The sequence below is a fragment of the Arthrobacter sp. K5 genome, assembly GCF_040448525.1.
Lineage (GTDB): Bacteria > Actinomycetota > Actinomycetes > Actinomycetales > Micrococcaceae > Arthrobacter > Arthrobacter globiformis.
This window is the reverse complement of record NZ_CP159279.1, coordinates 345470-460812: the sequence shown is the minus strand read 5'-3', so window position 1 is coordinate 460812 and position 115343 is coordinate 345470. Positions and strand designations below refer to the sequence as shown.

Here is a 115343-nt window from a genome sequence, read left to right as displayed (position 1 = left end):
CGTTAAGGGCCGACGGCTTGCCGCCGTTCTCTTTCCGGATGAGCGTCACACCCGGAAGTTGGAGGGCCTCCACAATGTCCGCGGTACCGTCCGTTGACCCGTCGTCCACGACGATAATCTCGACGGGATGGGTCGAGGCGGCGATGGACCGCACTGCGGCCTCGATCCCTGCCGACTCGTTGTACGCAGGGACGATGACTGTCACGGGATCCGTAATTGCCCGTCCATCGAGAGCACTGCTGGCCAGCTGCATGCGGCGTGCCCCACGGCGGTGCCTCACTGCGGCGCCCACGACCAGGACGGCCCGGACGAAGGTCACGATCCCGCTTGCCACGAGCGCCCACGAAATGGCCATCACGAGCCAGTCACTGAGCCTGATGCCCCAGATGAAGGCCGTCCCGGTCGCCTTTTCATTCGGCGTGGCCTGCCGCGTGCTGGACACACCAACCGCATCGCCGACCGTGGTCACCCGGTAGCCCTGCCCGTCCAGGCGGGAGAGGAGCCCGTCCAAAGCCGTGACGGTCTGGCCGCGGTCGCCGCCGCCGTCGTGCATGAGTAGCACCTGGCCCTGGTTCCCGGATGGCGTGAGGTTCCGCGCAATCGTCTCAGCCTCTGGCTTTTCCCAGTCCTTGCTGTCCTTCGTGGTCAGCACGGTGAGATATCCCTCGTCCGCTGCGGCGCGGATGGACGCCCACGCCGAGTCGGTGACAGCGTTGTTCGCGGAGCTGAACGGCGGCCGCAGCAAGGATGCCGCCTGCCCGGTGAGGCCCATGATGACCTGCTGGGCGCCCTGCACCTCGAGTTTCTGGCGCCAGTCCGGCGACCGCCCGAGATCTGCGTGCGTGAGGGTGTGGACCCCGATCTCGTGGCCCTCAGCGACCATGCGCCGGACGAGGTCGGGATGGTCGATCGCCGCCGTGCCGACCACGAAGAATGTCGCGTGGACGTGATGCTTTTTCAGGACATCGAGGATCTGTGGCGTCCAGACCGGGTCCGGGCCGTCGTCGAACGTCAGCGCGAGGGTGCGGTCCGCCGGGCGTACGGTGCGGACGATTCCGCCGCGGGCGTCGATGACCGGACCGCCGTTGGATACGGAGCTGGGGACACCGGCGGCAGAACCGGCGGTGGAGACGGAATCATCCCCGGTCCCGGCCAGATGGTGCAGGTATCCCTGCACCGACAAGGCAAAGGCGACGGCCAAGAGAACCGCGGAGAGCACCAGCCAGTGCGGGCGGACCGTGACGGAGTTTCTTGCCTGACGGTGCCGGCTCACGGATGCGGGGGCGGAGTCGGAGCCGGTCGGGAGGCCTGACCCGGAGCCGTTTCGGACTTCCCCGGCTCAGTCGACGAATCGGTCGACGACGGCGCCGGCACCTGCGGGGCCGAGCCTTGAGCCGCCGGTGCAGGCGTCCAGGCGGCATTGGCGCGTGCCGCGCGGGCCGGCTGGGATACCTGGGCCTTGGAGCCGGGCGGGGCGGGAGCCGATGGCGCGGCAGGGGCTGCCGCCGCGGCCGGAGCGCCGGTCGCCGCTAGCCCAACCGGAACTGCCCTGGCGTCCGGGACGCTCCCGACGTCCTGACCAGGGTTTGCCGCAGGCGGCGTGGACGTGGACGGCGCCGGAACCGTCTTTTCCGCGCGGGGACCGCCCGGCACCGGCTGCGGAAGGTACGGTGCCGCGATGTTGGGTCCGCCGAAAAAGGCGAGCAGGAAAAGAACCCCGTATCCCGCCACGAGAGCGAGCGTGACGACTCCGGCCGCGCGTGCACGGCGCAGCCGCCTTCCGGAATTGTCAACGAAAACAGGGCCGGGTGCAGGCACTCCCGACCGCTCGGGGGTACCTCTAAAAGCCGCCATAACGGTACACATCGTAGGCGTGGGGCCTTGCGGATCTCAAACCACCCGCGTCCGCTCCCGCAAAGTACAGTATTTTTTGTTGCACTTTCGACGGACGTTGCACAGGCCGTCCTGCAGGCGCACGCAGGCCTGTACCCACCCTCGTCCAAGCAGCCTTTGCCGGGCTAAGCGCGCAAATGCGCCGGGGCTTTGGTGACTTTCTCTATGTCGGCCGCGGTGACCTCAATCAGCTGATGCGCCAGGTCCGCCAGAGCGCGGGCCGTCGCCAGTTCATCCCCGATCTCGGGGTAATCGGAATCTGCCGGGTTCAGCCTGGCCATCCCGACACCTTCCAGTCCAGGCCTGTTCCCGGCCCGCAACCGCGCCGTGGCCCTCGTCTGGCCTTCGTGTTCGTCGATTGCGATGTTCACCGACCAGCTCTTCTCTTGCATGGTGGTCGCCTCCTCCATCCAAATTCCACCATGCCAAGCCCAGGGCAAGCCGTCAAGGGTCGGAAAACTCCCTGCGGCCCACGGCACAAAAGGCCGTGAACAGGCCTCGTGACGAGGCCTGTTCTGGGGAATGGTGGCTTGAAACGTATTGACTCAGATCTGACTGCCTGGCGGCCCGTTGAGCACGGTAGGGACGTACTCAAGCAGCTGAAGCCGGCCGTCGAAGGTCCTGCTGTCAACCATCTCGAGGGCGACGTCCGGGTAGCCGTCGTAGATCCGTTCCCTGCCCGTGCGGCCCGTGATCACCGGGAAGACGACCAACCGGAAGCGGTCCACCAGGCCAGCGGCCAGCAGCGACCGGCAGAGGCTGAGGCTGCCAAGCGTGCTCAAGGGCCTGGTCCCGGTCCGTTTCAGCTCCCTCACGGCCTCGACGGCGTCGCCAGTGACCAGCTCCGAGTTGGGCCACGTCAGGGGTGCCTGCAGGGTGGAGGAGAAGACCACCTTGGGCACGGCCTCGAGGCCGGTCAGGGCGGCCCCCTCATCCTTGGAGAATCCCGAGCCTTCGGCCGCGGCCTCCCCGGACATGCTGGACATCACGCGATACGTGTTTGCCCCCAGGAGGAACGTGTAGCCCTTCTCCCCCTCCTGCTCGAGCCAGCCCAGGTATTCCGGACCTTCCAAACCCCACCAGCCCGGCCACCCCTCGGCCGAGGCGTACCCGTCCAGGGAAATGATGAGGTCCACCATCAGGTCCGCTGATGACGTCTCTGCCGTTGCCTCGCCCATGTCCGTCTCCTCGATCTGATCGACGTTGGCCGGCGGGACGCTGCGCCGTCGACGCCCGTGCCGGCAATGCTAGCCATGGAGCGACCGGCCGTTCAAGGGGCGGCGCATTCCCCTTCCCGGCGTGCTGGAGCGCAGGGCCGTGCACCGCATCTGCCCGAGGGATAAGTGCTCTGGAAACTGCCGCACGAAGGTGCCATGGTGAAGACGTGGAGTGATCCGCCCGGCACTCAAGCAACGGAGCATGTCATGAATCTCGACGATCTGGTCTTCCACCCTTGGACCGTGCAGGGGCCGCGCGAGGTGCCGACGCTGATCGGCGGGTCAGGGAGCCACGTCTTCGACGCCGATGGACGGCGCTACCTGGACTTCAGCTCGCAGCTGGTGTTCACCAACCTCGGCCACCAGCATCCCCGCATCGTCGCTGCGATCAAGGAGCAAGCTGACCGCTTGTGCACTCTCGCACCCGGCCTCGCATCCGATGTCCGGGGTGAGGCAGCGCGGCTGATAGTTGAGGTCGCACCGGAGCACCTCGGCCACGTGCTGTTCACCACCGGCGGTACAGAGGCCATCGAGCATGCGGTGCGGATGGCGCGCCTTTACACGGGACGGCCCAAGGTGCTCGCCGCCTACCGCTCCTACCATGGCTCGACCAGCACATCGATCCACCTCACCGGCGACCCGCGCCGCTGGGCCTCGGACACGGGCGCGGCGGGCGCTGTCCACTTCTTCGGCCCTTTCCTGTACCGGTCGGCCTTCGGATCCCGGACCCCGGAGGAGGAATGCGAGCGGGCGCTGGCCCATCTCGGGCAGGTAATCCTCCTGGAAGGCCCGTCGACGATCGCCGGCCTGGTCCTGGAATCGGTCATCGGCAGTTCGGGGGTCATCGTGCCGCCACCCGGCTACCTGCGGGGGGTTCGCGAGTTGTGCGACCGCCACGGCATCGTCTATATCGCCGACGAGGTGATGGTTGGCTTCTGCCGCACGGGAGCCTGGTTCGGCGTGGACCACGATGGTGTGGCACCCGACCTGCTGGCGTTCGCGAAGGGTGTTAACTCCGGGTACGTTCCGCTGGGCGGCGTGCTGGTCAGCGACGCCATCTATGAGATGTTCACCAAGCGCCCATACCCGGCGGGCATGACGTACAGCGGCCACCCTCTGGCCTGCGCAGCAGCCGTCGGCGCCATCACCGCCATGCACGAGGAAGACACCGCGGCGGCAGCTGCCCGCCTCGGCGCCGATGTCCTCGGACCAGCGCTCAGGAAGCTTGCCGAGAATCACAAGTCCGTCGGGGATGCACGGGGCATCGGAGGCCTCTGGAGCCTGGAGCTGGTCCGCGACCGGCAGACGAAAGAGCCGCTCGTGCCCGCAGGAGCCTCACCCGCTGACAACGCCCCGATGGTCGCCGTCGCCAGGGCTTGCCTGAAGAGGGGGCTTTTGCCGCTGGTCCAGGGCAACCGCGTCAATGTCGCTCCACCCCTCAATGTGACCGACAGTGATGCCGCCGCGGGCCTGGCTATCCTGGACGAGGCACTGTCTGTGGCCGACGCCTACCTGAGCTAAACCTGCACGCGCCACCTGCACGCGCCGGTTCGCCGCTGCCACCGGTTCATCGCTGCCCGGGTCAGATCAGCAGACGGTAGGTCACGTGCGTGACCAGTGTCGCTGCGCGCGAATGCACCTGCTCGAGCTTCAGCGGCGGGACGCCCTCGAACAGCCGGGTGCCGGCGCCGATCGTGAGCGGCACAATGTGCAGGCGCAGCTCGTCGATCAGGCCGGCAGCGAGGTACTGGTTGACCGTGGTCGCGCCGCCCCCGATCGCCACATCGCCGTCGCCGGCCACCGCGCGCGCCCGGGCCAGCGCCGACTCAATGCCGTCTGTAACGAAGTGGTACGTGGTGCCGCCGTCCATCGGTTGCGGTTCGCGCGCGTGGTGCGTGAGCACGAATACCGGGGCATGGAACGGCGGATCGTCGCCCCACCAGCCGTTCCACTGCCGGTCCCACTCACCCCGCACCGGGCCGAACATGTTGCGGCCCATGATGAATGCCTTGGCGGCAATGATCTGGTCGATCTCCGCCCGATTTTCGTCGGGAGTCTTGAACATCCAGCCGTGCAGTCCGTCACCGGAACCGTCGCCGCCGTCATCGCCGAACGGGCGCTGTTCAGTCTGGTTGAGCCCGGCCGAATATCCGTCGGCCGTGACGGTGATGTCGCAGACCACCCTGCCCATACCTTCAGTCATTGCCCTACCCTCCTCATGGCGATATCCATCGCCTCACGGTGAGCTTGCTTGCAAGCATCAGCATAGACAGCCGCGGCACCGTGTCCAGCGTTAAGTTGGAGCGCGTGTGAGAAGACCCTCACAGGCTTCTCATGCGCGTCTCACATGCGCGGGTCACCATGGAGAGAGCCTAAGGCGAGAAGTCATCCGGGTCATACTCGGGCCCGGGCATCGGGACAGTCGGGACAGAAAATGCTGAAAGTTCTGGAGAAAACCCATCACCAAGCCGAGCCGGGCGCGTCATCCTTCCTTGTCGATCAGGTTGCCGCGCTGCTCTGCTATGACCCCAGCGTGCGGTCCGGAGCACAGGACGCCTCATATGCCATGAGTGCCGCGGCGGGCCGGGTGTGGTCCGCGCTCGGGGACCGCAGGCTGTTCAACAGGGCTGCGGTGGATGGGCTCCGGGCAGAGCTGGCATGGCTCACCGAGTCCCTGGCTCCCCTCAGCCGCTCCGCACCGGCGCACGATCGGACCGTGCCCAACCTCCAGCACCCGCACACCACCCAGGGAACCGCGTATGAAGCGGCTTACGACACAGCACTCGCGGCCTTGGAATCCGACCGGTACTTCCGGCTGGTCGCCGACCTCCAGCAGTTCTGTTCCGCTCCCCCGGTCAGGCAGCCACGGCGCAGGCACCTGTACGGGGGATGACCCCAAGTCCGGCAAAGCACCGGATCCCGCCGACCAGGACGTATGATTTCTCCCCGGTGGGCTTCTCCTTCCCGGAACGGCCCGGAGCAGGGCCGACCCGAGGGAAGGAAAAAGTGATGGCTACATGACCGCCAAGCATCCATCGATTCGTGCGACGGGTCGCGGCGATATTCTGCTCCGCATCGGACGGCTGCTCGGTGATGAGTCCGGGGACCGCACGCGGCCTGTCATCCTGGCGGTTGTGCTGGTACTGGCTGCTCTCGGCCTCATCGAGGTGGCCTCCGCGTCGTCGGTGGAGTCCGTGGCGGCCGGCCGGGACCCCTACGACCTTCCGCTGAAGCAGGGCATGTGGACGGCAGCCGGCATAGCCATCATGTTCGGCCTGGCCCGTCTCCGGACCCGGCACGTCCGCTGGCTCGCCTGGCCGCTGCTGGGGGCTGCCGTCGTTGCCCTCGGCCTGGTGTTCACGCCCCTGGGCATGACCGTGAACGGCAACCGGAACTGGTTGGGGTTCGGCGGGTTCACGGTCCAGCCTTCCGAGTTCGCGAAGCTCGCACTCATCCTCTGGGCAGCGGCCGTTCTGTCCCGCAAGCAGGCCCTGCTGCATGAGTGGAAGCACGCCGTCGTCCCGCTGCTCCTGCCGGCCGGCGCCCTCATTATCGGGCTTGTCGCCCTGGGCCATGACCTGGGCACGGCCATGATCATCATGATGATCCTGGCCGCCACGATGTTTTACGGCGGCGTACGGATGAAGGTCTTCGGTGTAGCCGGAATTGTGTGTACTGTGGGCTCCCTTATCCTGGCCGCCACGAGCGGTAACCGCGTGTCCCGCATTTCGTCGTGGCTTGGTGCAGGTTCCGCTGACGATTCCCAGGGGGTCGGCTACCAGGCGCTGCACGGCCAGTACGCCCTGGCCTCCGGCGGCTGGCTGGGAGTGGGACTGGGTCAGAGCCGGCAAAAATGGAATTGGATCCCCGAAGCCCATAACGACTTCATCTTCACCATACTTGGCGAAGAATTAGGCCTGGCTGGAACTCTCCTGGTGCTCGTGCTGTTTACGGTCCTCGGCATCGCTGTTTTCAAGGTCATAGCCCGGACCCAGGACACGTTCGCCCGCATTGTCTCCTCCAGCGTGATCACCTGGATCATCGGTCAGGCCGTCGTAAACATCGCTATGGTCACCGGCCTGCTCCCGGTTATTGGCGTGCCCCTGCCGTTTATCTCCTACGGCGGCTCCGCCATGGTCTCCTCGATGGCCGGGGTCGGCATGATCCTGGCCGTCACCCGCCCACAGCCTGTTCGAACTGTCCGCGCGAAGAGGCAGCGAGCGGCGGTGCACAGCGGCCGAGCGTAGCCCTAGTCCTGTGCGGATGCCGCATTGGCCTTGGCGGCCGCCTCCGGGGCGGTGCTCTTGCTGTCCGCGGCAGGCATCGCGATAACGGCGGCAACGGTTAGGACTGCACAGACCAGGACGGCCAGGAATACGGCGGTCGACGCCGACACGATTGTCTGCGGATCGGAAACGCCGCCGGGGGCACCGGCGTAGATCGCGTTGGCCACGGCCCCGAAAACGGCGACGCCGATGGAACTGCCGATCGAACGCGCAAAAAGGTTGGTTCCGGTGACTACACCGCGCTCATTCCATTCGACGCTTGATTGGGCGGCAATGAGGCTCGGTGTCGCCACCAGCCCCAGTCCAAGTCCGACGACGAAGCAACCTGCCGCTGCCACCAATATGTTGGGTGCGGAGGCAGTGAGGGCCAGAACGGCTGTCCCGGTGACCGTGACCGTGACGCCGATCAGGGCGGTCCTCCGGAACCCGATCCGAAGATAGAACCGGCCCGCCTGGGACGCACTGATCGGCCAGCCGACGGTCAGTGCCGCCAGGGCGAGACCGGCGAAAATCGGGGAGGTCCGGAGGGCTCCTTCGAGGAACGTCGGAACGTAGGAGGTGAGGCCAAGCATGACCGCACCGACGCCGAACGAGATCATCCCCGTCGTCGCCAGCAGCCGGCGGGACACGACCCACGGCGGCAGGACCGGCTCCGCTGCCCGCCTCTCGACGAGCAAGAATACGGCGAACAGGAGAGCTCCGCCGGCAAAGACGGCGATGCTGATGGAGGAGTTCCACGCCCACGCCTGGCCGCCCTCGAGGGCGCCAAGGACGAGCAGGCTCAGGGAAAATGTCAGCAGTGCCGCCCCCAGATAGTCGACCCGGTGCTTCGCGCGCTCCACATTCTCGTGGAACGTCCGGATCAGCATCCACCCGGCGAGCAGGCAAAGCGGGATGTTCACCAGGAAGATGCCACGCCAGATGCCCAGCGAGGAGAACACGCCCCCAAGCGTCGGTCCAACGACTGACGAGACCGCCCACACGCTGGCAAGGTAGCCCTGCACCTTTGCCCGCTCGGTCAGCGTGTAGATATCGCCGGCGATGGTGATCGCCACCGGCTGGACTGCTCCCGCGCCCAGGCCCTGGAGCACGCGGAACGCAATAAGGGCCGGCATGCTCCAGGCCACTCCGCAGAGAATAGAACCGAGCAGGAAAAGGCCGATGCCGCTGAGGATGATCGGTTTACGGCCGACGACGTCCGAGAGCTTCGCATAGACCGGCACCGAGACAGCCTGCGCCAGCAGATAGGCCGAAAAAAGCCACGGAAAGGAAGTGAATCCGCCAACGTCATCCACGATCGAAGGCACCGCCGTCGCAACGATCGTCGAATCGATCGCCACCAAACCTGTCGAGAGCATCAGGGCAATAAGGATGGGTCCCCGCCGGGAACGGAAGCCGACTCCTTCGGCAGTCGTCGTCGTCATTAATCTCATTCCCGTGGTCAGCGAAGCGGGGTGCGTGCGCGCAGCCCTGTTGGGTCCCAAGGGCATAACTGCGTCAACGGCCGAATTAGTCCCACAACCAAGGGAGATTGGATCCAGTTCCAGCCCCGACAGGACGTCGTCCTCCACCGAGCAGGGTCTTTAGGGAAACTTGGCCAAAACCTGCTCAAATCTGGTTCATTGCCTGACCGATTCTTGAGCCCGGCCCGGCAAAGTCGCTTATGGCAAAGCCAATGCACAAGGCGAAGGAAGGGCCGTGCAATGAACACCAGGACTGTACTCACCAGTCAGCACACCGACAGCCACTGGACCGCCGATGACGTCAGGGAAAAGCTTGGTCAGGAGCTGGAAACCGACCCGGGCCTGGCCGAATTCCTCGCCGCAGCCCCCAACATGGCACGCGCCCTCAAGGCCGTCCTGAACCTGGACCTTGGCGAACTGGCCGAACGGCTGGTCCGCGCGGAGATCAGCGCCATCTTGCACTAGCCGGAGGACCGGGATGCGAGTCCGCACCCCGGCTCCTCACGACCGAAATACCGAAGCCGTGTCCTTTGCTGGCGCCGAACCTGCGCCGGTTAGGCGTTGAAGATCACGAAGAACTTCCGGATGCGTTCCTGGATTTCCCAGGTTCCTTTCCACCCAATGGGGAAGAAGCCTGCGGTTCCCGCCTCCAGGGTGACCGGTTCGCCGCCATCCTCGGTGGCCACCATGCGCCCTTCGAGGACGTGAATGACCTCGCCGCGCTCCAAGAACTCCCACCGCGAAAGGCCCGGTTCGGCTTCCCAGACCCCGGAGAGGATGCGGGAGTCGTCGCTGGTGAAGGGGACGCCAATCCTCGTTGGAATCTCGTCGCCTATCACCTCGGCCAAGGGAGGGCCGAGCGGAGCTTCGTCTAGTTTCCCCTTGAAGAGTTCAGTGGGCTGGAAGGTTTTGCTCATTGGATCTGCCTTTCTGCTGTGCTCGCCGGTGAAGCCTCCGCCGAGCGGGTGACGATGCCGCGGCCCCAGTCGGGAAGCGGTTGAATCTTCAGCCGTCACGGGAGGGGTCAGCAAATGGCGGTCAAATGCACTCCCCCTCCCCAAGGGTGGGCCTGAGATCCATCTTTCTGCCGTTTGCAGGCAGATAAAACACCTATTCGGGATGGTTTAAACTACCCTTTTGGGTTGGCCCTTCGTGGACAGCCGTGGCTGGCGTTCCGCCGGCACTGTCAAAGTGTCAGGCTTTGGCTTCAGTAGCCAAGCTCAGCAGATCCACACCGTGCATGGCATCAGCTGCCCGAACGAGGGCCAGGTGCGAGAAGGCCTGCGGGAAGTTGCCGGCCATCCGACCCTCCTTCGTGGCGTACTCCTCGCTCAACAGGCCGAGTTCATTGGAGAAGCCCACGAGTTTGTCCATAAGGTTCCTCGCCTCAAACCTGCGGCCCGTGCGCGCGTACTGCTCAACCAGCCAAAAGGAACACGCCAGGAAGGGATGTTCCCCCGGGTCCAGCCCGTCGACGCCGGTCTCGGTGCGGTACCGCAACAACAGGCCGTCGTCGGTGAGGAGTTCCTCCTCCAGCCGCGCAACGGTGCCCAGCATGCGGTCGTCATCGTAGGGCAGAAACCCAACCTGGGGCATGACGAGCAGGGCTGCGTCGGTCTGCCCTCCGCCGTACGTCTGCGTGAAGGAGTTGAGGTCCGCGTCGAATCCTTCGCGCAGTATTTCCGTCCGCAGCTGCCCGCGCAGGCGTTCCCAGTGGTCAGCTGGTCCGTCCAGGCCGTGGTTCCGGACTGCACGTATGCCGCAGTCAAAGGCGGCCCACATCATGACCCGTGAGTGCGTAAAGAATTGCGGTTCTCCCCGCATTTCCCAAAGACCAAAGTCTTTGTCCTCGATGTGTTTTTCAACGAAGCCGAGCAGGATTTGCTGCAGCGCCCAGGAGAAGTGGTCTTCCTTGCCGCCAGCCAAGCGGAGCCTTTCAAGCGCCACCATCACCTCCCCCACGACGTCGGCCTGGAACTGGGCGACTGCAGCATTTCCAATGCGCACCGGCCGTGAGTCCTGATAACCGGGCAGATGGTCCAGGACGCTCTCCGGCAGGTCCCGTTCCCCGCCGATGCCATACATGATCTGCAGGTCTTCGGGCTCGCCGGCGAGGGCCCGGAGCAACCAGTTGCGCCACTGGAGGGCCTCAGTTTCATAGCCGTGGGTAAGCATGGACTCCAGCGTTAAGGCAGCGTCACGCAGCCAGCAGAACCGGTAGTCCCAGTTCCGCGGCCCGCCGAACTCCTCCGGCAGGGAGGTTGTCGGCGCGGCAACTATGCCGCCGGTCTCATAATTTGTCAGCGCCCGGAGCACCAACAGGGAACGCTTCACCGCGCCCCCGTATGGACCGTCCGACCGGCAGTGGCTGCCCCATCGCGTCCAGTAATCGATGGACTGTTCGAGTGCGGCGTCGACGTCGACCGCCGGTGGGACAGGCCGGTGTGAAGGAAACCACGTCAGTTCAAAGTCGACAATCTCTCCTGCCGCTACCCGGAAATCACCCGAGTGGCCATGTGCGTGGGCCTCCGGCAAGTGCGGTCCCCGCAGCGCGACGGCGTCCGGGCCTGCCATGGCCAGAAGCACCATTCCACCGGGAGCCGCGCCATCCTGGATTCGCCTGGACCAGGGCACCACCGTGCCGTAGCGGGGACGGATGATGAGTTCCTGGCACATCTCGACCCGCCCCTCCAGCCCGGTGACCCGGCGCAGAATTGACGAACCCGTATGCCCCACCGGCATGAAATCCGTGACACGGGCCAGTCCCGTGGAGCTCTTCCACACTGTTTCCAGCACAAATGTCGAATCGACATAATGCCGCCTCACCACTGCTGCTTCGGACTGGCGAGGAGCCAGGAGCCAGCGGCCATGACTCTCGACTCCGACCAGGGAACTAAACAACGACGGGGAGTCGAACCGCGGGAAGCAGAGCCAGTCGATGCTCCCGTTCCGGGAGATCAGAGGCCCGGTTTGGAGATCCGACAGCAGCGCGTAGTCCTCAATGGGAGCAGCCATGGCTTTACTAAAGCACAACTGACTTGTCCACGTTAGGCCACAGGCCGAAAAGTGCCCTGGCGAGGATTGGACGCCCAGGATCATACCGCGCGAGGGGTCGAAGGGTTCGATCTCGCCCATATTGTGCAAAGCTGGTCTGCATGGATCTGGAGGTGTCGGCCGCGCTCACGATTCCCTCGTCGGAGCTCGCCTGGCGGTTCTCGCGTTCATCCGGGCCAGGCGGGCAACACGTCAACACCTCGGACAGCCGCGTTGAGCTCTCCTGGAACGTTCAAGAGTCCACCGCCCTTAACGACGGCCAACGGCTGATGCTGCTCACGCGTCTCGGCCGACGAATCACCGCCGGGGTGATCACCGTGACCGCCTCCGAGCGGCGCTCCCAACTGCGCAACCGCGAGATTGCACTCGCCAAGCTCGCAGACCTCCTGGCAGAGGGTCTTACGCCGGAAGCTGCCCGCCGCCGAGCAACCAAACCTACCCGCGGCTCCAACCGCCGGCGCCTCGCCGCCAAGGAACAACGGGCGGCCACGAAACGGCAACGACAACGACCGTCCGCCGAGTAGCACCGTCCGCTCGACCCCGCGGATCGTACCCCCGGCGATGGTCACCCGCCCGAGCGAGTCATTGCTAAGGTTGCGGGTCCGCCTCGCACGGAAATATTCCGTCAGACAACAAAGAACGACCAAGGCGGCACGCTGCGCCTTTCAAATCGTCGAACAGCCCGATTGGTTTCAAGATATGCGTCACGAAGGCAAGCGTCCCGCACAGAACGGCCACGCCAAAGACAAAGTAGCTCATCCCCGACTCGCGCTTTGAGGACCGCCTATTTTTCGCGTTCGTTGTTCCTGATCGCACCTCGGCCTGCCATACGGATAGTCCATCCATTCGCCCGGAACGCCATCACCGGCCAAAGCCTGCGTTCCGCGCTTGACCGAATGACAATCAGCCGGGAAACGGGAGCCGTTCAGGACTGTACGGCGTCAGCCGGATCAACTGGGTTACCGGCACTGCGGCAAGAAAGACCGGCAAGACAGCAAGCTCTCCAAGCAGGTAACCACAGCTCATTTGCTAAGAGGCCGTTAAGCGCGTTGCCTCAGCCTCAGGACCAGTCATCCATTCCGGCCCGTACGAGGAGGAGCGCGGACTTTCAAAGAAATCAGCCAACGCCGCCTCAACGGGGGCTGGGTCGTGAACCAACCGCAAAGGCATAAGACCCTTTGTTTTCCCCATTTGAATCTCTACAGACTCGTCGGAGACCTGGCCCGGCCGCACCATTACCGCCCATGACCCTTCATCCGCAGCATTGGCGCTCCGATGACACACAAGCCCCAGCCCAACACCACCGGCAACTTCAAAACGTGCGGCGCCATGCTCGACGAACAGACGCCCCCGTTTCTTCCCGTCCAAAGCATGCAACGCCTCACCGGCCGCGCGCCGGGCTTCCGCCAGTGTGCCGAATCCCTGCCCATCCACTGTCCAGGGCGCCGCCGGCTTTACGGTGCGGTTTTTAGAAGCACGCCCCCAAGCGACTCCCACATACGTTCCCGCGAGGAAGCCGCCAAACCACGCATACCCAGCCGCGCCCAAGGCGAACCAGACCACCACGAACAATATGAGAACGATGGAGCCCATCCACGGCCGGGGCACACCGAACCGCAAAAACAAGGCACCCACGGCCAGTCCCGCCAGTAAGACGCTGATCTCCAGCACCAGCTGCTCATTTGGCACAAAGACCATCACCGAGATCGTGGCCAGCAATACCACCCCGCTGAAGATCAGCGAGCCTTTCCAAGGACGCCGACGACTTTCTGCCACAATTACCAACTTTCTTGAGCCTCCTTCGTTACCAGCCGAGACGGCCTTGAAAGAGGTCCCCACCAAATCCGACGGCGGCACCCGCGGTGCCACCATTCCACAATCCTGCAGTATTCGTCTGCTGCGGGTTGAAAATGCCGCTCATAGTTCGTGGAGCAAAGTACGGCATCTGCTTCAGCGTGTCCACACCGTGCTGGCTGAGGACGGGAATCCGCCCCGGGGGCAGAGCGGAAGCGCCCGCAGCAATCCCGCTCGATATACCGGAGGCACCGGCGCCAAACAGCCCCGTTATACCAGCCTTCGCGGGATCAACCGGGTCCCCTGAAACCATGTTTTCCAGCATGGAACCCACCCCTGCACCGACGCCGCTAATGGCGGCAGTTCCGACCTTGGCACCCAGCCCGCTCGCCGAAAACGACATACCCCTCGCGAGCGTTCCACCGGCTGGCCCGGCCAAGCCGCCGACGGCCCCGGCAAAGCCACCACCGGCAACCTTGCCAGCGAAGTCCCAACCGTTATTGATTTGCCCGCCATTCTGAACCATGTAGCTCGCCCCACTTGCACCGGCTCCGAGGACACCGTTGGCACCGCCGCTTACACCCAACGCGGCAGCGGCCTGGCCTGCCGGGGCGCCGGCAAGGATGGTCCTGGTCCACATGGCTGCGCCGCCGCCCGCCGCACCAGTGGCCGCGCCTACTGCCGTGTTACCGAGGACTGACCACCAGTCGACAGAACCGTTCTGCGCTTTTTGGGAGTAGGCCGTGAGGCCGCCCGAAGTCAAAGCCCCGGCGATAGCTCCTGCCGCAATAAGGTTGAGCCCGGGGACGAACAGCGCCGCAACGCCGCCCGCCACGGCAAGTCCCGCGACAACATATTCCCAGTGGCTCCCGGCGGACTGGTCGTAGGCCTTGAGTTCGTCGTCGGTGAGTGGGCGTAGGCCGGTGGGGTCTGAGGCGTTAAGTGGGTTATTGCCGGCATAGGAGTACGGGTTCCCGTCCCAACCCGCGCCAAGGACAGGAGCCAAAGGATCGGTCGAGAGGAAACCACGGCTGGCCGGGTCGTACGCCCGGGCGCCGAGCCACTCAAGCCCCGCGATATCCACACCGCCGTTACCGGTAAGCGTGACCCCGGCGGGCAGCACAGCTCCGCGCCCGGCACCAGCACTCGCCGTGATGCCAGGGCTGGGGTCTGGGACTGTCGTGGTACCGATGACGGCCCAGGGGTCGGTGTCGTCGGTGGGGCGGGCGGCGCGCCAGCCCGGTACCGTCCACGCATCCCCGATCCCGGTGACACCGCCGGGCAACGAAAGGACCTGTCCGCCGCTGATGCCGGCCAGGGCGGGGATGGGGTTGGCGGTGTCCCACCACAGCTCCGCGCCGTCGACGGCGGCGAGTTCGCCGAGGGCGTCGACCCACAGTCCGTGCCGGGAGACAGCAGCGCCGTCGGGGGTGCGGTCGGAGGTGCCGCTGAGGTGCCCGGTGGGGCCCCAGGCGTACTCGGTCCAGGACCCGTCGGGGCGGATGAGCCGGGTGCGGCGGCCCAGCCCGTCGTGGACGTACTCTGTCCGGGACCCGTCCGTATCGGTGACGGCGTGAAGCTGCCCCCCGGCGTCGTACTCAAAGGCCCGTGACCCGCCCGGCGTGCTTTCGCGCACGAGCCGCCCGCCGGTGTCGTACACCCACCCGGAAACGGAAGCCGGCGCCGAACTATCCAGGCCCCGGGTCCGGGTGGTGGCGGCCGAAACCATTTGCCCTGCTCCGTCGTACCCGTAGCGGGTCACGGCACCGGACCGGGTCAGGCCCGTGATCCTGCCATCCTGGTCCCGGCCGATCAGGGTGACATCGGCTGCTGCCGGGTTCGTGGTGTCCGTGCGGGTGTGTTCGGCGAGGGCGCCGTTGCGGTAGGTCCATTCCTGGACCAGGTCCCCCGCCGTGGCGGCGGTGACCCGCCCCAAAGCGTCGTAAGCGAAGACTGCCTCCCCCAATTGGGGGTTGCTGGCGGCGGTGACCCGGCCCGCGGCGTCGCGCCGATAGGTGGTGGTGGTTCCGTTGGCGTCGGTGAAGGCGGTGCGGTGCCCGTCGGCGTCGTAGGCCCAGGACAGGCCCTTGTTCCCGCGGGTGCGGGAGGTCAGCAGCCCGCGCCGGTCAAACCCGAGTTCGTGTTCGACCGCCAGCCCGTCACCGGCGGTGTGGTCGGTGATGACCACGGACCGGCGGGCCGGGTCACGCTCGATCCCGGCGAGCAGCTTCCCGTCGAACGACGTGGAGGATTCGCGGCCGGCCTGGTCGTAGGTCCAGGTGGTGGTGTGCCCGTCCGGGTCGGTCTGGGACAGCTGCCGCCCGGCGGGGTCGTAGGTGGCGGTGGTGACCCGTCCGAGCGGGTCGGTCACCGACTTCACCTGGTCCGTGGCGGTGTAGGTGCGTGTGGTCACCCCGCCCATGGGGTCGGTGATGCGGATCAGGCGGCCGCGGACGTCGTACTCGAACCGGGTCCGCCCGCCCACGCCGTTGACCGTCTCGGTCAGTTCCCCGGCGAGGTTGTATTTGAACCGGCGGGTGCCGTACCAGGTGTCCTGGGAGAAGGTCAGCCGCCCTGCCTTGTCGTAGCCGTACCGGGACACGCCCTGCCCCGGGGCACGGTGCAGCACGAGCCGCCCGCAGGGGTCGTATTCGAACGTCTCGACCTCGCCGGTGGGCAGCGTCCGGGCAATGACACGCTGGTCTGCGTCGTACGCCAGCTCGGTGACCGCCCCGGCCGGGTCCGTGGTCCGCCAGGGCCGCCCGCACCCGTCATACTCATACCGGGTGACCGCGCCCGACGGGGAGGTGACCGAGGTGATCTTCCCGGCCACGTCCCGGCCCAGGACCGTCAGCCCGCCCTCACCGTCGACAAGCTCCACCGGGTTCCCCGCCGCATCGTAGGAGACCAGCTCCGCGGACCCGTCCACCCCCTGTACCCGCGTGGGCCGCCCGTACTCATCGAAACTGTAGGTCGCGGACGCGAACGCGCCCGTCAGGGTCGCCGTCCCGGCCCTGCGGTCCGACGCGGCCTCCGTGCGGACCCCGGTCGGATCAACGAGAGCGGTCAACGCACCGACCGTGTCGTACTCCCGCACCCAGTCACGCCCGGCAGGGTCCGTGATGCCGACCAGCCGGGAGAGCGTGTCGTGGTCGAAACCCCACCGGGCACCGTCCGGCAGCACCGCGGCGGTGACATTGCCGAGCTCGTCGAAGACCCGCTCAATACCGCGGCCCAGCGGGTCGACGGTCCGGACCAGTTCACCATTGGCGGCATACTCCAGTTCGGTCCGTCCGCCGTCCGGGGCAACGACGGCAGTGGTCCGCCCCGCGTGGTCGTGCTCGAAGGCCCAGACGGCGCCGTCCGGGTCCTCACGCCGCACCAGCAGCCCGGCCGCGTCATAGCCGAACCGGGTCTCGGCCCCGGACGGGCTGACCGCCGCAACCGGACGGCCCGCATCATCCCGGACAATCCGCGCGGTATCGCCTGCCGCGTTCCGGGTCGCGACCAGGTCCCCGAACCCGTCATATTCGAAGTCGACAGCCAAACCGGCCGGGTCCGTGACCCGGGCCAGCAGCCCGTTCCGCCACTGAAGCCCGGTGAGCCCGCCCAGCGGGTCCCGGATCACCGAAGGGTCCCGGGACACGTCGTCGGGATACTCGTAGGAGACGACCGCCCCGGCCGCCGTCACCACGGTGGTGATGCGGTCCTGCCCGTCCCAGCCATAGCTCAGATCCGCGCCCTCCGGGGTGACGGTCCGGACCCTCCGGCCCCGCCCGTCATAAGCGTGCACCGTGACCGCCCCGTCACGCTCGGTGAAGGACACCAAATTGCCGTGCGCGTCATACGCCATCGACTGGCGCAGATCATGACTGTCCAGCACGCCGACCAGGCGCCCCTTCGCATCGGCGATCCACGAGTTGGACCGGGTGCCGTCCTCATCGGACACCACCGTCACCCGGCCCGGCAGGTACGCGAACCTGGTCCGCCGCCCATGCTGGGTCACCTGCAGGACCACCCTGCCGTGTTCGTCGTAGCTGTTCTCCGCCTCAACAACACCCGCAGCCGAGACCACAGCGTCAACCAGGCCCTGCCCGTTCCACCGGTACGTCCGCTCACCCAGGTCCGTCGCCACCCGCGTGAGCCTGCCGGCCTCGTCATAGCCGTACTCCACCCGGCGCCCGTCCGAGGCCCTGACCACCGCCACCCGGCCGTCCACGTACCCGACCTCGAGGAAGCGGCCCCGCACATGCTCCAGCCTCGTCACCGGGCCCGCGCTGCCGCCGCCGGCCGCCCCGTCCCGGACCACGGACACCTGTTTTTCCCGGACCACGGACACCGCCCGGCCCGGCCCCGACCCGGCACCCAGCCACACCCCCGCAACGGTGTAGGCCCACCACGCGCCCTGGTTGTCCCGGACCACCAGCACCTCGGATGCGCCCACCGGCAGGGAGCCCAGCTCCGCAAGACCTGCCGAGGTCACCGGTTCCCGGGCCAGCCAATAGTTTTCACCCACGCCGCGGCCCCAGCCGTCCCCCTCACGGGGGAAGTCCACCGCCCGGCCGTCGGCCATCACCCACCGCACGCCCTCATCCGAGACCGAAAGGTACTGGTCCAGGACCGAGGCCCACCCCGGACCAAACACACCCGGCGCTTCCAAACCCGACGCCAGGGAGTTATACATCCGCGACAGCACCAGGTTCGAGGCGGCCCCGGCGAACCCCAGATCCGTTTCCGGCTCGATGAAGTTGCCCGTGGCAGTGTTGACCGGGTCATTGGCGTACCCGCTGGTCGGCAGTGCCCCCGCCGCCGTCGGCGGATCAATCACCAGCCCGGACCTGCCGGCGCTGACCCCGGCCGCGGCCAGAGCCTCGCTAACAGCCGCGTCCGAGAGGGTGGAAACATTTCCCTCGCCCCCGGCCGCGGCGAACGCGTCAGCGACAGTCACCGCCCACCGTGCATCATTCTCGTTGGCCCGCAGGTACTCCCGGTAAGCGGCGATCACTCCCGACGCTTCAATCCGTCCCCAATAGCAGCCGGACTCAAACGAGGACAGCTGCCCCTCCAGGGTCCCCGGGGCCGAAGACAATCCCTCATCGAGGCCGCGGGAATTCGCCGCGAAAGACCGCAGGTTCGCAGGACGCGCCGAGGACGTCCCGCCCCCGTACCCGCCGCCAGGCGGCGGGGTGTCCCGGGACCCGGTGCTGGCATGGGCCGGGGCGAACGTCGGAGCATTTCCCGGCTGGGCGTTCGGCCGCTCTTCCTCACCGAAGAGCCAATCACCGGCCTGCTCGAACCAGTTACGGTCGTTATGCTCCCGGACCCACTCGTTGTTCCGCTGCCGGCGGGCGTCCTCTTCATGCCCGGCTTCAATCATCTTCCCGACATACCCGGCCACCGTCCGCAACGCCGCCACCAGCGCGTCCGCATCATATTTGGCCGTGGTGGCGTTAGCCGCGAAAAGCTCCGAGAAGTGCCCCCGAAAGTCCTCCTTCGCCGCGGAGACAAACGACACCCGTGAACCCGCATGCTCCTCAAGCCTCGACGCGGCCGACTCAAACGCCGACCTCACCGCCCCGGCCACGGCATAGTCAAACCGCCCGCCATCAGAAGCATCCGAATCCGGCAACAACGGCACCTCAACGAACCCGGTCACAACCAAAGCCCCCCAAAAGAACAAAACTGAAACAACAAGACCACACCCGGCAACGGCCGGGTAACCGCCCACTCCCCCAAGTGGCGCGCCTACCCGGCCCTCACACAAGAAAAATAAAACTCAGGCGCCGCCGCCGGCGGAGAAGATGTCCTGCGAAATCTTCTGCAGCTGCCCCCGCAACTGCTCCAACTCCTCCTTGGCCTTATCCAAGGCAGCCTTCGTTTCCGGCCACGTCGAACCACGGAACTGCGCAGCCAGGGGACCATCCCAAACATTCGGATCCGACAAAACCCTGCCCTGCGCATCCAGCGCCGAGATCTGATCCGTGAAACCACCGTTAATGATCGACTGCACCTGCCCAATCGCAGCCTTCGCTTGCTCAGTAGACAACACACGCGACATAAAAATTCCTCCCCAGAAACTGACACCAAAACACCGCCGAACACAGAACCGCCGACGACCGGACGAAGCCGAGGCTACCAACTCCGGATGAATAAATCCAACAAAAAGACAAACCATCATGGCTGGGCGTGACAGCCGGGCCGTGCAGGCGACCGCCATCCATCTTAATTAGTCCAATCGTGAGCGCAAACCACGTATCATGCTGAAGGCACAGTGGACAGAAGAGGGACGAGCATGCCCAAACGCAGTAAAACCTACCAGCACACCCCGGGAAGACAGGTCGCGACGGGCCGTGCGCTGGGCGCCGTCCTTGTCAGCCTGGGGATGGTCGCGACGGCGTCGTGCACCCCGCCTCCCGCGCCGGAGCCGGTCTCCAACCCCGTCAAGCTACTGCAGAGCGTGCGCGTGGGCCTGTCCCCGGCCGCCGGGATCCAGTCAATAGACGGCACCACTATCTCGGTGTCAGCGGCCGGCGACTCCTCCGCACAGGACACAAAGTACGACACCGCCCAGGTGGTGGGTGAACTGCCGGTACGGGTAAGCCTGCAGTACCGCGCCGGCGAGAAGTCCGGTTCCGACCTCACGGAACTGCAGGGCCACACCGGGCCAGTCGAGATTGACCTCACACTGGAAAACCTCACGGTCAGGCCCCGGGTCATTGAATATGACGCAGCCGGGCAGGCCCGCTCAGACACCGCCCTGGTGGGCGCCCCGTTGACGATTGCGGCATCCACACAACTCGACGGCGTACGGGCCGACGACGTCACCCCGGGTTCCGCTGACGGCGGCACGGGAACCAACGGCGTCCTCAGCAGCACCGGGGACGGTGCCACGGTGATCCAGTGGGCCACCGTGCTGGCTCCCCCGCGTTCCGGTGCCAGTACCACGCTGCGCCTGGCGGCCGACGTCAAGGACTTCCAGGTTCCCGAATTCGACGTGGCGGTCCAGCCAGGCCTCAACACCGACCTCAGCGCGGATGGCGTCCTGGCCAGCGCGTTCTCCTCTGGCACAGGATCCGAAATGGAGCTCCAACGCCGCACCATCTCGCTGGTGTCGGACGTCAACACCGTACTGACCAAGGCCGGGTCCACGATCACCGATGTCCGGCGGAACCTGCAGGCAACCTCCCAGACCCTGGGAGTCAAAACCGCCAGCGAACTGCGGGACAACTCCCAGACCCTGGCATCGACCATGTCGGACCTGAAGGAACAGCTGAAGGCCCTGGGCACCGACCTGGAAGCCGCTACAAAGGCTACGCAGTCCACCACCATGTCCCAGCTGGAGCTCACCGTCTCCGCCGTGGACGCCATGCTGGGCGATACGTCGGCCACTCCCCCGGCCGTCCCCATCGATGGCGAGGGCTGCGCAGCCGAGGTGCCAAAGTCCGCGAAAGCAGCCACGGTCTTTTCCAGCGTCCAGACCATGGCCGCGCAACTGGACGCCTACGCGAAGGTGAGCGCCGGCTGCCGGGACGCCGTGGCAGGCGCCATTAAGGCCACCATGGGACCCGAGGAACCCACTGCGGAGGAGTGCGCCGAGCAGGGGTCGATGACGTGCTCCCTTTACGGCTCCGCTGTGACGGTCACCGGAGCACTGCTCGGCCTGGTCAAGAAGGGCGACGAGCTCGTGGCGGGCCTGCAGCCGGAAATGGTCGAAAGCGCTATCAAGGACCATGAGGCCTCCGCCGGCACGCTGGAGAAGGTGCGCGCCGATTTGGCTGCGGCCCTTGCCGGCGCCGAGACCACCGAGGACTACAAGACTGCCCTCGCACACGTGGACGAAGCGATCAAATCCGCGCGGACCTCCGTTGCCGCAACACGGGACGCGGCCGCAGCGGTCCGCAGCGGAATCGATGGCCTGCGGCAAAAGCTGATCGACATCAGGAAAACTGCACAGGGGGCCCGGGGCGAGGTGGGTGACGGCTCGCTGCTGAACGGCTCCATGACGCAGCAAACCCAGCGGCTCGCCGACGAGCTGTGCAGGATGGCCGACGGTGTCGACCCTCGCGAAGGCCGACTCTCCATCGGGCAAGCTGAGCGGCTGCGCTCCTACTTGACGTCCGCTCCGTGCGAGCCCACCGACGAAACCGGAAACCCGGCGCAGGCGCTGAACCCACCGCTGGGGTTCAAGGACCCGCTGGACACCCGGCTGGAGTCCCAGGCGGCCGCCTGGGACTCGGTCCTGGCGGCCACCGACACCGCCGCCCCGGACGAGGCGATCGGCCAGGCGTTCACCGCCCTAGGGACGACGATCGACGACATCGATGCCAGGCTCGACGCGATCAGCAAAGCTGTGAAGTCCCTCGACGGAGCCGCAACGGGCGACGTCAACAGCACCAAGAGCGGACTTGAGGCCCTGGCCAAAACCCTCGGCGAGGCGCTCGACTCCTCCGGCCGGGTCGGCTCGTCGCTGGCGAAGCTGAAGGTGCAGCAGGACGGACTGGGCGACAAGATCAAGCAGTCCCTCAGCGAAGTTTCGGCCGAGACAGCCGAAGAGGTCTACAAGACCGTGGACGAGCAGGTGCGCCAGGTCGCCGAGATCGGCGACGCAGGCTCCGACGCCGTGATCACGGCCTTCAACCGCTCCATCTCCGGGTTGAAATCCACCTCGGACGAGGTGGTGAAGGACGCCGAGGGCACGGTGAACAAGCAGCGGGACGAGCTGCTCGAGCAGCGCGATGCGCTGGCTGCATCGCTGGCCAAGAGCACGCAGTCCTCGCTGGCGAACATCGCCTCCAGCACATCCGGCTCGACCCGTGACGTCGAGGGCGCCAGCGCCCTCCTGTCCTCAAGCCTCAACAAAGTGATGCTCGACCTGGGCGACCGCACGGTCAACGGTTCCGGCCTGCTCGGGTCCATGGCCACCAGCGCGGCAAAGGCCGACACCGCTGACTATCAGCTGGCGCTGGCCGCGCAAAACGCTGAGGGCTATGCCAACATCCGCTCCCGGGACGTGGCGGGGCTGCTGCTGCGCCAGGCGCAGTTCAAGGCCTCACTCACCGCGGTCGACGAACTGCCACCGTTCCACCTCGAGGTGCCGGCCGGCGCCACGTCGCAGACCCTGTACGCACTGAAGATCGGCAGCGGCGCATGAGCACACGCACCAGGCTCGTTACCCTGATAGCCGCGGGTGTTGCGGTCGTCCTCGCGGCCGCCATCGCCCTGACCGTGACGCTGGGCCGCCCCAAGGTGGCTCCGCAGCCCGACCCGGTCGCCGCGACGGTTCCAGTTGCGCTGAAGGCCGAGGGCCTGCCAAAGGACTTCTCCATCGGCGTCGTGCTGACGCTGGGCCAGTCCGGCGAGCCCGGCTCCGAGTACAGCCGCGCGGCTCAGGGCACTATTGTCGCCGCACGGCGCTTCGTCCAGGGAGGCACCGCCGTCGCCCTGCGGGCCCAGAACGACCGCGGCACGGAGGAAGGCGCGCGCGCCGCCGTCCGTGCACTGTCCGAGCAGGGAGTGTCCGGCGTCGTCGTGGCCAGCACGGGCCCCCAGGCCCGGGCAGCCGCGAAGACCGCCGAGGAGCTCAGCCTCCCGGCAATCCTTCCCTACGCCGACCCGTCGGACCCCGCCCAGTCCACATGGACCACACGCCCTTCGGCTGCGTCCGTCGAAGCTGCCCTCCGGACCGCGCTGAACGGGAAGAACCGGGTGCTCCTCGTTAGTGACGGCGGACAGGTCCCTGCGTCGGTCCAGATCCCGCAGGCCCTCAACCTGGGGGACTTCGAGGACGTGATGGGCCTGGCCCAGGAGGCCGCCATCCGAACCGGTGACCAGCTCCGCCCGCCCGCCGAGGACGCGCCCGAAGGCACCGAGCCCACAAAGGTCGCAGAGCCCGCGGATGCCGTGGTGGTCTCGGCCGGCACCCCCCAGCGTCTGGCCCGGCTGGTCCAGGCCCTGCAGTCGCGCGACGTATCCGTTCCCCTGGTCTCTTCGGACGGGGCCACATCCCCGGCCTTCGCCTCCGCACTGGCAGGGCTCGACGGTACCGCCTCCGGCCAGCTGGTCAGCGTTGCGGCGGCAGGCGGAGACGCCGCGGCACTCCAGCAGGACGCCCAAGGCCGCGGAATGTCCGCGTTCCTCTCCGCCGTACGCCTTGCAGCGGGCGACGCGGAGGTCAAAAACCTGACGGGCGATGCCCCGTTCTCGGCTGACGCGTGGGCGGCGGACGCACCCAGCCATGACGCCGTCGTCGCCCTCGTCAGGGCTGCCGCCTTGGCGGGGAGCAACGATCCCTCGAAAGTCAGCGCGGCGTTGCGCACCATGTCAGTTGGCCCTGGCGAGGGCTTGGCCGGTCCGTCGCTGGACTTCTCCCGCACCGGGGCGTTGACCGCGGAGGCCATCCCGCTCTTCGCTTCCTCCCAGGATCTTGGCCTGCGCCCGGCGGACGAAAACGCTCCGCGGCTCGTTTGGGTACCGGCTCCCGCGAGCTCCTGACCTCCCCACCCAGGCCCGTCCCCGAGGGGCGGGCCATTTCCCCCACGAAGGAGCGCCCCGGTGCGTGTGCTGATCGACCTGGACGAGCGTCGCTTTGAGTGCGAAGTGGCCAATGCTGCGCCGGCAACGAACCTGACGGACCTGGTGGAGGCGGCCGGCGGGCCACGCCTTGCGCCCGATGAAGCTGTGTTCGTGAACGAAGCCGAGGTGCGGGGGTCCACCCCCGTCTCGGAACTTGTACTACTCGAGGGCAGCCGCATTTCCCGGGCACCCTGGCCGGCGCCTCAACGCGTTCGCGGCTGGACGGTGACCCTCGCCGGCGGCCAGCGCACCGGCGGTGTAATTGACGTTCCGCACGGGCGCGAGATGCTGATCGGCCGGTCCCCCCATGCCGATCTGAGCCTTCCCACCGAGAGCGCGTCATGGGACCACTGCCGGCTGCGCCGGGAGGAGGACGGGCTGCGGGTGGTGGATGCCGGGTCCACGAACGGCACGCTGGTCAACGGCGGACCGGTCGGGGAAGACGGCGTCCTGGTTACCGAAACCGCAACGGTCACGGCGGGCGGCACGGTGCTCCTCCTGCGCCGGTCCCTGGAGGAGGCGCCCGCCCCGGCCCCCGGCAGCCTGCATAACCTCACACCGGCGGCGACCGCACCGTTCAACCGCCCGCCCCGCCCCGGGAGGGCCCCGGCGGGCGACCCGCTGGTCCCGCCGGGCAGGAAGGAAGTGCCGCCCGCCGGAAAATTCAGCATCATCACGGTGCTGGCGCCCCTCGTGATGGCGGCGGCGATGGTGGTGATCCTGCGGGATTTGCGCTTCGCCATGTTCGCAATGCTCAGCCCGGTGATGGCCGTCGGCATGTGGTTTGAACAAAAGCGCCGCCATGCCCGGGGCCTCAAGGAAGAGGACGAACGCTTCGCCGGGGCGCTCGAAGAGTTCGAGCAGCAGATCCGTGCGGCGGCGGCCGCCGAGACCGCCCGGCGGCATCGGATGATCCCCGATCCCGCGACCGTGGTGCGGCGCCCGGCCCTCCCCGCCACGTCCCTGTGGCAGCGCCGCGCAGACTCCGACGACTTCCTGGCCCTGCACGCCGGCACGGGAGACGTCCCGTGGAGGCCGGAGGTGGAGGGCACCGCCAGTTCGCGTCTGGACAGCAAGGTGAAGGACTCCCTGGAGGCCGCGCGTCTGCAGGCAGCGCCCGTGCTCGTGGACCTGACCGACGCCGGCGTCGTAGGCATGGTCGGGCCGCGGGAGGGGACCCTGGCGCTGGCCCGATCCCTCCTGGCCCAGGCCGCGGTACACGTGGGCCCGGCGGACCTGACAGTCGGAGTCTTCTGCGACGCCGGACGGGCCGACGAGTGGGAATGGGCCTCGTGGCTGCCGCACACGCGCCAGGCCGGCAGCAGCACAGGCGAGCGGTGGATGTCCGCGCACCGCGAGACGAGCGTCGCCATGCTGCGCACGCTCAAGGACTCCGTCCAGGACCTGCCCACCCCGGCGCTGCTGGTGGTCCTGGACTCCGAGGTGCTCACGGAGGGCCGGGACGCCCCGGCGCGCGCGCTGCTCGGCATGGGCCGTGCCGTCCCTGGGGTCCATGTGACCCCACAGCAGCGCCCGCCCCGCGTGGCAGGCATCGTCATCGCTACCTCTGAAGAGCAGCTGCCGGCTTCCTGCACCACGATCATCAGGGTCGGGGCAGACGCCGCGGCCACAGTTGACCAGCCGGAGGACCTGACCCGCGTGGAGGACGTCATCCTGGCAGGCCTCGATCAGGAGGAAGCCCTGCGCTGCGCCATGCGCGTGGCGCATTTCGACGACCCTGAACTGAGCGTCCCCGGAGCCTCGCTGCCCTCGCTCGTGCGGCTGCCCGGGCTCCTAGGCTATGAGCGCCCTGACCCGACCACGATCCGCCGCCTGTGGCAGGCTCCCACGGGAATCTCGACGCCGATAGGCACCGGGGAGAACGGGCCCCTGACCCTGGACCTGGTCAAGGACGGCCCCCACGGCCTGGTCGGCGGCACGACCGGATCCGGCAAGTCCGAATTCCTCCGCTCGCTCGTGGCCGGCCTGGCGGCGCGCAACGATCCCACCCGCCTGAACTTCATCCTCGTCGATTTCAAGGGAGGGGCCGCCTTCAAGGCATGCGAACGCCTTCCGCACACCATCGGCACCATCTCCAATCTGGACGAACAGCTCGCCGACCGGGCCATCCGCGCCCTGGAAGCAGAGATGGAGCGCCGCCAAAGGGTCTTTGCTGCGGCCGGCGAGGGCATCGACAACCTGAACGCCTATCTGGCCACGAACCCGGCCGAGCCCATGCCTCGGCTGCTGCTCGTGATCGACGAGTTCGCCATGCTGGCCAAGGACTTCCCTGACGTGCTCAAGGCGCTCGTCAGCGTGGGGGCAGTGGGCCGCACCCTGGGTGTGCACATGATCCTGGCGACGCAGCGCCCCGCCGGCGTCGTCAGCGACGACATCCTCGCGAACACGAACCTCCGCGTGGCCCTGCGCGTGCAGAGCCGCGACGACTCGAGCAACGTCATCGGCGTGCCGGCCGCCTCGGCGATCGGCCGGGCCCAGATGGGCCGCGCCTTTGTGAAACTGGGTCAGGACGACATCACTCCCGTACAGACGGCCCTCGTGACCGGACGGGCACAGCGCATAGGAGGCCCGGCCGTGGACGTGCGCGAACTTCGCCAGTTCGGCGTCCCCGTGCCCCCGGCGGCGCCGTCACAGTCTGCGGATTCCGACGAGAACGATCTGGACCTCCTCATCGACGCTGTCCTGGAGGCCAACGCCGGGGCAGGGTACCCCCCGCCGCGGCAGGTGTGGCCGGAAGCTTTGGGCGAGCGTGTGGAGCTGGACGGTTTTCTCCCTGCACCCGACGGCGGCCGCCACGCCGCACCGTCCGATTCGTCCGCCGGTCCGGCTCCCCTGCTCCTGCCGACGGTGGGCGCCGTCCGGGGCTCATCTGTCAAGGTGACCATCGTGGACGAGCCGGACCTGCAGCGTCAGTCCGCGGCGGGCTGGGACATGTCGGTGGGAAACCTGATGCTCATGGGCGTGGCCGGCTCCGGCACAAGCACCACCTTGGCCTCAATCGCCCTGACTTTGGCGAAGGACACCGATCCGGCGGAGCTGGACCTGATGATCCTCGACATGGGCTCCCGTGAGCTCGAGCCGCTCGAAGGCCTGCCGCACACCGTGGCTTACGTGGGCACCGGTGCCGGTGCGAAGGAGCAGCAGGCGCGCTTCCTGCGGCACCTGAACACCGAGTTGGAGAGCCGCCGTGCGAATCCGGGCGGGCGCCGCCGCACCGTGGTGCTGCTGGACGGCCTGGCCTCGCTCCGTGACGAGTTCCAGGATTTCGAAGGGCAGCAGCTGCTGGCCCTGCTATACCGGGCATACGCGGACGGCCCCGCGCTGGGGTTGTCGTTCGCGGTGTCCACCACACGTGCCAAGGCGGTGCCCTCGGCCATGAATGAGGTGACGCTGCAGAAGTGGCTCTTCCGGCTGGCGGACACCTACGACTATTCCTCGCTCGGCATCCGCGGCAAGGACATCCCTGCTGCTCTTCCCGGCCGCTGCGTGGATCCCCGCACGTCGCTGCAGATGCATGTGGCCACACCCGGGATCGGCGTAGAGGCTGCGGTGGATCGTGTGCGGCGGCACTGGGTGCATGCATCCGCGAAGGCCCCCGCAATCAGGCGCCTGCCCTCCAACGTCACGCTGCCGGAGCTGGGCGTGGAACCCCGGCTGGAGGCCGAACCGTGGCTCATCCCGGTGGGCGTGCAGGAGGCTGACCTCTCCCCTGCGTTCCTGGAGATTTACGAGGGTGAGCACGCGCTTATTGCCGGTCCCGCCCGTTCGGGCAAGTCCACGCTGCTGCTGGCCCTGGCCGCAGCCCTGCGCGGCACGGCCACCTCCCGCGGACCGGCACAGGTGTGGGGCATCTGCGATCGCCGCTCGCCCCTGGCCCTCGCCGATCTGGATCGGGTGGCCGTCGGTACTGACGAGGTACCGGCCCTGCTGGCGTCCCTGCGGCTTGAGCGGGGCCCGGTGTTCTTGCTGATCGACGACGCCGAGCGCTTTGAGGACGGCGATCAATCCATCGCCGGGGTGGTGGCATCCGGGCAGCCGGGGCGGTGCGTCATCGCGGCGGGGCGGGCCGCCGACCTCCGCGGGCTGTACACCCACTGGACCAAGACCGTCCGCAAATCCCGTCTGGGCGTGCTGCTGCAACCGGACATAAATTACGACGGCGAACTGCTGGGCACCACACTCCCGCGCAAGTCACCCGTGGCACTGACAGCTGGACGAGGATATATCGGCGTGGGCGGGCAACTGGCGCTCATTCAGTCGATGAGCACCGGGGACTGAGCCCGACGGCGGACGCCCCCAAGCAATGAAGGCCGACGCGGGGCGGCCTTGAAGAACCAGATCGACAGCGTTGGAGAGTACGGTATGCAGTTCGCACAGACAGGTGAGGCGCTGGGAGCGACCTACCGATTCGGGGAACGGGTGGGCTCCGGTGCCGTCGGCGAGGTCTGGACGGTCATCTCGACCGACGGACGGACGCTTGCCGCCAAGGTCCTGCGCCCGGAGCACGCCGACGATCCCTCACTCGTGGAGCGGTTCGTCCGTGAGCGGTCCGTGCTGCTTGGGCTGCAGGACTCCCACATCGTCACGGTGCGCGACATGGTGGTGGAGGGCCCGCGCCTGGCCATCGTCATGGACTACGTCGCGGGCGGCTCGCTGCGGGACGCGCTGAAGGGGGCCGGGCCGCTGCCTCCCAAGGACGCGCTCAGCGTCGCCGCGGAAGTGTTCGACGCACTGGCCGTCGCCCACGCACGCGGCGTGACGCATCGCGACATCAAGCCGGACAATGTGCTCCTCGCGCGCCCCTGGCCCGACTGCGGCCCGGGAGACGTGCGGGTCTCTGACTTCGGAATCTCCGACGTTGTGGGTGAGAGGATCCGCCAGACGACCGGCCTCATCGGCACCCCGCAGTATATGCCTCCCGAACTTATCAGCCAGGGCCGCTCCGGCCCTCCGGGCGATGTGTACTCCACGGGCGTCCTGCTTTACGAGCTCCTCGCCGGGCGCACTCCGTTCGCCGGGCCGGGTACGGACTTTAGCGTCGCGTACCGCCATGTTTCCTCACGCCCGCCGCGGATTCCCGTGGATGACGCGGTTTGGGACGTTCTCGACGGGCTGCTGTCCAAGGACCCCGCCCAGCGCCCGACGGCGCGCGTCGCGGCCTCGAGGCTCCGGCGCCTCGTGCCAGGGCTTGCCGCCAGCGCCCCGATAGAGCGCGCCGACACCCCGGCGGACTTCGACCCCGTCGAACGCCCGGCCACCGTGGTCCGGGGCGCCTTCACGGACGAGGAGCTCACGGTCTTCGCGTCCGCGCCGCCGGCCGACGACGCCTGGGAGGCCCCGGATCTCGGGGAGGCGGGCAGCGCAACCATCGCCCGTCCGATGCTGCGCCGTGAAGTGCGGCCCCGGGCAGAGGCCCGGCTCGAGGAGAGGGACGCCACGCCGTTCTGGCGCACTCGTAAAGCACTGCTCCTCGCCTCCGCCGCGGCCCTTCTTCTCGTGGCGATGGTCATCGGGTTCGTTGTCCTCGCCCCCACGGGCCAGCAGGCAGCGCCGGGTGCGGCCAGCGAGAAACTGTCCACGCAGCTGCAGGACACGGCTCTCCCGACCGGCCTGACGATCTCACGGGGCGCTACCTACGAGCCGTCCACGGGCCAGATCCGCCTGACGGTGGCCTACACGGCGCAGAAGGCGCCGTTGTCCGGTGAATTCCTCGAGGTAATCCCGGGGCTGGCCGATGGTGACGCGTGCCCGGCAGTGACATGGGAGGGGGCCACAGCGAGCCGGAACCAGGCCTCGGTCACCGGCCTTGACGTCGAATGTGGCTGGAAGCTCGCCGGGCTCAAGGTTCCGGCGGGAGGGTCGGTCCAGGCGACCGCCACGGTACCGGTGACGCCCGCTGACCAGCAGGCACTCGACGCGTGGCTGCGTGCCGGGTCCGAGGCGGCGACCGCAGCGACACAGGACCCGGCCGTGAAGGGTACTGCCTATCCCGTCCAGCGGCTAAAGGGCGTGGAGGTCCGCACTCCGGCGCGCGTCGTGACGCCGAGCCCGCTGAAGATCACCCTGGTGCCGGTGTGGGCCGGCGGCGCCGACGAGCTGAACCCGCTCTACGTAAGTCCTGCCTCGGGCAAACCTTCGCAGATGCTCGAAGCGGTGACCGGCGGCGAGAAGGGGCTGCGATTCGCCGACGGCTGCGGCGGGGCGCTGGCCGTGGATAGCTCGGGGCTCACCGTAACGGCCCTGCAGATCACCCCCCAGTGCACCGTGCGCGCCAGCGTCGGTAACTTCACCGAGCTGCAGTCCCCGGCCTTCGGCATCACATCGCGCGAGAACTCGCAGGACTGAGGACCACCAGCTCGCTGCTTCGGGCGTCCCAGCTCATACAGGGCATCCTCCGGCCAGCCCAGCTGGCCAGCATTTTCAGGTTCCCAGCCCTGTTGCACCGTTGCCTGGCAGGGTATGTTGCACGAATGGACGATACATATCAGGTGATCGTGGTCGGCGGCGGGTTTGCAGGCATGACAGCAGCTGAGCAGCTCGGGCGCAAGGGCGTTCGGGTACTCCTGATCGACGCCAACAACTACCACCAGTTCCAGCCACTCCTCTACCAGGTGGCTGCTTCGCAGATCGGTGTGTCCGCCGTGGCCCGGCCGCTGCGGTCTGTGTTCCGCAGCACCAAAAGCGTCCGGGTCCTCACAGCGGAGGTGACGGCGATCGATTCCGCCACCCGAACCGTCACCACTATCGACGGTTCCCAGTACCAGTCGAAGATCCTGGTCGTTGCCGCGGGCGCTGTACCAAACTTCTTCAATACCCCTGGCGCGGAGGAACATGCCTACCCGCTGTACTCAGTGGCTGACGCCACCCGCCTGAGCACGGCCCTCACAACAGCCCTGGACCGCGCGGACCGGGTTAAGGCCGGCCGCGCCGACGTGGTCGTGGTGGGCGGCGGCCCCACCGGAGTCGAGACAGCCGGCGCCCTCGCTGAGAACATCAAGTACCTGGTGCCCAAGTACTTTTCGTCCGGACTGGCGGCCCGCTGCCGAGTCCATCTTGTGGATATGTTGCCGAACGTGCTCATGCCGTTCTCCGCCAAGTCGCAGGCATACACCCGTGACCGGCTGATAAAACTTGGAGTTCAGCTGCACATGGGCCAGGGCGTCACCGAAGTCCGGGCCGACGGCGTGACGCTGGCGGACGGGACCATCATTCCAGCGCAGATCGTCGTGTGGGCCGGCGGCCTGAAAGCTGGAAAAATCATTGCTGAATCCGGCCTGCCGCAGGGGAAAGGTGGACGTATCGACGTGCTGCCGGACTTGACCGTGCCCGGCGCCGAAGGCGTCTATGTCCTGGGCGACGCCGCCAACATCACCGACGCCACCGGGGCCAAACTTCCCCAGCTCGGGTCCGTTGCCGAGCAGTCAGGGAAATGGGCCGCCCGCAACATCCATGCGGACCTTACCGGCGGCACACGGCAGCCCTTCTTCTATTGGGACAAGGGTTACATGGCCATGGTCGGCCGTGGCGCGGCAGTCGCCGAACTGGGCCGTAAGCGCATCCAACTCCAGGGACCACTGGCGTTCCTCTCCTGGCTCGGGGTTCACCTCGCCTTGCTCCCGGGCACCCAACAGAAGGTCCGCGCCCTCTCCTCCTGGCTCACTGGTTACGTCATCCACAGCCCGTCACACGTCGTCGTCGGAAGACCCGACTAGGCGTTTTCACGGCCAAACGTCGCCAGGGCCGACGTCGAAAATCACCTCCGCATTCCCCGTCCCTGAAGGTCCGGAACCGCCGTCGACATCAGCACTGGCCCCGGCGTAGGCTGGCAACATCGGCGCATGTGCCCGGTGACCCTGCGTCGATGCCCCAATCGATGAAGGAGGACCAATGAGTGCTGTACGTGAATTCATGACGACGGATGCACAGTGTGTTAAGGAGAACCAGTCCCTCGCAGATGCTGCACGGATGATGCTGGACCTGGACTGCGGATCGTTGCCCATCTGCGGCGACGACGGCAAGTTGACCGGCATGATCACTGACCGGGACATCGTGCTCAAGTGCGTGGCCGCCGGCCGAGATCCACGCGAGATGGTGGCCCGCGACCTCGCCACGGGCAGGCCCCACTGGATTGACGCAGATGCCAACGTTGATGCCGCCATCGAAATGATGGAGAGGTACCAGGTCCGGCGGCTGCCGGTCATCGCTGACCACAAGTTGGTTGGCATCATCAGCCAAGGTGACATCGCGCGCAACTACTCGGAAGAGCGTGTGGGAGAACTGGTGGAGCACATTTCGGAACGCAGCCGGATGCAGCCGAGCAGTTAATAAAGCCAAAGCCGTGTGAGCAAACAAGCGCCACGGAATACTTCCGTGGCGCTAACTCATGCCGGTGCCCTTCTGTGCGTTTGGCCTGGACGAAACCGCCGCTTCCCTGTGCGCTTAGGGACCTGGACGGAACTGTTATGGGCGGGACCTCTACAGCGTCCGGTCGGACGAACCGCTGGTCCCGGGAACCCAGGAACTGACCCTGGAACGGCGGCGGCATCGGCAAGGGCGCGGAAATCCGGCTCGCCGCTGATGGCAGGATCACCGGCAAAGGCAGGGTCGAGCAGACCACCGCCTACTACTTCTCCTTCGACGAGACGCTCAACGTCGGCGTCGACCGTGGAACCCCGGTCACCGATGACTACCTCCCGGTGGACAATGCATTCACCGGCACGATCCACACCGTCCGCATCGACCTTTACGACGACGATCCCACCCAGCACCTCACGGCCACTGACCGTCAGCGCATGGCACTGGCCCATCAGTAACCGCAGACGGCGGAGCGGAGGCGCCCTCCTTCGGGCGGGTGCCCCCGCCGTGGAACCGACGTTTATGTACACCGGCCGAAGAGGAGCCATGAACCTGCCAGGATGTTGTGCACCCTCCCGTGAGCCGCTTCTCCCGGAGGCCGCGGACCACAGGACCACCGGCAGCATCGGCCTGTCAGGTCAGGAACTGCATGATGACGTCCGGATCCCCGGGGGAACATTCAGCATGGGGGATTCGTTGGGAGAGGGCTACCCGGCCGACGGGGAAACTCCGGTACATGACGTGCGGCTGGACGGGTTCCGGATCGACGCCACGGCGGTGACCAACAGTGTGTTCAGCGCGTTCGTCCAGGCCACGGGGTACCGGACCGAGGCCGAGCAGTACGGCACGTCTGCGGTGTTCCACCTGCTGGTCCGGTCCCCGAAGAGCGAGATCCTGGGCGCCGCTACGGGGGCGCCGTGGTGGTTGAATGTCCGCGGCGCGGACTGGGCCCACCCCGCCGGGCCGGATTCCACCTGGCAGGAAATCCCGGACCATCCCGTGGTCCACGTTTCGCACAACGACGCCGTGGAGTACTGCGCCTGGGCCGGTCGGCGGCTGCCGACCGAGGCCCAGTGGGAGTACGCCGCCCGCGGCGGCCTGGACAGGATGCGCTATGCTTGGGGCAACGAGCTCACCCCCGGCGGGGAGCACCTCTGCAACATCTGGCAGGGCACCTTCCCCACGGCCAACACCCGCGACGACGGCCACCTTGGCACCGCATCCGTCCAAAGCTTCCCGCCCAACGGGTACGGGCTGCACGAGATGGCCGGCAACGTATGGGAATGGTGTGCTGACTGGTTCCTGCCCAAGTACTACCGGACCTCCCCCACCAACAGTCCGCAAGGACCCACGATCGGGCAGGGCCGGGTCATGCGCGGCGGCTCCTATCTCTGCCACGACTCCTACTGCAACCGCTACCGCGTCGCCGCACGCACCTTCAACACCCCCGAATCCTCCTCCGGCAACCTGGGCTTTCGCACCATCGCCCTCACCTAGAACCCGGCCCACACAGAAAGCAGCAGGCATGGCTGATGCAGGAATCCGCAACGGCAGACGGGAGGGCCTCTCCGCCCGGATCCTCGGCGGCGGAAACGAGCCGGACCCGCGGTTCACCCTGGCCCGTGCGGGCGGTCGGCTCAGGACATTCGTCCTCGCCGCTGGTCCAGACGGGCGGCGTCCTGATGGACATGTCCGCTCTGTCCGCAATCACCGGAACCGACCGTGACCGGCGTCGAGCCAGGGCCCTGGCCGGCACCACCATCAACGCGTTCGGTGATCCGCTATGGGAGCAGGGCCTGGCCCTCGGCAACCAGGGCGACATCGACGAGCAGCAGATTGCCGGAGCGCTCTCAACCAGCACCCACGGTTCCGGGAAGAACCTGGGCAGCTTCTCGTCGAACCTTCGGTGGGTAAAGCTGATCAACGGCCATGGGGAAATCGTCGAAATCGGCGAGGGCCAGCTCCGCGAGCTCCGGGCCGCACAGGTGGCTTTAGGAACACTCGGGATTTTCCTGGAGGTGGAACTGGCGGTTGAGGACCGCTACTACCTGCAGGAACAAATCACCTACCCCACGTGGGAGGAGACGGCCTCGACGTGGGATGCGGATATCGACACCAACAGGCATTACTCCTTCCTCTGGTGCCCGGAAGATGGTTCCTGCGAGCTCCTGGACCTTCCGGGCTCACCGGACCAGAACATGAGAAACCGCAGCTACACCAAGCGGTACAACGTCGCGCACATCCGGGACGAACAGGAAATCTCCGGTGTGGAAGGAGCCCGCTTGGATCGCTCCTACCGTATCTATCCGGACGGATTCAATACGCAGTTCCATGAACTCGAGTACTTCGTTCGCAGCGAGGACGGGCTGGCGGCGGTCGAAGCTGTCCAGGAGCTGATCCGCACCAGGCACTCCGATCAGAAGTACCCTGTGGAGGTCCGCTGGGTGAAGGCTGACGAAGGCTACATGTCCCAATTCCAGGGACGCGACACCACTGTCATCACCTTGACCACCGAGCCTGGGACCGCTACTGGCAGTTCTTCCGGGACGCCGACGCTGTACTCCAGGAATTCGAGCCGCGTGCCCACTGGGGAAAGATCCATTTCATGACCAGGAGCCGTCTGGAACGCCTCTACCCCGAGCTCGACACGTTCATCCAGGTGCGCCGCGAGTTCGATCCCCGCGGAATATTCCTCAACGACCACACCCGCGCCCTGGTGGGCTGAACGCGCGAAGTCGCTGGGCGCCCTGCGGCAGCGCGACGTGCAGATTGGTGTCAGCTAACGAAGCGGTCCGGGTTGCTCGCCCGGGCGTTGGCCGTCGAGGGGCTGGGGGGTCTGGTCTTCGTCGGTGGTTCCGGTGCAGAGCCACCATGGCACGCCCGGGAGGGGTCGTCGTACGATGTGGCCGGCTGCCGGGATGGTTCCGCCAACGAAGCGGCCTGTGTTGGTGGCGATGACCGTGCCATGCTGGTCCACGATGCAGGTGTTCGGCGGCAAAGGCCGCAGCAGGGGGTCGAACGCGGTCTGGAGCTGGCTGACGCGCACGTCGGCACCGAGGGCTCCGACATAATCACCGGCAATGATGACGCGCTTGCTGAAGGTGATGATGTTCTCGTTCGTTCCGCTCGCATCCACGTACGCGTGACTGGTGTGGATCGGGTTGTCGTCGCCGGAATCCTCGGGGCGCCATGGTGCGGTGGCGAAATCGTAAAGGTCCATGTCGATGTAGAGCCGCTGTGGCGACTCGGGCCCCGCGGGCGTGTAGCACCAGGTGATCCAGCTCTCGCCGAAGTAGGACTGGTCGGCGACGAAGCCGGTTCCATACAGGAATGGAACGCCGATGACCACGGCCCTTCGGGCCGCACCATAGATGTCCGAGTCGGCCCGGTCCCGGCTGACTCCGGACCCGATGCTGGCGCGCACCGCTTGCTCGACCTCGCGCATGGATGCCGCAGCGGTTTCGTAAAACATGGCGGCGAGTGATTCGATGGCGGCCAGGGCGTCATCGCCGGAAGCGGACCCGTGCGGCGAATCAGTCGCTGTGCCATCCAGCTCCATTCGCTCGTCGATGACCAGGTTCATGTCCCGCCTGACGTGTTCCTCCGCCAGCGCTCGGGCCAGCTCTGCGTCACCTGCCCTGATCGCCTCCACGATCCTCGCGTGGTCTTCTGCGGCGGCGTCATTATGGCCCGCCGGGTCCACCCAGATCAGCGGGCCCACCTCGGCCTGCAGCGCCACCTCTTGTCGGGTCAGCCTGACCGACCCCGAGCTGGCCGCGAGCTCGATGTGGAACTTGCTGTCCGCCCGGATCGCGTCCGCCGCCTGCACGCAGTCCCGGATCTCGACCGATGCGTGGTCGAGGCGTCCCATCGAAAGCCGATGGGACTGGTTAGCCGACGCGGCTGCGGCGCAGCCGGCCAGGAAAGCGCGGTATTCCCTCAGATCCCGCAGGTCTTCCAGAGAATAGGACCCAAGGGACTGGCGCTGCATGCGGGCGATGTCCCCGGTGTTGGCCTTCACGAAGCTCCCGCCGCCTTTGCCGCGCCGGGTCTCCACCAAACCCATCCCGCGCAGTTCGGCCAGCGCGGCCCGCAGCGTCAGAGTGGAAACGCCCATCGCGGACGCAAGGTAACTTTCGCTGGGCAGCTGGGAACCGTCTTCGAGGACACCCAGTTCGATGGCATGGCGCAGCCGGCGTCCGACCTCCTCCCCCCGGTCGGCTGCCTCCAACGGCGCGAAGGCGAGTTGCTCTTTCCATGTGGTCATTGCGCGCCTCCCGAAGACGTGACATTTAACCTTGAATGTCTATTGACCTTTATCCATGAAGGTCTATAGTTAACTGTATCACCAAGGAGTTTCGGGGCCGCTGGAGAAAGGAAAGCCAATGACACGGGAAGAAGCCTTCGCACGATGCACTCCGGACTCGTACGTCGAGTTCTACGGCGGTCGCTGGCTCGTCGTGCCATTCGCCCAGGTGGAGCAGCCCCGGTTCTTCGTGTGCACGCCCCGGACCTCCCACAGCCAGTAGCCCAACCGGAAGACAGCTCAACCTGCTGACCCGATGCCAGGTAGCGGCCATTATCAGCCCCTCGGCAAAAATCATGAGGGCGCCTCCCGCCCGGTCCGCAAAATCAGGACACTAGAGACCGGCAGGTCTGCCTGTGACTGGGGCCTTCGCACCCTGAACGACCTCCCTTGACCGGCCCAGCCCCTGACCCGAAAAGCCCAGCGGGCGGCCAGTGGAATTCCTGAATTCGTCCGCACCAGGCCAGTGTCGGTGCCCGTCTAATGGCAAATCTCACACGTCCCCAAGGCCGAGTCCAGGGCGGAGAACTGGCAAAATTGGGGACAGGAGTTCAACCCGACGGCGGCCGCACTGATTGGCCGCGAACCATCAGTCGCCCGGTATATCAAGGTCCAAGTGCGGATCCGTAAGTGACGTCGTGCCGGCGCCCGGATGCGTCGACGCATTCCTTGCCCAGCTTCTGCCGCCGGCCCCAAGCCCGAACGTCAGGGAAGCAGGCCATGAATGCCTGCGGAACCGCGGTCCTTGGCCCGGGCCGGTGGTCACCCTGGGCTCCTATGCCGTGCACATGATGAAACGGTGAGATCCGGCATCAACCGACACTCAGGAACCGAAATGCTTAAAGACACAATCTACTGCGAGGTCTGCTGGACGAATCCGGGGCACGCCCACATCCGCGACATGCCCATCTGCTCGTCATGCATCGAGGGATTCAACATGACCGGCCTCCACCGTCTCGTGTACTTGGATCGGGAGCCGTACGAGACGCTGGACGGGCAGCGAATGACCGATGCCGAGGCCAAAGGCGGTCGTGAGCCAGCCCTTTTTAACCCGCGCGACAGCGAACAGCTCTTTTTGGCTCGGTTTGCCAGCCTCGTAGCGGCGTTCTGACGCACCCGCAGCAGGAGCCCGACAACGCCCCCGGTCCGTGCATGGGTTAGCAACCGTTCTGGGAGCAATCCACACGCCTAGGGCTCGCCGATGTGCTGGACGTCGACCTCGAAGCGGCACTCCGGACCAAAATCGAGCTCAATGCGCACAGATACCACATAGAACTCGCCCGCGGCAACGCCTTGAAATACACCGCCCTGGCCGCAAAACGTGCAGCGGAAAGCTAGACAACCTCCGCGAACCTCTGGCCTCATACTGCCCGTCGGCGTACTGCATCGCCGACGCCGATTGGCTGGCAGAGGCTGATTGGCTGGTCGACGGGGCCAGCCCAGTTGAGCTAGCTGCCCCTCCGGGCCCAGAGGCGCAGCCGGTAATGGCCGCGGCAGCGGCCTCCTGCTGATGGAAGTATCAGGGTGAAGTCGATCATCCACTGCGATGCGGATCACCTTTTGGTCTGATATATTAGTTTTGTTCTTTGATATATATTAGCTCTCGTGAGATCTGGTTTCTTCGGAGGATCGATCGTCAACTCGATGAGGAGTGAAATAGCATGCAGCAACTTGCGCACCGGCTCGAACGCCTAGGCACCGAAACCGCCTTCAGCGTTGCCCAAGCCGCGGCCGCCTGGAAGGCGAAGGGGAACTTGGTGTACCCCTTCCACCTCGGCGATATCAACATCCCGACCGCGCCGAACATCGTGGAAGCGATGAACCGCGCGATCGCGGACGGCTACACGGGCTACTGCCCCGGCCCCGGCATCCCGCAGCTGCGTGAAGCCCTCGCCGACGACATCGGCTCGCGCCGCGGTATCGAGTTCTCCCCCGAGAACGTGGTCGTGATGACCGGCGGGAAGCCCGTCATCACGAAGTTCCTGCAGGCGGTCATGAACCCCGGCCAGGAAGTGCTCTACCCCAACCCCGGCTTCCCGATCTATGAATCGCAGATCGAGTACCTCGGCGGCACGGCTGTCCCGTACCGCTACGTGCCCACGAGCACGGGCTTCGCCATCGACCTAGAGCAGATCCGCGCCTCGATCACACCCAACACGGTCGCAATTATCTACAACGACCTGCAGAACCCCATCTCAGCCGAGTCGACTGCAGCCGAGCGCGAGGCCATCGCACAGCTCGCCATAGAACACGACCTCTGGGTCCTCTCCGACGAGGCGTATTTCGAGACCCGCTACGAGGGCGTCTCAAGCTCGATCACATCGATTCCCGGCATGGCAGAGCGTACCGTCATCCTCTACACGTTCAGCAAGAAGTTCGCCATGACCGGCTCCCGCCTCGGCTGCGCCGTCGCCCCGCGTGAGATCGCCCAGGTGCTCAGCACGCTCAACACCAACGACGAGTCCTGCACCACCCACTACGTGCAGTGGGCCGGCGTCGAAGCCCTCCGCGGCCCGCAGGATTCCGTGCAGCAGATGCTTGACATCCTGCAGACGCGCCGGGACACCGCCTGCGAACTCGTGAACTCCATCCCCGGCATGCACGTCGCCGTGCCGCAGTCGACGTTCTACCTGTTCCCCGACGTCACCGAGGTCATGGAGCGCATGGGCTACACGGCAGTCGGCGACTTCGCCTCTGACGCCCTGTACAAGACCGGCGTCTCCTTCTGCACACGCGAGCACTTCGGCCGACGCCTGCCCGGTGAGGAGCGGCAGTACATCCGGCTCGCCTACTCGGGCATCGAGGTGCCGGACATCCGGGACGGCCTTGGACGCCTGCGCGAATGGATCGAGACGGCATGAGCCGGGTAGTAGTTACGGGCAAGGTGCCCGACGCCGCGCTCGAAAAGCTCCGTGCCGAGCACGAGGTCGATGCCTGGACCGGTCCGGAGTCGATCAGCCGCGAAGAGCTCCTGCGCCGCGTCGCCGGGGCAGACGCGATCGTCAGCCTGCTCACCGAACGCATCGACGGCGAGCTGCTCGACGCCGCGGGCCCGCAGCTCAGGGTCGTCTCCAACGTCGCCGTCGGCTATGACAACATCGACGTGCCGGCCTGCACCGGACGGGGTATCGTCGCCACCAACACACCCGGCGTACTCACCGAGGCGACCGCCGATATCGCCTTCGGGCTCATCCTCATGGCAACCCGCCGGCTCGGTGAGGGCGAACGGCTCATCCGCGCCGGCCAGCCCTGGAAGTGGGGCATGTTCTTCCTGCTCGGGTCCAGCCTGCAGGGCAAGACCCTCGGCGTCGTCGGCATGGGCGGCATCGGACAGGCGACGGCACGCCGGGCCAAGGCCTTCGGCATGGACATCGTCTACCAGTCCCGCAGCGAGATCGACCCCGCGATCGCCGCGGAACTGGGCGCACGGCGCGTCGACCTCGACGAGCTGCTGACCGTTTCCGACGTCGTTTCGCTGCACTGCCCCTACGGCCCCAACACGCACCACCTGATTGGCGCCGAGCAGCTCGCGGCGATGAAGAGCTCGACATACCTCGTCAACACCGCACGCGGACCCATCGTCGACGAAGCGGCCCTCGCCGCCGCGCTGCGCGAAGGCGTCATCGCCGGCGCCGGGCTCGACGTCTTCGAGCACGAGCCCCAGGTCCATCCCGAGTTGCTGGACCTGGAAAATGTGACACTCGTGCCGCACCTCGGCTCGGCCACCGTTGAGACGCGCACCGCCATGGCCGTGCTCGCCGCCGACAACACGCTCGCCGTGCTCCGCGGTGAGCAGCCGCCCACTCCGATCGGCTAGTGGGCGGACGCCGAGAATAACGACACGGCCAAAGCAGAACGAGTACGAGCCCCGTCCCGAAGGATGGGGCTCGTACTCGTTCTGCTGTCTCGCTGGCCAACGGCCGGCGGGCCACTCACGAGTTCCATGAGAATCCGCGGTGACCCGCCGCCGTCGTTCGCTCTCATGGGTCAGTCGTTGATCAGCTCAGCGGTCGCGCTCACGGGTGCCACAGCGTCGCGGACCTTCTTGCCGCGGGCATAACCAACAAGGCCCAAGGCAAGGATGCATCCGAGTGTGCCGAGCGCGAAGGCCTCGAAGGTGAACTGCGAGACGCCCCAGGTTGCCTCGAAGTCATACTCCAGGCCGAAGAGGACCTCCAGTGTTCCGGGGAAGATCGCCACCCACGAGCCGATCAGGATCCAGACGAAGCAAATGGCACCCAAGATGCGGAAACCGGTGTCCGAGACCGGAACCTTGAACGGCCGGTCGGCGAGGGGGTACTTGCTCCGCAGCCGGACAGCGGCAGGGATAGCAAGAAGGTAGCTGAGCAGGAACGTTGAGATGGCGATGGCCAGGACCACGCCGAACAGTGCGCTGCTGGTCCCGCTGAGCTGCATTGCCGCGAGCATGAACAGCGTGGCAACCGCCCCGGAGAGCGTGTTGACGCGGATCGGCGTGCCCAGCTTGGGATGGAAGCGGCCGAAGAAGCCCCCGAAGAAAGAGCCGTCGGCGGCTGCCATGGCTTGCATGCGATCGCTGATAATCATCCATGCTGCGCCCTGCGACACAAGGACGAAGCAGAAGACCACCGCTGAAATGGCCAGCATGACCTCAGCGGCCGGGCCGAACACCGTGTAGACGGTAGCCACTGCACCGAACAGCCCGCCGATGCCCGTGATCTGGTCGAGCGGCACCACCAGCAGGATGGCCAGGATCGGCAGGAGATAACTCGCGGCGGCGATCATGGAGGAGCGGGCAACCGAGATGGGAACATCCTTGGCCGGGTTCTTCATCTCCCCCGCGGCGCTGTTGCCGGATTCGAAGCCAAGGAAGGAGAAAAGCAGCAGCGGGGTGACGCCAAGGAAGCCGGCCAAGGTGGGTGAGAAGAAGCCGAGTTCGAGTCCGTTGAAACCGTGCTGCAGCCCGTAGACCATGGTGACGATTAGGAAGAAGGTCAGAAACGCGACCTTGAGGATGGCTCCGAGTGAGGGCAGCCATTTACCGTGTTTCAAACTGACGATGGCTGAGGTCACCGTGATCCAGATGAATACCAGCTTGAAGAGGTAGTCGCTTAGGCTGCCGGCCTCCACATGGCCCACATATTCGGACCACGTTTCCACTGCCACGAACGCCATGGCGCCGCCCACCCAAACAGGCTGCGTGACCCAGGTGAAAAGCGACGTGATGGCGGCGACGACGCGGCCGAAGGCCATCTTGGTCCACACGTACACGCCACCTTCTTCGGTGAACGCGCCGCCGGTTTCGGCGAAGATCAGGCCATAAGGGACCATGAACGTGACGGCCAGGATGAGGGTCTAGGTGAAGGTTTCCCCGCCAAACCCGGAGACCTGGCCCAGGACCTCCACCGAGATGACGGCCGCGACCACCAGCAACAGGATGTCGAAGCGGCCCAGGGATTTCTGCAGATGCTGGCTTTGCTCGTGGGCAAGGCGCGTTGAGGCTATTGGCTGATCCATGATCGGTCCTTTGCTACTGCTTAAGTTTGCTACTGCGCAAGAAGGGTGGGAAGGGCGCCGTCGTGGACGCGGCTGTACACGGCGCGGCCTTCGGCGAGTGTGAGTTCGACGCCGATTCCGCCGAGGGCTGTGGCCTCAACGGCATGCGGATCGGCATCGAGCACCACCAAGTCGGCGGCCAGGCCGACTCGTATGGCGCCCCGCCCGGCGTCGAGACGGTTGGCGCGCGCGGCTCCGGTGGTGTGGGCGGCCAGCGCCGTCGCGAGGGTGATGGCCTCTGCAGGAAGCAACGGTTCGTTTTGCGAACGGGCGTCGCGGGCATGCGGGTCGGCGGGAGGGGCGGTGCGGTTCACTGCAGTGTGGATGCCCCACAGCGGGTCCGGACTGGACACCGGCCAGTCGCTGCCTATGGCCAGTTCGACGCCGGCGCGGCGCAGCGTCTCGAAGGCAAAATGCACCCGCTGGTGTGCTTCATCCAGGTAGGGCAGTTTGGTTTCCACCAGCACCGGGTCCTGCCGCGCCCAAAGCGGTTGGATGTTGGCGATGGCGCCGCTCGCCGCGAATCGGGCGACGTCGGCGGGGTCCACGAGGTCCAGGTGCGCTATCTGGTGGCGTGGGTCCCAGCCCTTCCGACGGGGCAGGTCCAGCGCATTGAGGCAGTCGCGGACCGCTTGGTCGCCCACGGCGTGCAAGTGCAGGTCGAAGCCCTCCGCGTCCGCTGCCCGGGTGATCCGGGCCAGCTCCTCCGGTTCGATCAGGCTCATCCCGACTTCATGGGGATGGCCTTTGTAGGGCCTGGTCATGGCTGCGGTGAGGTTTTCGCAGACGCCGTCCACCATGATCTTCACGGCCGTGGCCCGGAAGCGTCCGCCCGCCCGCCCTCTGCGTTCCCTGAACAGCTCCAGCTGCTCAAGCCCGAGGTCCCGGCGCCACCACAGCGCCCCGGTCACGGTGGCGGTCAGCAGGCCATCCGATTCCAAGGCCAGGTAATGCTCGAATGAGTCGGGCATGCCTAAGGCCTGCCCGACGGCCGCATCCTGCCAGGCGGTGACTCCCAGCGAGTGCAGATAGGCCTGGGCGGAGAGGAGCGCACGGCGGATGTGCTGTTTGTCCGGTTCCGGAATCAGTGCGGAGACGAGGTCGGCGGCGTGCTCGATGAGCATGCCCGTCGCGGTGCCCGCTCCGTCACGGGCGATGATGCCCCCGTCCGGATTGGACGTGGTGTCCGTGATTCCGGCAACCTCGAGCGCACGTGAATTCACCCAGGCACCGTGTCCGTCATGGCTGATCAGGAACACGGGCCGGTCTGGTACGAGCTCGTCCAGCAGCGCGCGGTGCGGGAAGCCGCCGTCGAACACGTCTCCGTACCAGCCCGCCCCCTGCACCCACTCTGCGGTTGGGTTGGCACGGGCGTAGTCCGCTATCAGCGTGCGGTACTCTTCCAAGGAATGGACGCCGGAGAGGTCGCAGCCGAGCAGCTGCAGGCCGCCCGCAAGGGGGTGCACGTGCGCGTCCTGGAAGCCGGGGAGCAGGGCTTTCCCGGCCAGGTCAATGAACTCGGCAGCGGGCCCGCGCCACGATGCGGCGTCGGCACCAAGGGCAACGATTTTGCCGTCAGCAACAGCAACGGCGTCAGTGCGGGGATGGTCAGGGTCCATGGTGTGGACCGGACCGTTGGAGAAGATCCAATCTGCGTGGGTCATGTTGCTACTTTCCAAGGACTTGAGGTTCAGCGGAACCGGAATGCAGGCGCACCAAAGCCGGCGCGGTGCGGGCGATCACCATGTAGGCAAGAGAACTGACACCGAGTCCCACGAGCCAGGCAACATCGATGCCGCCCATGGCTTCCGCCGCGGCACCCGTGTAGAAGGGAGTGGCCATGAACGGGATCTGGGCAAGAACCCCGATGCCAAAGACAATCAGGGAGCCGGCATTCCAGCGCCCGTACCGGCCGCCATCGGCGGCGTAGAACTCGTCCACCGCGTAGGAGCCGTGGCGGATGACGTAGTAGTCCACCAGGTTGACGGCGGACCACGGGATCAGCACGTACAGCAGCACGCTGAGGAAACTGAAGTAGGACGACGCAAAGCTCGTGGCCGCAGCCAAGGCCAGGGTCACGCCGAGAACGTGCAGCACCAGCGAGGTCACCAGGCGGGCTTTGGCCCCGGGGCGCCAGCCGCTGGCAAAGGTCTCAACGAGGGTCAAGGCGCACAGGGCGCTGCAGTAGGCGTTCACGGAGTTTCCGGCGGCAGCCACCAAGGCGAAACCCACCAGGACTGCGGCGCCAAGCACTGGACCGAGGATGCCGTTGAGCCCGGTCATCGTATCCACGCCACCTACTGCTATGCCGACGCCGGCCCCGAGAATCATTAACAGGGCACTGGAGACTACACAGCCGAGGTAGGTGCCCCAGAAAGCGCCCCGCGTGCCAGACCTGGCCGGCATGTAGCGCGAGTAATCCGAAACATACGGCGCGTACGTCAGTTGCCATACGATGCCGATGGCCAGCATGGCCAGGAAGCCCGTCCAGGTGAATTCACCATGGTTCATCCGGGCCCAAAAGTCGCCCCCTGCCAACAGGGCAGCAAAGGACACGAGCACCAGGGCGCCCACGATATAGGCGCCGAATGCCGTCACCTTCCGGACCAGGTTGTAGCCGAAGGCCGCGATGACGAAGCTGAGAACGGCGCAACCGGTGATCATGGCGGTTCCGCCGGCTTCGGGCAGCAGAGCGGTGATCGAATCCGCAGAGACGATCAGGTTCGAGGAGAAGTACCCCACGAACATCAGGATCGCCACGAGCACGATCAGGCTGGCGCCCCGTGAACCGAACTGGCCGCGGGCCTGCAACATCTGCGGAACACCGAGTTGCGGCCCCTGCGCGGCGTGCAATGCCATGCCGATTCCGCCGAGTGCGTGCCCCAGCAGGATTGCGATGATGGAGCTGACCATGGGAAGGCCAAGGAGCGTGGTGGCCGTCGCGCCGGTGACAACCGTCAGCGGGGTCATGTTCATGCCGAACCAGATGGTGAAGAGCTCCTGGGAGCGGCCGTGCCGCGCTTCGGCTGGGATGGGAGCGATGGACTCTTGTTCGATTTCGAAAAGCCCGGAACGGAGCATCGATTTCATGGAGGGTGTCCTTATGGCTGTGGAGGGATGCTTGCAGCGTAGGCTCGTGAATTGCATCACGTAAACTAAAGAATGACGATGAACATCAGCGTTTTTTCAGATGCACTTGGTCAGCCGAACTGGATCCACGTGGTTTTTGGCGCCGTGTAGTTGTCGAAGGCGTGCAGGGACAGATCGCGGCCGAATCCGGACTGCTTGAAGCCCCCGAAAGGCGTGGTGTTGCCCAGCGCGTCCACAGTGTTCACGGAGACCGTTCCGGCGAGCAGCTCCCCCGCCACCCGGTGGGCCCGGGACAGGTCCGAGGTCCACAAGGACGCCGCCAATCCATAGTCTGTGGCATTCGCCAGCCGCACCGCCTCGTCCTCGGTGTCGAAGGCGTGCAACACAGCAACGGGTCCGAAGATCTCCTCGCGGTGGACATCGTGACCGGCCCCAAGGCCACCCAGCAGCGTAGGCTCGAGGTAGGCGTCAGAGCCCCGGATCTCGCGCCGTTCACCTCCGAAAAGCACCTCACCTTCGGCGCGGCCGCGCACGATCCAGCGCTCGACGCTGTCAGTATGTGCGCTGCTGATCAGCGCACCGTTTCCTGCCAGGCCTGCGAGAGGATCCTCCGGCCGAAAGGCGGCCGCAGCGTCGGCCAGCAACGCAGCGAATTCGTCGTGGACACCGCGCTGGACGAGGATCCGCGAGTTGGCAGAACAGACTTGCCCCTGGTTGTAGAAGGCACCGAAGGCTGCCTTTGCTGCGGCCGTGGCGAGGTCGGCCGTGTCCGCAAAGACGATGTTGGAACTCTTGCCCCCGGCTTCGAGGCTGAGCCGTTTGAGATTGCTCTGGCCGGAGGCCGCCAGCAGGGTCCGGGAGACGGCGGTCGAGCCGGTGAACGCCACAGCGTCGACGTCCATGTGGTGCGCCAGCGCCGCGCCAACTTCCCGGCCCGTGCCGGTGACGATGTTCAGGACTCCGTCCGGCAGCCCGGCTTCAGTGGCCAATTCGGCGAGGCGCAACACGCTCAGGGACGTCTGCTCGGCCGGCTTGAGCACGAGTGTGTTTCCGGCGGCAAGCGCCGGAGCCAGCTTCCAGACTGCAATTTCGAGCGGGAAGTTCCACGGCACAATGGCGGCCACCACGCCCAACGGCTCGCGCGTCACCAAGGCGGTAGCCCCGGGCGGGACGGCAGGCAGTTCCCCGCCCTGCTTGTCGGCCGCCTCCGCGTACCAGCGCAGCGTGGAAATGGCACCGGGCACATCCACGGTGGTGGTCTGCAGGATCGGCTTCCCGCTGTCCAGTGTCTCCAGGAGTGCCAGCTCGTCGGCATGCCGCTCCATCAGCGCGGCCAGCGCCAGCAGCACCCCCTTTCGCCTTTCGGCCCCCGTGCGGGACCACGACGGGAACGCGCGCCGCGCGGCGGCGACCGCACGATCGACGTCGGGGGGACCGCCCGCAGCCAACTCGGCGAGGACGCGGCCATCAATGGGACTGGTGGTGGGCCGCGAATGTTGTCCGCTGGCGGTTGTGCGGCGGCCGTCGATAAAGGCCCTGCCGTCGATGGCAAGGGCGTTCGCCCGGCCGTGCCAGTCAAGGGAAAGCGTTGCTGAAGTGCTGGTCATAGTGGCTCCTGGGGGTTTTCGAGGGCGGCTCAGTACGTGGGCTATTAATGTTCGACGGCGGCACGGACGGCGGTGCCGCCAGTTCCGGGCGGCTTGCCCCGGGTCAGGCGGAGGGCCGCTGAAGCGCTCATGAGGCAAAGCAGTTCAACGGCGATGAGGGTGAGCATGGCCTGCTCATGGCTCGGCAATGATGCGGGGCCACCATTGCCGTGATGGCCCGCGGCGCCCGGCGCCACCAGCAGGACCAGATGGATGAGGATCATGGCGGCACTCATCGCCAACAGGTGCCCGGCAGCACGTCCGGCGCAGAGCCGCCCGCCCACCATCGGTGCTGCACAGGCCAGGCAGGCGGCACCCATGGCGGCCATCCACCAGGCCATCACACCAGCCGGACCGCTGGCGGCCGCCGCCACGTGGGCACCGGCACTGGCCGCAGCGGCGGTGCCGACGAGGCCCGCCGGAACGATGCCCGCTGGAAGGGGGGCACTCGGGAAGTGCCCAAGGCGAGGGCCGGTGCGCTGGTCCATGATTTCTCCTGGCTGCCGGCGCGATGTGGATCAGGACTTTACGCCGGGCTTGTGAGGTGGGTAACATCAAAGCGTTGGTTGAACAGTTGTACCATCAAAATTCGACTTCAGGAAGTGCCATGACCCTTCAGACCACCCCCTCGACTCCGCTGGTGCAGGCCCCGCCGGTGCTGGCCACGCTGGTGCAGGCCGCAGCGCAGCACCCGCTTGAGCAGCTCTCGGCCGAGGAAATCCATGAGGCCCGCCGGATTTTGGCAGAGGCCGGCCTCGTGGGCGAGTCCACCCGCTTCGCCTACCTCGGTCTGATCGAGCCCCCGAAGACCGCCCGCCAAGGTGACGTCACCGGTGCCGCCCGCCTGGTCCGGGCCATGCTCTGGGACGCCGCCCGGTCACGGTCCCTCGACGTCCGCCTCTCCCTGGCCACCGGCCTCGTCGTCGACAGGCGTGAACTCAACCCGGAAGCCGACGGCCAACTGCCGGTTCTCCTGGAGGAATTCGGGATCATCGAGGACATCCTGGCCGAAGACCCGCAGTGGAACGCAGCCCTTACAGCCCGCGGCCTGACCCCGGCACAGGTGCGCGTCGCTCCCCTCTCGGCGGGCGTCTTCGAGTACGGGAATGAGGAAGGCAAGCGGCTTCTGCGTGGCCTCGGATTCCGCCAGGACCACCCCGCAGACCACCCGTGGGCGCATCCGATCGACGGTCTGGTGGCCTTCGTTGATGTGGAGAACCGGCGGGTCAACCACCTGATCGACGACGGCCCGGTCCCGGTCCCGGAGGTCAACGGCAATTACACGGACCCCGCGGTCCGCGGCGAGCTCCGCACGGACCTGTTGCCTATCGAGATCACGCAGCCCGAGGGTCCCAGTTTCACCCTGGAAGGCAACCACCTTTCCTGGGCCGGCTGGGACCTGCGCGTCGGGTTCGATGCCCGCGAAGGGCTGGTGCTCCACCAACTCCACCATTCCCACAAGGGCCGGAGGCGCCCGGTGGTCCACCGCGCGTCGATCTCCGAAATGGTGGTCCCGTACGGCGACCCCTCTCCCTACAGGAGCTGGCAGAACTACTTCGACTCCGGAGAATACCTGGTGGGCCGCGACGCGAACTCACTCAGGCTCGGCTGCGACTGCCTGGGCGACATCACCTACATGTCCCCCGTGGTGGCCGATGACTTCGGCAACCCACGTACCATCGAAAACGGCATCTGCATCCATGAGGAAGACGTAGGAATCCTGTGGAAACACACGGATGAGTGGGCCGGCTCCGACGAGGTCCGCCGCAACCGCCGCCTGGTGGTCTCCTTCTTCACCACCGTGGGCAACTACGACTACGGCTTCTACTGGTACCTCTACCTGGATGGCACCATCGAGTTCGAAGCGAAGGCAACGGGCATCGTGTTCACGGCAGCGCTCCCGGACAAGGACTACGCCTACGCGTCGGAGATCGCCCCGGGCCTTGGCGCTCCGTACCACCAGCACCTCTTCAGCGCCCGGCTGGACATGATGATCGACGGCGACGCGAACCGTGTTGAGGAACTGGACCTCGTGCGCCTGCCGAAGGGCCCGGGTAATCCCCACGGGAATGCCTTCACGCAGAAGCGCACCCTGCTGGCCCGCGAATCAGAGGCCGTGCGCGACGCCGATGGCGCCAAGGGCCGTGTTTGGCACATCAGCAACCCGGACTCGCTGAACCACCTGGGCCACCCGGTGGGCTACACGCTCTACCCGGAAGGCAACCCAACCCTGGCCATGGCGGATGATTCCTCGATCGCGTCCCGGGCTGCATTCGCCCGGCACCACCTCTGGGTCACACGGCACGCGGAGGAGGAGCGTTACGCGGCAGGCGACTTCGTCAACCAACACCCGGGCGGCGCCGGGCTTCCCGCCTACGTGGCACAGGACCGCGACATCGACGGCCAGGACTTGGTGGTGTGGCACTCCTTCGGATTGACCCACTTCCCCCGCCCGGAGGACTGGCCCATCATGCCCGTGGACACCACCGGCTTCACCCTGAAGCCGCACGGCTTCTTCGACGAGAACCCAACACTGAACGTGCCCTCCTCGGCTGCCGGTCACTGCGGTACCGGAAGCGAACGTGAACATGCCGCCCCAGGAGGTACCGCCGTCGGGCATTCCGGTCCTGACACCGGCGGGCAGGGCCACTGCGGGCACTGAATCTGCGGGCAGTGGGACCGGCCCGGGCCGCGGGGGCGCGCAGGCGCGTCCCCGCGGTGGTAGGGTGCTCACGGTCCAGCCATGAACCGCGAACGAAGGAGCCGCATGCCCCGCTTGGTCGATCACCAGGAACGGCGACGTTCCATCATCGAGACCACGTGGCGGTTGATCGCGGGGCAGGGCATCGAGAACGCCAGCATGCGGGACATTGCGCGGGAATGCGGGTACGCGGCACCGGGCGTGCTGGCCCATTATTTCCCCAATAAGGACGCCCTGCTGCTGGCTTCGTACGAACTGATCTGCCAGCGCACCAACGAACGGATCGCCACGGGCATTGCCGGCCGCCGGGGCCTTTCGGCGCTGCGCAGCCTCTGCCTGGAGATTATTCCGGCGGATCCCCTCACCGTGGTCGAGGCTCGCGTGGCGGTCTCCTTCTGGCAGCGCGCGCAGACGGAGGACGCTCTGCGGGCCGTCGGGCGGGACGCACTGCTGCACTGGCGCGGCCTGGTGATGGGCTTCCTCGCCCAGGCAGAGCACGACGGCGAATGCGAACCTTTGGCTGATGCGGATGCGGTCGCCGATGAGCTGCTGAACATCATGATGGGCCTGCACGTGACCGCCATGCTGGATCCGGATGCCGTCACAGGCTCGCGCCAGCGTCATCTGGTGGAGCGGGCGCTGGCGCGGCTCGCGTCCGGCCAGCCTGGCTCTTGAGGCACCGGACACGACCGTAGCCCGGGCTTCAGATTCTGAGCCGCGGGCTACGGAGTTGCTTGCTGGTTATGTCAGTGACGAATGCGCGTGTCTGCCGGCGCGGTTTGGCGGGGTGCCGTCTGGATGTCCTCTTCTCCCAGAAGGTCCTTGCCTGTGCTTTCCTTCATGCTCAGTACGGCAGCCAGCCCAACCAGGCCAACGAGAATGAGGTAGAAGGCAGGCATCATTTCGTTGCCGGTCTGGGCAATGAGCCAGGTCAGGACGTACGGCACGGTGCCGGCAAAGATGGCCGCGGTGACGCTGTAGGCGACCGAGAGGCCGGTCTGCCGTGTCCGGGTGGGGAAGAGTTCCGCTGCCGCTGCCGCATGGACTCCGAGAATAAGGGCCAAAATGATGCCCAGGCCGATGGTGCTGACGATGCCCGCCCAGGACGTGCCGGAGTGCATGATCAGGAACAGCGGATATGCCAGCACCACCAGGGAAATGGCCGCGGCAATGAGCACTGGCTTCCGGCCGATCCGGTCAGACAGCGCGCCCACCAACGGTACAAGGATGAGCCCGGCCACGGATGCGGCGGTGGAGAGCAGGGCGGCCGTGCCGGCGTCGAAGCCCAGGACCTTCTCCTGGTAGGTCAGGAGGTAAACGAGCACCACGTAGAAGGTCACGTGCATCATGATTTCCAGGCCGCTCATCTGCAGGAGCTGCTTCCAGTGCCGGGTGAAGACCTCCCTGACCGGGCTCTGGGGGACGTTGTCCAGCTGCTCGAGTGAGCGGAACTCGGGGGTGTCTTCAATCTTGGAACGGATGTAGAAGCCGATGATGCCCATCGGAACTGCGATCAGGAAAGGAATCCGCCAGCCGCCGTCGGCAATGGTTTGGGCGTCCATGACGCTGGTCAGGACGAAGACCACCAGCGACGCCGCCAGGAAGCCCAGGAGGCTGCCGAACTCGAGCCAGCTGACTCCGAATCCGCGGTGTTTTCTGGGCGAGTATTCTGCGAGGAAGGCCGCCGCGCTGCCGAACTCGCCGCCCGCGGCGAGCCCCTGCACCACGCGGGCCGCGACGAGCAGGACGGGCGCCCACAGGCCGATCGCGTCGTAGGTAGGCAGGAGCCCTACCACCAGCGTCGCCGCGCTCATGGAGAGGATGACGATGGACAGAGTCTTCTTACGCCCGATCCTGTCGCCCAGTGTTCCGAAGACGAGGGCGCCCAACGGACGGACGCCGAAGCTGATGGCGAAGACCGCGAAGACGGAAAGCAGCGCTGCCGTGCTGTCCTGCTGGGGGAAGAAGACGACCGCGATGGTGGAGGCGAGATAGGCGTAGATGGCCCACTCAAACCAGTGGACGAAGACGCCGATGGAACCGGCAGCAACGCTGGTGCGCAAGCCCTTCCGGCTGATCTGCCCCTCGATTTTATTGGTGTTCACAGTTCCTCCTGGAGGAAAAGATCCGATGCTGGGATGGGGAGAGCGAGCCCACGGCGGTCGACGTTGACGGCCTGCAGAGCTGCGCCACCAGAATGCGTGAGTTGGGTCACGCCCGAATGCTGGCATAACCATTGTCGAAGGGCGTCGCACAATCTGTCGAATAGATTTTAGATGCGAACTGTATCTGCTGAGCAGATGCAGTTGACCGCCGCCGCCTTAGGAGCGTGCGGACCTGGCCGCCACTATTTGGTGTCTTACGGCCTGGGCTACCGCCCGGACCCTTGCTGTTGGGCGGTGGGACTTCAGGTGGGCCAGGACAGTCTTCAATTCAGGCACTTCGTCGCGGATTTCGACGGCGGCCAGCTGGCCGCCGTCGTACGTCATCTGATGCTGGGGCCGCTGGTGAAGGATTGAATAGCCCAGTCCCCGGGCCACGAATGTGCGTACGGTTTCATAGCTGGCCGAGCGGAACCGGATGTCCGGCTCCTGGCCGCCCAGACGGGCGATGGAAAGCATGAGGTCGCGGGTGTGGGGCAGGTCCAGCAACACGAATGACTCGCCGCTCAGCGCCGACAATGCAACGCTCTCCGCCCCGGCGAGTTTGTGGTCCGGAGGCAGCGCCACATAGGGCCTGACCGTATCCACCACGGATGTGGCGATGACGTCCGGCAGGTCAAGGTCGTAGCACAGCGCCAGATCTGCCTGGCCGCTGAGCAAGGCATTGATGCAGCCCAGGGTATCGGTCTCGATGACTTCCGTTTCAAGGGCCGGATGGTCTTCCCGCAGCCTGGTCAGGACGCCAGGGAGCAGGAACGGCGCAAGGGTGCTGAAACATGCAATGCGGATCCGGCCAGCAACGCTCTGGTGCTCTCCGCGGGCGTGATCGATGCTTTCTTCAACCTGCGCGAGGATCGCCTGGGCATCACGAACAAAGAGCTCGCCGGCGGGCGTCAGCACCAGACCTTTGGAGCGCTGCCTGATGAAGAACTGCGTTCCGACATGGCGCTCCAGCTGGGCGATCGCAGCGGATACGGCGGACTGCGCCACGTTGAGCCGTGCAGCCGCGCCCGTCATGGACAGCTGTGCCGCCGCTTCCACGAAGTAGCGCAATTGGGTGAGTGTCACATCCATGGGACGAGGATACCCCCTGCATCGCAATTACCGATGCAATCCTTCTGAAAGAACTGTTGGACAGATCCAAACCGTCACAGGAAGCTGAAGGATACGAGCATCCGCCCGAAACAGGACTGAAAGGCAGCAGCCACGTGAAGCACCAGCGTATCCGCACGTTTAATACGAAAGACACCTACCCCGAGCAGAACCTGGACAACGATCTCTGCCAGGCAGTGGTCGCCAACGGCGTGGTCTATCTTCGGGGCCAGATCGGACAGGATCTGGAGACGCGCGAATCTGTAGGTATCGGCGACGTCGAAGCCCAGACGGAAAAAGCCATGGCCAACATCGACATGCTGCTTAAGGAGGCCGGCAGCAGCCTCGAAGACATCGTCAAGGTGACCGTCTACCTCGTCGATCCGCGCTACCGGGAAACGGTCTACCGGACCATGGGCCGATGGCTCAAGGGCGTGTTCCCCGTATCTACCGGAATCGTTGTCCAGGCACTGGCGCGCCCGGAATGGCTCGTGGAAATTGACGCCACAGCAGTGCTCTCGGCGGAGGGACAGGCATGACCTTCAGCATCGCTGCCACAGACGGGCAAGGCAGGTTTGGCATTGCCGTCTCCTCGTCCTCGCCCGCCGTCGCCGCACGCTGCGCGCACCTGCGTGACGGCGTCGGCGCAGTCAGCTCCCAGAACGTCACCGATCCCCGGCTGGGCCATGCGCTACTTGACCGGCTGCAAGCGGGCTATTCAGCGCAAGAGGCGATTGGCGCCGTCGTACGTGAATCACCTGCGGTGGACTACCGGCAGCTGGTGGTCCTGGACGCCAAAGGCGCGTCCGCAGTGTTCAGCGGAGCACACACCCTGGGCGTGTTCGGCGGGGCCAGCAGCCGAAACAGTGTCGCCGCCGGCAACATGCTCGCGCATCCGGGCGTTGCCCAGGCCCTCTGCGACGCATTTGAAGCCACCTCAGGGGAACTGGAAGTGCGGCTCATGGCCGCCCTTCGTGCCGCCGAGGCAGCCGGCGGTGAGGCTGGGCCGGTGCGCTCGGCCGGCCTCTCGGTGGTCTCCGGCCACGGGTGGCGCGACACCGACCTGCGGGTGGACTGGCATGAGGACCCGATCGCAGGGCTCGAGCAACTCCTGCAGGTCTGGCTCCCGCAGCGGCAGGACTATGTGATTCGCGGGCTGGACCCGGCGTCTTCCGTTGGTTATGGAGTGGCGGGCGATGAACGCTGAATCTGCTACCGCGATGAGTCCGGCATGCCTGCCCGGTCAGCGCGGTCGGGTCCTCGATGCCGTCGGCGCACAGCACGCGGCCCTGACCCGGCTCTCGGAGACACTTCACGCCAACCCGGAACTCGGCTGGCAGGAACACCGCGCAGCAGAGTGGACCGCTGACTACCTGGCGTCGCACGGATTCGAGGTGGAGAAGGAGTACATGGGCTTCCCCACCGCGATACGGGCCGTCTTCGGAAACGGCGCACGGCGCATCGGGCTCATGGCCGAGTACGACGCACTACCCGGCCTCGGGCACGCGTGCGGCCACAACATCATTACCGCCATCTCATGCGGTGCCGCTGTTGCGTTGGCAGAGTTTGCCGCCGAGCGGGACCTCACCGTGGAACTCTACGGAACGCCGGCCGAGGAAGGCGGCGGCGGGAAGATCGAGTTGCTCAAGAAGGGTGCCTTCCTTGGGTTGGATCTGGCCATGATGGCGCATCCAAGCCCCGTCGACTCGGCCGAGGCCCGTCCCTACGCCGTGGCCCACACCCATGTGGAATACCGGGGTAAGTCTGCCCATGCCGCCGCGTATCCTGACCGGGGCGTCAATGCCAACGACGCGTTCATCGTCGCCCAGGTTGCCCTGGGGCTCCTCCGCCAGCAACTGCCCGCCGGCACCCGCGTCCACGGCATCCAGACCCGCGGCGGCGAAGCGCCCAACGCCATACCTGAAAAGACCGAGGGCCGCTGGTACGTCCGTGCTGAGTCGCTTGCCCAGTTGGGCAATCTGGAAGAGCGGGTCCACCGCTGCTTCGAGGCCGGGGCGCTCGCGTCCGGCTGCGAGTTATCGGTCACGCCGGAGTCGGACCCCTACTCGGAGTTCCGCACGGACCTGCGGGCGCTGGCGCTGTATGTCACGCATGCGGAATCACTTGGCAGGGACTTCAACGCCCCGCCGGAGCAGGCGACCATGAACCGGGCCTCAACCGACATGGGAAACGTGTCCCAAGTGGTTCCGGCCATCCACCCCTATATCGGGCTCGGCTGCTTCCCTGCGGCCAACCACCAACCCGAGTTCGCCGCCCACTGCGTTGGAGAGGCGGCCAACCGTGCCATCCATGACGGCGCTGCGGCTCTGGCGCTTACTGCGCTGGACTACGTGTCCGCGCGGTAGCCAGGTTTTTGCACTTGTGGACTTCTATGGAACAGGACCATGACAGATCAACTTCCCTCCCCCGTCGCGGGACCGCGGCGGGAGCACGACAGCCTCGGGGACGCTGATGTCCCCGCCGACGCCTATTGGGGCATCAGCACCCTGCGGGCCGTAGACAACTTCCCGGTCAGCGGACGAACCATCGGCACCCTGCGCTCCATGATGTGGGGCCTCGGTGCCGTGAAGTATGCAGCAGCCCGTGCCAATGAAAGCCTCGGGCTTCTTGAACCGGACAAATCTGCCGCCATCCAACGGGCCTCCCGTGATGTCATGGACGGGCTCCTCGACGACCAGTTCGTCGTCGACACCATCCAGGGTGGCGCGGGGACAAGCACAAACATGAACGCCAACGAGGTGATAGCGAACCGCGCCCTGGAACTGATGGGTCACCGCAGGGGCGACTACGCTGCAGTGCACCCCATTGATGACGTGAACCGCAGCCAGTCCACCAACGACGTGTATCCGACGGCGATCAAAATTGCACTGCAGCGGGAAATCTCGGAGTTCTGCGCCGAACACAGCAGGCTCATAGGGGCTTTTGATGCCAAAGCCGCGGAGTTCGCCGGCATCATCAAAGTAGGCCGCACCCAGCTCCAGGACGCAGTACCCATGTCCATGGGACAGGAGTTCGGGGCATTCGCCGAAACCCTGCGCGAGGATGGAAACCGGCTCCTCGAGCTCCTTCCGCATCTGCGGGAATCCAACCTGGGAGCCACCGCCATAGGTACCGGCATCACCGCTCCCCCGGGATACCGGGAAGCCGTCATTCGTGAGCTGAATTCGGTCACGGGCCTGCAGCAGACCTCCGCGGCCAACCTCGTTGAGGCCACCGGCGATACCGGAGTCTTCATGCTCGTCTCCGGTGTGCTGAAGAGAGCGGCGGTGAAGCTCTCCAAGATCTGCAACGACCTTCGACTGCTTTCCTCCGGTCCGCAGACGGGGTTCGCGGAAATCTTCCTGCCCGCCGTGCAGGCAGGATCGTCCATCATGCCCGGCAAGGTCAACCCGGTCATCCCCGAGATGGTCAACCAGGTCGCCTTCCGTGTCATCGGTGCCGACGCAACGGTGACCATGGCCGCGGAGGCCGGCCAGCTTCAGCTCAACGCGTTCGAACCAGTCATCGCGGACTCCCTTCTTGAGTCGCTTGCCTGGCTCACAGTCGCTTGCCGTCAGCTCCGGACCCACTGCGTCGATGGCATCACAGTGAACACGCAGGTGCTGCAGCAGCGGATGCTCGACTCGATAAGCGTCGTCACAGGTCTTGCCCCCTTGATCGGCTACGCCGCCGCGGCCGAGCTGGCCAAGGAGGCACTTGCTTCCCGTCGAGGCATTGCGGACCTGGTGATGGAGCGTGGACTGCTCGACCAGCAGAAGGTGGAGGATGCTCTTTCGGCGAGGGCCTTGGCCGGGTTGGGCTGACGCCGGGCGGCAGCTTGCGATGGGCCCGGTGCGTGGATCATGTTCCACGCACCGGGCCCTTTCTCTGTGCTTCCTCCTGCTCGGTTCCCCCTACGATGGGATCCTTTTCCGCCGGCACCCCGCAGGAAGCAGCTGCAAGAGCAACAGCGAAGGGGACCATGCCTCCGTGGCACGGTCCCCTTCGCTGTTCGCTGTGTTCGCTCCCCTATGCCCGTGGCGTCAGATGGCTCCGCTCGCCACCAGGGCGTGCTGGTCGTTGTGGGCAAGGTAGCTCCGCTGGATGGCGATCTGGTCAGCGACGTACCTGGCGTCGTGCCATACGCCCCAGATGAAGCTGGAGCCGCGGCGTGACTGCCACGGCAGCCCGAGGAAGTAGACGCCAGGCTCAGTAGAGACTCCGCGTTGGTGACGTGGCCTGCCCTTCTCATCGAAAGCGTCCACCTGCAACCAGCTGTAGTCGACGGCGAAGCCGGTGGCCCAGACAATGGAGGCAACACCTGAGCCAGCGAGGTCGAGCTCGAGGATCGGGTGCGTGACGCTGTCCGGATCGGGCCCCAGGGTGCGGGCTTCAGGCTCCTCAGGGAGATCAAGGCCGTTGCGCTCGACGTAGGCGTCAGCTTCATCGAGAAGGCCCAGATAGTGAGCGTCGCCGTTCGCGATGTTGGTACGGAGGTCCTCGGCAAAGCGCATGGTTCCGTCCCGGAACGCTTCCGTCCGGCCGACGAGCTTGATGCCGCTCCCGGCGAGGGCCCGGAAGTCGACGGTGTGGCCGCCGTCGGCACCGCTCACCGCGATCGTGACGTGTTCCGCGCCGGCCGCGGGGGTGGAAGCGTCCCACATGCCGAGCACTCCGAGCCACCAGCAGAAGTCGCGTCCGCGGTAGCTCCGCGGGGGCCGGTCGTGCGGCCCGACCGAGAGGAAGACCTGCCGGCCCGACCGCTGGATTTCGGCGGCAATCTGCACGCCCGAAGACCCTGCACCGACCACGAGAACGGCGCCTTCCGGAAGCTGCGCCGGGTTCCGGTACGAGCTGGAGTGGACCTGCACAAGGTCGGCAGTGTCGGGAACGACGGCGGGGATCACCGGCCGCTGGAACGGCCCCGTTGCTGCCACGACGTAGCGTGCGTCGAAGTTCCCGTCCGATGTCTGAACATGGAATCCGGGTGCGCCGACTTTCCTGCGCACGGATGTCACCTCCACGCCGCAGCGGATCGGTGCACCGATCTTCTCCGCATAGGCAACGAAGTAATCCGCTACCTGCTCCTTTGACGGGAACGAGCCCGGCTCAACGTCGGTGAATTCCAGGCCCGGAAAGCGGTCATGCCAGGCCGGTCCGTTCGCAACCAGGGAGTCCCACCGCATGGTGCGCCAGCGTTCGGCGATACGGTCCCGCTCCAGGACCAGATGCGATATCCCGCGTTCGCTCAGATGCTCGCTCATCGCAACCCCGGCTTGACCCGCGCCCACGACGAGGACCTCAACCTCTTGGCTAATCATGTCGATCTCCTAATTTCAGCAGAGTTGCCACAGCGCTCCTCCGCGCACCTGAACGTCGCGCGCAGCCGATCCCGTCTTTGGGAATTCCGGCTGGAATCGCGGCCGCTGCGGCCCTCATAAGTGACGGTTGATCCATCTTCACTTGCGGCAAGTGCATCTGCATAGCTCATAAATCAGGGCAATCACATCTGAAATTGTGATGTCCGTTTACTCCCAGCTATGCGGGCATCGGCCCGGCCGGACTATCCGTATCGCGGATAGTTCCTACGAACGCCGGCATTTTCACCTCGGACACCCGCCGTTGGGCCGAGGCCATGCTTGTCCAACGCGAACGAATCCTTTATGTGGGTGACGCCGACACAGCACAGCGCCTTCGTCCGGATGCCGAGAGAATCGACTTGGAGGGCCGACTGGTTGTGCCCGGTTTCGTGGACGGCCACGCCCACGTGCTCGGCACCGGCGAAGCCCTGGGCCAGGTCAGCCTATGGGGCGCCAAGTCCGTCGAAGAGATCCAGCAGCGAATCACTGCATGGGACACCGAGCGCCCTGCCGCTGCCCGGGTCCTGGCCACAGGTTGGCTGCACGGAGCAATCCCGGGCGGTGTCCCCGACGCCGGAATGCTCGATGCCGCAGTTCCCGGAAAGCCCGTCTACGCCTTCGCATACGACTTTCACTCTGTGTGGGTGAACACGGCCGCTCTTGCAGAACTGGGAATCACGGCTGACACTCAGAACCCGCTCGGCGGCACCATCAAACGCAATGCTGCCGGGCACGCCACAGGCTATATCGACGAGAACGCCTTCTACGACATCGTGCTTCCCTTCCTGGATTCCCAAGTTAGCGAGAACGAACACGGGGCCAGCATCGCCGCCGTCCAACGCGCCTACCGCGAGACCGGCGTGACCACCGCATGCGACATGGGATTCAACGAGACCGACCTTGAATCATTCAAGCGGGCAGACAAGGACGGAAGCCTCACCAGCCGGCTCATTGCCTACTGGCGCGTGAATAACACCGGCTCCGCCGAAGACAACATCGCCCAGGTTCAGCGGGCGGCCGAACTTGCCGCCGAGCACCCTTCGCCCTTCCTGCGCGTGGTCGGCATCAAGGTGATCATCGACGGCACGATCGACGGCTGCACCGCGACCCTCGGGAGTCCCTACGCCGACGGGTCCAACGCAGCCCCGATCTGGAGCCTCGAGGAGCTCGCACCAGTAGTCGCAGCTGCCGATGCCGCCGGGTTGAAAGTCGCGATGCACGCCATCGGAGACGAATCAGTGCGGATCGCGATCGGCGCCGTCGAACACGCGGTGGCTCAGAATGGCCCACGCGAACGCCGTCACCGGATCGAGCACCTCGAGCTCGTGGACAGGGCCGACGTCGATCGCCTCGCTTCACTCGGTATCACCGCGAGCATGCGGCCGGTCCACGCCGACCCTGCCATCAGTGCGAATTGGCGGGCAAAGCTCGACGACGACCGCGTCGAGCGCGGGTTCCCGTGGCCATGGATGACGGACGCTGGCGCGCGCCTCGCTTTCGGCACCGACTCCCCCACGTCGCCCCATGCGCCGCTGCCCAATATGTACGTCGCCGCCACCCGCGCCTCCGCCCTCGACCCAACCGCAGCGGCCAATGTCCCGGACTTTGCGCTACCACTTGCCAACGCCGTCGAACACGCCACCCGTGACTCGGCCTGGACGTGTGGCGCGGAGCACGAGATCGGCCGCCTCGCCGCCGGCCTCTACGCCGACTTCGTGGTCCTCGACACAGATGTTCTCGCGGCCGCAAGCCCAACCGCGCTCCTCGGCACGGAAGTCCTGCGCACAGTCGTCGGCGGCCGGACTGTTTACGACGGACAGCACGCCGAGCGGGAAACCTCACCGCACTGATTCACCGCAACCCTTGCAGCATCAAGCGTGAGGAGCGTCAGGTCTCCCCGAAGGCGGACAGGATGATCGGAAGGCCGGCCTGGGCCAATGAATCCGCAACAGCCCTGCCAACACCGGTGGCGGAGAGCACCGCACCGAAGAACGCGCCGGCACCGACCACCAGCAGGATCAAGCTCAGGGGGCCGACGCCTTGATGCTGGGCCCGAAACCGGCCGGTGGATGATGTGGAACGACAGGCCGGATCCCGAGCTGAGGGATCTTTGCGTTGGAGGAGGCAGGGCCAGGTTGAGCCGGGCTTGCCTGGTTTTCCCTCTGGACAGGTGTCCCCCGGTGCCAAGCCCTCGGGCGCGCCGGGCGACGCCGTGTCTGAGGTTCACCGCGTGGCTGGACCTGTCGGCGCTGCGCCGTAGAGGTCCCCGATGATGGCCTTGGCGATGGTCGACGCCGGATCCCGTCCGTCCGGTGACGGTGCAAGGTTCGTCCACACTACCAAGGTCACATTGTTCTGCGGATCTCTGCCCATGAAAGTGTTGTAGCCGGGGAGTTCGCCGGTGTGTCCGTAGAGCGGGCCGAACTGGGCCAGCGCCATGCCATACCGCGCGGCGCCCGGGTTGTCCGGGTCGATCGGCGCAAGGCTGTCCATGCGCTTCTTTTGTAGGTCCGGGTTGAGCAGCTTGCCATCGGTGAGGCCCTCGGCCAAGGTCATGAGGTCGCCCGCCGTGGAGACTCCCTGCCCGGCGGCCCACGTCCAGGAAGGGTTGGCGTTTGTGTAGTCATGCGGTTTCAATGAGCCGTCCTGCGCCTTGGCGATCAAGTCCGCAGGAAGCTTGGCCGTGGACAGGGTGAAAAGGTTGTCCATGTACATGTAGCCGCGGGAGAAAGGCTTGGGAAGGCCGGAAGACTCCGCCGCCGGAAACGACGTTTGTTTCAGGCCCAGTGGTTCCAGGATCCGGTCACGCACGATCTGGCCGAAGCCCTTGCCATCCAGTTTCTCGGCTATGAGCCCCAGCAGAACCGTGTTGGTGTTCGAATAGTGAAAGCCCTCGCCGGGGCCGAAGTATGCGGGCAACGGCAGGGCGATCGCCACGAGTTGCTCAGGCGTCCATGCCCGTTGCGGCGTGGTGTCGAGGGCCTTGTTCAGCTCGTAAGTCTCCGAGTAGTTGTAGATTCCGCTACGCATGGTCAGGAGTTGTTCGATGGTGATGTTGTCGCCGTTCGGTACGTCAGAGCGGTACTTCGAAACGGGATCCTCAAGCTTGAGTTTGCCTTCCTGCACGAGCTGCAGGATGACGGTCCCAGTCCACGTCTTGGTGACGGAGCCGATGCGGATGTGGTCATCGAGTGAGACAGATGTTGACCCGCCTGCGCTCGTCACGCCGTAGGTGAGGCTGACGTCGCCTTGCGTGGTGCGGAGCATCATGGCCGCTCCCGGTACGAGCAGCTCCTTGGCGAGAGTCCGGAAAGTGTCCTGGATCTTGGCTTTGTCCAGTCCGCCGAGAGTCGCCGATCCTGTCTTTCCTCCCGCCGTCGTGCCGGTAGTTGAAGGGGCCACCGATGGCGGTGCAGTGGACGACGCGGGAGCCTGCGTTGGCGTGGACGTGCACCCGGAGATCGCCAACGCAGTTGCGGTTGCGATGCCGAGTGCGAGGAGGCGGGAGGGAAAATGCCAATTGTGGTTGTGCCTGCTACTGGTCACGGTGGACTCCCCGGCGACGCTGATAATTGCGCTCAACGTACCCCAGCGGCGTCGCGAGATCCACCCCTTTCCCGTACCTGATGACATGAGGTATCGGACGCCATCACGGGCGACCACGTACGGCCCGCTGCCTCTGCATTTGGCAGCACCTTGATGCCCGCCCACGCCGGAGCAACCAGTGAATTGGAAACGACAAACTTAGGCACCCGGTTGAGCGTGCCGCCGATCTCGTCGGACTGGTGCGGCCAGTAGGCCGCGAAAATGTCGTAGGTCTTCCGCCCGAGGAGCAGGGCGTCGATGCGGCCAATCTCCTCGCCGATGGCAGCGCCAGCCTCGTCATCGGACACGGGCGCCTGCCAGCTAATCGCTGTCCATAGCCTGCGGCCGTGACAGACTGATGCCATGCTGCTCGACGTGCTCGTGAGGACCTTGGAAGCCGTAGCGGCCACCCGCTCCCGGCTCGCCAAGGTCAACGAACTTGCAGACCTGCTGCTCCGGCTCGACCCCGCGGACATCCCGACGGCGGTCGGCCTGCTCACCGCTAAGCCTCGCCAGGGCCGAGTCGGGATCGGCTGGAGCGGCATGAGAGCGGCCAAGGGCGGACCCGCTCCTGAGCCGAATCTCACTATTGCCCACCTCGACGCTGCGTTGGACAGGCTGCAGGCAACCGCAGGCACTGGCTCGACCGTGGAACGCGCCGCCACCCTTCGGACCCTGATGGCGGAAGCCACCGAACGCGAGCAGGCCTTCATCGCCGGCGTGCTGCTCGGAGAACTTCGTACCGGTGCACTCGAAGGCGTACTGACGGATGCAATCGCCCGCGCCGCCGGCCGGCCGGTCGAGGCTGTACGCCGCGCAGCCATGCTCTCCGGCGATCTCGGCTGGGCCGCCCTGCTGGCGATCACGGGCACGGCGGCCCAGCTTGACGCTGTCGGCCTCGTCGTCGGACGTCCCGTGCAGCCCATGCTCGCCGCAACCGCGGCCAGTGCCAGCGAGGCGCTGGAGGCGACGGGGGAAGCGTCGGTGGAATACAAGCTCGACGGCGCACGTATCCAGGTTCACCGTGCCGGCGACGACGTGCGCATCTACACCCGCACCTTGGCCGAAGTGACCCATCGGCTGCCTGAGGTTGTGGAGGTGGTGCGCGGACTGCCCGTGCGCGATGTGATCCTCGACGGCGAGACACTAGCCCTGGACGAGGACGGCGGCCCCCGGCCGTTCCAGGAGACCATGTCAAGGTTCGGGACGAACGCGGCGCGCACGACGCTGCTGCATCCGTGGTTTTTCGACGTGCTGCACATCGACGGGCGCGACCTGCTGGACGAGCCGCTGTCCACACGCATCGGCGTGCTTGAGCGCATTGCGCCGGGTCACCGCATCCCGGGGAAAATCACTGCGGATGCGGCTGTTGCCGAGAGCGTGTCGCGCGATGCGCTGGCCGCCGGTCATGAGGGTGTGGTCGTGAAGGCGGTGGGCTCGGCCTACGCCGCCGGGCGGCGGGGTTCGAACTGGATCAAGGTGAAGCCGGTGCTCACCTACGACCTGGTGGTGCTCGCCTGCGAATGGGGGTCAGGACGGCGCACCGGACTGCTGTCGAACCTGCACCTCGGAGCCCTGGACCCTGTTGGCGAGTTCGGCGAGGCCGGCGGCTACGTCATGGTGGGCAAGACTTTCAAGGGCCTCACCGATGCGCTGCTGCAATGGCAGACTGAAAGGTTCCAGGAGCTGGAGGTGCGGCGAACTGCGGGTACGGTGTGGACCGAGCCGGTCACCGTGGTCGAGATCGCCATCGACGGCGTCCAACACTCTCCCCGCTATCCGGGTGGAATCGCCCTTCGGTTCGCACGCGTGAAGCGTTACCGTGACGACAAGACGGCCGCAGAGGCCGACACCATCCAGACGTTGCGCGCTCTGCTCCATACCCCAGGGGGCAGAAACGTATCGCCCGCGCCGACGGAACCAGATTTGGGAAGAGACATCCCACTCCCGAAAAATTGATGGTTTAGCGTTGTCCGTGCAGGCGCGTGCACGAGCTTCAGATCCGAGCAGCGGCGACGGTCCAGATGAGCCGACGATCCTCACGTGCCGAGCACTCCGGGCAACCTCCTCAACGAGAAACCGCCAATGACAGCCCCCGGCCCGAAACGGAAAGGGTATGGAACCGCGCGCGTGTGGCAGGATGGGTTGCCGCGTTCAATACCTGGGAATCGAGTACTACAGTGGATGCATGGCTGCCAGCCGCCATCCGCTCGACGACCTGCGCGAAACCATCGTCCATCTGGCCGATCAGCTCAAGCTGCCCGTTTCGGAGCGCGTCGACGACCTGGTCGGCGATCTCATCGGTGCGAGGCCCGGGCCGGCCCGGCCGCTGTCCGAGGTGCAGGCCGAGCTCGATGCTCTGGTCGGACTGGAGACCGTGAAGGAACAGGTGAGGGCGCTCGTCGCACTGCTCCAGGTCCAGGCCCGCCGTAAGGCGCACGGCCTGCCGGAGGTGGCCACATCACAGCATCTGGTGTTCCTCGGAAACCCGGGCACGGGCAAGACCACCGTGGCGCGGCTCCTGGCCGAAATGTACCGCGCGGTCGGTCTGCTGCAAAAAGGCCACCTGGTCGAGGTCGACCGTTCGGGCCTGGTGGGGCAGTACGTCGGCGCGACCGCCATCAAGACGGACCGGGTGATCCGGCGTGCGCTGGACGGCGTCCTTTTCATCGACGAGGCCTACGCGCTCGCCCCGGAGGACGGCCGGATGGACTTCGGCCCCGAGGCGATCGAGGTCCTGCTCAAGCGGATGGAGGACCACCGCCACCGCCTGGTCGTGATCGTGGCCGGGTACCCGCGGCTGATGGAATCCTTCTTGCTCTCCAACCCCGGACTGCGCTCCCGGTTCGCCCGCGAGATCACGTTCCCCGACTACTCCGTCGACGCACTCCAGATGATCTTCCACCAGATGCTGGCCCAGCACGAGTACACGCTGGAGCCGGGCGCGGACCAGATGCTGCGCCGCATCCTCACCGGGCTTCACGCGGGCGAGGACTCCGGCAACGCACGGTTCGCCCGCACGCTGTTCGAGCAGACGCTCAACCGTCAGGCGCTGCGGCTGTCGCTCGACGAGGAACAAAGTCTCGACGCGCTCGATCGTGAGGCCGTCATGACGCTCACCGCGGACGACATCGTCGAGGCCGCGCTGGCATTGGGTGAGGAGCCGGAGCCTGAGCCGGAATCGGAACCGACGCCGGAACCGGAGCGGTCACGCTGGTGGCGCTGGCTGGTCTGACCGGATCTGCGGCGGCTGCCAGGCGAACGCCCGTCCCGCCCCGAGCGGGAAAAGCACAACTGTTCCGATGCCGTGCAACCGGAGGACGGCTTACCTACCCACCGAAGCCTGCCCGCTAAGGCCCCCGGGGCGCACAGCCCCGGCATCCAGGGCAAGTCGCGAGCGGGGCAACCGACCAGTGTCATGGCGTTGCACTTTTTTCAGACATGGGCACAGAAATGGAAACGTGCATGATTCAGGGCCCGCCGCGGATCAGCATGACCCGAAGCGCAGCGGCACGGTTTTCAAAGCCGCATTCATCGGGCTTTGACTCCCGTCGCAGCTCGCCCCCTGGTCCTACTGCGTCTTCTGGAAGGCCCCATGCACCCATGTGACGCAGTTCATGGAAAACAGTTGACAAGCTTGTACAAGCTTTTCCATACTTGGGGGGAAGGGTTTCAACGAAGCAACTGGAGGACTGATGGCGGCAAAACTCACGGACGTCGCAAAGCTCGCGGGCGTCTCGCTCGCCACCGCGTCACGGGCGTTCGGCGACCCCGGCCGGCTCGCCGCCGAGACGCGGCAGAAGGTCATGGATGCCGCCGCCCAGCTCGGGTACGACGTCCCCGGCCTCACTGGCAGCCGGACCTTCGGCGTTGTGGTCCCGGACATCTCCAACGCGGTGTTCGCTGCGCTCATCAAGGCCATCCAGGACCAGGCCTGGCACGGCCGGCACCGGATGGTGCTCGCTGACACCGGCGAGTCCTCCGCCCGGGAGCGCGACCACGTCGCGGCCTTCGCCACCGGTGTGGACGGTATCATCCTCTGCTCCCCGCGGCTCCCTTCGGAGCAGATCCACAACCTGGCCGGCAACGCGCCGCTCGTCGTGATCAACGGTGAGGCCGACCATGCGGCCCGCGTACTGATGGAGGCCGGCGAGGGGATCCGGCAGGCCGTTGAGCACCTGCACGCCCTCGGCCACCGCAAGCTCGCCTACATCCCCGGCCCGGCCTCCTCCTGGGCCAACGGCCAGCGTCTTGCCGCCATCACCCGCCTCTGCGACGAGTGGGGCATTGAACTGGTCACCGTGGGCAACCAGAACGCCACGGTCGACGGCGGCCTAGCCGCCGCCGCGTCGGTGGTCGCCAGCGGCGCCACCGCCGTCATCGCCTACAACGACCTCGTGGCTATCGGCATGCTCGCCGGAGCCCGGACACTCGGCTACCACTGCCCCGAGGACATCAGCGTGGTGGGCATCGACGACCTCGACATCGCCGCCGCTGCCGAACCAGGACTCACGTCCGTCCGGGTTCCCATCGGCCGCAGCGGCTCCCTCGCCCTCGAACTCCTCCTCGAACAAATTTCCGGCAAGCCGACGGCCACCGAAGCCGTCCACCTCAACTCGCAGCTCATCGTGCGCGGCTCCACGTTCGCGGCCCGCACCGCCGACCAGACCCTCCAGGGAAAGTAACCATGAGAGTCGTCATCGCAGACTCCAACCTGATGCCCCAGCGCGCCACCTTCGAGGCGGCACTGCCGGAAGGCACCGTGACGTCCTGGCACGACAGCTGGAACGAACACTCGGTCCTGACCGACCTCAAGGACGCCGACGTCTACGTGGGCCCGAAGTTCACCGCCGCCATGGGCGCCGAGGCACGGAACCTGAGGCTGGTTCACGTGGCGGGCGCAGGCTACGACGGCATCGACGCCGCCGCCCTGCCCGCCGGGACGGTCTGCGCCAACACCTTCCACCATGAGGGCTCCATCGCCGAGCACATCGCCACCGTGCTCGTGGCGCTGCGCCGCAACCTGCTGGGCCAGGACGCAGCCCTCAGAACCGGTGTCTGGTCCTCCTCGGTCTACTCCCCCGACATCCGCCAGCCCGAGACGCTGCGCGGCGCGGTGGTAACGTTCCTCGGCTTCGGCCACATCGGCAGCGCCGCCTGGAAGCTGCTGCAGGCCTTCGGCGCGGAGGGCATCGCCATCACCCGCAGCGGCTCCGTCAACGCGCAGGAGAACTCGCTGCGCTGGACCGGCGCCACTGACCGCCTGGGGGAGGCCCTCAGCGAATCCGACGTATTGGTGGTCAGCATCCCGCTCGACGCCGGAACCACCTCCCTGATCGGTGCGGCCGAACTGGACGACCTCGGCCCCGAAGGGCAGATCGTCAACGTTGCCCGCGGACCCGTCGTCGACGAAGCCGCACTTTACGAGGCCCTGAAGGAGCGCCGGATCGCCGGCGCCGCCGTCGACGTCTGGTACCAGTACCCGGGCACGGACGGGCGTGGCGAACCCTCTGCCCTGCCGTTCGGCCGGCTCGACAACGTCATCATGACCCCGCATTCCTCCGGCGTCACCACCGAGACCTTCCGCGGCCGTGCCCGCGAAATTGCCGAAAACATCACCCGACTGTCAGCGAACCAGCCCCTGAAGAATGTAGTGATTTCCCGATGACCCGAAAAATCGTTGACGTCGACGTCCTCGTCACCAGCCCTAGCCGCAACTTCGTCACCCTGAAGATCACCACCGACGACGGCATCGTCGGCTGGGGCGACGCCACCCTCAACGGCCGCGAACTGTCCGTTGCCAGCTACCTCCGCGACCACCTCGCGCCCGCCCTGCTCGGCCGGGACGCGGACCGGATCGAAGACACCTGGCAGTACTTCTACCGCGGCGCCTACTGGCGGCGAGGGCCGGTAACCATGGCCGCGATCGGTGCCGTCGACCTGGCGCTGTGGGACATCAAGGGCAAGGCCCTGGACGTTCCCGTCTACCAGCTCCTCGGCGGCGCGGCCCGCGACAAGATCCTGACCTACACCCACGCCACCGGCTGGGACGTTCCCGAGCTCCTCGATTCCGTGGACCGCCGGCGCGAACAGGGCTTCCGCGCTGTCCGCGCCCAGTCCGGGGTTCCCGGCCTGGACAAGGTCTATGGCGTCACGAAGGGTGCCGCCAGCTACGAGCCGGCCGGCCGCGGCGCCGGTCCCGTCGAAGAGGACTGGGACACCTCCGCCTACCTGCGCCACGCCCCGAAAGTCCTCGCCGCGGTCCGCGAGCACGTTGGCCCGGAGCTCAAGCTGCTGCACGACGTCCACCACCGGCTCAACCCGACCGAAGCCGCCCGGCTGGCCCGTTCATTGGAGGACGTGGACCTGTTCTGGCTCGAGGACGTCACCCCGGCGGAGAACCAGCGGCTGCTGCGCACCCTGCGCCAGCAGACCACCGTACCCCTGGCCATCGGCGAGGTCTTCAACACCGTCTGGGACTGCGAGCACCTGATCACCGAACGCCTCATCGACTTCATCCGCACCGCCGTCGTGCATGCCGGAGGCATCTCCCACGTCCGCAAGATCCTCGCCTTGGCGGAGGTCTACCAGATCAAGGGCGCCCCGCACGGCCCCTCCGACGTCTCGCCGATCAACCTCTCTGCCTCCCTCCACCTGGGCCTGGCCACGTCCAACTTCGCCATCCAGGAATACATGGGCTACGACCCCCTGGTGTCCGAGGTGTTCCAGGCCACCTTCCGCTTCGAAGACGGCTACCTCCACCCCGGCGACGAACCTGGCCTCGGCGTGCACGTGGACGAGCAGGCCGCCGCCCGGTTCCCGTACAAGCAGGCCTACCTGCCCATCGCCCGCGAGCTCGACGGCTCCATGAAGGACTGGTGACCATGACGTCTTCATCAACCCCCGGACTGTCCTCCGCCATCCCCGGGATCCTGCGGCGGCCGGCAGTACCGGCGGCCCCCGGGATCGTGCACCTGGGCCTCGGCAACTTCCACCGCGCCCACCAGGCCGTCTACACCGACGCCGCCGTCACTGCCCACGGCGGCGACTGGGGCATCATCGGCGTCGCCAGCCGCTCCACCGCCATCCCGGACGCCATGCACGCCCAGGACATGCTCTACACCGTGGTGGAAATATCCCCCGGGGGCTCAAAGTTCTCACTTCCCCGGGTCCACACCGACGCCTTCACCGCCGCCGCCAACCCGGACCGGGTGATCACGGCCATCGGCGACGCCGGCACCCGGATCGTGTCCCTGACCGTCACCGAAAACGGCTACAACTACACCCCCGCCACCGGCTCGCTGAACCTCCAGGACCCCGCCATCCAGCATGACCTCGCCAACCCCGGCACGCCGCGGACACCGATCGGACAGATCGTCCGCGGCCTGCAGCACCGATCCCGGACCCACGCGGAACCCGTCACCATCCTCAGCTGCGACAACCTCGCCGACAACGGCCACCACACGCAGCGGCTGGTCCGCGAATTCGCCTCCCGGCTCCCGCCCGCCGAAGCCGGCGAGGCCCTAGCCTTCATCGACACCCGCACCAGCTTCCCCTCGTCCATGGTGGACCGGATCGTGCCGGCCACCACAGACCACTACCGCAGCCTGGTCGCATCCGAGCGCGGCTACAGCGACCGGATCCCCGTACCCGCAGAACCGTTCACCATGTGGATCGTGGAGGATAACTTCATCGCCGGACGCCCCACCTGGGAGGACGGCGGCGCGGTGTTCTCCGACGAAGTTGCCGGCTACGAGCAGCTGAAGGTCCGCCTGCTCAACGGCACCCATTCCCTCATCGCCTACCTCGGAGCCCTCACCGGAGCCGTCACCATCCCCGACTCCGTCTCACACCCGGCCATCGAACTGGCCGCCCGATCCGTGCTGCAGAACGAGTATCTGCCCAGTGTCACGGTGCCGTCGGGCGTGGACGTGGACGCCTACGAGGAACAGCTCTTCTCCCGCTGGCGCAACACGGCCCTGGGCCACCGCACCAGCCAGGTGGGCTCGGACGGGTCCGTCAAACTCCGTCAGCGGATCCCGCTACCGGCTTTGCAGATGCTCGACGACGGCCGGACGCCACAGCTGCTGGCGCTCACCACCGCCGCGTATCTGGCATGCATCGCTCCGCTGCCCGGGTTCGACCCCGGCCCCCAGGCCCACGCCATGGAGGACCCGGCACGCGGCCTGCTGGCCGGGCTGGCGGCAGGCTCCCGCTCGGGCCAGGACTTCGCCCGCAAGGTCCTCGGAGACCACCACCTCCTTGGCCAGGAACTGGCCGAACGCGACGAGTTCATCCTGCGCACCGGCGAATTCATTGACATCATCCACTCAGCAGGAACCCTGGCTGCCGTCGCCGAAGCCAGCACCGCCGCGTCCCTCACTTCAGCCCCGTCCCTCCAAACCACACGGAGCACGCCATGACCACCCAAACCATTCCCGCAACAAACACCGCCGGGCTTCCCACCGGAACCCAGGCCGCCGTGCTGCACGGCGCCCGGGACCTGCGCATCGAGCACAAGCCGCTGCGCGCCCTCGGCCAGAATGACCTGCTGGTCGAAATGCGCTCCGGCGGGATCTGCGGCTCGGACATGCACTACTTCGCCGACGGCCGGAACGGCACCAACGTGCTGCGCCAGCCCACCGTCCTCGGACACGAGGGTGCCGGCGTCGTCATCGCCGCCGGACCGCAGGCCACCACCGCCGCGGGCACCGCCGTCGTCATTGAACCCGCCCTGCCCTGCCGGGAATGCCCGACGTGCCTGTCCGGGCGCTACAACCTCTGCCCTGCCGGAACCTGCTTCGGTTCCCCGCCCACCGACGGGCTGTTCGCCCGCCACGTGGTGGTGCCCGAGGCTGCCGTCCACCGACTGCCGGACACCATCCCGGCGGAAATCGGAGCAGCGATCGAACCCCTCGCCGTCGCCGTCTGGGCCGTGGAACGGGCGCAGGTCCGCAAGGGCCACCGCGTGCTGATCACCGGCGCCGGACCCATCGGCCTGCTCGTCGCCCAGGTCGCAGCAGCCCAGGGCACCGCCGAGATCGTGGTGACGGACGTGAACGCCGACCGCCTCGCCGTCGCCGCGAAGTTCGGCGCCACCCGCACCATCAACACCGCAACCACGCCGCTGGACCTGACGGGCATGGACCGGCTCATCGAATGCTCCGGCAACACGAGGGCCCTGGCGGACGGCCTCCAGACCTTGGCGCCGGCAGCCCGCGCCACCGTCGTCGGCCAGGCCAAAGCCACGGTGGACGGTATCCCGCTCGGGTTCCTCCAGCGCTACGAGATCGACCTCGTCACTGCCTTCCGCTACGCAAACGCATTCCCGGCTGCGATCGACCTCGCCTCCTCCGGCGTCGTGGACCTGCCGTCCATCATCACCAGCACGTTCCCGCTCGAAGACGCCGCCGCCGCACTCACCGCACCGGTGACCGACCCCACCAACCTCAAAGTACTCATTACCTACCCCCCAACCGCCCCCTAGCCTCGCAAGCTCGGCCAGGGAACCCGGCGGTCGTGGCCCCAGGCCCAGCAACCGCGTTACATCCATTCAAAGGAGTTTGGAAATGACCACAGCAGCGCACCTCCCCCCGGGGGAAGTCGACCAGAGCAAAGTCCGGAAGGCCGCCGTCGCAGGCCTCATCGGCACCACCCTCGAACTGTATGACTTCGTCATCTACGGCACCGCCTCGGCCCTCGTCTTCAGCAAACTGTTCTTCCCCAACGTCTCCCCCGCAGCCGCGCTGATCGCCAGCTTCACCACCTTCGCCGTCGGCTTCCTCTTCCGTCCGCTCGGCGGCGTCTTCTTCTCCCACTTCGGCGACCGCCTCGGCCGGAAATGGATCCTCGTGGTCACGCTGCTCCTGATGGGCGGCGCCACACTGGCCATCGGCCTGCTTCCCACCTTCGACCAGATCGGCCTGCTAGCCCCGATCCTGCTGTGCGTATGCCGTGCCGCCCAGGGCTTCGGCGCCGGCGCCGAACAGTCCGGCGGCGCAACACTGCTCACCGAATCCGCAGCCCCCGGCACGCGGGGCAAGCTCGCCTCGCTGATCATGGTCGGCGCCGCCGCCGGCACCGCCCTGGGCGCGCTGGTGTGGATCGCCGCCCAATCCCTGGCACCGAACGACATGCTGACCTGGGGCTGGCGGCTCGTCTTCCTCTCCAGTATCTTCGTCACCATCGCCGCCCTGGTCATCCGGCGCAAGCTCGACGAATCCCCCGTGTTCGAAGAGATCAAGCAGGCCCGCACCGAGCCGCCCGCCCCGCTCAAGGAAGTCGCCAAGCACGGCAAGGCCAACGTCCTGCGCGTCATCCTGATGAACTTCGGCGTCAGCACCCAGTCCTACACCATCCAGGTCTTCATGGCCTCGTACCTGATCACGGTTGTCGGCACGGACCCCAAGTTCATCCCGCCGGTACTCCTCATCGGTGCACTCTGCGGCGGCGTCGCCGCCGTGTCCTTCGGAATCCTGTCCGACAAGATCGGCCGCCGGCGCGTGGTCTCCGTCATCACCGGGGCACTGATCCTCTTCCCGGCACCGGCCTTCATGCTCCTGACCACCGGCTCCCCCGTGGCCATCGTGCTGGTGATCATCGTGGGCTTCATGCTGGCCTGCCAAGGCGTGGTGGGTGTGCACATGAGCTACTTCCCGGAGATCTTCGGCAGCCGCTACCGCTACGCCGGCGTCACCCTGGGCCGTGAGTTCTCCTCCATCATCGGCGGCGGCATCGCCCCGATGGTCTGCGCCGGACTGCTGGGCCTGTTCAGCAACTCCTGGATCCCGGTGGCCATCTACATGTCGCTCACCATGCTCGTCAGCTTCATCGCCACGCGGCTCTCACCGGAGACCGTCAACCGCGACCTGACCGACCCCGAGGACGCCGGCCGTGCCGACGTGGTCGCCACCCCTACGGTGGCGGCTGAGCTGGCCGCCGCCCGCACAGTCAAGTAACACCCAGTGCACGACGGCGGCACGCGCCGCCGTCGTGCACTGTCAGTTCCGCTGTACAGCACTTCCACCGCAAAGGAATCCAATGCTCCGCCTCGAAAACCCCGGCACGGCGTCCCGGCCGTCACCCTCCGCAGTCCTCCGCGACACCAGGGCCGTGGCTGTCCTCCGGGCCAGGCACGCCTCGGACTACGCGCCGGTCATCGAGGCGCTGCAGCGCGGCGGCGTACTCAGCATCGAACTCACCCTCAGCACACCCGGCGTCTGGGAGGAACTCCCCCTCCTCCTGGAGCGGTTCGGGGACTCCGTCGAGATCGGCGTCGGAACGGTCACCGAGGCGGCGGAAGCTGAGACCGCCCTCGACCTGGGTGCCGCCTACATTGTCACGCCCGTGACCGACCCGGGAGTCATCAATGCCTGCGTTAGCCGCGGCGTTCCGGTATACCCGGGCGGCCTGACCCCCACCGAACTGCACACCGGCTGGAAACTGGGCGCCACCGCAGTCAAGGTCTTCCCCGCATCCACGGTCGGCGCCGGCTACGTTTCACAGCTTCGCGGCCCGTTCCCGGACATCGAGGTCATTCCGTCCGGCGGAGTCAACATCGAGGACGTGCCGGCCTGGATCAGGGCCGGCGCACTTGCCGTCAGCCTCGGCGGGCCGCTCCTGGGCGACGCCTGCAAGGGCGGCGACCTGCAGGACCTCACAGCCAGGGCACGGCGCCTGCGCAAGCTGATCGACCAGACCGTCGAGCAGCTAGGGGCGATCAAGTGAACCCGGCACCGTACGTGCTCACGTTCGGCGAGACCATGGCGCTGATGCGTGCCGACCAGGTCGGCCCGCTCGCGCACGCCTCCACCATGAGCCTGGGCATCGGCGGCTCCGAGTCCAACGTCGCCATCGGCCTCCAGCGGCTCGGCGTGCAGGCCGTCTGGTGCGGACGCACAGGATCGGATGCGCTTGGCGAGTTGGTGGGGCGCGAAATCCGTGCCGAAGGGGTGGACGTCCGCATCGCCGTCGACCCCTCCGCCCCCACCGGCCTGATGATCAAGGAACGCAGGACACCTGCCACCCAGCGCGTCAGCTACTACCGGGCAGGCAGTGCCGGCTCGCAGATCGCGAGCACAGACATTGACGAACAACTCATCGCCGGGGCCGGCCTGCTGCACGTCAGCGGCATCACCCCCGCCCTCTCCCCGCAGGCGGAGGCAACCCTTAGGTATGCCGTCGACGCCGCAAGAATCCATGGAGTGCCGGTGTCCTTCGACCTCAACTTCCGCAGCAACCTCTGGTCGGCCGAAGAAGCAGGAGGCATCTACCGGAACATCATCCCGCTCGCCGACATCGTATTCGCCGGCGACGACGAGGCCGCGATCGCGGTAGGTGCCGGTGAACCCGAGGAACTTGCCCGGAGAATAGCGGCACTGGGACCAAGCGAGGCGGTCATCAAGCTCGGCGCCGACGGGGCCCTTGCCCTGATCAACGGCGCACTGTTCCGGCAGGAAGCAATCACCGTCGACGCCATCGACACCGTCGGAGCCGGGGATGCATTCGTTGCCGGCTACCTCGCCGAATACATCAGCGGCCGCGGACCCCAGGACCGCCTCAGCACCGCCGCCGCCACCGGCGCCTTCGCCTGCCTTGTCCCCGGCGACTGGGAGGGCTTCCCCCGCCGGCACGAACTCCCGATCCTCCAGACGCGGGAGCCAGTCAGCCGGTAACAGCCCCTGACCATGGGGACACGCCTCAAACCTGGCCTGGCAGCGGCCCACCAAGCTTCCCCCGGCCAGACGAGTCCTGCCGCAGCGTCGGCCGGGGAACTTTCCTAAAGGGCGCGAGCCTCGGAGCTAACGTCGTCGTCGTCCACGCCGTATGGGTTCCCCACGGGCCGAATAGCTCCGCAGGGGGTCCTGCAGGGGGCCTCAGTCTGACCGTCACCGGACGAGCCGAAGGACAAAGCCCCGCTATCGGCACGCAGGCGTCATCGCGGGTTCCCCCGTCAGTGAGGTTGGACTGGAATATCCCGGCGGCGGACCGGAGCGAGAAGTCCTCGTAGACGATTGGTTCAGGGATTGCGACTCCATTTTCGATCAACGTGGCCTGCGACGTGGATTTTGTCTGGGACAGGACGTTCGTCCACGGCCACAGCAGCGGTGCAGGCGGCAGTATCGGCAAAGGTGGTGAACTCCATTTTGCGTCGCCGTCACCCCAGAGATAGGCCTCTCCCTTGCCGAGATCGAACGCTCCGAGGACTCAGCCACGATTTCGGCGTCGAGCTTGGAGCGGCACTCAGGGCGGACCAGTAGCCGGAGTTCGGCGCCCTGCTCCAGGAGCTCTCGCGCCATCATGCCTCCGAGGGATCCCGTGGCGCCGATCAGCAGCACTGTCTTGGACGCCTCTTGATCCTGGGGTGGAGTGATCACGAGGCGGTTCTCCTTTTGGGTTCGTTCCGGTGCTGAGCACTTAGGGATGAGGTCCAGCCGTCGCCTGTTGGGCCTTGCCGTGCTCGGGGCGGTGCGCAATGTTGAGGCCGTCACGGTCGGGTCGCTTCATGGTGCGGCTCCTTTAGGGCGCGAGTGATTCGAGCGGGGCCAGGAGGTAGGCCAGGGACCATTCCAGCCTGGAACGGCCCATCCCGGCGCGCACAGTGAGCTGGAAGCCGGAGAACGCGGTGACCAGAGCGCTAGCCGCGGCCCGGGCGTCGACTGAGGCGGGCACGGTTCCGGCGTCCTGGCCGGCTATGCTGATCTTGGTTGAACACGGATCGAATCCTATCTGGACGTGCCGGGCCGGTCGGGACGTTCCTGTCCCAGCTCCAAAAGGTTGATGTCGACGCGGCCCCTGGTGCCTGGCTTCGGGGAGCCGCGCCGCTTGCGGAGTTGGGTGGCCCGGTACTCGTCACGGGCGAGGTTGAATGTATAGAGCGTCGCGAATCCGGCAAAGCCTATTAGCCACAGGGCTCCCCAATCCGGCAGCCCGCCCTCCCATAGAGGACGCTGGAAAAGCCACAGGCCGGCGATCAGGACTAGCCCCGAAAAGACCGTGATGATCCCCATACCCCACCAGGTACTTACCTGAGCCTGTCCGCTCCCGGGCGTGAACCCGATCTCGTCGGCCGGGTAGCTGTGCAGCTCGCCGGTGTTGGTCGTGCGGAGCACCCGCTTCTCACCGGCGGCGACAGCCTTTTTGTGTTCGGCGTACACGGCATCCTCGCGCCGCACACGCTCACGGTCGTAGACCATACTCAGTCTTCCTGTCTATAAAGCGGATCAGGGTCGGGGACCCGGTTTCTTCATCCCATTTCTACGGTGCCAGGCCGTCTTAGAGCCGGAGCGTGACGCCCTCGGCCGTGCAGGTGCCGGCATTAGCGAAGACGGCGTCCCGAACGGCGTCCTTGGATGCCTGCCTAGGCTGGCGACCGTTTTCGGCCGCCGCCGAGTGGTCCATTGAGAGGGCGCTCAGGGACGCAAAAAGGCCTGTCAGGTCCCCTGAAACCGTGTCTTTTGCGTCCTGCGCCTTCAGGTAAATGTCCTCGTAGGCGTTCGGGTCAGTGCCGGAAAGGGCCTCGTACTCGGCGTAGAGCGCGTTGAATGTCTCGCAGGCCTCCTTCACGCTGCCTGTCGTGGATGTCGGGGATGATTCTGAAGGCGATGGCTGTGTGGCGACGGCTGTCTCCACAGGTATGGAGCTGGGCCCGATGGGTTCTTTGGGGGTTGAGGCGCATGCCGTCAGGCCGGCGACTGCTGCGATGACTGCGGCGGTGAAGATTCGCTTCACGATCGTTCTCCTGGGTTTTCTCTTAGGGGTGGGGTTTTTGGCTCAGCGGACCGGGAAGAGCCAGATGAACCAGAACGAGGCAGGGGTATGTCTTCAAGGTCCGCAGTATCCAGGTGCAAATCAGCCCTCAACGCTGAGTAGCTTGTTCCTCATCTTCCTTACGGAGCTTCACGGAATACGGGAAGTAATCCAGGGTCATCTGGATGCGGGGATCCGGGTGCTCCCGGAACCATCCGTAGGCGCGGTCATCGTCCGCCGTCCACCAGGGCTTCGGCAGCCCGTTGCGCTTCCGGGCGTTGCGCCCCTGCCACTCTTCTGTGACGTTGAAGTATCCCTGGAGGACTGCGAGGCCGAAGAGGAGCCCGAAGAACACCATGACCAGTCCCATGATCGACAGATTGAAGAGCAGAATGACCCCAAAGGCCAGGGCGAACAGCGACGCCGGCAGGGCAACCAGTACCGTGAGCAAAATGCTGAAGTAGAAGGAACGGATCAGGTTGTGGTCGCCGCCGCCCGAGCTGGCACCGATGCCCCACTCTTCCTTCGTGTACGCGTAGATGGTCGTGCCTGTCTTTGCGTATCCGTAGTAGTACGGGCGATTGATGACCCGCTGATAATGCTCGTCGATATTCTTATCCCCCATGGCACCAACTTTATCGGGTGTCATGGCGGGTTCAGTTCCTTGGATCGGCAGCCAGTCACGGAATAAATGAGGCCATCGCGGTTGGGTTCAGACCAGCTGCCTGCCCCATATACCGGTAGTGCCGTCGCGGGACACCGGCGGACACCTTGGCTGGTGCGGGATTTGAGGCCTCTATTGCAGCAACGCCGATGGGGACCAAGGACCGTTCAATCCTCGCTTCAGTACTTACAAAAACCATTCCGGAAATGATTCCTCGGGAAGCCTCGCTGGCTGGCGGGTCTGAAGCGAGGATGAACAGGGCAGTCCTCGACGCACGTTCTACGATGTATTCGACCTGCTCCAGGCTCAGCCCCTGCACCTTCAACACAGCACGCTGAACGTAGGGAAGGCCGGTCGCTTCCACCAGGTCAGCGAGCTGCCGTTGGTTGGTCTTCGCGGGCGATTGCAGAGCACCGGTGGCACTGTCCCAGGACCAGCCCGGAAGATGGTTTGCGAGCCACTGCTTCTGTTTGCGGCTCAGCTGGTGGAAAAACTTATGCGACGTCCGGAGCTCCCGTGTTTCCAGAACCTCGCTTGCGAGCCTTGCTGGCTACATTTGCGTTTGTCCCACAGCACATCCCCGGAAGCGACGGTCCTGGCTGCTGCGTGGTTCGTCTTGTGGGGCATGGTGAGCCGTCCCAGATCCGGGACAGCAGGTACGGCTGCGGGTGCCTTGCGCTTTTCGCACCGGCTGAAATGCCGGTTGCTGCTCATGGGCGATGCATCCCCTCTGAAGCTCCAGGTGACTGTCGATGGATGGGTCGCGGGGCGTGCAACGACTCTGCAGCAGCCGACCGGCGTCCCACGGCCGCTTCCAAAGCACACATCACCAGGGGCCGCGGGGCGCCTGCACTGCTCTTCTCAGAGACGACTGGGACACCGTCACGGGAGTCTCTGTCCGACAACCAGCAGGCCGGCGGGTAGCTGGTGCCACTCACGAAGCGATGCCTCCAGGGGCACCCCAGCGACGCGAAGCGTTGGTGGGGCAAGAGACCGCCAAAGTCCCGAAGGAATCCGACCACGGATTGTTCTCCGATCGGCAGCGGAAAGGCATCGCCCTTGCCAGGCAGCGCAGCGCTTACAAGGGGCGGCAGAAGACGCTCACACCTGATATGGCGGCTGAGCTGGTCCAGCGGGCAGCCAACGGAAGTCCGAAATCCGTCCTCGCCAGCCAGTACGGCATAAGCCGGGAGACTGTGTACCCGTACCTTCGCCAGGCTAAGCTCTCCTGCCCCCTACCCTCCTCGCTGCTGTCAGGTCCCCATACCGAGGTGCGCGCCCCCTGCCACATCCAGGGTTACGCCCGTGATGTAGCGGTTGTCCGGGTCGGCCAGGAATAGGATGGCGCGGGCGACTTCGTCTGGTTCGGCGAACCGGCGCATGGGAAGCTGTGCTGCCCGTTTCGCCCTGTTCGCGGCTGCGTCCGGGCCGGAGTCTTTTGCGAATTGGGCCCACATGGGGGTGTTGACCGGGCCAGGTGCGATGGCGTTGACCGAGATACCGTTGGGACCGAGTATCTGGGCGAATGACCACATGATATGAAGCACGGCAAGCTTGCTTGCGTTATAGGACAGATAATTGCTGCGGGCTTCCTTGGCTGCCACCGAGGAGAGGATCAGAATCGCGCCGGCGGTACCGGAGCTGATCATTGACTGTGCCGTTTCCCGGACCATTGAAAACGTGCCGGAGGCGTTGATCCGCATGATGGAGTCGAATTCCTCCGTCGTTGTCTCCATGATCTCGGGCGTGGCGCCCAGGACTCCGGCTGCGTGAACGAGGGCGTCGATGCGGCCGTACTTGGCTGTGGTCTCGCGGACGACGGCGGCGCATTGCCTTTCCGAGGTGACGTCGAGCGGGAAGAAGTGTGCCAGCGCTTGGCCCTCCTTGGGGGCCCGGTCGGCGCCGACGACCACGGCGCCGGCGGCTGTGAGTGCATCGACGAGCGCATTGCCGATGCCGCCGCTCGATCCGGTCACCAGAACGACCTGGTCTTTGAGGCTCATTTGAAGATTCCGTTCCTGTGCTGGCTGATGTGCTGCTCTCCGGGTGGTGGTTTGCGAGTGGCTCGTTTCATCTTCGGAGGTCCTTACATGGGGTGTTTGTTGGGAGGTGTGGCGTGCCTGCGGTCGCCGCTACTGTCATGAGGGTGCCTCGCACCTGCATGCTTTCAAGCCCGGGCTGAATGCCGTCTGCAGTCCAAGGCGCAAACACTGTTTATTTGTTGCTGCTGGTAGCGTGGCTTGCCCATTGCCGGCCTTCTTGTTCTTCTGTGGGCAGTCCGGAGGCAGCGAGGATCCGGTCCAGCAGCTGCTGGGTATGGACGGCTTCGCGACCGGAGGTCAGTGGCTGCGCCCGGTCAGCGACCCGGTCCAGGAAATGGTGGACGGCAGTGGAGAACCCTAGTGTGTCGGTCGCTGTTGCCCAGCCGTAGGCCTCGGCGCTGAGCTCGCGTGAGGTGGTGACCCCCCTGACGGTGGTCGACACTGTTTCGGGAGCGCGGACCTCCACGGTCTTGCCGTCGCCGTAGGCGTCCAGTTTCTCGTTCCAGGCACCTGCCGTTCGGGCAGCCATGAGGACTCCTGTGTTGCCGGTGTCAAAGCGAATCATGGCTGCGACGCCGTCTTCCTCCCAGGAATCATCACCGGCTGCGTGCGCGGCCACGTCCACGGGTTCACCGCCGCAGTACCAGCGGAGCAGATCGACCATGTGAATGGCGTTCTCGAACGTTGCACGGTATTCCGATCCGGGGCGGTTCTTTTGGGCGACGCAGAATGTAGCGCCTTTCGCCCCGAACACTTCCCGGCCGGCGGTGTAGACGGGTGCGTAGCGGCGGTTGAAGTCGACCATCAGGATGCGGCCGCGTTCGTCGGCGAGGTCCGCCAAACGCTCGGCTTCTTCCGTGGCGGGGGCCAGGGGTTTTTCGCAGAACACGTCGACGTCATTATTCAGGCACAGCTGGACCGCATGGGCGTGCTCGGACCGGGGTGTGAGGACGAACACGGCGTCCAGATCCTGCGCGTCCAGCATGTCCTCCACTGACCGGTAGGCGGCGCCGAAACCCCAGCGCCGGACCAGGTTGCCGGGGTCCTCGCGGCGGGACACCAGGGCTGCCAACTCGACATCATCGCGTTGTACGAGTGTGGGCAATTGGGCAATGGTGGCGATGTTTCCCGCGCCGATGACGCCCACGCGAAGGCGCTGGCCGTTCATCGGGCGTTCTCCATTTCTGCAATTTCCGTGAGCATCCCGCGCAGTGCGGCCGCGGATTCCCGGAATCCGTCCTCGGGGGTGGGAAGGTCTTGCGGGTGCCAGCGGTACTCGTACTCGATGCTCAGCAGGTCATCGTAGCCGTGGCGTAGCAGGGCCGCGAGGATCTGGGGCCAGGGAAGGACGCCGGTGCCGATGACCCGGGAGCGTACGGCGCGCTCGGATGTGTTGACGCGGGCTGTTTCCGTAGCGCGGAAGGCTGCGTTGGGGTCGGTGAAGACGAGGTCTTTCGCGTGGACGTGACCGATGAGGTCGCCCTGGACAGCAAAGGCTTCCTCGAATGATTCGTCGTGGGTGAAGGTGAGGTTGGCCTGGTCGTAGAGAACTCGGACGGCCGGGTGGGCTACCTCCCGGACGAGCGCGGCGGTTTCTGCCCCGGTCTGGGTCATGGTGCCGAAGTGGTTTTCCACGCACAGCCGCACGCCGGCCTGTTCGGCCTCGGGTGCCAGGGTTTGCAGCGCCTCCCGCAGTTTCGCCCATCGCCGGTCGTGATCAGTGTCGCCCGGGTGCCAGGACCCGGCATACACGCGTACGCGGTCGGCGCCGAGCAGATGGGCGGTTTCAATCGCGCCACGGAATTCGTCGACTCCCGCGCGCCACTCTTTCTCGTCCAGGGCATTGATGGCGGTGGTGTAAGGGGTGAGGCCGATGATGGGCAGGCCCTCGTCCTCGGCCGCCTTCAGTGCCTCCAGTGCGGCGCGCCGGTCGCCCTGAGGCAGGCCTGAGGTGTAGCCGTCCTGGTAGATGACTTCGGCGGCATCGAGCCCCGCGGCCCGGAAAAGCTTCAGTGCCTGGGGGACCGTATGGTCCGGAGTGCCTAGTGTGTGACCTGCAAGCCTCATTGTTGATTGTCCTTCCGGGAAGTGTCGTGTGTGGCTGTCCAGTCCGCTGGACCGACGAGCCGAGGTGGGGATGCGACGCGGGAGCGGTCGACGATTTCCATCAGCAGCCCCCAGGGGGTGATGAAGTAGGTCCAGCGGTTGCCGGCCACGCGCGGGCTGTCGCCGGCGACTTCCTTGCGTTCTCCGAGCACCTGGACCCCGGGGGTTTCCTGCAGCACTGCGATCGCTTCGTCGACGTCGTCCACTACGAAGCACAGGTGGTGCCCACCGGCGTCGCAGTGCCGGGGCGGGGTTTCCCGCCGCTCGGCGCTGCTCCACTCGAACAGCTCGATGTTCAGGTTCGGGGGCAGGCGGAGCATGGCGAGGGTGAGCCGGCCGTCGGCAGGGACGTCGAAGTTGGTGGGCATGAACTCGGGGTCGGGTCCGCGCTGGGAGCGGTACAGCTCCTCGGCGCCGAGCACCTCGACGAAGAACCTGATGGCGTCTTCGAGGTTCGGAACTGTCAGGCCGACGTGGTCGGCGTGCCGCAGCCCGGGCAGCCGCCGCAGGGTTCCTTCGTTGGCCGCGGTCATTTGCGCGGTCCTGCGGTGGAGGCGCGCATCAGAAGTTCAGGTTCCAGGACGATGTGCTCCACCGAGCCGTTCAGGTTCTGCTTTTCTGCCAGTTCGATGGCGATGTTTCCCATGTCGTCGATCGGCTGCCGTACGGTGGTCAGGGGCGGGTTGAACCGGGCGCCCAGGGCCAGTCCGTCAAAGCCGATGACCGATACGTCATCCGGCACGCGGATGCCATTTTGTCCCAGGGCCGAGATCACCGCGAAGGCGACCATGTCGTTGGCGGCGATAATCGCCGTCGGTGGATTCTCCATCTCCAGGTAATGCTGTGCCGCGCGCGCTCCTGCGTCCGGATCGGAGCCGCTGTCCAGTACCAGGGGCGTGCTGTTGCCTTCGGCTGACAGCTCCAGGTAGGCGTCCATCCGGTCCTGGGCGGTGTGGGTGCCGGCGATACCGGAAACGTAGCCGATCGAGGTGTGCCCCAGAGAATGCAGGTGGTCCAGGGCCAGCATGATGCCGCGGCGGCTGTCGACGGTGACCGTTGGAACCGAGGAGTCGCCTTCCACACGGTCGATCACCACCACCTTGTGGCCGAAGTCGAAGAGCTTGAGGGCCTCGGTGTCGACTTTCGTGGAGGGCGCGACGATGCCGAAGGGCGCGTACATGGCCTGCATCGCGGTGAAGTATCCGTCGGTCTTGGCAGGGTCCCCGTTCGTGACGCAGAGCAGCAGCTGGTAGCCGCGCTCGTCCGCGGCCTGCGTCATGGTCTTGGCAAGTTCGGCAAAGAACGGGTTGGTGATGTCAGGGACGATCAGCGGGATGAAGGTGCTGGTCTTTCGGCGCAGTGCCTGGGCGAGCGGGCTCATGGTGTAGCCGAGACCTTCGGCGACGCGGAGGATGTGTTCGCGGGTTTCGCTTTTCACCGCTTCAGGCCGGGAGAATGCCCGGGAAACTGTTGAGCGGTGGACACCGGCCGCCTTCGCGACAACGTCAATACTAAGGTCGGCCATTTTCTTTTCCTCCGTGCTGGTTGTCGTATGCCTGCCAAATGGGGCGCATCACATCTTCGAGCTGAGCCAATGTCGGCAGGCCCCGGAATCCATCTTCCAGCGTCTGTGCGACGCGGCGCACGAACGGATCATAGAGGGGATCACTATCCACCTCGATCACGGCGGTCTCCGTTGTACCATCCAAGGCTGTGAAGGTGGCTGAACCGTCCGAGTTGACGGAGGCGAATCCCGCCGCGCCCGCCGATGTGTAGCTGCAGTACCGCTTCAACGGCGAACCCGGGAAGGCGTAGCCGACCTCCACGATGGCTTCACGCCCGTTCGCGGTGGTGATGATGAGGCTGGCATGGTCCTCAAGAGCCCCGCCGTGAAGGGCCGACGAGAGCCGCGACTCGATACCCGACGCTGCCTCGTCACAGGCCTGCAGGAACAGGTCGACGAAATGCGGTCCCAGATTGGCCAGGCACCCGCCCCCTGCAGTGGCAGGGTCCAGCATCCAGGGATTGCCGTTAGCCAGGTAGCGCGAGGGCGGTCCGGCGATAAAGGACATCCTCTGGTACGTCGGCCGGCCGGCCTTGGCCAGCCACCGGTCGACGGGGCCGTTCCGCTGAACGAGCGGAACCGTCGCGGCCACGCCGGCCGCTTCCGCAGCCTTGCGCACCTGGGAAAGTTCCGCCAGGGAGGTTCCCAGCGGCTTCTCCACCACGAACGGAATCCCGCGCTCAATCAGGGCAAAACACTTTTCCGCCATGCCATCGTGCGGGCCGAAGACATAGGCAAGCCCCACACCGGGCAGATCCACCAGGCTCCGCCAGTCAGCCTCCACGGGAGCGTTCCACGCCCTAGCCAGTCCCTGGACGAAGGACACGTCCTCGTCACTGACGCCAACGACCTGGTGTTCTTCGCCGATCGCCTGCGTACAGAGCGGGACGTGCCAGTGCGAAGCACCAAGGATGATCGTGCGAGTTTTACTCACCCTGCCAGCCCCTTTGCTAAGTAGGAGTTCGATTGTTTGCTCAGCATGAGATCGGTTGCTGAGATCGGTTGCAATAACACTATGGATGGTGGGAGAGTTTGTCAACGACACTTCAACAGTGGCTCAGGGACGCTCGGTGATGAGCCGACCGTCCGGGTCAGAAGAAAGGCCAGCAATGTACAAAAAACTTCGCACCCTGCAGACCATCGACGAATCCGGCGCCGTCCTCATCGTCCGGCTCGAGAACGCTGATGTGGCAGAACGCGTGGCGGAAGCGGCGATCGCCGGAGGTTTTCGCGCACTGGAAATCACGCTCTCGATCCCGGGCGCCGTGGACGTGATCCGTCAGCTCTCCGCCAAGCACGGGCCTAACGGAGTAGCGGTGGGAGCCGGAACAGTTCTGGACGAGCACTCAGCCTACGAGTGCATCCGGGCCGGCGCCGACTTCCTGGTCAGCCCCCAGCTGAACCCGGCAATGATCCGGTCAGCGAACCGGTACCAGGTGCCGACAATCAGCGGCGCCTACACACCCACTGAGTTAGTCAACTCCGCAGAGGCAGGCGCTGACATCCTCAAGCTCTTCCCCACCGAAGCCGGCGGTATCCCCTACGCCAAATCAGTTCTCGCCCCGCTCGCACATCTGCCGATTATGCCGGCAGGCGGCGTGACCGTAGAGAACGTCGGCGAATGGTTTGCGGCCGGCGTCGCAGCTGTCGGCGTCGGCAGCTCCGTGACCAAAGCATGGCAGCCGGACGGCGACTTCTCCCGTGTCACCGAGGCCGCCAAAGAGTTCCTCTCAGCAGTGGCAGAGGCACGCCAATGACAGCCCCGAAGGTCTTCATTGTCATCGGCCCTGCCGGCTCCGGGAAAACGACCATTGCCCAGCAAACAGCAAGAGAGCATGGTGCTGCATATCTGGATAAGGACCGGATCTGCGGCCGCCTTGTCGAGTTTGCACTGGAGGCAGCCGGACACGACCCCACAGACCGGGAATCCAATGACTTCTATCGGGAAAATCTGCTGCCCCTGGAGTACGAGACACTCATGGATGTAGCCGGAGTGAACCTGCGCCTGGGACGATCGGTCGTACTTGACGCACCCTTCGGCGCCTACTTCGCCATGCCGGACTACCTGACACGCGCCGCGGAAGAATTCCACTGGCCTCCCTCGGAGACCACAGTGGTGCGGGTACAGGTCCCCCAGGATGTCCTCCGGGGGCGACTTCTTCAGCGGGGACTCGAAAGAGACCGATGGAAACTTGCGCATTGGGACGAGTACTGGGCATCCTACGGCAGCCTGGACTGCACCTGGTCCGGAGTCCGATTCCTCAATGTCAACAACGAGAAGTCCCTGCGAATTCAGGGATGACTTTCAGGTCCGGTCCGTTTGGAGCGGGCCCCGCTTGCCCTCTCGCCGCGCGCTGGCCAAAGGTTTGCACCGCCGTCCTTTGAACTGAAAATGACCGTTGACAGGGCTCACCCGCCTACGTATCGTTACTTGCAACCGATCTCAGCAACCGATCTCAGCGATGCGATTACGGCAATCGATCTCATGAATGGCCAGAGCAGCCCCTACGCCACCGCGAGTTTGCCGCCAGTCATACCTCGAAGCGGGACACAGGCGGACAAAGGCCCACCCATCACGTCGCTTCGGTTACCCCGAATATTCCAATATCCTTACCCAGCAAACGTGAAAGTTTGGAGAGTTCAATGAAGACCTCAAAAGAAGCCGTCAGCAGTCCCGACCCTTTGGGCCTTCCCGAAGTGCCTGAGCCCCCTCGCCGCACCGTCAATATGGTGGCCGGCACGATCGGCCACTTCGTGGAGTGGTACGACTGGTACATCTACGGGCTGCTGGCAGCGGTGTTCTCATCGCAGATATTTCCAAGCGATTCCCCGTTCGCCTCCCTTATCGCAGCACTGCTCACCTACGCGGTCGGGTTTGTTGTACGCCCGCTCAGCGGAATCATCATCTCCCCGCTGGCCGACCGCTTCGGCCGACGGCTCATCCTGACTTTATCAATCTCAGGCATGGCGCTTGGTGCTTTGATCATCGGCCTCACACCGTCATTTGCGACGATCGGCTACGCAGCACCGATTCTCTTCCTGGTTGCACGCATCCTCCAGGGAATCTCGGCCGGCAGTGAGGCGCAGAGCGCCATCGCATTCATGGTCGAACACGCCCCCGCGAACCGCAGGGGCCTGTTCGGTTCGTTCTCCAACATGGCAAGCGGCTTCGCGACCCTCGCCGCCACCGGCGCCGCGGCAATGGTGACATCATCCTTCACTCCAGCAGACCTCGCCGCCTGGGGTTGGCGCATCCCGTTCGTCGCGGGAGGCATCCTCGGCGTCGTCGGCCTTATCCTGAGGGCCCGGGCGGAAGAGACCCCCGAGTTCGAGGCAACTGCCCTCGTTGACCAAAAGTCCGCGCCGGCACGCCTGATGGACCTGCTTCGCGAACACCCGAAGGCGCTGCTGCAGGCAGCAGCGCTCTCAGCCCCGGCCGTCGCCTACTACACCTGGGCCACCTTCCTCCCCACCTACGCCAAGCTGACCACCGGCCGAGACCTGTCCTCGACCCTGGCCGGCAGCGTCATCGGACTGGCCCTCCTCGTTATCATCGTGCCAATCTGCGGCGCGCTCTCCGACCGCCTCGGCCGACGCAAAATCTTCCCCATCATCGGTGCCATCGGCATGATCGTCCTCTTCTACCCCTTGCTCCTGCTGCTGAACCAGCCGGGCTTCGGTGTTTACGTTCTGGTATCGGCGTCCGGTTGGGTGGTTCTCGGTATCTGGCAGTCCGTCTATCCGACCATCCAGGCCGAACTGTTCCCGGCTGCGGTACGGGTATCGGGCATCGGCTTCGCACACCAAATCGTCATAGCCGTCTTCGGCGGCACCGCGCCACTGATCGCCGCCGCGTTTGTCGGCGCCGGACAGCCGATGCTGGTCGCGGTCTACATGATCGCCATTGTCGCCCTCTGCCTCGTCGTCTACTTCACGCTGCCGGAGACCGGCAACCGCGGTGACCGTGTCACGGTGGCGCTTGCTGACCCTGAGGTACTTGAAGGCGAACACCTGGTCTCGAGCACATCGCCGGCCATCGACGGGGCTAAGCGTTCCCGGTAGGCCCGCCGGTACCAGGTAATCCGTGGCGGCTCGACGGGGCAGAAGGGGCATGTCTGCCCCGGGTCCCTTCGAGCCGCTTGGCTCGCGCTTGCGATCCCCTACTCAGGATCGAAATTCACAGTGCCTTATGACTGAAACACTTTTCTCCATCGGTGAAGAACAGAGAGGATGCCTTCAAGTGAACCAAATGATCATTAACACATTTTCCTATCTATGGTCATCTACGGCCATTGATGCGATAGCTGAATTGGTCGACAACGGGTATAAAACCTTTGAAGTTCCGGTCAGCTCGCCCCATTGCTGGCCGGATGAAATATCCGGCTCAGAGCGCACGGCAACTCATGCAAGACTCAATGAATACGGCGCCAAAATCAGATCACTGAACGCCGGTGGATATGACGTCAACTTGGCCAGCCCCGGCGCCAATATGCGCCGCAAAAGCATCGAGCACATCAAATCAGTGATCGACCTGGCTGCAGCCTGGGATGTCCCCGAGGTTGTGATCTCCCCCGGCACAAGACGCCCGATGATCTCACCTTCACTCGAAAAAACCTACGGGTGGATGTACGAGAGCCTGGAGAATCTACTTCCACTGGCCAAACAGGCCGGCACGCGACTTCTCTTCGAAAACACTCCCTACTGCTTCACCCCTACCATCCAGGATCTGGCGGGCATCGTAAGCACTATCAACGACGAAGCAGTCAAGATTGTGTACGACGTCGCCAACGCTGCCTACATCGGAGAAGATCCCGTAGATAGTTTGCTCTCCTACCATGAATCCATTGGATTGGTGCATATTTCTGATACGGGCACGGAGACCTGGGGCCATGATCCAATCGGCACGGGAGTGATCGACTGGAATGGATTGGGCAACGTCGTCAGAGAAACGTGCGGCGTCAATAACGTAGTTCTTGAGATCATCCGCGAAGACAACCCTGTGCAGGAATTCAAGAAAGCGATGCAGGATCTCAAATATCAAGGCTGGGAACTGGGAACTTAAGTTCCAGCATTGGAGGTTGCGGCGCATCCACCGAGAGTTTGTTTCAAATAATGACATCGGGTTTCGTTGCGAATTGCGCTGCAAAACGGATCTGAGTTTGCAGTCCATGGACTCCTATCAAAAATGGTAGTCAAAAATGATTCTCAAGAGAATCCCCGATAAAAGGAGTGTGTGCAATGAGAGCACTGGTCAGTGGCGGAAGCAGCGGCATAGGCGCGTCTACCTGCGTGAGAATCGCAGAGGCGGCTCTGGCCCGGGGCGTGCACCCGATGATTGCCGTGGGTGGACACGGAGCGAACGGCAACCAAGAGCAAGTCGTTCGTACAATCCAGTCAATGGGAGGTACCGCCATCGCACTGGCGGGCGATCTCGCTGACCCCGACGTGCCACGTCAACTCGTAGAGGCTGCGGTAGCCGAGTTCGGTGGCCTGGACGCCTTGGTAGCAAACGCCGGAATCGCTAACCCAGGCGCCATCTGTGACGTGTCCCTTGAGGACTGGGACAACATGTTCTCCGTCAACCTCCGCGGCGCGTGGCTTCTAGCCAAAGCAAGCTACCCGCACTTGCAGCAGAGCCGCGGGTCCGCCTGTTTCACCTCTTCCATGTCTGGTCAGCTGCCACATGCCGGATCAGGTGCTTACAGCCCCAGCAAGGCTGCATTGACAATGCTGGCCCAAACACTCGCGTTGGAATGGGCACCTGACGGAATTCGCGTGAATGTGGTTTCCCCGGGCATGACTCATACACGGATGACCGAAAAAATGTATGCCGATCCCCAAATCAAGAAGGCCAGGGAGGATATCATCCCGCTGGCAAGAATTGGAGACCCCACGGACATTGCCAACGTCATCGAATTTCTTGTGAGTCCGCTATCGGGTTATGTCACCGGGCAGGACGTCTGTGTCGATGGTGGCTTCTCCAAGTCCATTCTTAGCCATATTCCTGGTCGACCCAGCTCTAAATCTTGAAATCCGATCTGTACCGGCACCCCCGACAGCGATGCAGCACGAGCCCCCGAACAGACGCAGCCCGCACCGCACCGCCGGGGAAGGCCGACGGCGCGGGGGCCTCGGACCTGCCCTCCTGCCAGTGATTCGCTGCGCAGGCCGACCAATGTCGGCAGCCACACCCTCAGGGCAGGAGATTCCTTCATGTCCGATGGATACCGGGTCTCGCCCAGCTCCGCGCTCTCGGGGCCAACGGGGCACGGCCGTATCGGCCCAACGGCGAACAGCTACACGCCCGGACCGCCACTCCAGAAGGCTGCGACCATCACCAGCTCCCGACAAGGGGCATATCCGCCGAACGCTGATGAACTTGGAAAGGACAGCTACGTCTATCCGCTAAGGCAAATCTGAACGCAAGGTTTGCCCACATTTCAGCCGAACGTCAGGGCCCCTATCTGAAAGTGTCAGAATAGAACCCGTATTGCCATTTTCTGACACACCCTTTCGAAAGTCTCAGATCCTCACCGGACACTGTCGAAGTCGGAAGTTCGCGTGGCGGCCGGCGCATGTAGGTGTATGCGAGTGCGATGCTTCATGGCGCCGTCGGATCGTCGCTTGATTAGTAATTGTCTGCGGGGGACGATGTGAGGCTGCATAGAGGCCCGGATTTGATGGGGAGTCTTTACCGGGCATCTCCACCGGCACTCTGTTCGATCCCGGTGACGTAGTGCTGCACCGCTGCGGATGAACGCCCAACGTCCGAAGTGGCGAGGAGATCGAGCAACGCGCCTCTGAGTACCGCAAGTGCCAGCGTCCGCTCGACCTCGCCCGACTGGCTCGTTCGTTCTTCCTCTTCCCCGTCCAAGGCGACAACGGCCGCCCCTGAGACCGGGCGCGGCGGACACTCCTGATCAATACGCTCGACAGGGCAGACTGGGGCGGTCAGGACGAGGCCGGTAAGAATCCCGGAGTGCCCAGTGACCGGCCCGGTTTGACCGGCGCACCCGCACAACCATAGGACTGCGGCCAGTAAGGCCCAGACGAAGCGCTTCACTTCACGCACCAACATTCCTGCACAACGTGACACTCCTTGCCCGCCGCGGGCTCGCGGCGGAGACAGCCTCCTCGGGACCTGACAATTATCGGCGGCTGCTTTGAGAGTGCCCATTCCTGTTCGAATGGTGTCCATGCCGGAAAGATCCAAGGTCGTCCTGCCCGGTCGAAGGCTTTGGTGCATTTGTCGAAGTAAATACCGCTTGGCCGGCAAGAGACTTCCCGCTCGTCATTGGGGATCTTTGTGCTGCTCTGGCTAGGCAGCGTTGCTCGTCTTGTCGCCTGCCGAGCTCGGCAAAAGTGGCTGCCGCCTCCCGAAACAGGGCGATGGATTGATCCTCGTGACCCTCTGCGCGGCGCAGGACGGCTCGTGCTTCCCAGAGGGCGGCGTGCCATGGTCCGCCAGGCCACATGCCAGCGAGCTGCTCGGCGCTGGCGAGCCGGCGGCGGGCAGCGTCCAGCTTCCCTGCAAGCGCGTAATTCATCGCTGCGGCGACTTGATAACCCATCGAGCACGGCGGACAGACGCTCCTGCCGGCCAGAGCCGCGTCGGCTCGCTCGATGATGCGAACCGCTTGCGCCGGAGACCTGGCTGCCTCAGCGAGCACCCCGTATAGGCGTACGACGAGGTGCGGCTCAAGCCACGTGGACGCGGCGGCAGCCAATGCGCGACTCGCTGCCCGAGCGGCCTCCTCGGGCCGATCCTGTGCGAGGTCAACCTCGGCCAGTCGTTGAAGTGTCACGATCTCGCCGGCCGTTGCCCCGGCCCGCCGGTGCAGCTCGAGCGCGGACTGGAGCAGACCGTGTGCGTCGCCGAGCTCACCGGAGAACAGTGCGGCCTCCCCCAGCAACAGATCGGCGATGGCCTGGCCACGCACCGAGCCTGCTCGCTCGGCGATCGTCCGCAGACGCGCTACGCGCCGTGCAATGTCCCGGTGCCCGTCCGGCCCGCACAGGCAGAACTCGGCGAGGCACAACTGTGCGTCAAGAACGTAGCCGGAGCGCGCGGAGTCGTGCCGCGTGAGCTCGACGAACTCAGCTTCGAACACCTCGGGCCAACGATCCTGCATGTTCGCCGCGATCGCCAGCACCGCGCTGGCCTCGCCGATCTCTCGGCCCAGGTTCGCTTCCATGGCCAGCTCGCGCGCATGCCGGGCGTAAGACGTGGCCTCGACGAGGTCGCCGCTGTTGAGCGCAATGAGCGCCCGCGCCAACGTCGCCCGCGTGCGATTCTCCGCGCGTCGAACGTCCCCGGCGATGGCCTCCTCGTAGACCGCAAGCGTCGCCGCGCCCGGGCCCATCCCGAGGTCGGCCCGTAGCCGCTCCCGGAGGCGCTCGAACTGGCGGATCGCGCCCTGGCGATCACCGGCCTCGAGCGCGCGAACCATGATCTCGCGGTGGGCGTCCTCGTCTGTTGGCTCGGCCTTAACCACGTCGTCCCACCGGCCCGCGGCCTTGAGCAGATGCAGGTACAGCGTGCGCAGCCGATCGCGGGGTTCCTCGGCCCACACGGCGAATCGATCATCAGGAAGCAGGTCGCCTCGGTAAAGGGCGAGCGCCTCTGTCGCCCCTGCCGATGAGGCGAGTGCGGCGCGCCCGTCGGCTTCGAACCTTTCCGCGTCGATGGAGACCTCGGCGTCGGGCAGCAGCACCAGCAGGTGGCCGCGCGCCTGGACGGTGCCTGACGAGCCGAGGGCGGCCCGCGCGAAGTGCATTGCCTTGCGTAGGTTGGAAGCGGCAGCTTGCGCGCTGAGGTCGGGCCAGAGCAGATCGGCGACGACGTCCCTGTGTAGCCGGTGCCCTTCTGCGAGGGCGAGGATCTTGACGATCCCGGCCGCCTTGGTACGTTTCCACGCGGCGTCCGGAACCGTCCGGCCGTCAACCACGACTCGGAACGCGCCTAGCATGATGACGGCGCACGTCTTCACGCCCTTATGTTAGCTGGGGGAACGGTCGGGGAACAGGGTCGCCCTACCGTGAGAAGTGATGGCGAGCCACTTGGCTCCGTCACCGCATCACAACGCCCAGGAGGACATGATGGGACTGCAACTCGGTGAGATCGCACCCGATTTCTCCGCCAAGACGACCGCCGGCGATATCCGTTTCCATGACTGGCTCGGAGACGCATGGGGAGTGCTGTTCTCGCACCCGAAGGACTTCACCCCGGTCTGCACGACCGAGCTCGGCTACATGGCCAAGATCAAGCCCGAGTTCGACCGACGCGGAGTCAAGATCATCGGCTTGTCCGTGGACTCGACAGCTGATCACGAGCGGTGGGCCGCCGATATCGAGGAGACGCAGGGGGCCCGCCCCAATTATCCCGTGATCGGCGACTTATCCCGTGATCGGCGACGACGACTGCAGCGTGGCGAAGCTTTACGGCATGCTCACGGCAGCCATGTCCGGGGACGCCAAGAGCCGCACGCCCGCGGACAACCAGACTGTCCGCAACGTGTTCGTAATTGCGCCTGACAAGAAGATCAAGCTGATCCTCGTCTACCCCATGACGACCGGACGCAACTTCGACGAAGTGCTTCGCGTCCTCGACTCGCTTCAGCTCACCGCGAAGCACCGGGTGGCGACGCCGGTCAACTGGAAGCAAGGCGAGGACGTCATCATCGCCGGCTCCGTCCCGAACAGCGAGGCCCGCGAAATCTTTGGCGATTGGAAGGAGCCCAAGCCGTACATTCGTATCGTCCCACAGCCGGTGTGATCGAGCATGAGAGCGGACACTTGACATAACCCTGAACCAGCCTGCTTCGGCTAGCCCGTCGCATGCCGAAGTGGACCCTGCGGCGGCGCACGATGGCGGCGCGCTACGGCGAATGTCCGACCGAGCTGCACCGCCCTCGAGCTGCACCGCCCTGCTGTATCCGATGGCGGCCGAAGCGTTTGCTGCGCTCGGCGACCGGGCTGACGCAATCGTATTCGCCCAGGCGACCGAGCGGGTTTCCCAGTCCTTTCAAAGTTTGGCCCAAAGATCGGCGTGGACTGCCATAGCCGAGTCCGCCGCGGTTCGCTGGCGCCGACCCACACGGACGCGGGCTGGACGCGCGAAAGATTCCTATCCGCGGCGCACCTCTACGAAAAAGGTCCTTCAGGCTTTCTGGTCCGCCCGCTGCCGGTTGGTGCAGGCCGCATTGGCCGGCGTGGGCGGGCCGGCTGAGCGGTACCTGCTGGACGATGCGGCAATTGTGTTCGAGCAGCTCGGCGCGATGGCTCTCGCTGCCACGCGCCGGGCAACCTGATCGCCGACCGAAGCCGGCCGCCACAGGGTACCTCCGGGCGGGTGGGCGAGGACTCAGAACCGCAGGTCGCCGAGTAGTAAAGCCGGTGCGTTACACCGTCGCTACCCGGTCGAAATCAGCACCGCTCATATGCTCGCACAGCGCAAAGCAGGCATCGAAATGGGTCGAGAACTCTGGATTTTGTTTCCACGCGTCCCGGGACGCCTCGTCGGTCCACTCCGCGAACGAAACATAGTGACCGGGGACACGTCTGTCACGGATGAGGTTCGCCACCACGATCGACGGGTAGTTCGCCCGGGACCACTGAAGGAACTCCGTCCACCGGACTATGAATTCCTGATCGCAGCCCTGCTTCACCTGCCAGGTTCCGGAGGCATAATGGTCTGCCATTTTGGTCTCACCTCCTTTCAGCTTTCTCGCTTAACCGTAGGTCGCGACCGTTCCCCAGGCGTTCCTCGGTTTGCGTTGGCAGCAACAGGTGGGCGTCGTCGGCAGAGCGGTTCTGAACCCTTAATCAGGCAGCTGCCGATCTTGGCATGTAGATCGTGCCGTCGCGGAGCACGGCACAGACAACATTGAGACGGCGCCGGGCCGGGGACCGCCTCGCTGCCCCCGTGCAGCGAGGCTTTTGTCGCTCCCTTTTAGGCGGGGCAAGGCTCATCCTCCGCCCTCAATGTTGGTCAGCATCGAGGGAAGCCCTTGATCGAGTTCAGAAGAGAACGAGGTAGCGCCGAAGTCGTCGGGGAACAGCCCCTCGCGCCCGTGAGGCCAGCAGAAGAAGGACCTCAACGGTGGAGATCTCTGTGTCCAGGGACCGCGACGCGTCGTTCGAGCCGCGGATCGTGGCCAAGCAGCAGCGCCGGCTGACCACTGTCGGACGACCTGATGATCCCATTTCGGCCAAGGGCCTGACTCATGGCAAGATCGCGGCGCACCTGCCCAGGTTTATGGCGCCGAATAGCCCGATAACCGCACTAAGCCAGCTCTGCCCTCGCCAGCTCTCAGGATGGCGTAAGGCTTCTTATCACCGGCGTCCTCGCGGCTTTGACCAGGGGTAGATAGCTGTGGAAGTTCAGCCTGAGAGGCACGGCGATGACGTCAGTCTGAAGTACACCCAAACCTGACGTCGAAACCGCCTGACAATGGAGAACTTGGCGTGATGGGCCGAGTTTCCACTTGTTCTCTGACGCCCCGCCGGCAGAATCATGTGGCTTAGTCGCCCGCTGCCTCAGGCGGGCTCATAAAAATATGGTCGGTTTGCAGGCGTGCAAGGCTGCCGTGACACTTTCCTCCATGCCCGGCTGCATCCAGATGAAACCAGGCGTTTGCTGGCGAGTACGCAATCGTCGCGGCGTTCCTTCACACCCGGCCGATGAGAGTCTCACCGTAGCCGTCGCCGTAGGCTTGTGCCGTATCGATGTAGCTAATCCCGGAGTCGAGACAGGCGTTCAGGGTGTCGACGACCACGTCTGCCCCTTCCTTGCTGAGGGGGTTCCAGCCGGTGGCCTCGTGAACGCAGGTGAATGCCGCCCCGCCGATCGCGATGGGTGAGACCTCCAGCCCTGTCCGGCCCAACGAACGTTTCTGCATAAATACGCTTCTTGGTGCCTGTGGCTGCTAAACGCTTCTGGCGTTTGCCGCCGAGACGGAGGCCAGGTCCTGCCGAAACCGTTCTGGTTCATTGGCTGCCGGGAGGTTCACGGTGTCTTTGGCTGCGTCAAGTGATCCCTCAGTGTCCGCCGTCAAGGACTCAAAGAAGGCCGTGAGGTCTTCCTGTTCGGGGCCGTGGTCTGCAACAAGCTCGAGGGTCTTGCGATTGGCGCCCTCAGCGGAGAGGCTGTCGATGAGGACTCTGGCGATCTGGTCACGGGCGATGACGCCGTCGGCGGGCGTGCCGCTTTGCCGGTGGTCGCCTTGAAGCATTAGAATCCTGCGCTGGTCGGCCTGGTTGTAGTCGAACCAGCCCGGCCTGACAATCGTGTAGGGATGGCCGCTGGCCCTGACCAGCCGCTCGCTGCGCAACTTCCACTGCGTGTACGGCATGCCCGGCCGGGTGACACCGATGGCCGTCATGAGCACAATGCGCACACTGCGGCCTTTCAGGGCCTGGAGAACGTTTGCGACGCCGGCGTAGTCGTTGTCCCGCACGTCGCGTTCACTCGTGGTTGAACCGTGGGTGAGGACGACGGCGTCCATTCCCTCGACAGCGGGGGCAAGGGTTTCGGGGCGCGTGAGGTCCCCGACGACGAGCTCGACAGAGTTGGGGAGCATGCGGGCGGCGCGGGCACGGTCGCGAACGAGTGCACGAACGGCGTATCCCTGGCGGAGCGCCTCGTTGACAGCGTGGCGGCCGATACTGCCGGTAGCGCCGGCAATCAGGACGGTAGAGGGGCGGTTGTTCATGTGTTCTCCTTGACGGGTGCCTGAGCCCCTTGGCGTTCTGTGGCTGCCCAGCTGGCGAGGACTTTCAGGGCGTCCTCGGACGGGGTGCCGGGTTCAGCGGTGTAGATGTTGATCCGCAGCCCCGGGTCAGCGGGCAGCTCAAGTGCCTCGTAGGTGAGGTCCAGGTCTCCGACGATGGGGTGGTGGAGGCGTTTGCGGCCGGTGCGGTGGTGTTTGACGTCGTGCCGTGCCCAGCGGATTCGGAACTCCTCGCTGCGGGTCGAGAGTTCGCCGACCAGGTCCGAGAGGTCTTTGTCGTAGGGGTTCTTTCCGGCGGCGGACCGCAGGACAGCGACCACGTCGTCAGCGGCCCGCTCCCAGTCCATGAAGAATTCCTGTGCTTTGGGGTTCAGGAAAGTGAAACGTGCGCTGTTCGGCGGAGCGGCGCTGGTGTCGGTCATCATGTCCAGATACAGGGCCCGGCCCAGATCATTTGAGGCTAGGACATCGCCGCGGTCGTTGCGGACCCAGGCGGGCGCGGTCGTTATCGAGTCGATGACCCGCTGCACACTGGGCCGCACTGTCTGCGGGCTGCGCTTGCGCCGTACCCGGGGGGCGGCTGTGGCAGCGCGCGCCAGGTCGAAAAGGTGAGCGGTCTCGGCGTCGTCGAGCTTGAGGGCACGTGCCAGTGCTTCCAAGACGCTGTCCGATGCGCCGGAGAGGTTTCCGCGCTCAAGGCGGATGTAGTAGTCGATACTCACGCCGGCGAGCATGGCCACTTCCTCTCGGCGCAGGCCCGCCACCCGCCGGTTTCCACCGTACGCGGGAAGGCCGGCCTCCTCGGGCGTGATCCTGGAACGGCGGGAACTCAGAAACTTCCGCACATCGTCGCTGTGTGTCATGACATCCACGCTACGCGCGCACTTCGGGGCGAGGGAGGCACTGGCATTACCCTGAACACCAGTGACTCCCGGGCCCTTGGAAATCACGGTTGCATGGGAGACATGAAACCGGCTCCGACCACCCCTGCGCACCCGGCAGCGATCCTGGCAATCATCCTCGCCAGCTACTTCATGATCCTGCTGGACAACTCGGTCATCTTCACCGCCCTGCCCAGCCTCCAGAACGACCTGCAGCTCACTACCAGCGAACTGACCTGGGTTCAGGACGCCTACACACTCGTCTTCGGCGGCCTCCTCCTCCTCCTCGGCGCCCGCGCCGGGGACCTGCTGGGCCGGCGGCGAGTGTTCGTGTTCGGGCTGGTGATTTTCTCGCTCGCGTCACTCCTGATCGGGTTGGCGCCGGCAGAATGGTGGGCGATCGCAGGCCGCGCAGTCCAGGGAATCGGGGCTGCCATCGTGGCTCCTGCGTCGTTGTCCCTGCTGACAGCAAGCTTCCCGGAAGGCCGTGACCGCACCCGGGCCGTATCCCTGTACGGCGCCACGGCCGGGATCGGCGCCAGCCTCGGGCTGGTCATCGGCGGCGCCCTAGCCCACTGGATCTCATGGCGGGCGGGGTTCTTCGTCAACGTTCCGATCGGAGCTTTGATGATTGCCCTTGCTCCCCGGTTCCTCCCCGAAACCGGACGAGCCCGCGGCCGCTTCGATGTCCTCGGTGCGCTCAGCGCCACCCTGGGCGTGGGTGCGCTCGTCCTCGGCATCATCCGCACCGCCGAAGCCGGATGGGACACGGGTGCCCTCAAGGCGGTGATCGCCGGCGTCGTTCTTTTGATCGTGTTCGTGCTGATCGAACGCAAGGCCAGCCAGCCGATCATGCCGCTGACGCTGTTCACCAGCCGGCGCCGCACCGGCGCCTATGTTGCACGCTTCCTCTACCTGGGTGCCATGATCGGTTTCTTTTTCTTCACCACGCAGTTCATGCAGGAAGTCCTCGGCTTCAACCCCCTGCAGGCCGGTCTCGGCTTCCTGCCCATGACCGCAGTGAACTTCGCCGTCGCCATGAGCATCCCGCCACTTGTCAGGCGCATGCCGGGCTCGGTTGCCCTGCTGGCCGGCATCCTGATCACCCTCACCGGAATGTTCTGGCTCAGCCGCGCCGGAGCTGACGCCAGCTACTGGACCGGGGTCGCCCTGCCGATGGTCCTCATCGGCGCCGGCCAGGGGTTTGCCTTCGCCCCGCTGACCTCATTCGGCATCATCGGTGCCCCCGCCGCCGAAGCCGGGGCCGCCTCCGGCCTGGTGAACACGTTCCACCAGGTGGGCACCTGCCTGGGACTGGGCATCGCCGTCGCGGCCGCAGCCACTGTCCCCTCCGGAGGACCGGCCGCCGGGCACCTGGCCGCGCAGGTCAGCGCGGCCCTCACCACCGGCAGCGTCCTTCTGTTCCTGTCCCTGGTTGTGACCACAGCCCTCATCCTGCCCGCAGACCTGGCCTCCCGCAGGACCCTCGTGACCCCACCGACCGCGCCGGCAGCCCTGGCGCAAACGCGCTAAACGGCCGGCACCTGGCCTTTCCCAGCAAGTGTCCCATCTCCCTTCCACCAACGACACAAAGGAAAATTTGTTATGAAGACACGTGAGCTCGGCGACGGCCTTGAGACATCGGCTATCGGCCTCGGCTGCATGGGCCTGAGCTTTGGCCTGGGTCCCGCTACAGACCGGGCAGAGGCCTTGGCCGTTATTCGGTCTGCCGCCGAACGCGGAGTCACCCTGTTCGACACCGCTGAGGGCTACGGCCCCTACGTCAACGAAGAGCTCGTGGGCGAGGCACTGCAGCCCATCCGCGATGAGGTGCTGGTTGCCACCAAGTTCGGATTCGATATCAATGCCGATGGTGAAACGGTGGGGCTCAACAGCCGCCCCGACCACATCCGGGACGTCGTTGAGGCATCACTGCGCCGCCTGCGCACCGACCACATCGACGTGCTGTACCAGCACCGGGTCGATCCCGCCGTCCCGATCGAGGACGTCGCAGGCACCGTCAAGGAACTCATCACCGAAGGCAAGGTCCGCCACTTCGGCCTCTCCGAGGCCAGCGAAACCACTATCCGCCGCGCGCACGCCGTCCAACCGGTCGCCGTCATCCAAGACCACTACTCACTGTGGATGCGGGAACCGGAAACCACAAAGTTCGGCGTCTGCGAAGAACTCGGAATCGGACTGGTCGCCTGGGGACCGCTCGGACAGGGCTTCCTCACCGGCGGCATTACCCGCGACATGAAGTTCGACAACCCTAATGATCTCCGGGCGGACTTCCCGCGATTCACTCCCGAGGCACTTGAGGCGAACTTCGCCCTCGTGGACTTCCTGAAGGACTTCGGGGCCGAGAAAGGCACCTCGCCGGCGCAACTGGCTCTCGCCTGGCTCCTGGCCCAGAAGCCGTGGATCGTACCGATCCCAGGCGGCACCCGCCTGCCCCACCTTGACGACAACCTCCCAGCAGCCGACCTCGAACTCAACGAGAACGACCTGCAGCGGATCGACGAGGCCCTGGCCGCACTCGACCTCATCGGTGCACCCCTCTCCGCAGGTCTGGATGCAGCGATCGACCGGGACCGCTAACCACGTCCGACTGTTGACCTCGGCCCCTCACACAACCCAGGGCCAGAGTGCCTGTCAGTACCTAAGAGGTACTGACAGGCACTCCCAGGCAGCCCCTCCCCGGTGTTGACTGAACACCGGCTATCAATCACGTAAGGAACCCACTGTGCGAGCAACACTCATGTACGGCGCCGGCGACGTGCGCGTCGAAACCGTTCCCAATCCCACCATCCAGGAGCCCACCGACGCGATCGTGCGCATCGTCGCCGGCTGCATCTGCGGCAGCGACCTCTGGCCCTACGGCTCCAAACCCGAAACCGCCGATGGCGCCCGGATGGGTCATGAGTTCGTGGGCATCATCGAAGAGCTCGGTCCCGATGTGACCGGACTGTCCGTGGGCGATTTCGTTATCGCACCATTTGTCGCCTCCGACGGCACCTGCGATTTCTGCAAGGAAGGACTGCAGACCTCCTGCCGCAACGGCGCCCACTGGGGCGGGCACGATGACGGCGGCCAAGGCGAATTCGCCCGGGTCCCGCAGGCGTCCGGCACGCTCGTCGTCGTCCCCGCCGGGTTTGACGAGACGCTGATTCCGTCCCTGCTGAGTCTCTCCGATGTCATGTCCACCGGGTATCACGCGGCCAAGAAGGCCGGCATCCAGCCCGGCCAAACTGTCACCGTGATCGGCGACGGCGCCGTCGGCCTGTCCGCGGTCCTCTCCGCCAAACTCATGGGTGCCTCGCGCATCATCCTCATGGGCCGCCACCAGGCCCGGACCGACCTTGGCCGGGAATTTGGCGCCACGGATGTCGTCGCCGAACGTGGCGAGGAAGGCATCACCACGGTCCGGGAGCTCACCAACGGCGACGGAACCCACGCCGTGCTCGAAGCCGTAGGCCTGAAACCTGCACTCGAAATGGCGATAGGGGTCGTCCGCGACGGCGGCATCATCAGCCGCGTGGGTGCGCCACAGTTCTCCGATGTTCCTCTCGGATTCAGTGAGTTCATGCGCAACATCACCCTCACCGGCGGCGTCGCACCGGCCAAGGCCTACATAGAGGAGCTGCTGCCTCTTGTGCTCGATGGCACCATCGAACCCGGCAAGGTCTTTGACCGCACCATCGGCCTGGACGAGGTCACGGCCGGGTACAAGGCCATGGCAGACCGCGAAGCACTCAAAGTGCTCGTCCGCCCCTAACACGAAGGGAGCCGAACCTCATGGACATCACACTCAACAACGGAATCACGATGCCGGCCCTCGGCCTCGGCGTGTTCCAAAGCCCGCCCGAAGAAACAACGTCCGCCGTTGAGGCCGCCCTGGCTGCCGGTTACCGGCACATTGACACTGCCGCTGCCTACGGCAACGAACGTGAAGTCGGCGAGGGAATCCGGCGTTCCGGCCTGGACCGGTCCGACGTGTTCATTGAGACCAAGGTCTGGGTCAGCGACTACGGCTACGACGAGACGCTGCACGCCTGGGAGAAGGCAGCAGGCAAGCTCCGCGTTAACTACCTGGACCTGCTGATCCTGCACGAGCCGGTGCCGAGCCGCTTCGAGAAGACCATCGGCGCATACAAGGCGCTGGAGACCCTGCTCGCTGACGGGCGTGTGCGGGCGATCGGTGTCAGCAACTTTATGCCGAACCACCTCAAGCAGCTGATCGCCGAAACCGACGTTGTCCCTGCCGTGACCCAGGTTGAGCTTCACCCGTACTTCGCCCAGCCGGACGTTCAGGCAGCAGATGTGGAGCACCACATTCTCACGCAGGCCTGGTCCCCGATCGGCGGCATCACCTTCTACCCCGGCTGGGGAGTGGACCGGAAGAACGTCATGCAAGACCCCGCCATCGCCGCGATCGCCGAGGCGCACGGCAAGACACCTGCACAGATCATGTTGCGCTGGCACCTGCAGCAGGGCCGCTCCGCCATCCCGAAATCCACCAACCCTGCACGGATTGCCGAGAACTTCGCCGTCTTCGACTTCGAACTGTCGAACGGCGAGCTCGAGGCCATTGACAGGCTGGACACAGGGGTTCGTAACGGCCCGGACCCAGACGTCTTCCGCGACCAGTGGTTTGACCGGGCCATCCCCGAAACCTAAACACGTCAGAACAGCAGACAGAAGGAAACCAGCATGGAATACCGCCCACTTGGCCGCACCGGCGTGAAGGTCAGCCCGCTGTGCCTCGGCGCGATGATGTTCGGCCCCTGGGGCAACAACGACCGCGCCGACTCCACCCGCATCATCCACCGCGCCCTGGACGCCGGGATCAACTTCGTCGACACGGCAGACGTCTACTCCGGCGGGGCCTCTGAGGAGATCGTCGGGGAGGCGCTGCAGGGACGCCGCGACGACGTCTTCCTCGCCACCAAGTTCTTCATGCCCATGAACGAGGACGATCCCAACCAGCGTGGCGGGTCCCGGCGCTGGATCATGCGCGCAGTGGAGGACTCCCTCCGCCGGCTGGGAACGGACTACCTCGACCTCTACCAGGTGCACCGGCCCAGCCCCGATACGGACGTGGAGGAAACCCTCGGTGCCCTCACCGACCTGGTCCGGCAGGGCAACGTCCGCTACATCGGATCCTCGTCCTACTCCGGCTCCCAGATCGTCGAGGCCCAGTGGGCCTCCCGGGACAGGAACCTGGAGCGGTTCGTCACCGAGCAGCCTCCCTACTCCATCCTGGTGCGCGGCATCGAAGAGGACATCCTGCCCACGGCTCAGCGCCACGGCATGGGCACCCTGACCTACAGCCCCCTTTCCGGCGGCTGGCTCTCCGGCCGGTGGCGGAAGGATTCGGCTTCTGCGCCAGCTTCTTCGGCGCGCCCGAGTGTCCGTTTCGATATGACCAGCCCGGCCAACCAGCGCAAGCTCGACATCGTGGAGGACTTGGCCCTCCTGGCTGAAGAGGCCGGCCTGTCACTGATCGAAATGGCCATCGCCTTCGTGATCAACCACCCTGGCGTCACCTCCGCCATCGTCGGCCCGCGCACCATGGAACAGCTGGAATCCTACCTCCCGGCCGCCGAGGTCACCCTGTCTCCGGAAGTGCTGGACAGAATCGACAAGCTCGTTGCCCCCGGCGTCACTGTCAACCCTGACGACAACAGCTACGGGGCAACTGAACTCACACCCCGGGCACTGCGCCGGCAACAACCATGAAAGAGAAGGTCATGGGTGCCCCTTACGACACCATGTGTGAAGCGATGGTTGCCGGGGACATCGACACCCTGGACGACATTCTGGCCGACGGATTCACCCTCACGCACATGACCGGGTACGTGCAGTCCAAGGCTGAGTGGTTGGACGCCATCGCATCGGGTCACATGCAGTACCACCGGATGGAGACGGTGGAGGCAAGCTTAAGCCCGGTGGGGACCGCTCCGGGGCTGACCGTCCGCACTCTCACTGACGCCACCATTTGGGGGTCGAGGGCTACGTGGCGGTTGACGCTGCGTTCCTGGCTCGAGCCGCGGGGCACCGAATGGGTCGTCGCACGAACGATCGCGTCAACCTGGTAACCACCCATCACAGCAACGACGGTGCGCTGCACCGAAGCAACAGAAAAGTGAGGAGGGCCTGATGGAGGGCTTGGAGACCGTCGTGCTCTTGGGCGTAACAGTGCTTGCCGGTGCCGTCTTGGCTCCGCGGCTCCGCATCGCCGTCCCCTTGCTGCTGCTGGTCTTGGGCCTACTCCTGGGCTTTGTACCCCAACTGCGGCAGGTCGAGCTGCCACCGGAGACGGTGCTGCTGATCTTCCTGCCGGTCATGCTGTTCTGGGAAAGCCTCACCACCTCGCTCCGCTCCATCCGTCGGGACCTGCGCGGCATTCTGATCATGAGCACCCTGCTGGTCGTGGCCTCCGCCCTCACCGCCGCTGGTGTTGCGCATTTTCTGGGTTTGCCCTCGAACTCAGCTCTTATCCTCGGGGCAGCCCTCGCTCCACCGGATGCGACCGCCGTAGCGGCTCTCGGACGGATGCTTCCGCGGCGGAATTTCATGCTGCTCAAGGCCGAGAGCCTGACAAATGACGGCACGGCCATGGTGCTGTACGCCATTGCCGTGGGCCTGACTCTGGGTGGCAGTTACACCCCTGTCGATATTGCCGGGTTGTTTGCTGTCTCCTACGCCGGAGGGGCGGCAGCCGGTGTGCTGGTCGCCGGGGCGGCGTATCTGCTCCTGGTCCGGATCAAGGACCCGCTTATCATCAACATCGCCCTGTTGATCACCCCGTTCGCTGCTTTCTTGCTCGCCGAGGCTATTGGAGCCTCAGGCGTGCTGGCCGTCGTCGCGGCCGGACTGATCATCTCCTTCACGGCGAGCCGTATCAGCACAGCGGCATCGCGGCGCCAGACGGAATCCGCGTGGCCTCTGGGTTCCTACCTGCTCAACGGTGCCCTGTTCGTTCTCATCGGCCTCCAGGTCCAGGCCGCGGCCCACGAGATTGACCCCGCTAATGTGGGCCGGCTTCTGGCGTCAACAGTCGCCGTATGGGTGACGCTCATCGTGATCCGGTTCGTGTTCCAGACCGTGAGCGTCTCGCTCATCCGGCTTCTGGATCGCCGCCCATCCCAGCGCAAGCGCAGAATGACATACCGTGCACGCGTCGTCAGCTCTTTTGCCGGTTTCCGCGGTGCGGTGTCCCTGGCGATCGCCCTGTCCGTGCCAACGATAGTCAGCGATGGCAGTCCTCTCCCCGGCCGCGACGACATCATCTTCATCAGTGCCGGCGTGATCGTGCTGACCATGCTTGTCCAGGGGCCGCTGCTTCCCGCAGTCGTCCGCTGGGCCCGGCTGCCCGATGAGCCCGAGGACGAAGAACTGCGCCTCGCGGAGCTCGCTATCTCCTCAGCAGCCGTCAAAGCCGTTGACGAACTCGCCAACAAGCTTGGAATCGCACCAGAGGTCCAAGGCCGCGTCGCAGACGACCACCGAACGCACCATTCAGCAATACAGGCACTGCACGATGGTTCTGATCCGGACGCCACCACCCAGTCCCGCGAAGAAGAAAAGAAGCTCCGTCACGCCCTGCTCGAAAGAAAGCGTGAAGTGCTGCTTGCGCTCCGCCTCGCCGGAACCGTCGACGACACCGTCGCGCGCCGAATCCAAACCCGGCTCGACGTTGAGGAACAACGTCTCACCGGCGTCGAAACGTACGAATAGCACCACAAGTCTCCAACCGAAGGAAGGATCACCATGACAAACCAGCCAAAGCTGTCAGCGCCGTTCTTTCATATGTCCTAAGCGGCGCCTCCCGCGGTTCCGGATTCCCTCAACCCGGTAACTCGAGGTTGCGTCCGCGTTGGATTTGGGCACCACCGTTCCAGCACGGTAGTGCCCGAGGAACAGGAAGGCATTGCACCGGCCTAACCAGCCCGGCTCCTACCGTCCCCGCACGAAACGCCTCACTCCAGAACGGGCAGCCGAGCTATCCAGGGGTCACTGGGGACGGGGTCAAGGTCGGCTACATGTCCGTCTGCCGCGGCCCACAACGAACGCTGCGGGAAGCCTTCTAAAACTCTTCAGCGTTGAGACGCCGTAGTTAGTGGTCCCTCGTACAACGATCCGCGCCGTCCCACCGTGCTGGCACTGAAGCCGTGGGGCTTTGGCGGTCGCAGACTAAGGAGTGCGGGCTACACAAAAGGAAACGAGAACTGAAGCCCAGCCCCAATATGAAGCCCCTTGCCGATAGCGGTGTCCAAGAGTGCGCGGCACCCCCTCAGTCGGGCAGGAACCATGACCGACGTTAGCTGCACCATTGCACTAAACCAATGCCAAACTCAATCGGAGTGAACAACATGTCTAAGCAGGATCAACCAAATAAGAATTCATCGGCCATTCTCTCGCGCAGGATGGCGTTACGTACCGCAATTGCATTGCCCATCATCGGCTCAGCTTCAGCCCAAAACGCAGAGGCAGCCGAAGGGTGGCGACAGCCGTGGGCCAGGACCTCATACAACACGACAGTTCTGGACGATAGGCCGTCTGCCTTTTGGGCCATGGACCACCCTAAGTCAGGGGTCGAAATGGACGCATCAGGCCACGGCCATATAGGCAAGTACGTGGGGCACCCGCGAGCCGCCACGCTGCCAAATGGAGATACGGCAACCGCCTTCAATGGCAGCTCCCAATACATGCAAGTCAAAGATCACAGCGCCCTAAGCCCGGCTACCACCGGGGTATTTACTATCGAAGCCTGGATGCGACCGGACACGCTGAGGTTTCCGCATAGGGAAGGCACAGGCTATGTGCACTGGATGGGCAAGGGCGAACCGAACAACCATGAATACGCGTCAAGAATGTACTCCACCGGCAACACCGAGGAGCGCGCCAACCGCATCTCCGGCTATCTATTCAACGCCGTCGGCGGCAAGGGAGCGGGCTCGTACTTCCAAAAGGAAGTCCCAGCAGGGGAATGGATTCACTATGTCTTTGTGATAAATGCCAATGTGAGCCTTGGGTATCCGAACGGTTACACCAAGATCTACAGGAACGGCAGCTTGGAGAAACAGGACCATCTGGTTTACCGGGGCACGCGCATCATTCCTCATCGCGGCAATGCACCTTTCCGCGTTGGCACCCGCGACTTCAACTCCTTCTTCAAAGGTGCCATAGGAAAAGTAGCTGTGTACGGCAAGGAGCTACCAGGAGAACGCATCCATCTGCACTACGCAGTCATGACCAAGAAGTAGAGCACAAGCTTTGTCGATTGTCATTCATGCGGTCTCCGTCGGCAGGAAAACGTGTGGGAACTTCTCGTCACGCTTCACTAATGCTCGGGCTCGGCTACGGTCCACCATCACGCATGATGTTTGGCCAGGAACCCGGTTTCATCACTCCGGAGGTTTTGGTTGAGTTGTGGCTGGCCTCAGGGATACAGGACTACGCTTTCATATCCAGCTGGCACGGAAGTCCCACTGTTCACTCAAAGGCACCATGCACCCATGAGATCGCTTAATCAAAATGACCCTGTTCATAAGCGACCGCAAAGTCCCAAGGAGCAACATTAATGTTATCCGCAGCTGAATCGATGAGCACTATCCGGCGGCTGTCGGACCGAAGGTAGCGCGGCTAACGACGCTCTGGCGTTTGGTCAGTGCATCGTCTACGGCTTCTGTCGGCACCTGCAGGTTAGAGACATGTTGCACACCACCCATTGCGCCGTTGATCCTGCCTTCCCCCGCTACTGTCCAACCCTCTGATGCAGGCGGCAGCGAGCTTGCCTGGCAGGTTCCGGCAGCGGCGTCTCCTGCGGTAATCGACGCTTGCACGAAACCGATGATCGCAACGACTGCTATGAGGGTCACGGCGGCCAGCAGTGTTCGAAGCGCTCGAGCCTGTTTCCGCACTTCCGCGGCCTGCCTCTCTGCTGCTTCCTGCTTGTCCCTCGCGGCCTTGAGTTCGGCTTGTTTCGTTGCGACGATTCGATCGTTCTCCCGCCGTCTGGAGGCGATCAGGAAAGTCCGGACATTCTTTAGGCGGTTCCTGAAGGCGGGCTTCGAGGCCAGCGACTCTGCACCGGTCAGGCGGGCGCCCTCCAGTAGCCAGGCGTGGGCACGACTGCTGCTCTCCCACGCCGCTGCCGCGCGTTCAAGGTTGTCTGCCTCCTTCAAGTCCTCCCGTTCGGCTGCCAACCAGTAGGCCAACTCCTTCCACTGGCGCAGCAAACTCTCCAGCGCCACCTCAACGACTATCTCGCCCCCACGTACGTCTTTAATCAGCAAGCGTCTGGCGACGAACGTATCAATCAGCCCGCGGGCCTGCGTCGGAATATCGGACAGATTCGCCACCCGGCGCATGGGCTGATCATTGTCTGGGTTGATGGTTGCCAGCCATGGAACAAATGCCGAGTGCAGGTGCTCAAGCTGGACCTGCCGCTCGATGGGGTCACGGGCGAGAATCGCGTCGATTTCGGTCTGCACAACGCTACTCATGCCGCCAATAGCCTTGTATCCGTTCACGGTTAGCTCGCCGGCGCCCTCAAAGTCGGCGTATAGCCGGGCAAGGGTCAATGAGAGCAGCGGAAGGGTGTCCGCGCCCTCGGCGGACTCGGCCAGTAGCCGCTCAACTAGTTCAGGCTGCACCCGCACGGGTCGTCCTGCCGCCGTAGACCGTGCGGCAGGTCCAAGGATAACCTCCTTGAACTGGGCAATGGGCATAGGCCTGAGCTCGGCAAAAACCCGTGTGCCTAGGTCTGCCAACTCTGGAGCAGTCTGCATCATTTCGTACCGGTCGGCCCGGATAGTGCCTGCCACAATGAGCCCGGGGGCCGCCCCGTTCCGAGTGCGTCGCAGTAGCCGGCCTAGGAGCCGTAGGAACTGGCTTGCTTGTGGTCCCGCGTCGACACCGAAAAGTTCCTCCGCCTGATCCAACGGCAAAACCAGCGTTGGTTTCGGCGTCGCTGACATCTCCACCGGTAGCCGCGATGCTGCCGCCTCTCTCGCCTCTTCCAACCACGACAGGAGCCTTTCCGCGTCGACCGCAAGGCAGGCATTCTTGATTTCCGCAAGCACCGGTCGATCCAGTCCCAGACCGCTGCGAAGAGCATGAAGAGAATGGGCGAAACCCCGCTCCCCGGTCAGTGCATTGCGCTCAGGGCGTACGATATCCAACACGGCGAAATGACGGTCGTCCCGCCTTAGCCGGGGTAGTAAGCCTGCTCGCAAAAACGACGACTTTCCGGAGCCGGAAGGGCCTAAAATCATAAACAGAGACTGAGCGCCGGAACCGCGCATACCACGCAACTCATCTAAGCTCCTCACGAGCTGTCCGTCGCGTCCAAAGAACACCGCCGCATCACATTCCTCCAGCGGTTGCCATCCTCGGTAGGGTGCCCGGTCCGGATCATTCGCAGGAGGCCATACGAAATGCTCAGCTCCGATTCCTGCCTTGCGAATCCCCCTGTACAACCGTTGGAGGCCGTCGTTCTGAAACGAGACGAAACCATTCATGCCGTCAACCGGAATCTGGGTGCTTGCGCCCTCACCGAAAAGGTCGCATCGCTGCCATTCGCCCGTGATCCCCCGTTCCGTGAGAGGTTCCAGCCGCGCACACAGAATCAGTTTGTTGAGGGACTCCGCGGTGCGGAACTCGGTTCTGCATTCAGCCGACGCTTCCCATTCTCGCGAGAGCAGGCAGATCACTGCCTCGCACCGCGCATTGGAGCGGCGGAGTGCTTCCTTCCACCGCTCGCCGGGCTGGATTCCGGTGACAGGATCGAAATCCAAAAAGATCTCACCCTCGAGGCTGGGGTCCTGCTCGGCGAGCCAACGTTTCAATGCGATTGCCTGAAGTGTGTCGCGACTCGAATGACTTAGGAACACGCGTGACATATGGTCACCCCAATTCAGCGTTCGGCACCGAACAGGCCTTGGCCTGCTCTAGAAGTGGCACCCACATAAGGCCCGGCAATCGAGCCAAAGTGTGGCCGTAAGAAACGTACGGTGCTGCGGAACCGAGTCAGGTTTCGCAGCAAGCGATGGGGTCGCCCCGAAGCAGCTCCAATGGAGCACCCCTTATAGTCGAGGGAACGAAGTCTTCCCATGCTGTCAATGCTGCACCCGCGCACAAATACCCACAATGACGAGGTAGGCGAGAGCCGGCACCCAGCGGGCTCAACGGCTGGTTCAGATCGGTCACCGCTTGCCTGGCCACAACTTTGCCTGTTGGGCGCGCCTATCGCCCGATTCCGCCGACTGAGGCGCGGCGCCTACGAGGAAATTGCACAAGTTCTGCGGCTCAGAGGCCTCCGGGCACGCAGAACTTTGCCTATCCCCTTTAACATCTTCCCGAGCCGCCGGAGCTCGTGCTAGCCTCGCCCCTATATAGTTTCCTCCATATAGGTCTCACCACGCGGTCCGGGAAGTCGACGGCCAATGGAACGGGGTGGGCACCATGGGAGCTCAGGTCTCCAACAGAAAATTTGTCAACAGACGGTCCGCTGAGCATTCGCTCACTTCGGTGCTAAAAGTGTTGACCGCCGTCGTCATCGCGGCCAGCCTCACGGGAGCGACCACACCCGCCCCATCCCCAACGGCATCTTTGCGGAGCGGACTGGAGGGAGCCAAAGCAGCCCTAGTCCGGATCGAGCACATAGCAGTGGCAGAGATAGCGCACATTGACCACACAACCGGAGAAGTGGAAATACGCCGGGGCAGGTCAGTGGTGCCGCTGAAGTCCGCCACCGGCATCCTGCTCTCTGCTGATGGGATAGTAGCGACTACCTGGGAAAGTCTTGCCGGGAACGAGCCAGCCGTTGCTGTCTACGCGGCAAATGAACTATTTGCATCAAAAATGCACGTGCCAATCGTGGGTAACAACGGGAACGTCGCCCAACGCGGCTCAACCCCAGACCCCTACTGGAAACCACATCTCCAGCACTGCTATGACCAGGTAACACACTGCGTCCTCTTCAGCGTCGCGCAGTACCATGTGCGTACGTACACCTCCAAACCGGCAGACGTCGTCGCGGAACTCCTTAACCGCCCAACCAAGCCTGACGACGTAGCCCTCCTACGCATAAGCGGAGGTGGTGCAGCACCAACCGCCCCAATCGCTGCGGCTTCAACCTCCAAAACAGATGCTGTCCTGATGGGCTTCACTCAGCGGCCGAGCCCTAAGGTGGCTCCAGCTGAGCTTCCCGTTAGGGTGGACGCGACGGGCGCGCGCATAAGGTCGATGACTAACGCAGCCCTGCCACAGGGTGGCGGTCTGGCCGGTGGTGCGGTGGTCGACCGGGTGACCGGGCAGATACTTGGACTCGCAGGTTCACGCCAGCCGGACGGAAAAGCCACACTCATCACTGCCGCTGGCATTCGGTCCGCTGTGGAAAAAGCAGGGCTTAAGCTGTCACCTTCAAGGTTCGACGCCGTATTCCGTCGGGGCATTGATCATCTCTCGGCAGGCAACCAGGGCGGATCAGCGGAAAGCGCTCTCGAGGAGTCTCTGACCTATTTCGATTCGGCGTTGGCGGCAAACCGGCTCGCGCAAGCCCGCGCGTTGGGAGCAAAAGACGCCTCAACAGATCAGGCACAAGCGTCGGAGGACAAGAAAACACCATCGCTGTGGCCGGTGCAGACGCTGCCCATCCTTGCCGGTGCCCTGCTTTTGACGATTGTGTTGGGTGCCCTGGTGCTGCGCCGCCGAACTGCTTCCTCCGCTGCATCGTCAGCCGTCGTCAGCACGCCCACGGCCCATGATCCTCCAGCATCCGTACCCCTTGCGGCGGCCACGTCAGCCGGCAACCACTCTCGGGCGAGTGTGGAGCGAACCGAGCTCACGAAGGCTGCAACAGGCAAGGCGGAGCGAATCACCCGGGGTAGGTCCGACTCTATTCGAACAGACGCAGGAGAGCATCACATGCCAGCACACATGCAGGCGCCGGCTAGCCCTGTTACCCCGCCGACTTCAAGGCTTATTCCCAACACGGAGCCAAGCATGAAGTTTGACGCGGATGAAACCCGCTTGGCAGGTCCGCTTGCACCTCGTGCCGTCGGCGAAGTCCCGGCCTTTTGTTTCCAATGTGGACGGCAGCTAGAGCCGGAATGGCGATTCTGCGTCAGTTGTGGCCGACGGATCGGTTAGGCCATGGGTTTCACGCCCAACTACCTCGATCCAGGGACAGTGCTGGCCGGTTACCAGATCGAGTCAATGATCGCCCGAGGCGGGATGGGCGTCGTATACAGGGCATTCGACGTCCAACTGAACCGCCCTGTTGCGTTGAAGCTATTGGCACCGGAATTCGCGGCAAATGACAAGTTCCGCCAGCGCTTCGTCCGAGAATCTCGGTTGGCCGCCTCTGTGGATCACCCTAACATTTTGCCGATTTACGGCGCAGGAGAATCATCGGGGTTGTTGTATATCGCCATGCGCTACGTTCGCGGTACGGACGTCAGGGCGGAACTGGAAGCGCGGGGCGCACTCCCACTGGCCGAAGTAATTCGCATTCTCGGAGACACGGCGTCCGCCCTCGATGCCGCACATGCGGCAGGGCTAGTGCACCGGGACGTCAAACCAGGCAACATCTTGCTTTCCGAGGACCGCGCGGATGTCCACCGACACGTCTACTTAACCGACTTCGGCCTCACGAAGCGCACTACTTCCGCGACGGGCGTGACGACCGCCGGCCACTTCCTTGGCACCTTGGATTATGTGGCGCCCGAGCAGATTCGTGGCGAATACGTTGACGGCAGAGCGGACGTATACGCCCTCGCGTGCGTCGCGTACACGCTGCTGACGGGTCACCCGCCTTTTGACCATGATGACGACTCGGCCCAACTGTGGGCTCATATGACCGAAGAGCCGCCGTTCCTCTGCGCGGAACGTCCGGAGGTGCCTTCCGAGATCGGTCTAGTCATCCAAGCTGGTATGGCCAAACGTCGAGAGGACAGGCCTGCCTCGTGCGGGGCCCTCATAGGCATGATGACGCCACCAAGTCTGGCGAACCCGCCTCCGGTTGATTCCCCCGGCGTCGCTGCCGGCTCCGCACCGGAGGATGCAAACTACGACGCCGTAAGTCCGTTACGCGCCACACCCGTCCAACACGGTCGACCGCCGGGTGGGTCTTGGCATGCCGCGATGGCCCTCCTGAAGGGGAAAGCCTGGATACCGATGGCTCTGGTGGCGGCGTTGTTCCTGATCTTCGGAGCCAGTTTAGTTCTTCCGCAGATGTCCGCCACCAACGAGCGGGTACTGTTCCGTAGCGAGGGCGTACCCTATACGCTCGAAATCCCTAAGAGCTGGACACACCACATCCGCGAGAGGGGTGAAAGTACAGTGAGCGTTTTATCTGCCGCAGATATCACAGCGCTATTCGCTGACGAGCCGGAGGCGATGGCCGCCACCGCCCGAATCGTCGACCTGGAGCCGGCAAGCGTCGTAGGACTGGCCATTTATCATCGGTCTCCCCCCGTAAGTAACGTGCTGCCAGCCGCAAGGATCGATGCCGTTGAGGCACTTCTTCCCGGCCAGGCCGCCAAGTTGACGGACCGCGGTCCCCTCACCTTCGGGGAGGTAAAGGCCCGGCGCATGGACGGCATACTTCCCCTGTCGTCCACCGTTACCCTACAGGTGCGTGTCTGCGCCTTGGAGACCGATCCGAGCCAACTCCTTGTGTTTTTCGCGCCGTCACGGCTCTTCGAGGAGAATGTCCGGGTTTTTGACGAGGTCGCGAATTCCCTTCGTCAACCCAAGTGAGGCATGGTCATGACGATGCCCCAGACTCCATCCGTGAACGGGCCTATGCTCTACGTACGCTATCAGGGGCACAACTGGAGCTTCCCGCCCGCACGGACCGTCGAAGTAGGCAGGGGCGCCCTTGCCGATGTACGCCTTGATGACGAACGGGTGAGTCACAGGCAGGTGCGGATATGGCACAGCGCCGGCGCTTGGTGGGTGGCTGACCAGAGCAGCCGAAACGGTACTTGGGTTGTCGGCGCCGAGCAGGCCCTTGACCGGCCCATGTCGCTCCCTTCGGAGGGTCTGGTACTGCGCCTTGGCTCGCTGGACGGCCCGGAACTTCTTCTCAGCTCAGAATCGCCTCGAAAACAGCGAGGGCAGCGTGTACTCAGCGTCGGTCGCTCGAGATCGTCTGACATCGTAGTCAATGACCCGCTGGTGTCGCGCCGCCACGCCACAATAGCGATCGGTGAACAAATAGTTCTACGCGATGAAGGCAGCTTCAACGGGACTTTCGTAAATGGCGATCGTGTCCATGGTGAAGCGACACTTCACGTCGGTGACCAAATCGGGCTGGGTTCCAGCAGCCTTGCCTGGAATGGCGTGGACATTGCGCAGCCCCCGCCGCAGCGTCCCGTTTTCAGCGCCCGCCATCTGGAAGTCACCACGAGAGCGGGAAACCTTCTACTCGACGATGTGTCTATGAGCGCACCCGCGGGCACGCTAATGGCCATTATCGGGCCCGTCGGGGGAGCAAAATCCGCACTTCTAGCCGCGCTGACCGGACTGCAACATGCCTCCCGCGGCCACGTGATGTGGAACGGTCGAGATTTATACGCCGAGTACGAGCGAATGCGGTTTCTCGTGGGACTGGTGCCGCAAGTGGACATCCTTCACAGCCAACTTACGGTCCGGCGTGCCCTACATTTTGCGGCCCGGCTGCGCCTACCGCCGGACACGAGTGAAAAAGAGCTGGAAACACGGGTTGATCAGGTCCTGGCAGAGATGGATTTGACAAAGCAGAAGAACCAACGGATCGACCGTCTGTCCGGGAGCCAGCGCAAAGGCGCGTCCATTGCCTTAGAGTTGCTCACCGCCCCTCAGTTGCTATTCCTAGATGAGCCCACCTCCGGACTCGATCCTGTAAACGACAAGCAAGTCATGGGCAGCCTGCGTTCACTGGCCGACGCCGGCCGCGTTGTGCTTGTCGCCACCCACAGCGTCCCTGCCCTGAACGTATGCGACCGTGTACTTGTCCTGACCCAGGAGGGTCGAGTGGCGTTCTTCGGACCGCCTGGAGAGATGCTCCGGTTCTTCGCGGTAGACAACTACGCAGAGGCCTTCGCGGCACTGAAACACAAGACGTGGGCGAGCCTGTATGCCCGTTCGCCCGCCCGCAGCGCTTACCTAGGACGCACCACTCACGGATCCGTTTCACTCCCGGCGGGTGATTCACCTCCCCCACCACGCGCCGCTCCACTGCGGCAGTTATGGACCCTCGTGCGCCGCAACGCATGGGCTGTTGCGGCGGATCGACTATTTGTCATACTTCTCACGGGCATGCCGCTGCTGCTGGCGTTGGTGGCACATGCTTTTCCTGGCAGGGCGGGACTCTCCATCCAAGAGGCCAGCGGCAACCCATACCAGATTCAGCAGCGGCTGATTGTCCTCGTCGTCGGAGCCACGCTCATGGGCACAACCCTTGCGGCACGGGACTTTGTTGCGGAACGGCCAATCTATCGGAGAGAGCGGGCTGCTGGTCTTTCGCCGGGTGCGTACTTGCTCAGCAAGGTGGTCGTTCTAGGGCTGCTGGTGGCATGCCAGTGCGCTGCCTTCGTCATGGTCGCGCTACTCGGACTCCCCGGTCCGGACGATGCGCTCGTTCTTGGCAACGGACACATAGAGGTGGCTGCAGCGGTGGCGGCTGTTGGAATCACGACGACTATAGCCGCTCTCGTCGTCTCGGCGGCTACGACTTCGACAAAGCAAACCCTTCCCTACCTCGTAGCATTAGCCGTCGGACAATTGCTCCTATGCGGTGGGCTTTTTGCCATTGCCGGACGCGCGGGCTTGGAACAGGTGTCCTGGCTGATGCCGGCACGCTTTGGCTATGCAGCGATGGCTGCAACTGTAGGGCTCCAGAAACAAACGGCCCCCCTCCTCGATCCGCTGTTCGAGCCAACCGCTGTACAGTGGCTCACCGACATCAGTTTCCTAGGCCTACAAGCCTTGGTCTTCCTCACGGTGGCGGCTTGGGCGTTGCACCGGCCAGTATCCGGCAACTCATGGAAGTGAGAGTTGACGCTCCTACTCATGGTCGACGGGCTTCGCACCAGCTGCCTGTTCGGTGGCTCCTACATTGCGCCGGGCATGCAGCAGGTCCGCGTTTGTGATCCGTTCCAGCTCGGTGAGAAACCTGGCGGAGATCACCGCGGGCCGCTCCCGCAAAAAATGAACTGGTCCCCGATAGTTGGACTGGCTAAATAAGATGCTAGGCCGTTAGGGCCTGGGCAGGGTATTGCACCGGGCTCAGGCCCTCGAGCTTTGTCTAGATTCGTTCGGTGTTGTACCAGCTGATGTACTCGTGCAGCGCTGTTTCCAGTGCGTCAGTGCTAAGGAACCGGACGTGGTGGAAGAGTTCTTCTTTGAGGTGGCCGAAGAAGTTCTCCATCACAGCGTTGTCGAAGCAGTTGCCCTTGCGGGACATTGATTGGACTGC

The 115343-nt window shown here is 65.2% G+C and carries 90 protein-coding genes and 4 pseudogenes (1 of these 94 cut by a window edge); 54 read left to right on the top strand and 40 right to left on the bottom strand.

Annotated elements, in window-relative coordinates; genetic code table 11:
* From ABRP34_RS01945 to ABRP34_RS01935, 3 genes are all read right to left on the bottom strand, one after another.
* Positions 1 to 1273, bottom strand: partial view of a bifunctional polysaccharide deacetylase/glycosyltransferase family 2 protein gene (locus ABRP34_RS01945; RefSeq protein ID WP_353712054.1) — the 5' portion only. The gene continues 896 nt to the left of window position 1, outside the view; 1273 of the gene's 2169 nt are visible here — the first part of the coding sequence; its start codon is at positions 1271 to 1273; its stop codon lies off the left edge, out of view.
* 745 nt (positions 1274 to 2018) lie between these two features.
* Positions 2019 to 2285: a DUF1876 domain-containing protein gene (locus ABRP34_RS01940; RefSeq protein ID WP_353712053.1), complete on the bottom strand. Its 267-nt coding sequence runs from the start codon at positions 2283 to 2285 to the stop codon at positions 2019 to 2021.
* Positions 2286 to 2438: 153 nt separating this feature from the next.
* Positions 2439 to 3071, bottom strand: coding sequence for a dihydrofolate reductase family protein (locus ABRP34_RS01935; protein WP_353712052.1), 633 nt, complete (start codon positions 3069 to 3071; stop codon positions 2439 to 2441).
* A gap of 246 nt (positions 3072 to 3317) precedes the next feature.
* Here ABRP34_RS01935 and ABRP34_RS01930 point away from each other — a divergent pair, with 246 nt between their 5' ends.
* On the top strand, positions 3318 to 4631 hold the full coding sequence (locus tag ABRP34_RS01930; RefSeq protein ID WP_353712051.1) for an aspartate aminotransferase family protein: 1314 nt from the start codon (positions 3318 to 3320) through the stop codon (positions 4629 to 4631).
* A gap of 61 nt (positions 4632 to 4692) precedes the next feature.
* Here the strand turns inward: ABRP34_RS01930 and ABRP34_RS01925 are convergent, their stop codons facing one another.
* Positions 4693 to 5313: a dihydrofolate reductase family protein gene (locus tag ABRP34_RS01925; RefSeq protein ID WP_353712050.1), complete on the bottom strand. Its 621-nt coding sequence runs from the start codon at positions 5311 to 5313 to the stop codon at positions 4693 to 4695.
* Between the two features lie 231 nt (positions 5314 to 5544).
* Between ABRP34_RS01925 and ABRP34_RS01920 the strand changes: the two genes are divergently transcribed.
* Both ABRP34_RS01920 and ftsW read left to right on the top strand, forming a co-directional pair.
* The gene (locus ABRP34_RS01920) at positions 5545 to 6003 is read left to right on the top strand and encodes a CHAD domain-containing protein (RefSeq protein WP_353712049.1); all 459 of its coding nucleotides are present in this window, start codon (positions 5545 to 5547) and stop codon (positions 6001 to 6003) included.
* Positions 6004 to 6127: 124 nt separating this feature from the next.
* Positions 6128 to 7357: a putative lipid II flippase FtsW gene (gene ftsW / locus ABRP34_RS01915; RefSeq protein ID WP_353712048.1), complete on the top strand. Its 1230-nt coding sequence runs from the start codon at positions 6128 to 6130 to the stop codon at positions 7355 to 7357.
* A 2-nt stretch (positions 7358 to 7359) separates the two neighbouring features.
* Here the strand turns inward: ftsW and ABRP34_RS01910 are convergent, their stop codons facing one another.
* Complete coding sequence (locus ABRP34_RS01910; protein WP_353712047.1) at positions 7360 to 8820, bottom strand: MFS transporter; 1461 nt, start codon at positions 8818 to 8820, stop codon at positions 7360 to 7362.
* A 279-nt stretch (positions 8821 to 9099) separates the two neighbouring features.
* On the opposite strand from ABRP34_RS01910, the gene ABRP34_RS01905 reads away from it, so the two are divergent.
* Positions 9100 to 9324 (top strand): hypothetical protein, encoded by a 225-nt coding sequence (locus tag ABRP34_RS01905; protein ID WP_353712046.1) that lies wholly within the window; start codon positions 9100 to 9102, stop codon positions 9322 to 9324.
* Between the two features lie 89 nt (positions 9325 to 9413).
* On the opposite strand, the gene ABRP34_RS01900 is transcribed toward ABRP34_RS01905, so the two are convergent.
* Entirely contained in the window at positions 9414 to 9776 is a 363-nt protein-coding gene (locus tag ABRP34_RS01900; RefSeq protein ID WP_003806214.1) for a cupin domain-containing protein, read from the bottom strand.
* A 277-nt stretch (positions 9777 to 10053) separates the two neighbouring features.
* A complete protein-coding gene (locus ABRP34_RS01895; RefSeq protein ID WP_353712045.1) occupies positions 10054 to 11874 on the bottom strand; it encodes a glycoside hydrolase family 15 protein in 1821 nt (606 codons plus the stop codon).
* Positions 11875 to 12014: 140 nt separating this feature from the next.
* On the opposite strand from ABRP34_RS01895, the gene arfB reads away from it, so the two are divergent.
* The gene (arfB, locus tag ABRP34_RS01890; RefSeq protein WP_353712044.1) at positions 12015 to 12437 is read left to right on the top strand and encodes an alternative ribosome rescue aminoacyl-tRNA hydrolase ArfB; all 423 of its coding nucleotides are present in this window, start codon (positions 12015 to 12017) and stop codon (positions 12435 to 12437) included.
* Between the two features lie 505 nt (positions 12438 to 12942).
* Here arfB and ABRP34_RS01885 read toward each other — a convergent pair.
* From ABRP34_RS01885 to ABRP34_RS01875, 3 genes are all read right to left on the bottom strand, one after another.
* Positions 12943 to 13689: a hypothetical protein gene (locus tag ABRP34_RS01885; RefSeq protein ID WP_353712043.1), complete on the bottom strand. Its 747-nt coding sequence runs from the start codon at positions 13687 to 13689 to the stop codon at positions 12943 to 12945.
* Between the two features lie 28 nt (positions 13690 to 13717).
* Positions 13718 to 19222: a DUF6531 domain-containing protein gene (locus ABRP34_RS01880; protein ID WP_353712042.1), complete on the bottom strand. Its 5505-nt coding sequence runs from the start codon at positions 19220 to 19222 to the stop codon at positions 13718 to 13720.
* A gap of 261 nt (positions 19223 to 19483) precedes the next feature.
* Positions 19484 to 19765 carry a hypothetical protein gene (locus ABRP34_RS01875; RefSeq protein WP_003803594.1) on the bottom strand — a complete coding sequence of 94 codons (282 nt, stop codon included), beginning with the start codon at positions 19763 to 19765 and terminating at the stop codon, positions 19484 to 19486.
* A 234-nt stretch (positions 19766 to 19999) separates the two neighbouring features.
* On the opposite strand from ABRP34_RS01875, the gene ABRP34_RS01870 reads away from it, so the two are divergent.
* From ABRP34_RS01870 to ABRP34_RS01830, 9 genes and pseudogenes are all read left to right on the top strand, one after another.
* Positions 20000 to 22858, top strand: a complete 2859-nt coding sequence (locus ABRP34_RS01870; protein ID WP_353712041.1) for a hypothetical protein — start codon at positions 20000 to 20002, stop codon at positions 22856 to 22858.
* Positions 22855 to 24198: a hypothetical protein gene (locus tag ABRP34_RS01865; RefSeq protein ID WP_353712040.1), complete on the top strand. Its 1344-nt coding sequence runs from the start codon at positions 22855 to 22857 to the stop codon at positions 24196 to 24198. Before ABRP34_RS01870 ends, ABRP34_RS01865 begins: the two co-directional genes overlap by 4 nt.
* Before the next feature lie 60 nt (positions 24199 to 24258).
* Positions 24259 to 28578, top strand: coding sequence for an FtsK/SpoIIIE domain-containing protein (locus ABRP34_RS01860; RefSeq protein WP_353712039.1), 4320 nt, complete (start codon positions 24259 to 24261; stop codon positions 28576 to 28578).
* An 84-nt stretch (positions 28579 to 28662) separates the two neighbouring features.
* Complete coding sequence (locus ABRP34_RS01855; protein ID WP_353712038.1) at positions 28663 to 30645, top strand: serine/threonine-protein kinase; 1983 nt, start codon at positions 28663 to 28665, stop codon at positions 30643 to 30645.
* Between the two features lie 125 nt (positions 30646 to 30770).
* Positions 30771 to 32012, top strand: a complete 1242-nt coding sequence (locus tag ABRP34_RS01850; RefSeq protein ID WP_353712037.1) for an NAD(P)/FAD-dependent oxidoreductase — start codon at positions 30771 to 30773, stop codon at positions 32010 to 32012.
* Positions 32013 to 32187: 175 nt separating this feature from the next.
* Entirely contained in the window at positions 32188 to 32625 is a 438-nt protein-coding gene (locus ABRP34_RS01845; RefSeq protein ID WP_003803461.1) for a CBS domain-containing protein, read from the top strand.
* Between the two features lie 576 nt (positions 32626 to 33201).
* Positions 33202 to 34152, top strand: a complete 951-nt coding sequence (locus tag ABRP34_RS01840) for a formylglycine-generating enzyme family protein (RefSeq protein ID WP_353712036.1) — start codon at positions 33202 to 33204, stop codon at positions 34150 to 34152.
* A 35-nt stretch (positions 34153 to 34187) separates the two neighbouring features.
* Positions 34188 to 35108: pseudogene (locus ABRP34_RS01835) on the top strand (FAD-binding protein); the annotation flags it as partial.
* 20 nt (positions 35109 to 35128) lie between these two features.
* Positions 35129 to 35380, top strand: coding sequence for a D-arabinono-1,4-lactone oxidase (locus ABRP34_RS01830; protein WP_353713287.1), 252 nt, complete (start codon positions 35129 to 35131; stop codon positions 35378 to 35380).
* 54 nt (positions 35381 to 35434) lie between these two features.
* Here ABRP34_RS01830 and ABRP34_RS01825 read toward each other — a convergent pair whose 3' ends face one another.
* The gene (locus ABRP34_RS01825; protein WP_353712035.1) at positions 35435 to 36922 is read right to left on the bottom strand and encodes a GntR family transcriptional regulator; all 1488 of its coding nucleotides are present in this window, start codon (positions 36920 to 36922) and stop codon (positions 35435 to 35437) included.
* Positions 36923 to 37040: 118 nt separating this feature from the next.
* On the opposite strand from ABRP34_RS01825, the gene ABRP34_RS01820 reads away from it, so the two are divergent.
* The 4 genes from ABRP34_RS01820 to ABRP34_RS01805 all read left to right on the top strand — a co-directional run bounded on the left by ABRP34_RS01820 (position 37041) and on the right by ABRP34_RS01805 (position 40778).
* Positions 37041 to 37184 (top strand): hypothetical protein, encoded by a 144-nt coding sequence (locus tag ABRP34_RS01820; RefSeq protein ID WP_353712034.1) that lies wholly within the window; start codon positions 37041 to 37043, stop codon positions 37182 to 37184.
* 612 nt (positions 37185 to 37796) lie between these two features.
* Positions 37797 to 38072 (top strand): hypothetical protein, encoded by a 276-nt coding sequence (locus tag ABRP34_RS01815; RefSeq protein ID WP_353712033.1) that lies wholly within the window; start codon positions 37797 to 37799, stop codon positions 38070 to 38072.
* Positions 38073 to 38622: 550 nt separating this feature from the next.
* On the top strand, positions 38623 to 39822 hold the full coding sequence (locus tag ABRP34_RS01810) for an aminotransferase class I/II-fold pyridoxal phosphate-dependent enzyme (RefSeq protein WP_353712032.1): 1200 nt from the start codon (positions 38623 to 38625) through the stop codon (positions 39820 to 39822).
* Positions 39819 to 40778, top strand: a complete 960-nt coding sequence (locus ABRP34_RS01805) for a D-glycerate dehydrogenase (RefSeq protein WP_353712031.1) — start codon at positions 39819 to 39821, stop codon at positions 40776 to 40778. Before ABRP34_RS01810 ends, ABRP34_RS01805 begins: the two co-directional genes overlap by 4 nt.
* A 170-nt stretch (positions 40779 to 40948) precedes the next feature.
* Here ABRP34_RS01805 and ABRP34_RS01800 read toward each other — a convergent pair whose 3' ends face one another.
* The 6 genes from ABRP34_RS01800 to ABRP34_RS01775 all read right to left on the bottom strand — a co-directional run bounded on the left by ABRP34_RS01800 (position 40949) and on the right by ABRP34_RS01775 (position 47720).
* A complete protein-coding gene (locus tag ABRP34_RS01800; RefSeq protein WP_353712030.1) occupies positions 40949 to 42271 on the bottom strand; it encodes an APC family permease in 1323 nt (440 codons plus the stop codon).
* Positions 42272 to 42295: 24 nt separating this feature from the next.
* Positions 42296 to 42457, bottom strand: a complete 162-nt coding sequence (locus tag ABRP34_RS01795) for a hypothetical protein (protein WP_353712029.1) — start codon at positions 42455 to 42457, stop codon at positions 42296 to 42298.
* Positions 42458 to 42486: 29 nt separating this feature from the next.
* Entirely contained in the window at positions 42487 to 44160 is a 1674-nt protein-coding gene (locus ABRP34_RS01790; RefSeq protein ID WP_353712028.1) for an amidohydrolase, read from the bottom strand.
* A 4-nt stretch (positions 44161 to 44164) separates the two neighbouring features.
* On the bottom strand, positions 44165 to 45586 hold the full coding sequence (locus ABRP34_RS01785) for a cytosine permease (RefSeq protein ID WP_353712027.1): 1422 nt from the start codon (positions 45584 to 45586) through the stop codon (positions 44165 to 44167).
* A 110-nt stretch (positions 45587 to 45696) separates the two neighbouring features.
* Positions 45697 to 47193: an aldehyde dehydrogenase family protein gene (locus ABRP34_RS01780; RefSeq protein WP_353712026.1), complete on the bottom strand. Its 1497-nt coding sequence runs from the start codon at positions 47191 to 47193 to the stop codon at positions 45697 to 45699.
* Positions 47194 to 47237: 44 nt separating this feature from the next.
* The gene (locus tag ABRP34_RS01775; RefSeq protein WP_353712025.1) at positions 47238 to 47720 is read right to left on the bottom strand and encodes a hypothetical protein; all 483 of its coding nucleotides are present in this window, start codon (positions 47718 to 47720) and stop codon (positions 47238 to 47240) included.
* 119 nt (positions 47721 to 47839) lie between these two features.
* On the opposite strand from ABRP34_RS01775, the gene ABRP34_RS01770 reads away from it, so the two are divergent.
* The gene (locus ABRP34_RS01770; protein ID WP_353712024.1) at positions 47840 to 49894 is read left to right on the top strand and encodes a primary-amine oxidase; all 2055 of its coding nucleotides are present in this window, start codon (positions 47840 to 47842) and stop codon (positions 49892 to 49894) included.
* 105 nt (positions 49895 to 49999) lie between these two features.
* Positions 50000 to 50608, top strand: coding sequence for a TetR/AcrR family transcriptional regulator (locus tag ABRP34_RS01765; RefSeq protein ID WP_003803497.1), 609 nt, complete (start codon positions 50000 to 50002; stop codon positions 50606 to 50608).
* A 71-nt stretch (positions 50609 to 50679) separates the two neighbouring features.
* Here ABRP34_RS01765 and ABRP34_RS01760 read toward each other — a convergent pair whose 3' ends face one another.
* A complete protein-coding gene (locus ABRP34_RS01760) occupies positions 50680 to 52038 on the bottom strand; it encodes an MFS transporter (RefSeq protein WP_353712023.1) in 1359 nt (452 codons plus the stop codon).
* 216 nt (positions 52039 to 52254) lie between these two features.
* Positions 52255 to 53169 (bottom strand): LysR substrate-binding domain-containing protein, encoded by a 915-nt coding sequence (locus ABRP34_RS01755; RefSeq protein WP_003803502.1) that lies wholly within the window; start codon positions 53167 to 53169, stop codon positions 52255 to 52257.
* Positions 53170 to 53303: 134 nt separating this feature from the next.
* On the opposite strand from ABRP34_RS01755, the gene ABRP34_RS01750 reads away from it, so the two are divergent.
* Genes ABRP34_RS01750 through ABRP34_RS01735 form a run of 4 tightly spaced genes read left to right on the top strand, consistent with a single transcriptional unit; the run spans position 53304 to position 57011 of the window.
* The gene (locus ABRP34_RS01750) at positions 53304 to 53726 is read left to right on the top strand and encodes a RidA family protein (protein ID WP_314195862.1); all 423 of its coding nucleotides are present in this window, start codon (positions 53304 to 53306) and stop codon (positions 53724 to 53726) included.
* Complete coding sequence (locus ABRP34_RS01745; RefSeq protein WP_353712022.1) at positions 53723 to 54394, top strand: DUF1028 domain-containing protein; 672 nt, start codon at positions 53723 to 53725, stop codon at positions 54392 to 54394. The genes ABRP34_RS01750 and ABRP34_RS01745 overlap by 4 nt, the downstream gene beginning before the upstream one ends.
* Positions 54384 to 55553 (top strand): M20 family metallopeptidase, encoded by a 1170-nt coding sequence (locus ABRP34_RS01740; RefSeq protein WP_353712021.1) that lies wholly within the window; start codon positions 54384 to 54386, stop codon positions 55551 to 55553. The genes ABRP34_RS01745 and ABRP34_RS01740 overlap by 11 nt, the downstream gene beginning before the upstream one ends.
* A 39-nt stretch (positions 55554 to 55592) precedes the next feature.
* A complete protein-coding gene (locus ABRP34_RS01735) occupies positions 55593 to 57011 on the top strand; it encodes an aspartate ammonia-lyase (protein WP_353712020.1) in 1419 nt (472 codons plus the stop codon).
* Between the two features lie 219 nt (positions 57012 to 57230).
* Here ABRP34_RS01735 and ABRP34_RS01730 read toward each other — a convergent pair whose 3' ends face one another.
* Positions 57231 to 58508, bottom strand: a complete 1278-nt coding sequence (locus ABRP34_RS01730) for an NAD(P)/FAD-dependent oxidoreductase (RefSeq protein WP_353712019.1) — start codon at positions 58506 to 58508, stop codon at positions 57231 to 57233.
* Between the two features lie 314 nt (positions 58509 to 58822).
* On the opposite strand from ABRP34_RS01730, the gene ABRP34_RS01725 reads away from it, so the two are divergent.
* Positions 58823 to 60397 (top strand): amidohydrolase family protein, encoded by a 1575-nt coding sequence (locus ABRP34_RS01725; RefSeq protein WP_353712018.1) that lies wholly within the window; start codon positions 58823 to 58825, stop codon positions 60395 to 60397.
* A 37-nt stretch (positions 60398 to 60434) separates the two neighbouring features.
* On the opposite strand, the gene ABRP34_RS01720 is transcribed toward ABRP34_RS01725, so the two are convergent.
* The 3 genes and pseudogenes from ABRP34_RS01720 to ABRP34_RS01710 form a co-directional block, all read right to left on the bottom strand.
* Entirely contained in the window at positions 60435 to 60569 is a 135-nt protein-coding gene (locus tag ABRP34_RS01720) for a hypothetical protein (protein WP_353712017.1), read from the bottom strand.
* A gap of 201 nt (positions 60570 to 60770) precedes the next feature.
* Positions 60771 to 62093, bottom strand: a complete 1323-nt coding sequence (locus ABRP34_RS01715) for a serine hydrolase domain-containing protein (RefSeq protein ID WP_353712016.1) — start codon at positions 62091 to 62093, stop codon at positions 60771 to 60773.
* 119 nt (positions 62094 to 62212) lie between these two features.
* Positions 62213 to 62452, bottom strand: a pseudogene (locus ABRP34_RS01710) (deaminase); the annotation flags it as partial.
* 43 nt (positions 62453 to 62495) lie between these two features.
* Between ABRP34_RS01710 and ABRP34_RS01705 the strand changes: the two are divergent.
* The 10 genes from ABRP34_RS01705 (at position 62496) to ABRP34_RS01660 (ending at position 74806) form a co-directional block, all read left to right on the top strand.
* On the top strand, positions 62496 to 64091 hold the full coding sequence (locus ABRP34_RS01705) for an ATP-dependent DNA ligase (protein WP_353712015.1): 1596 nt from the start codon (positions 62496 to 62498) through the stop codon (positions 64089 to 64091).
* A 229-nt stretch (positions 64092 to 64320) separates the two neighbouring features.
* On the top strand, positions 64321 to 65367 hold the full coding sequence (locus ABRP34_RS01700) for an AAA family ATPase (RefSeq protein ID WP_353712014.1): 1047 nt from the start codon (positions 64321 to 64323) through the stop codon (positions 65365 to 65367).
* A gap of 460 nt (positions 65368 to 65827) precedes the next feature.
* Positions 65828 to 66817: a LacI family DNA-binding transcriptional regulator gene (locus tag ABRP34_RS01695; protein ID WP_353712013.1), complete on the top strand. Its 990-nt coding sequence runs from the start codon at positions 65828 to 65830 to the stop codon at positions 66815 to 66817.
* 2 nt (positions 66818 to 66819) lie between these two features.
* A complete protein-coding gene (locus ABRP34_RS01690; protein WP_353712012.1) occupies positions 66820 to 67800 on the top strand; it encodes a 2-hydroxyacid dehydrogenase in 981 nt (326 codons plus the stop codon).
* Positions 67797 to 69014, top strand: a complete 1218-nt coding sequence (gene manD / locus ABRP34_RS01685) for a D-mannonate dehydratase ManD (protein ID WP_353712011.1) — start codon at positions 67797 to 67799, stop codon at positions 69012 to 69014. Before ABRP34_RS01690 ends, manD begins: the two co-directional genes overlap by 4 nt.
* A gap of 2 nt (positions 69015 to 69016) precedes the next feature.
* On the top strand, positions 69017 to 70555 hold the full coding sequence (locus ABRP34_RS01680) for a mannitol dehydrogenase family protein (RefSeq protein ID WP_353712010.1): 1539 nt from the start codon (positions 69017 to 69019) through the stop codon (positions 70553 to 70555).
* The gene (locus ABRP34_RS01675) at positions 70552 to 71619 is read left to right on the top strand and encodes an NAD(P)-dependent alcohol dehydrogenase (RefSeq protein WP_353712009.1); all 1068 of its coding nucleotides are present in this window, start codon (positions 70552 to 70554) and stop codon (positions 71617 to 71619) included. Before ABRP34_RS01680 ends, ABRP34_RS01675 begins: the two co-directional genes overlap by 4 nt.
* Before the next feature lie 82 nt (positions 71620 to 71701).
* Complete coding sequence (locus ABRP34_RS01670; protein ID WP_353712008.1) at positions 71702 to 73090, top strand: MFS transporter; 1389 nt, start codon at positions 71702 to 71704, stop codon at positions 73088 to 73090.
* Between the two features lie 82 nt (positions 73091 to 73172).
* Positions 73173 to 73859, top strand: a complete 687-nt coding sequence (locus ABRP34_RS01665; RefSeq protein WP_353712007.1) for a bifunctional 4-hydroxy-2-oxoglutarate aldolase/2-dehydro-3-deoxy-phosphogluconate aldolase — start codon at positions 73173 to 73175, stop codon at positions 73857 to 73859.
* Positions 73856 to 74806: a sugar kinase gene (locus ABRP34_RS01660; protein ID WP_353712006.1), complete on the top strand. Its 951-nt coding sequence runs from the start codon at positions 73856 to 73858 to the stop codon at positions 74804 to 74806. Before ABRP34_RS01665 ends, ABRP34_RS01660 begins: the two co-directional genes overlap by 4 nt.
* 844 nt (positions 74807 to 75650) lie before the next feature.
* On the opposite strand, the gene ABRP34_RS01655 is transcribed toward ABRP34_RS01660, so the two are convergent.
* The 4 genes from ABRP34_RS01655 to ABRP34_RS01640 form a co-directional block, all read right to left on the bottom strand.
* A complete protein-coding gene (locus ABRP34_RS01655; RefSeq protein ID WP_353712005.1) occupies positions 75651 to 75803 on the bottom strand; it encodes a hypothetical protein in 153 nt (50 codons plus the stop codon).
* Between the two features lie 53 nt (positions 75804 to 75856).
* On the bottom strand, positions 75857 to 76327 hold the full coding sequence (locus ABRP34_RS01650; RefSeq protein ID WP_353712004.1) for a hypothetical protein: 471 nt from the start codon (positions 76325 to 76327) through the stop codon (positions 75857 to 75859).
* Positions 76328 to 76406: 79 nt separating this feature from the next.
* Positions 76407 to 76862 carry a hypothetical protein gene (locus ABRP34_RS01645; RefSeq protein WP_353712003.1) on the bottom strand — a complete coding sequence of 152 codons (456 nt, stop codon included), beginning with the start codon at positions 76860 to 76862 and terminating at the stop codon, positions 76407 to 76409.
* 127 nt (positions 76863 to 76989) lie between these two features.
* Positions 76990 to 77505, bottom strand: coding sequence for a hypothetical protein (locus ABRP34_RS01640; RefSeq protein ID WP_353712002.1), 516 nt, complete (start codon positions 77503 to 77505; stop codon positions 76990 to 76992).
* 1073 nt (positions 77506 to 78578) lie between these two features.
* Here ABRP34_RS01640 and ABRP34_RS01635 point away from each other — a divergent pair.
* A pseudogene (locus ABRP34_RS01635) lies at positions 78579 to 78884 on the top strand (helix-turn-helix domain-containing protein); the annotation flags it as partial.
* On the opposite strand, the gene ABRP34_RS01630 reads toward ABRP34_RS01635, so the two are convergent.
* The 6 genes from ABRP34_RS01630 to ABRP34_RS01605 form a co-directional block, all read right to left on the bottom strand.
* Complete coding sequence (locus ABRP34_RS01630; protein ID WP_353712001.1) at positions 78798 to 79547, bottom strand: SDR family oxidoreductase; 750 nt, start codon at positions 79545 to 79547, stop codon at positions 78798 to 78800. The pseudogene ABRP34_RS01635 and the gene ABRP34_RS01630 overlap by 87 nt on opposite strands.
* A gap of 211 nt (positions 79548 to 79758) precedes the next feature.
* Positions 79759 to 80754 (bottom strand): Gfo/Idh/MocA family oxidoreductase, encoded by a 996-nt coding sequence (locus tag ABRP34_RS01625; RefSeq protein WP_353712000.1) that lies wholly within the window; start codon positions 80752 to 80754, stop codon positions 79759 to 79761.
* The gene (locus tag ABRP34_RS01620) at positions 80751 to 81653 is read right to left on the bottom strand and encodes a sugar phosphate isomerase/epimerase family protein (protein WP_353711999.1); all 903 of its coding nucleotides are present in this window, start codon (positions 81651 to 81653) and stop codon (positions 80751 to 80753) included. The genes ABRP34_RS01625 and ABRP34_RS01620 overlap by 4 nt, the downstream gene beginning before the upstream one ends.
* Entirely contained in the window at positions 81650 to 82225 is a 576-nt protein-coding gene (locus ABRP34_RS01615; RefSeq protein WP_353711998.1) for a VOC family protein, read from the bottom strand. The genes ABRP34_RS01620 and ABRP34_RS01615 overlap by 4 nt, the downstream gene beginning before the upstream one ends.
* Complete coding sequence (locus tag ABRP34_RS01610; protein ID WP_003799912.1) at positions 82222 to 83217, bottom strand: LacI family DNA-binding transcriptional regulator; 996 nt, start codon at positions 83215 to 83217, stop codon at positions 82222 to 82224. Before ABRP34_RS01610 ends, ABRP34_RS01615 begins: the two co-directional genes overlap by 4 nt.
* Positions 83204 to 84190 (bottom strand): Gfo/Idh/MocA family oxidoreductase, encoded by a 987-nt coding sequence (locus tag ABRP34_RS01605; protein ID WP_353711997.1) that lies wholly within the window; start codon positions 84188 to 84190, stop codon positions 83204 to 83206. The genes ABRP34_RS01610 and ABRP34_RS01605 overlap by 14 nt, the downstream gene beginning before the upstream one ends.
* Before the next feature lie 175 nt (positions 84191 to 84365).
* On the opposite strand from ABRP34_RS01605, the gene eda reads away from it, so the two are divergent.
* The 5 genes from eda (at position 84366) to ABRP34_RS01580 (ending at position 89286) form a co-directional block, all read left to right on the top strand.
* Complete coding sequence (gene eda, locus ABRP34_RS01600) at positions 84366 to 85013, top strand: bifunctional 4-hydroxy-2-oxoglutarate aldolase/2-dehydro-3-deoxy-phosphogluconate aldolase (protein ID WP_353711996.1); 648 nt, start codon at positions 84366 to 84368, stop codon at positions 85011 to 85013.
* Positions 85010 to 85558 carry an ATP-binding protein gene (locus tag ABRP34_RS01595; protein ID WP_353711995.1) on the top strand — a complete coding sequence of 183 codons (549 nt, stop codon included), beginning with the start codon at positions 85010 to 85012 and terminating at the stop codon, positions 85556 to 85558. Before eda ends, ABRP34_RS01595 begins: the two co-directional genes overlap by 4 nt.
* A gap of 341 nt (positions 85559 to 85899) precedes the next feature.
* Complete coding sequence (locus tag ABRP34_RS01590) at positions 85900 to 87318, top strand: MFS transporter (protein ID WP_353711994.1); 1419 nt, start codon at positions 85900 to 85902, stop codon at positions 87316 to 87318.
* Between the two features lie 187 nt (positions 87319 to 87505).
* Complete coding sequence (locus ABRP34_RS01585; RefSeq protein ID WP_353713286.1) at positions 87506 to 88318, top strand: sugar phosphate isomerase/epimerase family protein; 813 nt, start codon at positions 87506 to 87508, stop codon at positions 88316 to 88318.
* 176 nt (positions 88319 to 88494) lie between these two features.
* Positions 88495 to 89286, top strand: coding sequence for an SDR family oxidoreductase (locus ABRP34_RS01580; protein WP_353711993.1), 792 nt, complete (start codon positions 88495 to 88497; stop codon positions 89284 to 89286).
* A gap of 1118 nt (positions 89287 to 90404) precedes the next feature.
* On the opposite strand, the gene ABRP34_RS01575 is transcribed toward ABRP34_RS01580, so the two are convergent.
* Complete coding sequence (locus ABRP34_RS01575) at positions 90405 to 92246, bottom strand: BTAD domain-containing putative transcriptional regulator (RefSeq protein WP_353711992.1); 1842 nt, start codon at positions 92244 to 92246, stop codon at positions 90405 to 90407.
* 109 nt (positions 92247 to 92355) lie between these two features.
* Between ABRP34_RS01575 and ABRP34_RS01570 the strand changes: the two are divergent.
* A pseudogene (locus ABRP34_RS01570) lies at positions 92356 to 93031 on the top strand (peroxiredoxin).
* 625 nt (positions 93032 to 93656) lie between these two features.
* Here ABRP34_RS01570 and ABRP34_RS01565 read toward each other — a convergent pair.
* Positions 93657 to 93956, bottom strand: coding sequence for an antibiotic biosynthesis monooxygenase family protein (locus tag ABRP34_RS01565; RefSeq protein WP_353711991.1), 300 nt, complete (start codon positions 93954 to 93956; stop codon positions 93657 to 93659).
* 401 nt (positions 93957 to 94357) lie between these two features.
* Here ABRP34_RS01565 and ABRP34_RS01560 point away from each other — a divergent pair, with 401 nt between their 5' ends.
* Positions 94358 to 94624 carry a hypothetical protein gene (locus ABRP34_RS01560; RefSeq protein WP_353711990.1) on the top strand — a complete coding sequence of 89 codons (267 nt, stop codon included), beginning with the start codon at positions 94358 to 94360 and terminating at the stop codon, positions 94622 to 94624.
* Positions 94625 to 94925: 301 nt separating this feature from the next.
* Here the strand turns inward: ABRP34_RS01560 and ABRP34_RS01555 are convergent, their stop codons facing one another.
* The 3 genes from ABRP34_RS01555 to ABRP34_RS01545 are packed head-to-tail and all read right to left on the bottom strand — an operon-like array spanning position 94926 to position 96850.
* The gene (locus ABRP34_RS01555) at positions 94926 to 95156 is read right to left on the bottom strand and encodes an aldo/keto reductase (protein ID WP_353711989.1); all 231 of its coding nucleotides are present in this window, start codon (positions 95154 to 95156) and stop codon (positions 94926 to 94928) included.
* Between the two features lie 27 nt (positions 95157 to 95183).
* The gene (locus tag ABRP34_RS01550) at positions 95184 to 95969 is read right to left on the bottom strand and encodes an SDR family oxidoreductase (RefSeq protein ID WP_353711988.1); all 786 of its coding nucleotides are present in this window, start codon (positions 95967 to 95969) and stop codon (positions 95184 to 95186) included.
* A complete protein-coding gene (locus ABRP34_RS01545; RefSeq protein ID WP_353711987.1) occupies positions 95966 to 96850 on the bottom strand; it encodes a helix-turn-helix transcriptional regulator in 885 nt (294 codons plus the stop codon). Before ABRP34_RS01545 ends, ABRP34_RS01550 begins: the two co-directional genes overlap by 4 nt.
* Before the next feature lie 93 nt (positions 96851 to 96943).
* On the opposite strand from ABRP34_RS01545, the gene ABRP34_RS01540 reads away from it, so the two are divergent.
* The 8 genes from ABRP34_RS01540 to ABRP34_RS01505 all read left to right on the top strand — a co-directional run bounded on the left by ABRP34_RS01540 (position 96944) and on the right by ABRP34_RS01505 (position 106140).
* A complete protein-coding gene (locus ABRP34_RS01540; RefSeq protein ID WP_353711986.1) occupies positions 96944 to 98401 on the top strand; it encodes an MFS transporter in 1458 nt (485 codons plus the stop codon).
* Positions 98402 to 98473: 72 nt separating this feature from the next.
* Positions 98474 to 99469, top strand: a complete 996-nt coding sequence (locus tag ABRP34_RS01535) for an aldo/keto reductase (protein ID WP_353711985.1) — start codon at positions 98474 to 98476, stop codon at positions 99467 to 99469.
* A gap of 145 nt (positions 99470 to 99614) precedes the next feature.
* Positions 99615 to 100646, top strand: a complete 1032-nt coding sequence (locus tag ABRP34_RS01530) for a zinc-dependent alcohol dehydrogenase family protein (RefSeq protein ID WP_353711984.1) — start codon at positions 99615 to 99617, stop codon at positions 100644 to 100646.
* 20 nt (positions 100647 to 100666) lie between these two features.
* Entirely contained in the window at positions 100667 to 101548 is an 882-nt protein-coding gene (locus tag ABRP34_RS01525) for an aldo/keto reductase (protein ID WP_353711983.1), read from the top strand.
* Between the two features lie 33 nt (positions 101549 to 101581).
* Positions 101582 to 102610 (top strand): aldo/keto reductase, encoded by a 1029-nt coding sequence (locus ABRP34_RS01520; RefSeq protein ID WP_353711982.1) that lies wholly within the window; start codon positions 101582 to 101584, stop codon positions 102608 to 102610.
* Entirely contained in the window at positions 102607 to 102969 is a 363-nt protein-coding gene (locus ABRP34_RS01515; RefSeq protein WP_353711981.1) for a nuclear transport factor 2 family protein, read from the top strand. The genes ABRP34_RS01520 and ABRP34_RS01515 overlap by 4 nt, the downstream gene beginning before the upstream one ends.
* Before the next feature lie 61 nt (positions 102970 to 103030).
* Positions 103031 to 104611 (top strand): Na+/H+ antiporter, encoded by a 1581-nt coding sequence (locus tag ABRP34_RS01510; RefSeq protein WP_353711980.1) that lies wholly within the window; start codon positions 103031 to 103033, stop codon positions 104609 to 104611.
* Between the two features lie 635 nt (positions 104612 to 105246).
* Positions 105247 to 106140 (top strand): LamG domain-containing protein, encoded by an 894-nt coding sequence (locus tag ABRP34_RS01505; protein WP_353711979.1) that lies wholly within the window; start codon positions 105247 to 105249, stop codon positions 106138 to 106140.
* Between the two features lie 345 nt (positions 106141 to 106485).
* On the opposite strand, the gene ABRP34_RS01500 is transcribed toward ABRP34_RS01505, so the two are convergent.
* Entirely contained in the window at positions 106486 to 108726 is a 2241-nt protein-coding gene (locus ABRP34_RS01500; RefSeq protein WP_353711978.1) for a TIR and AAA domain-containing protein, read from the bottom strand.
* A gap of 1399 nt (positions 108727 to 110125) precedes the next feature.
* Between ABRP34_RS01500 and ABRP34_RS01495 the strand changes: the two genes are divergently transcribed.
* Genes ABRP34_RS01495 through ABRP34_RS01485 form a run of 3 tightly spaced genes read left to right on the top strand, consistent with a single transcriptional unit; the run spans position 110126 to position 114919 of the window.
* On the top strand, positions 110126 to 111031 hold the full coding sequence (locus ABRP34_RS01495) for a zinc ribbon domain-containing protein (RefSeq protein WP_353711977.1): 906 nt from the start codon (positions 110126 to 110128) through the stop codon (positions 111029 to 111031).
* A 3-nt stretch (positions 111032 to 111034) separates the two neighbouring features.
* A complete protein-coding gene (locus tag ABRP34_RS01490) occupies positions 111035 to 112642 on the top strand; it encodes a serine/threonine-protein kinase (protein ID WP_353711976.1) in 1608 nt (535 codons plus the stop codon).
* Between the two features lie 45 nt (positions 112643 to 112687).
* Positions 112688 to 114919, top strand: coding sequence for an FHA domain-containing protein (locus ABRP34_RS01485; RefSeq protein WP_353711975.1), 2232 nt, complete (start codon positions 112688 to 112690; stop codon positions 114917 to 114919).
* A gap of 253 nt (positions 114920 to 115172) precedes the next feature.
* On the opposite strand, the gene ABRP34_RS01480 is transcribed toward ABRP34_RS01485, so the two are convergent.
* A complete protein-coding gene (locus ABRP34_RS01480) occupies positions 115173 to 115331 on the bottom strand; it encodes an IS3 family transposase (protein WP_353711974.1) in 159 nt (52 codons plus the stop codon).
* Positions 115332 to 115343 lie beyond the last annotated feature (12 nt).

Excerpts from the sequence above, each read along its gene's own strand:
- ABRP34_RS01755 (WP_003803502.1), bottom strand. The coding sequence starts at position 53,169 with ATGGATGTGACACTCACCCAATTGCGCTACTTCGTGGAAGCGGCGGCA.
- ABRP34_RS01580 (WP_353711993.1), top strand. The coding sequence starts at position 88,495 with ATGAGAGCACTGGTCAGTGGCGGAAGCAGCGGCATAGGCGCGTCTACC.
- ABRP34_RS01845 (WP_003803461.1), top strand. The coding sequence starts at position 32,188 with ATGAGTGCTGTACGTGAATTCATGACGACGGATGCACAGTGTGTTAAG.
- ABRP34_RS01805 (WP_353712031.1), top strand. The coding sequence starts at position 39,819 with ATGAGCCGGGTAGTAGTTACGGGCAAGGTGCCCGACGCCGCGCTCGAA.
- ABRP34_RS01740 (WP_353712021.1), top strand. The coding sequence starts at position 54,384 with ATGAACGCTGAATCTGCTACCGCGATGAGTCCGGCATGCCTGCCCGGT.
- ABRP34_RS01790 (WP_353712028.1), bottom strand. The coding sequence starts at position 44,160 with ATGACCCACGCAGATTGGATCTTCTCCAACGGTCCGGTCCACACCATG.
- eda (WP_353711996.1), top strand. The coding sequence starts at position 84,366 with ATGTACAAAAAACTTCGCACCCTGCAGACCATCGACGAATCCGGCGCC.
- ABRP34_RS01905 (WP_353712046.1), top strand. The coding sequence starts at position 9,100 with ATGAACACCAGGACTGTACTCACCAGTCAGCACACCGACAGCCACTGG.
- ABRP34_RS01515 (WP_353711981.1), top strand. The coding sequence starts at position 102,607 with ATGAAAGAGAAGGTCATGGGTGCCCCTTACGACACCATGTGTGAAGCG.
- manD (WP_353712011.1), top strand. The coding sequence starts at position 67,797 with ATGACCCGAAAAATCGTTGACGTCGACGTCCTCGTCACCAGCCCTAGC.
- ABRP34_RS01700 (WP_353712014.1), top strand. The coding sequence starts at position 64,321 with ATGGCTGCCAGCCGCCATCCGCTCGACGACCTGCGCGAAACCATCGTC.
- ABRP34_RS01620 (WP_353711999.1), bottom strand. The coding sequence starts at position 81,653 with ATGAGGCTTGCAGGTCACACACTAGGCACTCCGGACCATACGGTCCCC.
- ABRP34_RS01550 (WP_353711988.1), bottom strand. The coding sequence starts at position 95,969 with ATGAACAACCGCCCCTCTACCGTCCTGATTGCCGGCGCTACCGGCAGT.
- ABRP34_RS01745 (WP_353712022.1), top strand. The coding sequence starts at position 53,723 with ATGACCTTCAGCATCGCTGCCACAGACGGGCAAGGCAGGTTTGGCATT.
- ABRP34_RS01785 (WP_353712027.1), bottom strand. The coding sequence starts at position 45,586 with ATGAAATCGATGCTCCGTTCCGGGCTTTTCGAAATCGAACAAGAGTCC.
- ABRP34_RS01795 (WP_353712029.1), bottom strand. The coding sequence starts at position 42,457 with ATGGATCAGCCAATAGCCTCAACGCGCCTTGCCCACGAGCAAAGCCAG.
- ABRP34_RS01675 (WP_353712009.1), top strand. The coding sequence starts at position 70,552 with ATGACCACCCAAACCATTCCCGCAACAAACACCGCCGGGCTTCCCACC.
- ABRP34_RS01535 (WP_353711985.1), top strand. The coding sequence starts at position 98,474 with ATGAAGACACGTGAGCTCGGCGACGGCCTTGAGACATCGGCTATCGGC.
- ABRP34_RS01850 (WP_353712037.1), top strand. The coding sequence starts at position 30,771 with ATGGACGATACATATCAGGTGATCGTGGTCGGCGGCGGGTTTGCAGGC.
- ABRP34_RS01930 (WP_353712051.1), top strand. The coding sequence starts at position 3,318 with ATGAATCTCGACGATCTGGTCTTCCACCCTTGGACCGTGCAGGGGCCG.
- ABRP34_RS01595 (WP_353711995.1), top strand. The coding sequence starts at position 85,010 with ATGACAGCCCCGAAGGTCTTCATTGTCATCGGCCCTGCCGGCTCCGGG.
- ABRP34_RS01625 (WP_353712000.1), bottom strand. The coding sequence starts at position 80,754 with ATGAACGGCCAGCGCCTTCGCGTGGGCGTCATCGGCGCGGGAAACATC.
- ABRP34_RS01815 (WP_353712033.1), top strand. The coding sequence starts at position 37,797 with ATGCTTAAAGACACAATCTACTGCGAGGTCTGCTGGACGAATCCGGGG.
- ABRP34_RS01705 (WP_353712015.1), top strand. The coding sequence starts at position 62,496 with ATGCTGCTCGACGTGCTCGTGAGGACCTTGGAAGCCGTAGCGGCCACC.
- ABRP34_RS01665 (WP_353712007.1), top strand. The coding sequence starts at position 73,173 with ATGCTCCGCCTCGAAAACCCCGGCACGGCGTCCCGGCCGTCACCCTCC.
- ABRP34_RS01840 (WP_353712036.1), top strand. The coding sequence starts at position 33,202 with ATGAACCTGCCAGGATGTTGTGCACCCTCCCGTGAGCCGCTTCTCCCG.
- ABRP34_RS01525 (WP_353711983.1), top strand. The coding sequence starts at position 100,667 with ATGGACATCACACTCAACAACGGAATCACGATGCCGGCCCTCGGCCTC.
- ABRP34_RS01555 (WP_353711989.1), bottom strand. The coding sequence starts at position 95,156 with ATGCAGAAACGTTCGTTGGGCCGGACAGGGCTGGAGGTCTCACCCATC.
- ABRP34_RS01935 (WP_353712052.1), bottom strand. The coding sequence starts at position 3,071 with ATGGGCGAGGCAACGGCAGAGACGTCATCAGCGGACCTGATGGTGGAC.
- ABRP34_RS01865 (WP_353712040.1), top strand. The coding sequence starts at position 22,855 with ATGAGCACACGCACCAGGCTCGTTACCCTGATAGCCGCGGGTGTTGCG.
- ABRP34_RS01695 (WP_353712013.1), top strand. The coding sequence starts at position 65,828 with ATGGCGGCAAAACTCACGGACGTCGCAAAGCTCGCGGGCGTCTCGCTC.
- ABRP34_RS01900 (WP_003806214.1), bottom strand. The coding sequence starts at position 9,776 with ATGAGCAAAACCTTCCAGCCCACTGAACTCTTCAAGGGGAAACTAGAC.
- ABRP34_RS01495 (WP_353711977.1), top strand. The coding sequence starts at position 110,126 with ATGACTAACGCAGCCCTGCCACAGGGTGGCGGTCTGGCCGGTGGTGCG.
- ABRP34_RS01775 (WP_353712025.1), bottom strand. The coding sequence starts at position 47,720 with ATGGACCAGCGCACCGGCCCTCGCCTTGGGCACTTCCCGAGTGCCCCC.
- ABRP34_RS01585 (WP_353713286.1), top strand. The coding sequence starts at position 87,506 with ATGATCATTAACACATTTTCCTATCTATGGTCATCTACGGCCATTGAT.
- ABRP34_RS01640 (WP_353712002.1), bottom strand. The coding sequence starts at position 77,505 with ATGGGGGATAAGAATATCGACGAGCATTATCAGCGGGTCATCAATCGC.
- ABRP34_RS01820 (WP_353712034.1), top strand. The coding sequence starts at position 37,041 with ATGACACGGGAAGAAGCCTTCGCACGATGCACTCCGGACTCGTACGTC.
- ABRP34_RS01925 (WP_353712050.1), bottom strand. The coding sequence starts at position 5,313 with ATGACTGAAGGTATGGGCAGGGTGGTCTGCGACATCACCGTCACGGCC.
- ABRP34_RS01480 (WP_353711974.1), bottom strand. The coding sequence starts at position 115,331 with ATGTCCCGCAAGGGCAACTGCTTCGACAACGCTGTGATGGAGAACTTC.
- ABRP34_RS01490 (WP_353711976.1), top strand. The coding sequence starts at position 111,035 with ATGGGTTTCACGCCCAACTACCTCGATCCAGGGACAGTGCTGGCCGGT.
- ABRP34_RS01610 (WP_003799912.1), bottom strand. The coding sequence starts at position 83,217 with ATGGCCGACCTTAGTATTGACGTTGTCGCGAAGGCGGCCGGTGTCCAC.
- ABRP34_RS01670 (WP_353712008.1), top strand. The coding sequence starts at position 71,702 with ATGACCACAGCAGCGCACCTCCCCCCGGGGGAAGTCGACCAGAGCAAA.
- ABRP34_RS01910 (WP_353712047.1), bottom strand. The coding sequence starts at position 8,820 with ATGACGACGACGACTGCCGAAGGAGTCGGCTTCCGTTCCCGGCGGGGA.
- ABRP34_RS01770 (WP_353712024.1), top strand. The coding sequence starts at position 47,840 with ATGACCCTTCAGACCACCCCCTCGACTCCGCTGGTGCAGGCCCCGCCG.
- ABRP34_RS01730 (WP_353712019.1), bottom strand. The coding sequence starts at position 58,508 with ATGATTAGCCAAGAGGTTGAGGTCCTCGTCGTGGGCGCGGGTCAAGCC.
- ABRP34_RS01920 (WP_353712049.1), top strand. The coding sequence starts at position 5,545 with ATGCTGAAAGTTCTGGAGAAAACCCATCACCAAGCCGAGCCGGGCGCG.
- ABRP34_RS01565 (WP_353711991.1), bottom strand. The coding sequence starts at position 93,956 with ATGGCAGACCATTATGCCTCCGGAACCTGGCAGGTGAAGCAGGGCTGC.
- ABRP34_RS01725 (WP_353712018.1), top strand. The coding sequence starts at position 58,823 with ATGCTTGTCCAACGCGAACGAATCCTTTATGTGGGTGACGCCGACACA.
- ABRP34_RS01540 (WP_353711986.1), top strand. The coding sequence starts at position 96,944 with ATGGGAGACATGAAACCGGCTCCGACCACCCCTGCGCACCCGGCAGCG.
- ABRP34_RS01875 (WP_003803594.1), bottom strand. The coding sequence starts at position 19,765 with ATGTCGCGTGTGTTGTCTACTGAGCAAGCGAAGGCTGCGATTGGGCAG.
- ABRP34_RS01510 (WP_353711980.1), top strand. The coding sequence starts at position 103,031 with ATGGAGGGCTTGGAGACCGTCGTGCTCTTGGGCGTAACAGTGCTTGCC.
- ABRP34_RS01545 (WP_353711987.1), bottom strand. The coding sequence starts at position 96,850 with ATGACACACAGCGACGATGTGCGGAAGTTTCTGAGTTCCCGCCGTTCC.
- ABRP34_RS01735 (WP_353712020.1), top strand. The coding sequence starts at position 55,593 with ATGACAGATCAACTTCCCTCCCCCGTCGCGGGACCGCGGCGGGAGCAC.
- ABRP34_RS01800 (WP_353712030.1), bottom strand. The coding sequence starts at position 42,271 with ATGGTCCCTTATGGCCTGATCTTCGCCGAAACCGGCGGCGCGTTCACC.
- ABRP34_RS01485 (WP_353711975.1), top strand. The coding sequence starts at position 112,688 with ATGCTCTACGTACGCTATCAGGGGCACAACTGGAGCTTCCCGCCCGCA.
- ABRP34_RS01895 (WP_353712045.1), bottom strand. The coding sequence starts at position 11,874 with ATGGCTGCTCCCATTGAGGACTACGCGCTGCTGTCGGATCTCCAAACC.
- ABRP34_RS01690 (WP_353712012.1), top strand. The coding sequence starts at position 66,820 with ATGAGAGTCGTCATCGCAGACTCCAACCTGATGCCCCAGCGCGCCACC.
- ABRP34_RS01680 (WP_353712010.1), top strand. The coding sequence starts at position 69,017 with ATGACGTCTTCATCAACCCCCGGACTGTCCTCCGCCATCCCCGGGATC.
- ABRP34_RS01650 (WP_353712004.1), bottom strand. The coding sequence starts at position 76,327 with ATGGTCTACGACCGTGAGCGTGTGCGGCGCGAGGATGCCGTGTACGCC.
- ABRP34_RS01505 (WP_353711979.1), top strand. The coding sequence starts at position 105,247 with ATGTCTAAGCAGGATCAACCAAATAAGAATTCATCGGCCATTCTCTCG.
- ABRP34_RS01940 (WP_353712053.1), bottom strand. The coding sequence starts at position 2,285 with ATGCAAGAGAAGAGCTGGTCGGTGAACATCGCAATCGACGAACACGAA.
- ABRP34_RS01615 (WP_353711998.1), bottom strand. The coding sequence starts at position 82,225 with ATGACCGCGGCCAACGAAGGAACCCTGCGGCGGCTGCCCGGGCTGCGG.
- ABRP34_RS01630 (WP_353712001.1), bottom strand. The coding sequence starts at position 79,547 with ATGAGCCTCAAAGACCAGGTCGTTCTGGTGACCGGATCGAGCGGCGGC.
- ABRP34_RS01520 (WP_353711982.1), top strand. The coding sequence starts at position 101,582 with ATGGAATACCGCCCACTTGGCCGCACCGGCGTGAAGGTCAGCCCGCTG.
- ABRP34_RS01780 (WP_353712026.1), bottom strand. The coding sequence starts at position 47,193 with ATGACCAGCACTTCAGCAACGCTTTCCCTTGACTGGCACGGCCGGGCG.
- ABRP34_RS01825 (WP_353712035.1), bottom strand. The coding sequence starts at position 36,922 with ATGACCACATGGAAAGAGCAACTCGCCTTCGCGCCGTTGGAGGCAGCC.
- ABRP34_RS01810 (WP_353712032.1), top strand. The coding sequence starts at position 38,623 with ATGCAGCAACTTGCGCACCGGCTCGAACGCCTAGGCACCGAAACCGCC.
- ABRP34_RS01590 (WP_353711994.1), top strand. The coding sequence starts at position 85,900 with ATGAAGACCTCAAAAGAAGCCGTCAGCAGTCCCGACCCTTTGGGCCTT.
- ftsW (WP_353712048.1), top strand. The coding sequence starts at position 6,128 with ATGACCGCCAAGCATCCATCGATTCGTGCGACGGGTCGCGGCGATATT.
- ABRP34_RS01765 (WP_003803497.1), top strand. The coding sequence starts at position 50,000 with ATGCCCCGCTTGGTCGATCACCAGGAACGGCGACGTTCCATCATCGAG.
- arfB (WP_353712044.1), top strand. The coding sequence starts at position 12,015 with ATGGATCTGGAGGTGTCGGCCGCGCTCACGATTCCCTCGTCGGAGCTC.
- ABRP34_RS01855 (WP_353712038.1), top strand. The coding sequence starts at position 28,663 with ATGCAGTTCGCACAGACAGGTGAGGCGCTGGGAGCGACCTACCGATTC.
- ABRP34_RS01870 (WP_353712041.1), top strand. The coding sequence starts at position 20,000 with ATGCCCAAACGCAGTAAAACCTACCAGCACACCCCGGGAAGACAGGTC.